General features: G+C 68.4%; 93 protein-coding genes and 1 pseudogene (1 of these 94 running past the window's edge). 58 read left to right on the top strand and 36 right to left on the bottom strand.

All coding sequences use genetic code 11. The annotated features are described in order from the left end of the window. Window positions 1–278: 278 nt before the first annotated feature. The 6 genes from ACOTSS_RS18755 to ACOTSS_RS18730 form a co-directional block, all read right to left on the bottom strand. Window positions 279–1,193 (bottom strand): sterol desaturase family protein, encoded by a 915-nt coding sequence (locus tag ACOTSS_RS18755; RefSeq protein WP_448689467.1) that lies wholly within the window; start codon window positions 1,191–1,193, stop codon window positions 279–281. Continuing rightward, window positions 1,186–1,746, bottom strand: a complete 561-nt coding sequence (locus tag ACOTSS_RS18750; RefSeq protein ID WP_448689466.1) for a hypothetical protein — start codon at window positions 1,744–1,746, stop codon at window positions 1,186–1,188. Before ACOTSS_RS18750 ends, ACOTSS_RS18755 begins: the two co-directional genes overlap by 8 nt. Next, window positions 1,743–2,177 (bottom strand): TIGR01244 family sulfur transferase, encoded by a 435-nt coding sequence (locus ACOTSS_RS18745; RefSeq protein ID WP_448689465.1) that lies wholly within the window; start codon window positions 2,175–2,177, stop codon window positions 1,743–1,745. Before ACOTSS_RS18745 ends, ACOTSS_RS18750 begins: the two co-directional genes overlap by 4 nt. Before the next feature lie 263 nt (window positions 2,178–2,440). Then, the gene (recQ, locus tag ACOTSS_RS18740; protein ID WP_448689464.1) at window positions 2,441–4,216 is read right to left on the bottom strand and encodes a DNA helicase RecQ; all 1,776 of its coding nucleotides are present in this window, start codon (window positions 4,214–4,216) and stop codon (window positions 2,441–2,443) included. A gap of 197 nt (window positions 4,217–4,413) precedes the next feature. Next, complete coding sequence (gene ybaL, locus ACOTSS_RS18735) at window positions 4,414–6,051, bottom strand: YbaL family putative K(+) efflux transporter (protein WP_448689463.1); 1,638 nt, start codon at window positions 6,049–6,051, stop codon at window positions 4,414–4,416. Between the two features lie 167 nt (window positions 6,052–6,218). Then, on the bottom strand, window positions 6,219–8,033 hold the full coding sequence (locus tag ACOTSS_RS18730; RefSeq protein ID WP_448689462.1) for an ABCB family ABC transporter ATP-binding protein/permease: 1,815 nt from the start codon (window positions 8,031–8,033) through the stop codon (window positions 6,219–6,221). A gap of 337 nt (window positions 8,034–8,370) precedes the next feature. On the opposite strand from ACOTSS_RS18730, the gene ACOTSS_RS18725 reads away from it, so the two are divergent. Continuing rightward, a complete protein-coding gene (locus ACOTSS_RS18725; RefSeq protein WP_448689461.1) occupies window positions 8,371–9,375 on the top strand; it encodes a hypothetical protein in 1,005 nt (334 codons plus the stop codon). A 303-nt stretch (window positions 9,376–9,678) separates the two neighbouring features. On the opposite strand, the gene ACOTSS_RS18720 is transcribed toward ACOTSS_RS18725, so the two are convergent. The 4 genes from ACOTSS_RS18720 to ACOTSS_RS18705 all read right to left on the bottom strand — a co-directional run bounded on the left by ACOTSS_RS18720 (window position 9,679) and on the right by ACOTSS_RS18705 (window position 11,806). After that, complete coding sequence (locus ACOTSS_RS18720; protein ID WP_448689460.1) at window positions 9,679–9,834, bottom strand: hypothetical protein; 156 nt, start codon at window positions 9,832–9,834, stop codon at window positions 9,679–9,681. A gap of 106 nt (window positions 9,835–9,940) precedes the next feature. Then, window positions 9,941–10,534 carry an LptA/OstA family protein gene (locus tag ACOTSS_RS18715; protein ID WP_448689459.1) on the bottom strand — a complete coding sequence of 198 codons (594 nt, stop codon included), beginning with the start codon at window positions 10,532–10,534 and terminating at the stop codon, window positions 9,941–9,943. Further along, window positions 10,531–11,169 carry an LPS export ABC transporter periplasmic protein LptC gene (gene lptC, locus ACOTSS_RS18710; protein WP_448689458.1) on the bottom strand — a complete coding sequence of 213 codons (639 nt, stop codon included), beginning with the start codon at window positions 11,167–11,169 and terminating at the stop codon, window positions 10,531–10,533. The genes ACOTSS_RS18715 and lptC overlap by 4 nt, the downstream gene beginning before the upstream one ends. A gap of 19 nt (window positions 11,170–11,188) precedes the next feature. Next, on the bottom strand, window positions 11,189–11,806 hold the full coding sequence (locus ACOTSS_RS18705) for a ribonuclease D (RefSeq protein ID WP_448689457.1): 618 nt from the start codon (window positions 11,804–11,806) through the stop codon (window positions 11,189–11,191). A 261-nt stretch (window positions 11,807–12,067) separates the two neighbouring features. Between ACOTSS_RS18705 and ACOTSS_RS18700 the strand changes: the two genes are divergently transcribed. Next, entirely contained in the window at window positions 12,068–12,802 is a 735-nt protein-coding gene (locus tag ACOTSS_RS18700) for a cold-shock protein (RefSeq protein WP_448689456.1), read from the top strand. A 448-nt stretch (window positions 12,803–13,250) separates the two neighbouring features. Here ACOTSS_RS18700 and ACOTSS_RS18695 read toward each other — a convergent pair. Then, a pseudogene (locus tag ACOTSS_RS18695) lies at window positions 13,251–14,054 on the bottom strand (N-acetylmuramoyl-L-alanine amidase family protein); the annotation flags it as partial. 737 nt (window positions 14,055–14,791) lie between these two features. Here ACOTSS_RS18695 and ACOTSS_RS18690 point away from each other — a divergent pair. The 7 genes from ACOTSS_RS18690 to ACOTSS_RS18660 all read left to right on the top strand — a co-directional run bounded on the left by ACOTSS_RS18690 (window position 14,792) and on the right by ACOTSS_RS18660 (window position 28,517). Further along, a complete protein-coding gene (locus ACOTSS_RS18690) occupies window positions 14,792–17,395 on the top strand; it encodes an Rne/Rng family ribonuclease (protein WP_448689455.1) in 2,604 nt (867 codons plus the stop codon). 183 nt (window positions 17,396–17,578) lie between these two features. Next, window positions 17,579–18,982, top strand: coding sequence for a M48 family metalloprotease (locus ACOTSS_RS18685; protein ID WP_448691377.1), 1,404 nt, complete (start codon window positions 17,579–17,581; stop codon window positions 18,980–18,982). A gap of 55 nt (window positions 18,983–19,037) precedes the next feature. Next, on the top strand, window positions 19,038–20,627 hold the full coding sequence (locus ACOTSS_RS18680) for a DsbA family protein (protein ID WP_448689454.1): 1,590 nt from the start codon (window positions 19,038–19,040) through the stop codon (window positions 20,625–20,627). Between the two features lie 11 nt (window positions 20,628–20,638). Further along, the gene (locus tag ACOTSS_RS18675; protein WP_448689453.1) at window positions 20,639–22,453 is read left to right on the top strand and encodes a sulfotransferase; all 1,815 of its coding nucleotides are present in this window, start codon (window positions 20,639–20,641) and stop codon (window positions 22,451–22,453) included. A gap of 145 nt (window positions 22,454–22,598) precedes the next feature. Continuing rightward, window positions 22,599–24,983, top strand: a complete 2,385-nt coding sequence (locus ACOTSS_RS18670) for a TonB-dependent receptor (protein ID WP_448689452.1) — start codon at window positions 22,599–22,601, stop codon at window positions 24,981–24,983. Window positions 24,984–25,059: 76 nt separating this feature from the next. Beyond that, window positions 25,060–26,286 (top strand): amino acid permease, encoded by a 1,227-nt coding sequence (locus ACOTSS_RS18665; RefSeq protein ID WP_448689451.1) that lies wholly within the window; start codon window positions 25,060–25,062, stop codon window positions 26,284–26,286. 257 nt (window positions 26,287–26,543) lie between these two features. Further along, window positions 26,544–28,517, top strand: coding sequence for an AAA family ATPase (locus ACOTSS_RS18660; protein ID WP_448689450.1), 1,974 nt, complete (start codon window positions 26,544–26,546; stop codon window positions 28,515–28,517). On the opposite strand, the gene ACOTSS_RS18655 is transcribed toward ACOTSS_RS18660, so the two are convergent. The 3 genes from ACOTSS_RS18655 to ACOTSS_RS18645 are packed head-to-tail and all read right to left on the bottom strand — an operon-like array spanning window position 28,494 to window position 32,576. Next, the gene (locus ACOTSS_RS18655) at window positions 28,494–30,098 is read right to left on the bottom strand and encodes a phytoene desaturase family protein (protein ID WP_448689449.1); all 1,605 of its coding nucleotides are present in this window, start codon (window positions 30,096–30,098) and stop codon (window positions 28,494–28,496) included. The genes ACOTSS_RS18660 and ACOTSS_RS18655 overlap by 24 nt on opposite strands. Further along, window positions 30,095–31,306 (bottom strand): FAD-dependent oxidoreductase, encoded by a 1,212-nt coding sequence (locus ACOTSS_RS18650; RefSeq protein WP_448689448.1) that lies wholly within the window; start codon window positions 31,304–31,306, stop codon window positions 30,095–30,097. The genes ACOTSS_RS18655 and ACOTSS_RS18650 overlap by 4 nt, the downstream gene beginning before the upstream one ends. 1 nt (window position 31,307) lies before the next feature. Beyond that, entirely contained in the window at window positions 31,308–32,576 is a 1,269-nt protein-coding gene (locus ACOTSS_RS18645; protein ID WP_448689447.1) for an aromatic ring-hydroxylating oxygenase subunit alpha, read from the bottom strand. 33 nt (window positions 32,577–32,609) lie between these two features. Here ACOTSS_RS18645 and ACOTSS_RS18640 point away from each other — a divergent pair, with 33 nt between their 5' ends. Together ACOTSS_RS18640 and ACOTSS_RS18635 are read left to right on the top strand one after the other, a co-directional pair. Further along, window positions 32,610–33,200, top strand: coding sequence for a TetR family transcriptional regulator C-terminal domain-containing protein (locus ACOTSS_RS18640; RefSeq protein WP_448689446.1), 591 nt, complete (start codon window positions 32,610–32,612; stop codon window positions 33,198–33,200). Window positions 33,201–33,302: 102 nt separating this feature from the next. Beyond that, window positions 33,303–33,995 (top strand): response regulator transcription factor, encoded by a 693-nt coding sequence (locus ACOTSS_RS18635; RefSeq protein ID WP_448689445.1) that lies wholly within the window; start codon window positions 33,303–33,305, stop codon window positions 33,993–33,995. Window positions 33,996–34,128: 133 nt separating this feature from the next. Here ACOTSS_RS18635 and ACOTSS_RS18630 read toward each other — a convergent pair whose 3' ends face one another. Continuing rightward, window positions 34,129–35,181, bottom strand: a complete 1,053-nt coding sequence (locus ACOTSS_RS18630; RefSeq protein ID WP_448689444.1) for an ACP S-malonyltransferase — start codon at window positions 35,179–35,181, stop codon at window positions 34,129–34,131. 111 nt (window positions 35,182–35,292) lie between these two features. Further along, window positions 35,293–37,506 (bottom strand): dehydrogenase E1 component subunit alpha/beta, encoded by a 2,214-nt coding sequence (locus tag ACOTSS_RS18625; protein ID WP_448689443.1) that lies wholly within the window; start codon window positions 37,504–37,506, stop codon window positions 35,293–35,295. A gap of 156 nt (window positions 37,507–37,662) precedes the next feature. Between ACOTSS_RS18625 and ACOTSS_RS18620 the strand changes: the two genes are divergently transcribed. The 8 genes from ACOTSS_RS18620 to ACOTSS_RS18585 are packed head-to-tail and all read left to right on the top strand — an operon-like array spanning window position 37,663 to window position 44,967. After that, on the top strand, window positions 37,663–38,358 hold the full coding sequence (locus tag ACOTSS_RS18620; RefSeq protein WP_448689442.1) for a DUF4129 domain-containing protein: 696 nt from the start codon (window positions 37,663–37,665) through the stop codon (window positions 38,356–38,358). Further along, window positions 38,355–39,587 carry a DUF4350 domain-containing protein gene (locus tag ACOTSS_RS18615; RefSeq protein ID WP_448689441.1) on the top strand — a complete coding sequence of 411 codons (1,233 nt, stop codon included), beginning with the start codon at window positions 38,355–38,357 and terminating at the stop codon, window positions 39,585–39,587. Before ACOTSS_RS18620 ends, ACOTSS_RS18615 begins: the two co-directional genes overlap by 4 nt. Beyond that, window positions 39,577–40,542 carry an AAA family ATPase gene (locus ACOTSS_RS18610; RefSeq protein ID WP_448689440.1) on the top strand — a complete coding sequence of 322 codons (966 nt, stop codon included), beginning with the start codon at window positions 39,577–39,579 and terminating at the stop codon, window positions 40,540–40,542. The genes ACOTSS_RS18615 and ACOTSS_RS18610 overlap by 11 nt, the downstream gene beginning before the upstream one ends. Next, window positions 40,539–41,861, top strand: a complete 1,323-nt coding sequence (locus tag ACOTSS_RS18605; protein WP_448689439.1) for a DUF58 domain-containing protein — start codon at window positions 40,539–40,541, stop codon at window positions 41,859–41,861. Before ACOTSS_RS18610 ends, ACOTSS_RS18605 begins: the two co-directional genes overlap by 4 nt. After that, window positions 41,861–42,895 (top strand): stage II sporulation protein M, encoded by a 1,035-nt coding sequence (locus ACOTSS_RS18600; RefSeq protein ID WP_448689438.1) that lies wholly within the window; start codon window positions 41,861–41,863, stop codon window positions 42,893–42,895. The genes ACOTSS_RS18605 and ACOTSS_RS18600 overlap by 1 nt, the downstream gene beginning before the upstream one ends. Further along, entirely contained in the window at window positions 42,892–43,767 is an 876-nt protein-coding gene (locus tag ACOTSS_RS18595; protein ID WP_448689437.1) for an RDD family protein, read from the top strand. Before ACOTSS_RS18600 ends, ACOTSS_RS18595 begins: the two co-directional genes overlap by 4 nt. Beyond that, window positions 43,754–44,455 (top strand): nitroreductase, encoded by a 702-nt coding sequence (locus tag ACOTSS_RS18590; RefSeq protein WP_448689436.1) that lies wholly within the window; start codon window positions 43,754–43,756, stop codon window positions 44,453–44,455. Before ACOTSS_RS18595 ends, ACOTSS_RS18590 begins: the two co-directional genes overlap by 14 nt. Continuing rightward, the gene (locus ACOTSS_RS18585; protein WP_448689435.1) at window positions 44,452–44,967 is read left to right on the top strand and encodes a hypothetical protein; all 516 of its coding nucleotides are present in this window, start codon (window positions 44,452–44,454) and stop codon (window positions 44,965–44,967) included. Before ACOTSS_RS18590 ends, ACOTSS_RS18585 begins: the two co-directional genes overlap by 4 nt. Before the next feature lie 372 nt (window positions 44,968–45,339). Here ACOTSS_RS18585 and ACOTSS_RS18580 read toward each other — a convergent pair whose 3' ends face one another. After that, window positions 45,340–45,786 (bottom strand): hypothetical protein, encoded by a 447-nt coding sequence (locus tag ACOTSS_RS18580; RefSeq protein ID WP_448689434.1) that lies wholly within the window; start codon window positions 45,784–45,786, stop codon window positions 45,340–45,342. Window positions 45,787–45,893: 107 nt separating this feature from the next. On the opposite strand from ACOTSS_RS18580, the gene gyrB reads away from it, so the two are divergent. Both gyrB and ACOTSS_RS18570 read left to right on the top strand, forming a co-directional pair. Then, entirely contained in the window at window positions 45,894–48,440 is a 2,547-nt protein-coding gene (gyrB, locus tag ACOTSS_RS18575; RefSeq protein ID WP_448689433.1) for a DNA topoisomerase (ATP-hydrolyzing) subunit B, read from the top strand. A gap of 105 nt (window positions 48,441–48,545) precedes the next feature. Further along, on the top strand, window positions 48,546–48,977 hold the full coding sequence (locus ACOTSS_RS18570) for a septal ring lytic transglycosylase RlpA family protein (protein WP_448689432.1): 432 nt from the start codon (window positions 48,546–48,548) through the stop codon (window positions 48,975–48,977). Between the two features lie 3 nt (window positions 48,978–48,980). On the opposite strand, the gene ACOTSS_RS18565 is transcribed toward ACOTSS_RS18570, so the two are convergent. Then, a complete protein-coding gene (locus ACOTSS_RS18565) occupies window positions 48,981–49,910 on the bottom strand; it encodes a glutaminase (protein ID WP_448689431.1) in 930 nt (309 codons plus the stop codon). A 245-nt stretch (window positions 49,911–50,155) separates the two neighbouring features. On the opposite strand from ACOTSS_RS18565, the gene ACOTSS_RS18560 reads away from it, so the two are divergent. The 3 genes from ACOTSS_RS18560 to ACOTSS_RS18550 are packed head-to-tail and all read left to right on the top strand — an operon-like array spanning window position 50,156 to window position 51,431. Then, window positions 50,156–50,629 (top strand): VOC family protein, encoded by a 474-nt coding sequence (locus tag ACOTSS_RS18560; protein ID WP_448689430.1) that lies wholly within the window; start codon window positions 50,156–50,158, stop codon window positions 50,627–50,629. Next, window positions 50,626–50,964: an ArsR/SmtB family transcription factor gene (locus tag ACOTSS_RS18555; protein ID WP_448689429.1), complete on the top strand. Its 339-nt coding sequence runs from the start codon at window positions 50,626–50,628 to the stop codon at window positions 50,962–50,964. The genes ACOTSS_RS18560 and ACOTSS_RS18555 overlap by 4 nt, the downstream gene beginning before the upstream one ends. Beyond that, the gene (locus ACOTSS_RS18550) at window positions 50,961–51,431 is read left to right on the top strand and encodes an SRPBCC domain-containing protein (RefSeq protein ID WP_448689428.1); all 471 of its coding nucleotides are present in this window, start codon (window positions 50,961–50,963) and stop codon (window positions 51,429–51,431) included. The genes ACOTSS_RS18555 and ACOTSS_RS18550 overlap by 4 nt, the downstream gene beginning before the upstream one ends. Here ACOTSS_RS18550 and ACOTSS_RS18545 read toward each other — a convergent pair. Beyond that, window positions 51,428–51,718, bottom strand: a complete 291-nt coding sequence (locus tag ACOTSS_RS18545) for a hypothetical protein (protein WP_448689427.1) — start codon at window positions 51,716–51,718, stop codon at window positions 51,428–51,430. The genes ACOTSS_RS18550 and ACOTSS_RS18545 overlap by 4 nt on opposite strands. Between ACOTSS_RS18545 and ACOTSS_RS18540 the strand changes: the two genes are divergently transcribed. From ACOTSS_RS18540 to ACOTSS_RS18515, 6 genes are all read left to right on the top strand, one after another. Next, window positions 51,717–52,391: a hypothetical protein gene (locus ACOTSS_RS18540; protein WP_448691376.1), complete on the top strand. Its 675-nt coding sequence runs from the start codon at window positions 51,717–51,719 to the stop codon at window positions 52,389–52,391. The genes ACOTSS_RS18545 and ACOTSS_RS18540 overlap by 2 nt on opposite strands. 297 nt (window positions 52,392–52,688) lie before the next feature. Then, complete coding sequence (locus ACOTSS_RS18535) at window positions 52,689–55,097, top strand: ligase-associated DNA damage response DEXH box helicase (protein WP_448689426.1); 2,409 nt, start codon at window positions 52,689–52,691, stop codon at window positions 55,095–55,097. Between the two features lie 64 nt (window positions 55,098–55,161). Next, on the top strand, window positions 55,162–56,226 hold the full coding sequence (locus ACOTSS_RS18530) for a retroviral-like aspartic protease family protein (RefSeq protein ID WP_448689425.1): 1,065 nt from the start codon (window positions 55,162–55,164) through the stop codon (window positions 56,224–56,226). Window positions 56,227–56,266: 40 nt separating this feature from the next. Continuing rightward, the gene (pdeM, locus tag ACOTSS_RS18525) at window positions 56,267–56,983 is read left to right on the top strand and encodes a ligase-associated DNA damage response endonuclease PdeM (protein WP_448689424.1); all 717 of its coding nucleotides are present in this window, start codon (window positions 56,267–56,269) and stop codon (window positions 56,981–56,983) included. Between the two features lie 161 nt (window positions 56,984–57,144). Further along, window positions 57,145–59,928, top strand: coding sequence for a TonB-dependent receptor (locus tag ACOTSS_RS18520; RefSeq protein ID WP_448689423.1), 2,784 nt, complete (start codon window positions 57,145–57,147; stop codon window positions 59,926–59,928). Between the two features lie 105 nt (window positions 59,929–60,033). Beyond that, window positions 60,034–61,851, top strand: a complete 1,818-nt coding sequence (locus ACOTSS_RS18515) for a cation:proton antiporter (protein ID WP_448689422.1) — start codon at window positions 60,034–60,036, stop codon at window positions 61,849–61,851. 32 nt (window positions 61,852–61,883) lie between these two features. On the opposite strand, the gene holA is transcribed toward ACOTSS_RS18515, so the two are convergent. From holA to ACOTSS_RS18495, 4 genes are read right to left on the bottom strand one after another with little or no spacing between them, the layout of a single operon-like run. Beyond that, complete coding sequence (gene holA / locus ACOTSS_RS18510) at window positions 61,884–62,915, bottom strand: DNA polymerase III subunit delta (RefSeq protein ID WP_448689421.1); 1,032 nt, start codon at window positions 62,913–62,915, stop codon at window positions 61,884–61,886. After that, window positions 62,912–63,448: an LPS assembly lipoprotein LptE gene (gene lptE / locus ACOTSS_RS18505; protein WP_448689420.1), complete on the bottom strand. Its 537-nt coding sequence runs from the start codon at window positions 63,446–63,448 to the stop codon at window positions 62,912–62,914. The genes holA and lptE overlap by 4 nt, the downstream gene beginning before the upstream one ends. Before the next feature lies 1 nt (window position 63,449). Further along, complete coding sequence (leuS, locus tag ACOTSS_RS18500; RefSeq protein WP_448689419.1) at window positions 63,450–66,014, bottom strand: leucine--tRNA ligase; 2,565 nt, start codon at window positions 66,012–66,014, stop codon at window positions 63,450–63,452. A gap of 50 nt (window positions 66,015–66,064) precedes the next feature. Beyond that, on the bottom strand, window positions 66,065–66,526 hold the full coding sequence (locus ACOTSS_RS18495) for a DUF3576 domain-containing protein (protein ID WP_448689418.1): 462 nt from the start codon (window positions 66,524–66,526) through the stop codon (window positions 66,065–66,067). Window positions 66,527–66,814: 288 nt separating this feature from the next. On the opposite strand from ACOTSS_RS18495, the gene ACOTSS_RS18490 reads away from it, so the two are divergent. Then, window positions 66,815–67,525 carry a hypothetical protein gene (locus tag ACOTSS_RS18490; protein ID WP_448689417.1) on the top strand — a complete coding sequence of 237 codons (711 nt, stop codon included), beginning with the start codon at window positions 66,815–66,817 and terminating at the stop codon, window positions 67,523–67,525. Here the strand turns inward: ACOTSS_RS18490 and ACOTSS_RS18485 are convergent. Then, entirely contained in the window at window positions 67,498–68,124 is a 627-nt protein-coding gene (locus ACOTSS_RS18485) for a thiamine phosphate synthase (protein WP_448689416.1), read from the bottom strand. The two genes, ACOTSS_RS18490 and ACOTSS_RS18485, sit on opposite strands and share 28 nt — an antisense overlap. A 59-nt stretch (window positions 68,125–68,183) precedes the next feature. On the opposite strand from ACOTSS_RS18485, the gene ACOTSS_RS18480 reads away from it, so the two are divergent. Continuing rightward, window positions 68,184–68,846, top strand: coding sequence for a YggS family pyridoxal phosphate-dependent enzyme (locus tag ACOTSS_RS18480; protein ID WP_448689415.1), 663 nt, complete (start codon window positions 68,184–68,186; stop codon window positions 68,844–68,846). A 234-nt stretch (window positions 68,847–69,080) separates the two neighbouring features. Here the strand turns inward: ACOTSS_RS18480 and rpmG are convergent, their stop codons facing one another. The 4 genes from rpmG to ACOTSS_RS18460 form a co-directional block, all read right to left on the bottom strand. Then, complete coding sequence (gene rpmG, locus ACOTSS_RS18475) at window positions 69,081–69,248, bottom strand: 50S ribosomal protein L33 (protein WP_003042331.1); 168 nt, start codon at window positions 69,246–69,248, stop codon at window positions 69,081–69,083. 206 nt (window positions 69,249–69,454) lie between these two features. Continuing rightward, on the bottom strand, window positions 69,455–70,183 hold the full coding sequence (locus ACOTSS_RS18470) for an energy transducer TonB (protein WP_448689414.1): 729 nt from the start codon (window positions 70,181–70,183) through the stop codon (window positions 69,455–69,457). A 152-nt stretch (window positions 70,184–70,335) separates the two neighbouring features. Beyond that, window positions 70,336–71,646, bottom strand: coding sequence for a glutamate--tRNA ligase (locus ACOTSS_RS18465; RefSeq protein ID WP_448689413.1), 1,311 nt, complete (start codon window positions 71,644–71,646; stop codon window positions 70,336–70,338). 35 nt (window positions 71,647–71,681) lie between these two features. After that, window positions 71,682–73,343: an NAD+ synthase gene (locus tag ACOTSS_RS18460; protein WP_448689412.1), complete on the bottom strand. Its 1,662-nt coding sequence runs from the start codon at window positions 73,341–73,343 to the stop codon at window positions 71,682–71,684. Window positions 73,344–73,575: 232 nt separating this feature from the next. On the opposite strand from ACOTSS_RS18460, the gene ACOTSS_RS18455 reads away from it, so the two are divergent. After that, on the top strand, window positions 73,576–74,511 hold the full coding sequence (locus ACOTSS_RS18455) for a ribose-phosphate pyrophosphokinase (RefSeq protein ID WP_095387889.1): 936 nt from the start codon (window positions 73,576–73,578) through the stop codon (window positions 74,509–74,511). A gap of 25 nt (window positions 74,512–74,536) precedes the next feature. Here the strand turns inward: ACOTSS_RS18455 and ACOTSS_RS18450 are convergent, their stop codons facing one another. Continuing rightward, window positions 74,537–75,079 (bottom strand): TetR/AcrR family transcriptional regulator, encoded by a 543-nt coding sequence (locus ACOTSS_RS18450; RefSeq protein WP_448689411.1) that lies wholly within the window; start codon window positions 75,077–75,079, stop codon window positions 74,537–74,539. A 117-nt stretch (window positions 75,080–75,196) separates the two neighbouring features. Between ACOTSS_RS18450 and hisN the strand changes: the two genes are divergently transcribed. From hisN to pheT, 7 genes are all read left to right on the top strand, one after another. Then, window positions 75,197–75,979, top strand: a complete 783-nt coding sequence (hisN, locus tag ACOTSS_RS18445) for a histidinol-phosphatase (RefSeq protein WP_448689410.1) — start codon at window positions 75,197–75,199, stop codon at window positions 75,977–75,979. Window positions 75,980–75,997: 18 nt separating this feature from the next. Next, on the top strand, window positions 75,998–76,348 hold the full coding sequence (locus ACOTSS_RS18440; RefSeq protein WP_448689409.1) for a GFA family protein: 351 nt from the start codon (window positions 75,998–76,000) through the stop codon (window positions 76,346–76,348). 348 nt (window positions 76,349–76,696) lie between these two features. Next, window positions 76,697–76,900, top strand: coding sequence for a 50S ribosomal protein L35 (rpmI, locus tag ACOTSS_RS18435; RefSeq protein WP_037555449.1), 204 nt, complete (start codon window positions 76,697–76,699; stop codon window positions 76,898–76,900). Window positions 76,901–76,913: 13 nt separating this feature from the next. After that, on the top strand, window positions 76,914–77,279 hold the full coding sequence (gene rplT / locus ACOTSS_RS18430; protein ID WP_448689408.1) for a 50S ribosomal protein L20: 366 nt from the start codon (window positions 76,914–76,916) through the stop codon (window positions 77,277–77,279). A gap of 333 nt (window positions 77,280–77,612) precedes the next feature. Further along, window positions 77,613–78,524, top strand: coding sequence for a helix-turn-helix domain-containing protein (locus ACOTSS_RS18425; protein WP_448689407.1), 912 nt, complete (start codon window positions 77,613–77,615; stop codon window positions 78,522–78,524). 145 nt (window positions 78,525–78,669) lie between these two features. Beyond that, on the top strand, window positions 78,670–79,770 hold the full coding sequence (pheS, locus tag ACOTSS_RS18420; RefSeq protein WP_448689406.1) for a phenylalanine--tRNA ligase subunit alpha: 1,101 nt from the start codon (window positions 78,670–78,672) through the stop codon (window positions 79,768–79,770). Further along, window positions 79,767–82,148 carry a phenylalanine--tRNA ligase subunit beta gene (gene pheT, locus ACOTSS_RS18415; RefSeq protein WP_448689405.1) on the top strand — a complete coding sequence of 794 codons (2,382 nt, stop codon included), beginning with the start codon at window positions 79,767–79,769 and terminating at the stop codon, window positions 82,146–82,148. The genes pheS and pheT overlap by 4 nt, the downstream gene beginning before the upstream one ends. A gap of 27 nt (window positions 82,149–82,175) precedes the next feature. On the opposite strand, the gene ACOTSS_RS18410 is transcribed toward pheT, so the two are convergent. After that, a complete protein-coding gene (locus ACOTSS_RS18410) occupies window positions 82,176–82,691 on the bottom strand; it encodes a DUF4402 domain-containing protein (protein ID WP_448691375.1) in 516 nt (171 codons plus the stop codon). 161 nt (window positions 82,692–82,852) lie between these two features. On the opposite strand from ACOTSS_RS18410, the gene msrB reads away from it, so the two are divergent. The 4 genes from msrB (at window position 82,853) to ACOTSS_RS18390 (ending at window position 87,933) form a co-directional block, all read left to right on the top strand. Then, a complete protein-coding gene (gene msrB, locus ACOTSS_RS18405) occupies window positions 82,853–83,260 on the top strand; it encodes a peptide-methionine (R)-S-oxide reductase MsrB (RefSeq protein WP_448689404.1) in 408 nt (135 codons plus the stop codon). A 170-nt stretch (window positions 83,261–83,430) separates the two neighbouring features. Next, window positions 83,431–85,524, top strand: a complete 2,094-nt coding sequence (locus ACOTSS_RS18400) for a PBP1A family penicillin-binding protein (RefSeq protein WP_448689403.1) — start codon at window positions 83,431–83,433, stop codon at window positions 85,522–85,524. Between the two features lie 176 nt (window positions 85,525–85,700). Beyond that, the gene (locus ACOTSS_RS18395) at window positions 85,701–87,143 is read left to right on the top strand and encodes an aldehyde dehydrogenase family protein (protein WP_448689402.1); all 1,443 of its coding nucleotides are present in this window, start codon (window positions 85,701–85,703) and stop codon (window positions 87,141–87,143) included. Between the two features lie 25 nt (window positions 87,144–87,168). Then, a complete protein-coding gene (locus ACOTSS_RS18390; RefSeq protein ID WP_448689401.1) occupies window positions 87,169–87,933 on the top strand; it encodes an SDR family NAD(P)-dependent oxidoreductase in 765 nt (254 codons plus the stop codon). A 2-nt stretch (window positions 87,934–87,935) separates the two neighbouring features. On the opposite strand, the gene ACOTSS_RS18385 is transcribed toward ACOTSS_RS18390, so the two are convergent. Beyond that, entirely contained in the window at window positions 87,936–90,563 is a 2,628-nt protein-coding gene (locus tag ACOTSS_RS18385; protein ID WP_448689400.1) for a glycoside hydrolase family 2 TIM barrel-domain containing protein, read from the bottom strand. Window positions 90,564–90,663: 100 nt separating this feature from the next. On the opposite strand from ACOTSS_RS18385, the gene ACOTSS_RS18380 reads away from it, so the two are divergent. The 11 genes from ACOTSS_RS18380 to ACOTSS_RS18330 all read left to right on the top strand — a co-directional run bounded on the left by ACOTSS_RS18380 (window position 90,664) and on the right by ACOTSS_RS18330 (window position 105,339). Then, the gene (locus ACOTSS_RS18380) at window positions 90,664–92,748 is read left to right on the top strand and encodes a right-handed parallel beta-helix repeat-containing protein (protein WP_448689399.1); all 2,085 of its coding nucleotides are present in this window, start codon (window positions 90,664–90,666) and stop codon (window positions 92,746–92,748) included. Beyond that, window positions 92,745–94,382 (top strand): rhamnogalacturonidase, encoded by a 1,638-nt coding sequence (locus ACOTSS_RS18375; RefSeq protein WP_448689398.1) that lies wholly within the window; start codon window positions 92,745–92,747, stop codon window positions 94,380–94,382. Before ACOTSS_RS18380 ends, ACOTSS_RS18375 begins: the two co-directional genes overlap by 4 nt. Window positions 94,383–94,392: 10 nt before the next feature. Further along, window positions 94,393–96,030, top strand: coding sequence for a rhamnogalacturonidase (locus tag ACOTSS_RS18370; protein ID WP_448689397.1), 1,638 nt, complete (start codon window positions 94,393–94,395; stop codon window positions 96,028–96,030). Beyond that, on the top strand, window positions 96,027–96,989 hold the full coding sequence (locus tag ACOTSS_RS18365; RefSeq protein ID WP_448691374.1) for a 2-hydroxyacid dehydrogenase: 963 nt from the start codon (window positions 96,027–96,029) through the stop codon (window positions 96,987–96,989). The genes ACOTSS_RS18370 and ACOTSS_RS18365 overlap by 4 nt, the downstream gene beginning before the upstream one ends. Further along, window positions 96,979–97,800 (top strand): kinase, encoded by an 822-nt coding sequence (locus ACOTSS_RS18360; RefSeq protein WP_448689396.1) that lies wholly within the window; start codon window positions 96,979–96,981, stop codon window positions 97,798–97,800. Before ACOTSS_RS18365 ends, ACOTSS_RS18360 begins: the two co-directional genes overlap by 11 nt. Continuing rightward, the gene (locus ACOTSS_RS18355) at window positions 97,797–98,915 is read left to right on the top strand and encodes a fumarylacetoacetate hydrolase family protein (protein WP_448689395.1); all 1,119 of its coding nucleotides are present in this window, start codon (window positions 97,797–97,799) and stop codon (window positions 98,913–98,915) included. The genes ACOTSS_RS18360 and ACOTSS_RS18355 overlap by 4 nt, the downstream gene beginning before the upstream one ends. 213 nt (window positions 98,916–99,128) lie before the next feature. Next, entirely contained in the window at window positions 99,129–100,319 is a 1,191-nt protein-coding gene (locus ACOTSS_RS18350) for an aldose 1-epimerase family protein (protein ID WP_448689394.1), read from the top strand. Then, a complete protein-coding gene (locus ACOTSS_RS18345) occupies window positions 100,316–101,062 on the top strand; it encodes an SDR family NAD(P)-dependent oxidoreductase (protein ID WP_448689393.1) in 747 nt (248 codons plus the stop codon). The genes ACOTSS_RS18350 and ACOTSS_RS18345 overlap by 4 nt, the downstream gene beginning before the upstream one ends. A 164-nt stretch (window positions 101,063–101,226) precedes the next feature. Further along, window positions 101,227–102,414: a CaiB/BaiF CoA transferase family protein gene (locus ACOTSS_RS18340; RefSeq protein ID WP_448689392.1), complete on the top strand. Its 1,188-nt coding sequence runs from the start codon at window positions 101,227–101,229 to the stop codon at window positions 102,412–102,414. Between the two features lie 10 nt (window positions 102,415–102,424). Then, entirely contained in the window at window positions 102,425–103,195 is a 771-nt protein-coding gene (locus ACOTSS_RS18335; RefSeq protein WP_448689391.1) for an enoyl-CoA hydratase/isomerase family protein, read from the top strand. 17 nt (window positions 103,196–103,212) lie between these two features. Next, window positions 103,213–105,339 (top strand): right-handed parallel beta-helix repeat-containing protein, encoded by a 2,127-nt coding sequence (locus ACOTSS_RS18330; RefSeq protein ID WP_448689390.1) that lies wholly within the window; start codon window positions 103,213–103,215, stop codon window positions 105,337–105,339. Window positions 105,340–105,355: 16 nt separating this feature from the next. On the opposite strand, the gene ACOTSS_RS18325 is transcribed toward ACOTSS_RS18330, so the two are convergent. Continuing rightward, the gene (locus tag ACOTSS_RS18325; protein ID WP_448689389.1) at window positions 105,356–106,657 is read right to left on the bottom strand and encodes an MFS transporter; all 1,302 of its coding nucleotides are present in this window, start codon (window positions 106,655–106,657) and stop codon (window positions 105,356–105,358) included. 46 nt (window positions 106,658–106,703) lie between these two features. Then, a complete protein-coding gene (locus ACOTSS_RS18320) occupies window positions 106,704–107,852 on the bottom strand; it encodes a mandelate racemase/muconate lactonizing enzyme family protein (protein ID WP_448689388.1) in 1,149 nt (382 codons plus the stop codon). 58 nt (window positions 107,853–107,910) lie between these two features. On the opposite strand from ACOTSS_RS18320, the gene ACOTSS_RS18315 reads away from it, so the two are divergent. The 3 genes from ACOTSS_RS18315 (at window position 107,911) to ACOTSS_RS18305 (ending at window position 110,237) form a co-directional block, all read left to right on the top strand. Further along, a complete protein-coding gene (locus ACOTSS_RS18315; protein ID WP_448689387.1) occupies window positions 107,911–108,630 on the top strand; it encodes a GntR family transcriptional regulator in 720 nt (239 codons plus the stop codon). 184 nt (window positions 108,631–108,814) lie between these two features. Beyond that, window positions 108,815–109,846: an aldo/keto reductase gene (locus ACOTSS_RS18310; RefSeq protein WP_448689386.1), complete on the top strand. Its 1,032-nt coding sequence runs from the start codon at window positions 108,815–108,817 to the stop codon at window positions 109,844–109,846. A 19-nt stretch (window positions 109,847–109,865) separates the two neighbouring features. Beyond that, window positions 109,866–110,237 (top strand): L-rhamnose mutarotase, encoded by a 372-nt coding sequence (locus ACOTSS_RS18305; RefSeq protein ID WP_095383593.1) that lies wholly within the window; start codon window positions 109,866–109,868, stop codon window positions 110,235–110,237. 243 nt (window positions 110,238–110,480) lie between these two features. On the opposite strand, the gene ACOTSS_RS18300 is transcribed toward ACOTSS_RS18305, so the two are convergent. From ACOTSS_RS18300 to ACOTSS_RS18290, 3 genes are all read right to left on the bottom strand, one after another. Next, a complete protein-coding gene (locus ACOTSS_RS18300; protein ID WP_448689385.1) occupies window positions 110,481–113,261 on the bottom strand; it encodes a TonB-dependent receptor in 2,781 nt (926 codons plus the stop codon). Window positions 113,262–113,519: 258 nt separating this feature from the next. Then, entirely contained in the window at window positions 113,520–114,809 is a 1,290-nt protein-coding gene (locus tag ACOTSS_RS18295) for an MFS transporter (protein WP_448689384.1), read from the bottom strand. Between the two features lie 51 nt (window positions 114,810–114,860). Then, window positions 114,861–115,343: the 3' portion of a mannitol dehydrogenase family protein gene (locus tag ACOTSS_RS18290; protein ID WP_448689383.1), read on the bottom strand. The gene runs 957 nt beyond the window's last position; the window shows 483 of its 1,440 coding nt (coding positions 958–1,440); its start codon lies beyond the right edge, outside the window; the stop codon is at window positions 114,861–114,863.

Raw genomic sequence — 115,343 nt, 5'->3', positions numbered from 1 at the left:
GTCGTTGCGGCTTACATGAATGTCATTAGACGGCGAGGCAAGTCCATACACGTGGCCCCCGCCTTCGCGGGGGCGACGAGAAGGGGTTCACGCGGAGACGCGGAGGCGCGGAGGAAATCGAGCCTCCTAAATCCGTTCGCCCTGAGCTTGTCGAAGGGCTGTTCTTCCTTCTTAAAACGTCAAGAAGAAGAAGAACTGTGCTTCGACAAGCTCAGCACCAACGGAGTTGGTAATCCCTCCGCGTCTTCGCGTCTCCGCGTGGCCCCTTCTTAAGCGAACTATTCCGCCGCATCCTCCGCCGCACGCCCCGCACGCCAGCGGTCCTTGATCATGTCGCTGGTCATTCGGCTGCCGTCATGGCTCCAGCCGGGCTCGCGCCACATATAGCTGAGCTTGTGCCGCCACGGCGCGCTCCACACATCCTTTGCGATTCCGACCCATTCGTGGACCGCGGCCCAGAGTATGTTGAAGCTGCCCAATTGCTTGACGATGCCATAGCGCACCGGCTCGTCGTCGCGTTCGGGGACGAAGCTGCCGAACATCCGGTCCCAGATGATGAAGACCCCGGCATAATTGGCGTCGAGATAGCGCGGGTTCACTCCGTGATGGACGCGGTGGTGCGACGGGGTGTTCATCACCGCCTCGAACCATTTCGGCATCCGCCCGATCGCCTCGGTATGGATCCAGAACTGGTAGATCAGGTTCAGCCCCGCGCAGAAGAAGACCATCGCCGGCGGAAAACCGATCAGGAACAGCGGCATCCGGAACAGGAAGGTCAGGCTGAAAAAGCCCGTCCATGTCTGCCGCAGCGCGGTCGACAGATTATAATGCTGGCTCGAATGGTGGATGACATGGCTCGCCCAGAACCAGCGGACGCGGTGCGCGCTCCGATGAAAGGCATAATAGGCGAGATCGTCGAGGAAGAAGCAGAGGATCCACGCCCACCACCAGCTCCGGAACGCGATGCCGATGTCGAACAGGTGGAACTGATAGACCCACACCGACATGCCGACCACGGCCGCGCCGACGAGCGCGCCCGCGACCTGACTCACCGTGCCGAGCATCAGCGAGGTCAGCGTGTCGCGCGCCTCGTAGCGGCTCCTGTCGCGGCGGAGCGCGATCAGCATCTCGGCGATCAGCAGCAGGATGAAGGCGGGGACCGCGTAGACGACCGGATCGGGCAGCTCAGGCATGGCGCTCGGCTCCATCTGGCGACGGCCTCAGGGCGCCGCTTTCCTTTCCAACGTCGCCCCCGCGAAGGCAGGGGCCGCTGTCGTCATGAAGCCCCTCCAGCGGCCCCTGCCTTCGCAGGGGCGACGATATGGAAAGGATCGATCCCGAACGACCAGCGACCTCCCGCATCCGCGACGCCCACATCCCCGCGTCCTTCCCCAATTGCAGCGTCACCGCGCCGAAGGTCCGCTCGGGGCTGGTCAGCGTCAGGAAATCCTTGTCGAGCCGCCCGATCGTGCCGGCGTCGACGGGGCGTGCCGCGAAATGATTGCCGTGCGCGCGGATCAGCAGCATCCGCCCCTCGGCATTGCGCACGATCGCGGCAAAGCCCGCGCGGTCGCGCGCCACCTCGACGCCCCCGAACCCCGCTTCGGCCTCGTCGGCGAGGCGGATCGCATGCGCGGCATCCTCGATGCGCGGATCGGCGCCCAGCCCCATCGCCCTGACCAGCCAGGCGATGAACAGCACCGCGACGAGCGATGCGCCGAGCTGAATCCAGACCGCCGCCGTCACCGCCCGCCCGCCAGCGCGTCCATCATCGGCCGCAGCCCCGAAAGGTCGTAGCCCGCCTTCGCGGCGGCATCGCACAGTGCTTCGACATCGTCCCCGGCGCGCGCGCGGGCGAGCGCCCAGAGATGCGTCGAGCGCGTCCCCGAGCGGCAATAGGCGAGCACCGGTCCCGTCGCGTCGGCGAGCAGCGTGTCGAGCGCGTCGAGCTGCGCATGGCTGAACCCCGCATGGCCGATTGGAATCGCCGCATAGGCGAGTCCCTCGGCGGCGCTGGCCGACGCGATGTCGCCCCCCTGCGGCGCCGACGGCTCCTCGCCGTCGGGGCGGTTGTTGATGATCATCGCGAACCCCGCCGCCTTCGCCTCGGCGACATCCTCGATGGCAATCTGCGGGGCGACGCTATAGCCGGGGCTCAGGGGACGAAAATCGCTCATGCCCGCGATGTATAGGACGGCGGTATTTGCTGACAAGCGGGAAGGTATCAACGTCCCGAAAGTATGTCAGCTTTGGGCGTGGGGAGCTGCCGTTCAAATCCTCCCCACTTGTGGGGAGGTGGCAGCCGCGCAGCGGCTGACGGAGGGGGTTCGCGTTCTCACGCCACGCCGCTTCAGGCCGCCCGCCCCCTCCACCGCCTTCGGCGGTCCCCCTCCCCGTGCCGGGGAGGATCTTATGGCCGCAATCGGTCGAAACAGGACCATCAAAACTGCCGGATCACCGCCAGAAACGCGTCGCCCCACGCTTCGAGCTTGCGCGCGCCGACCCCCGGGATCTGCGCCAGTTCGGCGCGCGTCGCCGGGCGCTCGCTCGCCATCGCGCGCAGCGCCGCGTCGTGGAAGACCACATAGGGCGGCACCCCCGCCTCCGCCGCCAGCTCGCGCCGGGTCGCGCGCAGCGCCTCGAACAGCGGATCGCCGACCGGATTCGCCGCCGCGCCTTCGCCGCGCGATGTACGCTTCGTCCGCCGCGCCGGCGGTTCGGCCATCAGCACGGGCACCTCGCCCTTCATCACCGCGCGGCCCGCGGGACCGAACATCAGCCCGCCATGTTCGGTGGTCGAAAGCGCCTCGCGCGCCATCAGCGTGCGCACCAGCGGCTTGATCAGCCGCGCCTCCTCGCCCTCGACGAGGCCGAAGACCGACAGCTTGTCGTGCCCGCGGCTGACGATCCGCTCGTCGCTGCGCCCCGTCAGCACCGCCTCGACATGCCCGGCGCCATAGCTCTGCCCGGTGCGATAGACCGCCGAGAGCAGTTTCTGCGCGAGCACCGTCGCGTCGATCTGGCTTGGTGGCTCGAGGCAATTGTCGCAATTGCCGCAGCGCTCGGGCGGGGTCTCGCCGAAATGGCGGAGCAGCAGCGCGCGGCGGCACTCGACCGTCTCGACCAGCGCGCCCAGCGCGTTGAGTCGCGCCCGTTCGCCCGTGACGCGCGCCTCGGGCAGCTCGCCCAGCCGCATCCGCGCCCGCGCAAAATCCTCGGCGCCCCACAGCATCAGCGCCTCGGCGGGGTCGCCGTCGCGCCCGGCGCGCCCCGTTTCCTGATAATAGCTCTCGATCGACTTCGGCAGCCCCGCGTGCGCGACGAAGCGTACGTCGGGCTTGTCGATCCCCATGCCGAACGCGACCGTCGCGGTGACGATGCCGTCCTCCGACGCGACGAAGTCGTGCTGCACCCGCGCCCGCCGTTCGGGGTCGAGCCCGGCGTGATAGGCGGCGACCGGCCGCCCCGTCGCGGCGGCGAGCTTCTCGGCCATCCGCTCGGTGCCGTCGCGCGTCGGGCAATAGACGATCCCCGGCCCCGGATTGGCGGCGATGAATTCGGCAAGCTGCTTCGCCGCGCCGATGCGCGGACTCACCCGATAGCGGATGTTCGGCCGGTCGAACCCCGCGAGCACCAGCCCCTCGGGCGGAATGCCGAGCTGGACGAGGATGTCCTCGCGCGTGTGCTTGTCGGCGGTCGCGGTCAGCGCGAGCCGCGGCACGTCCGGAAAGGCGTCGAGCAGGGGTCGCAAAAGCCGGTAATCGGGGCGGAAATCATGCCCCCATTCGGACACGCAATGCGCCTCGTCGATCGCGAACAGCGCGGGCGCGCGCGCCTCCATCAGCGCGCGAAACCTCTCGCCCGTCGCCCGCTCGGGCGCGATGTAGAGAAGGTCGAGCTGGCCGTCGCGATAGGCCTGGCGCGTGTCGGCGAAATCGGCATCGACGCTCGTCAGGCTGGCCGCCCTGATCCCCGCCGCGCGCGCGCCGCGAAGCTGGTCGTGCATCAGCGCGATCAGCGGCGACACCACGACGACGCAGCCGGCGAGCGCGACCGCGGGAAGCTGATAGGTCAGCGACTTGCCCGCCCCGGTCGGCATCACCGCGAGCGTATGCTCGCCCGCCATCACCCGCGCGACGACCTCAGCCTGCTTTCCGCGAAAGGCGTCGAAGCCGAAGGTCGATTTGAGCAGCGGGAGGAGAGCGTCGGCGGTCATTGTGGGTGGGCGATAGGGCGTATGGCGATGCGGGGGAACCCCCGACCTCGCCAATATCGGACGAAAACACGCAACCTTGTCATCCCCGCGAACCACTCTGTCATCCCCGCGAAAGCGGGGACCCAGGGTGGGGTCAGCCGATGCGGGCCCTGGGTCCCCGCTTTCGCGGGGATGACGAAGTTGGAATGAGGACGAAGCTAAGCCCTAGCCAGCAATGCCCGCTCGGCCATCCGCGCCGCGGTCTCGCGCTCCGCCATCACGACATGGTCGGCGCCGTGGCGGACGATGTCGGTCACCTCCTCGTCCGAATGCGCGCGCGCGACGATCACCAGCTTCGGGTTGATCGCCCGCGCGCGCCGCACGATCGCCCCCGCCTCGACCCCCTCGGGGATCGCGATCAGCAGGGTCGAGGCACTGTCGAGCCCCGCCTGGCGCAGCACGGTTTCGCTCGCGGCGTTGCCGACGATCACCACCGCCCCCGCCTCGCCGGCGGCGGCGGCGCGGTCCTTCTGGTCCTCGATCACGGTCAGCACCTCGCCCTTGCCGCACAGAAGCTCGCCGATATGGCTGCCGACGCGGCCATAGCCGATCAGCACCGTGCGCGACGGCGCCGCCTCGGGCAGCGCCTCGACCGCCGCCTCGACCTCGGCCGGCGCGTCGGTGCGCATCCGTCGCACCGCGAGCGTGAAGAACAGTGGGTTGAAGAGGATCGACAGGATCGACCCCGCGAGGATCAGGTCGCGCGCCTCCTCGGGCATCACCTTCAATCCGACGCCGAGCCCGGCGAGGATGAAGGAGAATTCGCCGATCTGCGCGAGGCTCGCCGCGATCGTCATCGCGGTCTGCGACCCGTGCCCGAAGGCGCGCACGATCGCATAGGCGGCGACCGCCTTGCCGACGACGATGATCGCCACCGTCGCGACCAGTGGCCCGGGATGCTCGGCAAGCACCCTGGGGTCGAAGAGCATGCCCACCGACACGAAGAAGAGCACCGCGAAGGCGTCGCGCAGCGGCAGCGTCTCCTCGGCCGCGCGGCGGCTGAGTTGCGTCTCGCCGAGGATCATCCCGGCGAAGAAGGCGCCCAGTGCGAAGCTCACGTCGAACACCACCGCCGCCCCGAAAGCGACCCCGAGCGCGATCGCGAGCACCGCGAGCCGGAACAGCTCGCGCGACCCGGTATGCGCGACCCAGTGCAGCACCGCGGGCAATATCCGCCGCGCGACGATCAGCATGAAGGCGACGAAGCCGACCACCTTCAGCGCGACGATCCCCGCCGATTGCAACAGCCCGGCGCCGCCGCTTTCGTCGCCGCGCCCGCCGAACATCGCGGGCAGCAGGACGAGCGCGAGCACCATCGCCAGATCCTCGACGATCAGCCAGCCGACCGCGATCCGCCCCTTTTCGGTCTCGACCATGTCGCGCGCCTGCAGCGCGCGGAGCAGCACCACCGTGCTCGCGACCGACAGCGCGAGGCCGAAGATCGCGCTCCCCGCGAGCGGCCAGCCGAGCGACAGGCCGAGCGCGATGCCGAGCCCGCTCGCCACCGCGATCTGCGCGATCGCCCCCGGCACCGCGATGGCACGCACCGCGAGCAGATCCTTCAGCGAGAAATGCAGCCCGACCCCGAACATCAGCAGGATCACCCCGATCTCGGCGAGCTGGAGCGCGAGCCCCGTGTCGGCGACGATCCCCGGCGTGAACGGCCCGACGAGCACCCCCGCGAGCAGATAGCCCGCGATCGGCGAAATCCGCAGCCGGTGCGCGAGCGCCCCCATCAGAAAGGCGACGCCGAGGCCCGCGACTACGGTTCCGATCAGGCTGGTGTCATGCGGCATAGGGCAGCGTAAAAGGCGCGGGGGCGCGCGGTCAAGCAACTCAAGTGATTTTGTTGCGATTGGGGGGTGTCGCGTGGAGGCGAGGGCGATTTGGAGGTAGCGATCGGACTCCCTATCCTTGTCATGAGACGCAGAATGTGGCTTTTCGGTCGCTTCCGGCCCGGCCCCTAAACCGTCCCCTCTTCCTTCTCCGCCTGCTGCCGCGCCCACATGTCGGCGTAGAGCCCGCGCATCGCGAGCAGCTGCTCGTGCGTCCCCGTCTCGGCGACGCGGCCCTTGTCCAGCACGACGATGCGGTCGGCGTTCACCACTGTCGACAGGCGGTGCGCGATGACCAGCGTCGTGCGGCGCCGCGCGATGCGCTCGAGCGTCGCCTGGATCGCCGCCTCGGTGCGGCTGTCGAGCGCGCTCGTCGCTTCGTCGAGGATCAGGATCGGCGGATTCTTGAGCAAGGTGCGCGCGATCGCGACGCGCTGCTTCTCGCCGCCCGACAGCTTCAGCCCGCGCTCACCGACCTCGGTCTCATACCCCTGCGGCAGCAGCGCGACGAAGCCGTCGATCGCCGCGCCCTTCGCCGCCGCCGCGATCTCCTCGGCGCCCGCATCGGCGCGGCCATAGGCGATGTTGTAGCCGATCGTATCGTTGAACAGCACCGTGTCCTGCGGAACGATGCCGATCTCGGCGCGCAGGCTTTGCTGCGTCACCGCCTTGATGTCCTGACCGTCGACCAGCACGCGCCCGCGCTGCGGATCATAGAAGCGGAAGAGCAGCCGCGCGATCGTCGACTTGCCCGCCCCCGACGGCCCGACGATCGCCAGCGTCTCGCCCGCGCCCACCGCGAAGCTCACGCCGTTCAGGATCGTCCGGTCGCTTTCATAGCCGAAGACGACGTCCTCGAACGCCACCGCGCCGCCGTTCACCACCAGCGGCCAGGCGCCCTCGGCATCCTTTATCTCGGGCGGTGTGTCGATCAGGCGGAACATCGCCTCCATGTCGATCAGCCCCTGGCGGATGATCCGGTACACCATGCCGAGCATGTCGAGCGGGCGGAAAAGCTGCGCGAGCAGCGTGTTGACCAGCACGACGTCGCCGACCGCGAACTGCCCCTTCGACCAGCCCCACACCGTATAGGCCATCGCCCCCGCCATCGCGGCGTTGGTGATCAGGCTCTGCCCAATGTTGAGCCAGGCGAGGCTGTTCTCGCTCTTCACCGCGGCGCGCGCATATTGGTCGGCGACGTCGCGATAGCGCGCCGCCTCGCGCTCTTCGGCGCCGAAATATTTGACCGTTTCGTAGTTGAGCAGGCTGTCGACGCTGCGCCCGACGGTCAGCGTGTCGAGGTCGTTCATCCGCGTGCGCAGCGCGTTGCGCCAGTCGGTCACCTTGCGCGTGAAGACGATATAGACGACGACCATCAGCGCCGTCGCGCCCGCCAATCCCAGGCTGAACTTGCTCCAGAAGATCACCAGCACCGCGGCGAGCTCGATGATCGTCGGCGCGATGTTGAACAGCAGGAAATAGAGCATCGTGTCGATGCTCTTGGTTCCGCGCTCGATCACCTTGGTCACCTCGCCCGTCCGCCGCGCGAGGTGGAAGCGCAGGCTCAGCGCGTGGAGATGGGTGAAGGTCGCGATCGCCAGTTCGCGCGTCGCATCCTGCCCGACGCGCTCGAACACGACGTTGCGCAGATTGTCGAACAATACCCCGGCGAAGCGCGCGCCGGCATAGGCGAGCACCAGCCCGATCGCGAGCGCCACGCCTTCTTCCATCCCCGGCGCCATGCGGTCGATCGCGGCGCCATAAAGGAAACCCATCGAAAGCTGCACCCCCTTCGACGCGAGGACGATCAGCGCGGCGAGGACGATGCGGACCTTGTGCTCGGTGTGCCCCGCCGGCCACAGATAGGGCAGGAAGCGCTTCAGCGTCGACAGGACGGGCGGTTCGCGGGCCGCATCGGCGGAGGTGGCGGTGTCGGGCGGCATGCGGGCAGCATGTAGGGATGCGGCGCGCAAACGCCAAGCCGCGATGGCCGGATAGGAAGCTTTGAAAAGGCTCACGCGAAGCCGCGAAGCGGGCGCGGCAGGAAATGAAGGAGGTTGCCTAGTCTCGCGCCGGCGGCCTTCCGTCTTTAGAAATCCTTGAAAACGTCATCAAGACTTGGGCCGCGTCTCTCCGATAGCATGCCCTCGGTTTCAGTCGCAGGACCGTCCGATCCGTACCAACTGCGGGGGGCACCTGTGACCGCCGAAGAAACAGGCTCATCAGCCAGCATGACCGTCACAAGAGGAGAGTTCGACCATGCCCGCCATATCCCGCACGATGTGCGCCACCGGCGTCCTTGGGTTCGCGGCCTTTGTCACGGCCTGCGGTTCGCAGTCCGCCGCCAGCGACAACGCCGAGGCCGGTCCTCTGACGAAAGGGGCAGCGGCGACCGCCGTCATGGCGGCGCAGGGCGCGCAAGCTGCGCCTGCCGCCGCGTCGCAGACGGCCCTGCCGATCGGGCAAGGGCTGTACATCGCCGATTATATCGAGAGCTGCGCCAGTGCCGATGTTCTGTTCTTCTATGACGGGAGCCATTACGGCGACATCCTCCGGGCCTTGCCGGGCGATCCGATGAACAGCGCCCGCCCTGCCAGCGCCGATATCTATCGAATCCAGCGCGTGAGCACGCCCGCGCGCGGCGGCAAGGACCAGGATGCCGCCTTTGCCGGCTTCACCCGCATCTGGAAGGCCGAAGCCGTCGGAGGGGAGGTTCAGGGAGTAAAGGCGACGGGTACCGGACATTTTACATGGCGCGAGGGCAGCCCCAGCGCGCGGCAGATGGAATATGACGATACGACCTATCGAAAATGCGCCTTCGCGCAGCTTTCGCCGCAGATGCAGGCGGCGGTACGCCAATTCCGCCCGCAGCTTGCAGGCGGCGGCGCCCAGCAAGCCGGCGCGAGCCTGCAGACACCGGCCGGCACCGCCTTCCCGCCCATCGAAAAGGGGTATTGGACGTGGAGCGCGAGTTGCGCACAGGCGATTCGTGAAAATGAGCTGATCTATATCGACGACAAGACATGGTCGGGCGCGGAAATTCTCCGCATCAATGCCCTCGGAGGCAATCGCTACCGGTTATATACATCGTTCATGGACGACGCCGGCCCTGTCATTTCTCCTGATCTGGAGGAAAATGACAAATCGGTTCTGACCATAATCAGCCCGGTCAGCTTCACCAGCCTATCCGAAGACAGCGGAATGGCGAACACCGCCATCAAATACACGCATTGCCCGACCGCGACGATTCCGGCCGCCATCCGCAAGGACTATGAAGGGCGATAGGCCGTATGCATCGGCCACCGCCCAGCAGGGAAGGCGCGCCATCACCCGTTATGAAAGGCATCCGCCCGGTCGATCATGGGCGCTTAGGGTCAAGACCCCTTGATTCCGCGTTCGAGGTTTGAAGCGATTTTGCTCAGGGCGAGGAGGCAAGGCGCAGGAATATGTCGATATTCCAAGACTTGCCGACGAAGCCATGGGCAAAATCGGTCAAATCCCCCCTTTCGCTTAACTTGGGGGACGCCGAAATGGCGTCTCGAACGTGGAATTAAGGGGTCCTGACCCTAAGGCTTCTCCGGGAACCGCCTATTCCCGCCCGCGCGTCGCGGCATGGCGGACGAGCCGGTCGATCAGCCGCCGGTCCTCGGGGTCGGGCCGCGGCACGGCAGGGTCTTCGGCGGGACGGTCCTGCCGCCGTCCGAACAACGGGCGGCGCGGCGGCACGAAAGGCGAAAAGCGCATGGGCAGCGAACCTTGCTTGCGCGGCGTCGCCCCCGGCGCCGCGGATGGCCTGCCCCCTCGCGCCGACCTTCGCCGGCCATGCCTGCCGGTTCGTGAAGGAACAGGGTTACTGCGTCGTTCGCTGCGGCACGGTGAAGGTGCCCGTCACGCGGCCGCCGGTGCCGCCCTGCACGGGATTGCCGTCGGGTCCGCGCGCCGCGCCGCGCCCGTCGACGGTCGCGCGCCCCGAATTGAGGTCGATCACCATCCGCCCGCCCGACAGGCGGTTCGCGCCTTGGCGCAGCTCGACATTGCCGACCATCGTGATCAGCCGCCGCTGGAGGTCATAGATGGCGACATTGCCCTTCGCGGTCTCGTCGCCCTTGGTCACCGTGACCCCGCCCGAGGCGTCGAGCCGGTTGATGTCGGTGCCGCCGGCGCGGGTGTAGGCGATGGTCATGCGCTGCGCGGTCAGCGTCATCCCCGCCTGCGTCACGCGGACGTCGCCCGTCACGACGACGCGGTCGGCGCGGTCCTGCACCTCGATGACATCCGCCGCCATATTGACCGGCGCGTTGCTGTTGTGGTTGGCGAGCGCCTGCGCGTGCGCCGCCGCGCCGCCGCCGGTGGCGAGGATCGCGAAGCTGGTCGCCGCGAAGCTGGCGCCGGCGAGCGCCAGGCTCTTCCAGCCGAAGGCGCGCGGCGTTGACGGGCGGTTCATTTGATCACTCCCTGATTGATCCGCAGCCGCGCATTGCCCGACAGGCGCACGATCCGCGTATCGAGGTCGGCGTACAGCTGGTTGGCCGAAAACTGGCCGATGTTCAACGTGCCTTCGACGCCGCTGTCGCCGGCGAGGCTGCGGTTCTTGAGGTCGAACGCGACCCCGTCGGCGGCGATGCGATAGCCGTCGGCGCTCTTCACCAGCACCTCGCCCGGCACCACGACCTTTTCGGTGTCCATGTTATAGAAGCTCTGCTGGGCGGCGATCGTCGCCGGGCCGTCCTTCAGCCGGATCGCGCCCGACAGGTCGGTCATCCGCACGATCGGCTCGGCGCTCGATTTCTGCACCGCGCTTCCCGCGATCAGCGCAAAGGGCTGGCCCTTGCCGTCCTGGCCGCGATATTCGGCGCGCGTCACGCGCATCCGCTCCTTCGCGACCTCGACCTTGTCCTTGGCGAGCAGGAAGCTCACTTCGCTGCGCTGGGTGAAGGGCGAAAAGACGAGCACCGCGGCGATGACGCCGATGACGAGCGGCAACCCGGTGCGCAGGATACGCACGACCCGGTCGTGGCTCGACCCCTTGGCCGCCCACAATTGCCGCATCGTCCGGTCGAGTTCGGCGCGTTCGGACATCGTCGCTTCCGCTCCGCTCCTAGCTGTGCGCGAAGATATCGACCTCGGGCCAGCCCGCGAGGTCGAGCGCGGCGCGCGTCGGCAGGAAATCGAAGCAGGCCTGCGCCAGATGGGTGCGTCCCTCGCGCGCGAGGCGGGCATCGAGCACCTCCTTCATCGCGTGGAGGAAGCGCACGTCGCTCGCGGCATAGTCGCGCTGCGCCTCGCTCAGCACCGCGGCGCCCCAGTCGCTCGACTGCTGCTGCTTCGACACGTCCTGGCCGAGCAGTTCGCGCACCAGTTCCTTGAGGCCGTGGCGGTCGGTGTAGGTGCGCACCAGCTTCGAGGCGATCTTGGTGCAATAGACGGGCGCGGTGACGACGCCGAGCGCATGCTGCAGCGCCGCGATGTCGAAGCGCGCGAAATGAAACAGCTTCAAACGGCCGGGGTCGGCCAATATCGCCTTCAGCACCGGTGCGTCATAAGCGCTGCCAGGCGCGAAACGGACGAGATGCTCGTCGCCCGACCCGTCGCTGATCTGGACGAGGCAGAGCCGGTCGCGCAGCGGGTTGAGTCCCATCGTCTCGGTGTCGATCGCGACCGGGCCCGGGCCCAGCACGCCTTCGGGCAGGTCTTCTTCGTGAAAATATACGCTCATCGCCTCGCCTTAGAGCCTGTTGCCCCGCCGCTCAATGACTGGTTTTCGCGGACCGGGCGCACGGGCCCCGCACCGCGCCAAAGCGTGGCAAAGGCGCCACAGTATCCTTGAATTTTCTGTTCGCAGAAGCCGTTCATATAGGTTATATATTGCGCCCTTGGTGGCACGGGGCGAGTCTGTGCCCGTGGTGAACTGCGTCCCCGTCCGGCGCAAGGAGCCGGTTCAATAGGGCGTGGACGAACCGAAAGCGACTACTAAGCAATGAGTTTCAACAAGGATCGCCGTGGCCATCGCGGGCGCGGCAAGCGCGATGATTTCGGCAATTTCGACAGCTTCGAACCGGCGCCCTACGGCGGCGACAGCTTCGGCGGCCCGCCGCGCGGCGGCTTCGGCGATCGCGATCGCGGCGGCTTCGGCGGCGGCGATCGTGGCGGCGGCTTTGGCGGCGGACGCGGCGGCGGCATGCCGGCGCAGGTCGTCGGCGAGGGTCAGGGCACGGTGAAATTCTTCAACCCGTCGAAGGGCTTCGGCTTCGTCGCGCGCGACGACGGCGGCGAGGATGTGTTCGTCCACATCAGCGCGGTCGAGCAGGCCGGGCTCCAGGGCCTCGCCTCGGGTCAGCCGCTCGGCTTCACCCTCGTCGAGCGCAACGGCAAGGTGTCGGCGATCGACCTCAAGATCGAGGGCGAGCCGATGCCGATCGAGGAATTCGCACCGCGCCGCGACGACCGCGGCGGCGACCGCCCCGGCGGCGCGCGCGGCCGGCGCCAGCTGACCGGCGAACGCACTTCGGGCACGGTCAAATTCTTCAATACGACGAAGGGCTTCGGCTTCATCGCGCGCGACGACGGACAGGCCGACGCCTTCGTCCACATCAGCGCGGTGCAGCGCGCCGGCATGGCAGGCCTCGAAGAGGGCGACCGCGTCGCCTTCGACATCGAGGTCGACGACCGCGGCAAGTTCGCGGCGGTGAACCTTCAGCCCGCGAGCGAATAAGCGACGGCACAGTGATAGAGGAAAAGGGCGGCCCTTGCGGGCCGCCCTTTTTCGTTGGCGCGATGGGAGCGTGGCGCGGCGGCTGCGGACGCGTAGCTGCCGTCTCTTGCATCGTCATCCCGGACTTGATCCGGGATCCAAAGCTGCACCGTTGTCATGGATCCCGGATCAAGTCCGGGATGACGATGCAGGAGAGGTCCGTTTCCGACCGGGAACGGACATCCAAGCCCCTCCTCTTCAGAGGAGGGGCCGGCGAGACTTACGAACTTGTTCGTTAGTCGCAGCGGGGTGGTGAATGCGGTGGTGCGCTGGCCTTCGGCCACCACCCCGCTCGACTAAGGCCCGGCTGCGCCGGACCAAGTCTCTCTGCCCCTCCTCTGAAGAGGAGGGGATGGTTGTGGCAGCCTCCCATTTCCGACATTCCCGCCGAATCCGGGTTCGCCGAAAATCAGCGCCCCTCCGCAATCCGGCGGGCGAAGTGTATCTGCACCGCCTCGCGCACCCCGCGCGCGACCTTTTGCTGGCCCGCCTTCGAGGCGAGGAAATCGGCGTCCTCCTTGTTCGAGAGAAAGCCGGTTTCGAAGAGCACCGACGGCGTGTCGGGGGCCTTCAGCACCACGAAGGAAGCGAAGCGATGCGCGTCGCTGCGGAACGGCACCTCGTCGGCCGCCTCGCGCTGGAGCAGGCGCGCGAAGTCAGAGGCGACATTCATCGTCTCGCGCTGGGTGAGGTCGAGCAGGATCGACGACACCGCGCCGCTGTGCGCGCCGAGATCGATGCCGTTGATGATGTTCGCCTTGTTCTCGCGCGCCGCGAGCTTCGCCGCCTCGCGGTCGGACGCGACTTCGGAGAGAGTGAAGACCGACGCGCCGTGCGCCTCCTCGCTCTCGGCCGAATCGGCGTGGATCGAAAGGAAGAGATCGGCCTTCAGCCGCCGGGCGATGCCATAGCGTTCCTCGAGCACCAGATAGCGGTCGTCGGCGCGGGTAAGCGCGACGCGGACGCGGCCGGTCGCGACGAGCTGATCGCGGATCGCCCGCGCGAGCGCGAGGGTGACGTCCTTTTCGCGGCGGCCGCCGTAAGGCGAGATCGCGCCCGGATCGTGACCGCCGTGGCCCGCGTCGATAACGACGAGCGGCAGGCGCTCGTCACTCGGCCCCTCGATCCGCGGCAGCGGCAGCGCGGACCTGGGCTTGCCGATCGGCACGGTAACCGAATAGCGCTTTCCGGGCGGCCTCGCGCGAAAGCCGGCGGCCCGCCGCAGGTCGAGCCCCGGCGCATGCGCCGCGCGCGCGATCTCCCCGGCCGGCACCGGCGGCGTCAGCAGCGTCGCGCTCAACAGGAACAAGAAGCCCATGCAGGCGACTATGCCGCCGCGTACGCGATGGTCCAGTGCTTATTCGAAAACGGCCGGTTCCTGGCCGCATTCGAAGGTGAATCGGCGCGGTTAACCGCCGATTCGCCGTGCGCGGCGCAAGCAGGCGCCGGCGGGCATTCTTGCAACACTCCGCGCGCGATCCCATCTTTGTGCGGTGGCGGAGGTTGCCGTCGGTCCGTGCCGATGCTAGCAACGCCCCCACTGACGGTGCCCATTCCGGCCCGTCCGGCCTTTTGAGGGGAAAGGCGCCGATCCCGCGAACCCGCGGGACCGCCGCAGCCCCGGTGCCGGACATGTGGGAAAGGGCGACCTGCCGTCAGTCCACCCGGTTGACCGGACAGCGGAGCGATCCTTCGATGCCCCCCTGCCCGCTCATCCCGTAACAGGTTGATGCCGCATGAGGCTTGCCATGCCCTCTTCTGATCCCGACGCGGGCGCTTTCGCCCCGATCGTCGCCGGATTCGAAGACCGCATGCGCGTCCAGGACCGGACGCAGGCCCCCCGCGGCAATAACGTCTTTTTCCGTTTCACCCTTATCCGCCGCAACCGCCCCAAGGGACGGTTCGCGGGATTTTTTGTTGGCGCGCCACGGCGCGCTTGGAGTGTATATAATGACCACGCGCATGTTGATCGACGCGCGGCACCGGGAAGAAACCCGGGTCGCCGTCACCAAGGGAAACCGCATCGAGGAGTTTGATTTCGAGTCCGCCGAGCACAAGCAGCTCAAGGGCAATATCTATCTGGCCAAGGTCACCCGCGTCGAACCGTCGCTGCAGGCGGCGTTCGTCGAATATGGCGGCAACCGCCACGGCTTCCTGGCCTTCAGCGAAATCCACCCCGACTATTATCAGATTCCGAAGGAAGACCGCGAAGCGCTGCTGCGCGAAGAGGCCGAGCATGCCGCCGAGGCCGCGATGCGCGCCGAGGAGGATCTCGACGAGCTCGAAGGCGATGTCGCCGACGTCGAGGAGCATGACGACGAGAATGGCGACGCCCCCGCGCCCGAAACCATCGGCGAAGAGGCCGAAGGCGACGACGAGGGCGGCGAAGGCGAGACCGGCGACGGCGAGCCGGGCGCCGAAGAAGGCAAGGATAGCCGCGGCGACCGCCGGCGCCGCGGGCGCGATGGCCGCAAGGGCGGCCGGGGCCGCGGGCGCGGCCGCCGGGGCGACGACGAGGACGGCGAAAGCCGCATGTCGCTGCGCCGCCGCTACAAGATCCAGGACGTCATCCGCCGCCGGCAGGTGATGCTGGTGCAGGTCGTCAAGGAAGAGCGCGGCAACAAGGGCGCCGCGCTGACCACCTATCTGAGCCTCGCCGGCCGCTATTGTGTGCTGATGCCGAACACGATGCACGGCGGCGGGATCAGCCGGAAGATCTCGAACGGCGCCGACCGCCGCAAGCTGAAGGCGATGATCGACGAACTCGCGCTGCCGCCGACGATGGGCTGCATCGTCCGCACCGCCGGGATGAGCCGCACCAAGGTCGAGATCAAGCGCGACTTCGACTATCTCGCCCGCCTGTGGGACGAGATTCGCGAGAACACGCTGGGGTCGAGCGCGCCGGCGCTGATCCATTCGGACAGCGACCTCGTGAAGCGCGCGATCCGCGACATCTATCACAAGGATATCGAGGAAGTGCTCGTCGAGGGCGACGAGGGCTATAAGGCCGCGAAGCAGTTCATGAAGCTGCTGATGCCGAGCCACGCAAGGCGCGTGAAGCAATATGCCGACCCGGTCTCGCTCTATCAGCGCTATGGCGTCGAGGACCAGCTCGCGGGGATGCTGAACCCCGTCGTCCAGCTCAAGTCCGGCGGCTATCTGGTGATCAACCCGACCGAGGCCCTGGTGTCGATCGACATCAACTCGGGCCGCTCGACGCGCGAGCATAATATCGAGCAGACCGCGCTCAGCACCAACCTCGAAGCCGCGCACGAGATCGCGCGCCAGCTTCGCCTCCGCGACATGGCGGGACTGATCGTGATCGACTTCATCGACATGGATCACGGCTCGAACGTCCGCAAGGTCGAGCGCGCGATGAAGGACGCGCTGAAGAACGACCGCGCGCGCATCCAGATCGGACGCATCTCGGGCTTCGGGCTGATGGAGATGAGCCGCCAGCGCCTGCGCACCGGCGTGCTCGAGGCCTCGACGCGCCCCTGCCCGCATTGCGAGGGCACCGGCCTCGTCCGCACCGCATCCTCGGCGGGCCTCAGCGCGCTGCGCCTGATCGAAGAGGAAGCGGCGCGCGGCAAGGGCAGCAAGATCACGCTGCGCGCGAGCCAGGAAGCGACCTTCTACCTGCTCAACGAAAAGCGCCGCGAGCTGCGCGAGATCGAGGAGCTTTACGGCGTCAGCGTCGAGATCCTGCCCGACGGCGAGACCGAAGGCGCGCGCATGGCGATCGAGGTCGGCGGCCCGCCGCCTCTCCAGCGCCGCAGCTTTGCCCCGATCGAACCGATCGAAGATGATGAAGACGAGGATATCGTCGACGAGGAAGAAGACGAGGACGCTGCGGAAGATGAGCGCCCGGCCCGCCGCGAACGCGACGAGGGCGAAGGAGACGGCGACGGCCGCAAGCGCCGCCGCCGCCGCCGCCGGGGCCGCCGCGGCCGCCGTGATGAGGAGGGCAGCGAAGCCGGTGAGGGCGAGGCCATCGAGAGCGGCGGCGAAGCAACCGAAATCGAGGACGCCGACGACGGGGAATCCCCCGCCGAGGCTCCGGCCGAAGCCGAAGAGGCCGAGACGAAGCCGAAGCGCCGCCGCGGCGGACGCGCGCGCAAGGCGAAGACCGAGGAGGCCGAGGCCGAGGTCGTGACCGAGGTCGCAGCCGAAACGCCGGCCGAGACGGAAACCGCCGACGCCGCGACCGAGGAAGCCCCCGCCACTGAAGAGAAGCCCAAGCGCAAGCGCGCGCCGCGCAAGGCCAAGACCGCCGAAGCGGAGCCGGTCGGCGAAGCTGCAGCAGCAGCCCCCGAAGCCGAAGCACCGGTCGCGGAAGCGCCGGCTGCCGACGCCGTCGAGGTCGAGCCTGCGGCCAAGCCGGTCCGCAAGCGCGCGAGCCGTGCCAAGAAGGCCGCGGCCGCCGAAGCGGCGCCCGAGGCGGATGCGCTCGAAGCCGTCGCCGCGGTCGCGGCCGACGAGGCGCCCGCCGGCGAAGAAGGCCCCGATGGCGAGCCGCGCCGCGGCTGGTGGCAGCGCACCTTCGGGAATTGATCGCAATCGCCTCTTTCTGATGGAAAGCCGTGTGTCCCTGCAAAGGCGGGAACGCACGGCTTTTCATTTCGGGCAGCCGGCCGCAAAAACGCCATCTCGCGCCTTGCGTTGGTGCGCCTGGCCCCCGATAACCCCATCATGGCTTCATTCGAGGTTCAGGCGCGCGGCGCAAGACAGGCGGCGATGACCGCTTCGCTCCAGCAGGCCGCGTTCAGCGGGTGGGGGCCCCGCGCCTTTTCCCGTATCCTGCTGACTCTGCTCGTCCTGTTCGCGGTCGCGGTGCGGCCCGCGATGGCGCAGTCGATCCTGCGCGACGCCGAGACCGAGGCGCTGCTTCAGGACATGATGGACCCGATCACCGTCGCGGCGGGGTTGCGCCCCGGCCAGGTGCGCGTCCACCTGCTCAGCGACCGCAGCATCAACGCCTTCGTCGCCGGCAGCCAGGACATCTATGTCCACAGCGGGCTGATCGAGGCGGCCGACAGCGCCAACGAAGTGCAGGGTGTGCTCGCGCACGAACTCGGCCATATCATGGGCGGCCACGCGATCCGCGTCGGCGAAGGCGCCAAGGTCGCGACCGGCATCTCGCTGCTCAGCCTGCTGCTCGGCGCCGCGGCGATGGCGGCGGGCGGCGGCGATGCGGGCATGGGCATCATGATGGCGGGCCAGCAGGCCGCGCTCGGCAAGTTCCTCGCCTTTACCCGCGTCCAGGAAGCGACCGCCGACGCCGCGGGCGCGCAATATCTGTCGAAGGCCGGGATCAGTGGCAAGGGCAGCCTCGATTTCTTCAAGAAGCTGCAGAACATCGAATTCCGCTATGCGGTGAAGCAGGACGACGACCAGGCCTATGGCCGCACCCACCCGCTGTCGGGCGACCGCATCCAGGCGCTGCGCGAGGTCTATGTCGTCGACCCCGCGTGGAACAAGCCGAGCGACCCCGGCATCGAGAAGCGCTTCAAGCGCGTGAAGGCGAAGCTCGTCGGCTATATCGCCGAACCCGAAAAGACGCTGCGCCTCTATCCCGAAAGCGACAACAGCGTCCCCGCGCATTACGCCCGCGCCTATGCGTGGCACAAGGGCGCCTATCCCGACAAGGCCCTCGCCGAGACCGAGGCGCTGCTCAAGACCGATCCCGAGGATCCCTATTTCCTCGAACTCGAAGGCCAGGTGCTGCTCGAATCGGGGCACCCCAAGGAAGCGATTCCGCCGCTGCGCAAGGCGGTCGCCAATTCGCATTCGGCGCCGCTGATCGCCGGGACGCTGGGGCATGCGCTGATCGCGACCGAGGACCCCGCCAACTATCCCGAGGCCGAGGAAGTGCTGAAGACCGCGGTCGCGCTCGACAATGAAAACCCCTTCGCCTGGTATCAGCTCGGCATCGTCTATGCCGCCCGGGGCGATCAGGCGCGGGCGGCGCTCGCCTCGGCGGAGCGCTACAGCCTTGAGGGTGGACAGCCGGGGCTCGCGCTGCGTAATGCCGAGATGGCGATGCAAGGCCTTCCGCAAGGCTCCCCCGACTGGATTCGCGCACAGGATATTTCGCTCGTCGCGCGCGCCGAGGTGGAACGGACGCGCAAACGGCGCTAGATTCGCGCGAACCAGACGGAACGCATCGCAATCCGACGATGCGCGAGGGCAATAAGTGACAGATAAAAAAGAAGAATATTACCAGCCTTGGCTGCGCGACCCGGCGCCGACGCAAGGGGCCGCGCCTGCACCCAGGGCCGACGAAGGCCTCGCCAAGCCGAAGGTCGGCCCGCCGGTGGGCATCGACCTGACGCGCTATGAGGCGCGCGCGGAGACGCCGCGCGACCCGCTGATCAAGCCCGGGCAGCTCCGTGCGGGCGCCGCGGGATTCTGGCGCGCGGTGCGGAGCGGCGCCGGCGCCTTCGCCGACTGGACGATCCGCGCCGGCGAACGCGCCGACATTCCCGCGCGCGTCGAGGCGATGGAGATTCCGCGCCGTTCGCGCGAGGCCGCCGCCGCCGCGGCAAGCGCGGTCGCGAACGGCGCCCGCGCAGTCGGGCGCGGCTCGGCCAGGGCCGGACGCGCCGCCGCCGCGACGAGCGGCAAGGCGTGGGACAAGATGGCGCTCGGCGACAAGGCCCGAAAGCTGTCGAGCGGGGCCGGGCGCGGGCTCGGCGAGGTCGCCGACAAGACGAAGGCGGGACTGGGCCAGGTCGCCAAGGCAAGCAAGGACGGCCTCGGCGAGGCGGCGATCAAGCTGCGTCCCGCGCCGCGCGAGGAACCCGCACCGCCGCCCTCGGGGCTCGAACAATTGCTCGCGCGCGAGGAAGCCGAAGCGCGCAAGGCGAAGCCCGCGGCGGCCGACCTGCCGCTGTTCGCCGACGCGCCGCCGGCCGCCGCCGAAACGCCGCCGCCTGCCCTCGCAGAGGACGACGACCGGACGCCGCATGTCGCGCCCGCGAGCCCTGCGAAGGCCCCGCAGCGCGCCAAGGCGATGACCGCGGCGCCGTCGGCGCGCGTGCAGGGGACTTCCATGGACGATATTCGCACCCGCGGCTGGCTCGTCGCGCTCGGCGCGATCCTGCTCATCGGCGCCGCCTTCTGGCTCGGCGGCCGCTTCGGCGGCGGGATGAGCAAGAGCGAGGTCGAGACCATCGTCGCCGATTATATCCGCGCGAACCCGCAGATCATTCCCGAGGCGCTCGAGGCGCAGCGTGGCCGCGAGATCGCCAAGGCGATCGACGCGATCCGCCCGGCGCTGGAGAAACCCTACGCCGGCGCCTGGGCGGGCAACGCCGACGGCGACGTGACGCTGGTCGTCTTCACCGACTATGCCTGCGGCTTCTGCCGCGCGAGCGTTCCCGACGTCGACCGGCTGATCCGCGAGGACAAGAGGCTGAAAATCGTGTTCCGCGAGCTGCCGATCATTTCCGCCCAAAGCCGCGGCGCCGCGCTGATGGCGCTCGCCGCGGCGCGGCAGGGCAAGTATGACGCCTTTCACCACGCGATGTTCGCGAGCAGCTCGCTCAGCCCGCAGGCGATCGCGGCGGCCGCCCAAAAGGCCGGAGTGATCACCGACGGCAGCGCCGACGCGACCGCGAACGAGGCGCTGTTCCAGCGCGAACTCGACAGCAATCTCGCGATCGCGAGCCAGCTCCAGCTCAACGCCACCCCGACCTGGGTGGTCGGCGACCAGCTCTTCCAGGGGCAGATCGGCTATGACGCGCTGCGCCAGGCGATCGCCAAGGCGCGGTCGAAGGCGTGACGGGCGCGGGCATGGCGACCGTTTCCGTCGACGAAGCACTCGCCAACGCCCGCCGCCTGCTGAGGGGCGAGCCCGCGGCGGCGCTGGCGCAGGCGCGGGCGATCGTCGCGGCGCTGCCGACCGCGGCGGAAGCACACCGGATCGCTGCGCATGCCCTGCGCGCGCTCGGGCGCGAGAGCGAAGCCCAGCAAGCCTCGCTGGCCGCGGTGAGCGCCGCGATCCACGATCCGGCGATGATGGAGGCGGCGCTGGCGCTGACCGAGAACCGCCTGCCCGACGCCGAGGGCGCGCTGCGCACGCGGTTGAAAGCCGACGCAACCGACGTCGCAGCGATCCGCATGCTCGCCGAAGTCGCGGGACGGATCGGGCGCTACGCCGACGCCGAAAAGCTGCTGAGCCGCGCGCTCGAACTCGCACCGGGGTTCGGCGCGGCGCGCGCCAATCTCGCGACCGTCTATTACAAGCAGAACCGCTATGCCGAGGCGGTGGAAACGCTCGACGCGGTGCTGGACGAGGATCCCGACAATCCGGCGCACGCGAACCTCAAGGCGGCGGCGCTCGGCCGCATCGGCGGCTATGACGAAGCCCTCGCGCTCTACGAGGAACTGACGCGCCGCTTCCCCGGCCACGCCAAGCTGTGGATGAGCTATGGCCATATGCTGAAGACCGTCGGGCGGCAGGAAGAGGGCATCGCCGCCTATCGCCACGCGCTCGCCGCCGACCCGGGGCTCGGCGAGCTGTGGTGGAGCCTCGCGAACCTCAAGACGATCCGCTTCGGCCCTGACGACCGCGCGGCGATGGAGGCGGCGCTGCGGGCGGCGGACCCGGCCGGCGCATCGCGCGACGACGACCGGCTGCACCTCCATTTCGCGCTCGGCAAGGCCTATGACGACGCCGGCGAGGCGGAAGCCGCCTTTCGCCATTATGCGGCGGGCAATGCGATCCGCGCCGGTCAGCTCGGTTACGAGACCGCGGAAACGACCGCGATCGTCGACGACGCCATCGAGACCTTCACCGCCGCTTTCTTCGCCGACCGCGCTGGCGGCGGCGATCCCGCCCCCGACCCGGTCTTCATCCTCGGCATGCCGCGCGCCGGATCGACCCTGATCGAGCAGATCCTGGCCAGCCATTCGGCGATCGAGGGGACGATGGAACTGCCCGACATCCCCGCGCTTGCGCTCGGCCTCGGGCGCGAGGCACTGGGCGACGGCCGGCGCTGGGTCGAGGCGGTCGCGGCCGCCGCGCCCGAAAAGCTGGCCGAGATGGGCGCCGCCTTCCTTCGCCGCACCGCCGTGCAGCGCAAGACCGACAAGCCCTTCTATATCGACAAGCTGCCGAACAACTGGCTCTATGTCCCGCTGATCCGGCTGATTCTGCCGAACGCGAGGATCATCGACGCGCGGCGGCATCCGCTCGATTGCTGCTGGTCCAATTTCCGCCAGCATTATGCGAAGGGCCAGGCGTTCAGCTATGGCCTTGCCGACATGGGCACCTATTACCGCGACTATGTGCGGCTGATGGCGCATGTCGATGCGGTGCAGCCGGGGACGATCCACCGCGTGATCCACGAAGCACTGCTCGACGATCCCGAGGCCGAGGTGCGCGCGATGCTCGCCTTCCTAGGCCAGCCGTTCGAGGCGGCGTGCCTGGCGTTCCACGCCAACGATCGCGCGGTGCGCACCGCGTCGAGCGAGCAGGTGCGCCGCCCGATCAACCGCGACGGCGTCGGCCAATGGCAAGCCTATGATGCGTGGCTTGCGCCGCTGCGCGAGGCGCTGGGCCCGGTTCTGGGCGCTTATCCGCGGATTCCTGCCGCATTCGGCTGAAGCGCGTTCGCGCAAATTCGTTGCGTTTGGGCAACAGGGTCCGACATTTTCGACAAAGCGCCCCGCCGCTCCGACAACAATGCTTGCGCTTGCGCCACGCCGCGTCATTCTCGCGTCACATAGCTGTCATTCGAGGGGGGTTCTCATGCGGTATTTGAGGGCGGTGGTAGCAAAGAGCGGCGCGGTTCTGCTGGGCAGTACGATGCTCTGCACGTCGGGCGCGGCATTCGCACAGCAATCGAACACGAAAAACGATGACGACATCGTCGTCACCGCATCGAAACGCGAACAGAATCTGCAGGACGTTCCGCTCGCGATCACCGCGATCGGCACCGAGAAACTGAACGAACTGCAGGTCAAGGAATTTCAGGATGTCGTCAAATTCCTGCCCTCGGTGACGATCCAGTCGCTCGGGCCGGGGTTCAGCCAGGTCTATTTCCGCGGCGTCGCGAGCGGCGAAAACGCCAACCATTCGGCATCGCTGCCGACGGTCGGCACCTATCTGGACGAAATGCCGATCACGACGATCCAGGGCGCGCTCGACATCCACGCCTATGACCTCGCGCGCGTCGAGGCGCTCGCGGGACCGCAGGGCACGCTCTATGGCGCGAGTTCGATGGCGGGCACGATCAAGCTGGTCACCAATCCGCCCGACACCAGCGGCACCTATGGCTCGGTGGGGCTCGAACTCAACAGCGTCGCGCACGGCGACATCGGCGGGGTCGCCGAAGGCTTCATCAACGCGAAGCTGAGCGACCGCGCGGCGCTCCGTCTCGTCGGCTGGTATCGCCACGACGGCGGTTATATCGACAATATCCACGGCAGCCGGACCTTTCCGACCAGCGGAATCACGCAGGACAATGCCGCGCTGGTCAAAAAGGACTATAACGACGTCGACACCTATGGGGCGCGCCTCGCGCTCGGCATCGAGCTCGACGACGACTGGACGCTGCGCCCGACGATCATGGGCCAGGTGCAGAATGCGAACGGCAATTTCGCGCAGGAACGCTCGAGTGCGGTCACCGACGATCTGCAGACGGTGCAATATAATCGCGAGCTGTCGAAGGACAAATGGCTGCAGGCGGCACTGACCGTCGAAGGCAAGCTAGGCAGCTGGGACCTGACGGTCACCGGCGGCCATCTGCGGCGCAAGACCGTGGTCGACAGCGACTATTCGGACTATGCCTATTTCTACGACGCGCTCTACGGCTATGGCGCCTATTTCTATGACAATAACGACGATCTCGTCAGTCCGAACCAGTATATCCACGGCATCGACCGCTATAAGAAGAGCTTCTTCGAGGCGCGCATCGCCTCGCCCGACGACGCGCGGCTGCGGTTCATCGGCGGCGTCTTCTGGCAGCGCCAGTCGCACAATATCGAACAGAATTACATCGTCGACGACATCGCCGATGCGATCACCGTTCCCGGCACCGACAGCGACATCTGGCTGACCAAGCAGTTTCGCGTCGACCGCGACTATGCCGCGTTCGGCGAGATCAGCTTCGACATCACCGACCAGCTGACGCTGACCGGCGGCGGCCGCCTCTACAAGTTCGACAACAGCCTCGTCGGCTTTTTCGGCTATTCGGACGGCTATAGCGGCAGCACCGGGGTTGCGGGCTGCTTCGCCGGGCCGGTCGTCGCGGGATCGCCCTGCACCAACCTCGACAAGCGGACGAAGGACACGGGCTTCATCCACAAGCTCAACCTGACCTACAAGATCACCGACGACATCCTCGTCTATGGGACCTGGTCGCGCGGCTTCCGGCCCGGCGGCATCAACCGCCGCGGCACGCTGCCGCCCTATGGCCCCGACACGCTCGACAATTACGAGTTCGGCTGGAAATCGAGCTTCGGCCCGCTTCGCTTCAACGGCGCCGTCTATCAGGAGGATTGGGACGACATCCAGCTCTCCTTCCTCGGCGCCAACGGCCTGACCGAGATTCGCAGCGCCGGCATCGCGCGCATCCGCGGCTTCGAGTTCGACCTCGGCTATCGCTCGGGCGGACTGTCGCTCAATGTCGGCGGCAGCTACAACGACGCGACGATCCGCCGCGATTTCTGCGCGATCGCCAACGACCAGTTCGACTGCACGATCGACCCGCCAGGCCAGACCAACGCGCTGCTCGCGCCCGCGGGCACGCGGTTGCCCGTCACCGCAAAGTTCAAGGGCAATGCGGTGGCGCGCTACGACTTCCCGGTCGCGGGGCTCGATGGCCATGTCCAGTTCGCGGTCAATCATATCGGCAAGCGCCGGTCCGATCTGCGCACCTTCGAGAATGCGATCGTCGGCAATTTCAAGGCCTATACGACCGCCGACGTCAGCGTCGGCGTCAAGACCGACGACTGGAGCGCCGAGCTGTTCGCGACCAATTTGTTCGACAGCCGAGGCATCGTGAACAGCGCGGTCCAGTGCGGCGAATCGATCTGCGGCGATCCCGACGGCATCAGTTCGACCGGCGGCGTCTTCTACGACAATGTCATCCGGCCGCGCTTGATCGGGTTGAAGGTCAGCAAGGATTTCTGATCGGCCCCAGGCTCCGCTGACGGAGGGCGCAGAGCCGGTCCGCAAGCTCGGCCTCGCGATGTGCGTCGCGCTGGTCATGGGTAATATGATCGGGTCGGGGGTGTTCCTGCTCCCGGCGAGCCTTGCTCCCTTTGGCTGGAACGCGGTCGCGGGCTGGGCGCTCACCATCGCCGGCGCGCTCGCGCTAGCCGCCGTACTCGCGCGGCTGACCGTCGCCTTTCCCGAAGCGGGCGGGCCGACCGGCTTCGTCGAACGCGCCTTCGGCCGCATCCCCAGCTTCATGATCGGCTGGGCCTATTGGATATCGGTGTGGACCGCCAATGTGACGCTGGCGGTGGCGGCGGTCAGCTTCCTCGGCATCTTCGTCCCCGCGCTGGCCGAGCATATGGCCGCGGCGACGATCGCGCTGATCTGGATCGTCACCGCGATCAACTGGCGCGGCGCGCGCGCGGCGGGACGCTTCCAGATCGTCACGCTGCTGATCAAGCTGGTGCCGCTGGCGGTGGTGATCGTGCTGATCCCGGTCGCCTTCGGCGGCGCGGCGCCGGTGGCGCTGACGCCCTTCCCCGCCGAGGGGCTATCGCTGACCACGGTCAGCGCCTCGGCGATCTTCACCCTGTGGGCGCTGCTCGGCTTCGAATCGGCGAGCGTCGCCGCCGACAAGGTCGACCGGCCCGCTGTGACCATCCCGCGCGCGACGATGATCGGCACGCTCGCGACCGGCCTCCTCTACCTGATCGTCTGTTCGGCGATCGTGCTGATGCTGCCGGCGGAAGCGGTCGCGGCCTCTGGCTCCCCCTTCTCGCTGTTCGTCGAGACCTACTGGTCGCACGAACCGGCGCTGCTGATCGCCGCCTTCGCCGCGGTGAGCGCGCTCGGCACGCTCAACGGCTGGACGCTGATCCAGGCCGAGCTGCCCGCGACGCTGGCGCGGCAGGGGCTGCTCCCCGGCTGGTTCGCGCGGACGAACAGTCACGGCACCCCGGCGAACGCGCTGATCCTGTCGAGTGCGATCGCGACCGTCTGCGTCATCCTCAACGACAACAAGTCGACCGCCGAGATGTTCAATTTCATGGCGGTGCTGTCGACCTCGGTGACGCTGTGGCTCTACCTCGCCTGCGCGGGCGCGGCATTGCGCCTCGGCGTCGCGATGCCGGTCGCCGCGCTCGGGCTCATCTACGCCGTCTGGACCCTGTGGGGCGCCGGGATCGGCGTCAGCGCGATGAGCCTGATCCTGATGGCGGCGGGCCTGCCCCTCTATTGGTGGACGCAAAGATCGGCGGCTTCGCCCGCGATCCGCTGACCCCGCCCTTGCGCGATCGGCCAAAATCGCCTATCGGCGCCGACCTTCCCGCCTGGATCCGGGCTTTTTGGAGACGCGTCGTGTTGGACCGCCATCGCATACAGGGTTCGAAACCCTGCGGCGTCCGCCCGCTGTCGTAGCGCGTTCTTTCTGACGCGGTGCGCCATCGGACGGCGCCGCGACCCCATCGTTCCGAACATCACGCTGATCCGGCGACCCGCAGCGCGTCTGCGCGCGCCGGTTAGAAGCAGGGATTCATGTTGTACGACAGTCATTGGGCCCGCGGTCTCGCGCGGGCGATTGCGCTCGATCATCCGGGCAGAAGCAAGACCGCTCGCACGCTGCTCGGCTGGGCGCGCCCGCGCGCGGCCGCGCTCGGGCTCGCGGGAAAGGATATGAACCGCGCCGCGCTGCTCGCCGAAGACATGGCAGCGGCTGGGCGCGAAGACGAAAATCTGGTGCAGGCGAACCGGCTGGCCGACGCGCTCGAACTCGCCGACGACGAACGCGCGCTGCTGCTGCTCGCGACGGCGTTGGACCGCGCCCCGCTGACCCGCAGCCTCGTGCAGCTGATCGAGGCCGAAGGTCTCGACGTCGAGGCGCTTGCGAGTGCGCTGACCGGGATCGCCCCGCATGCGATCCGCCGCGCCGAGGTGGTGCGGCTCGACCTCGTCGGACGCTGGTCGGGCAAGGACGGCCATGTTCTGCTTGGCCTCTGCTGGTCGTTCGAGCGGCTGCTCGACGCGCCGCCGGGGCGGCATGCGAGCCTGCTCGACGGGCTACTCGGCGAACGGCAGGCGGCGCGCCATACACTCGCCGATTTCCCCGCGCAGCAACGCGAAGCCGACCTGGCGGTCGCGCTGCTGCGCGGGGCGATCGAGCAGGGCGCGCGCGGGATCAACATCCTGATCCACGGGCCGCCGGGCACCGGCAAGACCGAACTCGCGCGCACGCTGGCCGCCGCCGCCGGCGAGCCGCTGCATGCGGTGGGCGAGGCCGATCGCGACGGCGACGAACCGGCGCGCCACGAGCGCGTCGCGGCGCTGCGCCTCGCGTTGCGCACGCTGGAAAAGCGCGGCCGCGCGCTGTTGCTGTTCGACGAGATGGAGGATCTGCTGGGCGACACGCGGATCGAACAGGGCGGCCGCGTGCGCGGCCGAGCGGGATCGAAGCTGTTCGTCAACCGGCTGCTCGAGGACAATGTCGTGCCGGTGATCTGGACCTCGAACTGCATCGCCGACGCCGACCCCGCGATCCTGCGCCGTTTCAGCCTGTCGATCCGAATGGATTTCCCCGGCGCGGCGCACAGCCCGGCGATGCTCGAGCGGGTGAGCGCCGAAGAGAAGGTCGCGGTCGATCCGGCGCTGGCGGCGCTCGCAGCGCGGGCGCCCGAGGCTGCATCGCTGTTCCGCGTCGCGGCGCGCGCTGCCGCGCTCGCGGGCGATGCCGAAAGCGCGGGACGGTTTGCCGGATCGGTGCTCGGCGCGATGCGCGGCACGACGGTCGAGCCGCGCGCGCCACGCACCTTCGACGAGGCCTTGCTGTGCGCCGACACCGACCTTGCCGCGCTGTTCGCGCAACTCGCGCGGGACGGCGCGCCGGCGGATTTTTCGCTGCTGCTCACCGGACCGCCGGGAACGGGCAAGACCGAAGCGGTGCAGGCGCTGGCGCGCCGGCTCGGGCGGCCGCTCGTCGTCAAGCGCGCGTCGGACCTGATGTCGAAATGGGTCGGTCAGACCGAGCGGCTGATCGCGGCGGCCTTTGCCGACGCGCGGCGCGAAGGCGCGCTGCTCTTTTTCGACGAGGTCGATTCGCTGCTCGCCGACCGGCAGCATGCGGCGCAAAGCTGGGAGGTCAGTCAGGTCAACGAACTGCTGACCTGGATGGAGGAGCATCCCCTGCCCTTCGCCGCGGCTACCAACCATGCCGCGAAGCTCGACCCCGCATCGGCGCGCCGTTTCGTCTTCAAGGTCGAGATGCGACCGCTCGATGCGGCGCGGGCGCGGCGCGCCTTCGCGCATTTTTTCGGGCGCGAAGCGCCGGCCGATCTCGACCGCGTCGGCGATCTGACGCTCGGCGACTTCGCGGTCGTCGCGCGGCAGGCGCGCTTCGCGGGTCCGCTCGGCGACGCGGCGCTGCTCGAACGGCTGCGGTGCGAACGCGCGGCGCGCCCTGCAACCCCGCAGCCGATCGGCTTCGGCCGCGCCTCAGCGCCAGCGCGGAGCGAATAGGCCGCGGTCGCGCAGGACGACCTGCGCGGCATTGTGCCCCGGCGCGCCGGTGACGCCGCCGCCGGGGTGGGTGCCCGCGCCGCACATGTAGAGCCCCTTGACCGGCCCGCGATAGCCGCCGTTGCCGAGCACCGGGCGCGCGGCCCAGAGCTGGTCGAGGCTCATGTTGCCGTGCATGATGTCGCCGCCAACGAGGCCGAACTTGCGTTCGAGGCCCTTGGGACTGAGCCGCGTCTGGCCGACGATGCTGGCGCGGAAGCCGGGGGCGTGCTTTTCGACGGTGTCGATGATGCAGTCGGCGGCCGCTTCCTCCTCATCGTCCCAGTCGCGCCCGTCGGGAAGCTCGGGCGCGAACTGTTGGCAGAAGAGGCTCGCGACGTGGCAGCCCGGCGGCGCGAGGCTGTCGTCGACGGTCGAGGGGATCAGCATCTCGACGATCGGCGCCTTCGACCAGCCATGCGCCTTCGCGTCGAGGAAGGCGCGGTCCATATAGTCGAGCGTCGGCGCGAGGATGATCCCCGACTGGTGATGCTCGCCGGGTTCGGGAAGACAGGTGAATCGGGGGAGCTCCGACAGGGCGACGTTCATGCGGAAGGTGCCGCTGCCCGCCTTGAAGCCTTTGATGCGGCGCCGGAAGTCATCCGGCAAGTCGGATGCGTCCATCATCCGTTCGTAGAGCAGCTTCGGCCCCACGTTGGCGATCACGCGCGCTGCCGCAATCTCTTCGCCCCCGGCGAGCTTGACCCCGACCGCCTTGCCCCCGTCGACGAGCACCTTGGCGACCGGGCTTTCGAGGCTGATCTCGACCCCCATGTCGCCGCACACCTTCGCCATGATCTCGGTGATCTTGCCCATACCGCCGACGCTATGACCCCACGCGCCCTTCTTGCCGTTCACCTCGCCGAAGACATGGTGGAGGAGGACATAGGCGCTGCCCGGCGTGTCGGGGCTCGCATAGTTGCCGACGACTGCGTCGAAGCCGAAGGCGGCCTTGACCGCCTCGCTCTCGAACCAGCTGTCGAGCATCGTGCGCGCCGACTTGGTGAACAGATCGAGCACATCGCGCTGCTGTTCGAGGCTGAGCGTCGCAAAGCGCCGCCCCTGCCGCGCGCCATCGAGCAGGGTGCGCATCCCTTCGCCGACATTGGGCGGCACCCGCAGCGCAAGGTCGCGGAGCAGCTCGGCGACATTTTCGAGCGCGTCATAATATTGCGGCAGCACCTCGGCATCGCGATTGCTGAACTTGCGGAACTCGGCCTGCGTGCGTTCGAGCCCGCCGCCGAGCTTCAGATAACCGCCATCCTCCTGCGGCAGGAAATTGCTGATCGGCCGCTCGATCACGCGATAGCCATGATCGGCGAGCTTCATGTCGGCGATGACCTTCGGCTGGAGCAGGCTGACGGTGTAGCTCGCGACCGAATTGCGGAACCCCGGCGCGAATTCCTCGGTCACCGCGGCGCCGCCGACGACGTCGCGCGCCTCGACGATGCGCACCTTCAGCCCCGCGCGCGCGAGGTAGAAGGCGCAGACGAGGCCGTTGTGGCCGGCGCCGATGATGAGGGCGTCATAGGCTTTGGTCATGAGAAGTCTTTCGCAAGCGGGGATTGGACATGCTGGCGGCCGAAGCCGAGGCCGAGGACGCGGCCGGGAATGCGGCGCAGCAGCGGGACGGCGTCGAGCAGGCGGACGGCGAGCGGAACGCGGGTGATCTCGCCGCGCAGCATCGGTTCGATGACGCGCTGGTGCGCGAAGCGCTGGAGCGCCTGCATCCGCACCGTCGGCTTCCAGCGTCGCGCCTGGACGCGCGCGAGCAGCGGGTCGGGATCGGCCCCGGCGGCGAGCGGCGCGGCGAGGATGTTCGCGGCGGCGACCGCGTCCTGCACCGCGAGATTGATGCCGACCCCGCCGATCGGCGACATCGCATGCGCAGCGTCGCCGATCGCGAGCAGGCCGGGGCGCGACCATCGCGTCAGCCGATCGAGCGCGACCGAGAGCAGCTTGACGTCGTCGAAGCTGCGGATGGCGTCGATGCCCACGGCGAGCCCCGGAACGAGCGTCGCGATATTGGCGCGGAAGGCCGCGATACCGCGCGCTTCGATCGCCGGAAAACCGCCCTTCTCGATGACCTGCGCGCATTGCCAATAATCGCCGCGCGGGATGGCGACGACCATGCCGCTCCGGTCGATCGTGCCGAGCGCGACCTCCGACATGTCCGTGCCCGCGGGGACGGGGACGCGAAACCACAGCACGTCCATCGGCGCGCCGAGATCGTCGAGCGGGAGCTCGGCGGCGGCGCGGAGCACCGAGCGGCGCCCGTCGGCGGCGATGACGAGCCGCGCGGGCAGCACCTCGCCGCTCGCGAGCGTCACGCCGCTGACGCGGCCCGCATCGTCATGGGTGAGCCCGGTCGCCTCGGTCGACATGCGCAGGTCGAAGGTCGGATAGCGCCTGCCCTGCCCCGCGATGAAATCGAGCAGGTCCCACTGCGGCATCATCGCGACGAAGGGCGCGGCAACCGGCAGATGCTTCATCGTCGCGATCGTATAGCGGCCGCCGAGCAGATTGAGCGTCATCGTGTCGAGCTTCGCGTGCGGTTCCCTGAGCAGTTCGTCGAGCAGGCCGATCTCGTGGAACAGTTCGAGCGTCGAGGGATGCACCGTGTCGCCGCGGAAATCGCGGAGAAAATCCTTGTGCTTTTCGAGCACCGTGACGCGCACCCCGGCGCGCGCGAGGAGCAGTCCCGCGACCATGCCGGCGGGACCGCCGCCGACGATGATGACGGGGAGCATTTTAGCCCCTCCCCTTCAGGGGAGGGGTTGGGGTGGGGGTTGGCGGACGTGGCGCAAGGCCGATGGCCCCCACCCCCGACCCCTCCCCTGAAGGGGACGGGCTTACATTCCGGCTCCACCCCGCCTTGGGCGCCTGCTCCAGCCGCGCTTCGGGGATGATCTCGCGCATCCGCGAACAGAAATGCTTGAGGCAAACCTCCTTGTCGCTGAGCGGCCCAATGGTGAAGCTCCGCGATTGCATGCCCTGCTGGACGCGGGTGATGAGCGCGGTGTCCTCGGCATTGACCTGGCGGTTGATGCGCCAGTTCAGGTAGCGCGCGGCCTTCATCTCGCGGCGCGCATCGGGGAGGACATAGCTGATCTCGCGGATCAGGCAGCTCGTCGGGCCGGTCGGCAGCCATTGCATGAAATCGACCTGGTCGGGGTAGATGTCGAAGGCGACATTGGGCCAGAGCTTGAAATAGAGCCAGTGGCGCTGCTTGTCCTCGGGAAGATGCGGGACCGGCGGCAGCAGGCGCTGGTACAGGCGTTCGGACCAGTTCGCCGACGGCCGGTCGGCGAGGTCGCCCCACATGCGGTCGACGCGGTCCTCGGCCTCGACACCGTAGCTTTTGCCGAACAGCCGGGTGAGGCCGGGGTGCGCGACGGGGATGTGGAGGCCGTCCGAATAATTGTCGCCGACATTCTTCCAGTTGACGTCGCGCGGGCGGAGCGTGACGCGGCCGAGCGCGCCGAGTTCCTCGAAGCGATAGGGCGCGATCATCGCCTCATAGGGCGCCATCATGCGCGCGAGCGAGGGGCCGCCGTCGTCGGCGAGCCGGACGAACCAGAAGCCGCGCCACCGCTCGGCCTCGACCGGGACCAACCCCGCCCGGTCCTTGTCGAGCGTCGGGTAGCTCGCCGAATCGGGGACGCCGGTCAGCCGACCGTCGAGCTCATAGGTCCAGGCGTGATAGGGGCAAACGAGCTTCTTCGCGCAGCCCGCCGCGCCGTCGACGAGGCGCGAGCCGCGGTGGCGGCAGACGTTGGTGAAGGCGCGCACGACGCGGTCGGCGCCGCGGATCAGGATCACGCTCTCTCCCGCATAGTCGATGCTGTGCCAGTCGCCGGGGTTCGGAATGTCGCTGTCGTGGCAGACGACCTGCCAGCTCGGGCGGAAGATGCGCTCCACCTCGACTTCGTGGAAATCGGGGTCGCTGTAGGTCCACGCGGGAAGCGACCAGCCGTCGAGAGGGTCGATGGTGTCGAAAGTGTCGCGCAGCGTTGCCATGTATCGATCCTTGTTATACATACGTATAACAATATGCGAGCCGCCCGCCAAGCCTTTACGCGCGAGAGCGCCGATGCCCGCCGCGCCGCGCTGATCGAGGCGACCGCGGCGTGCCTGGCCGAACATGGCCTCGCGGGGACGAATGTTCGCGCCATCTGCGCCAAAGCGGGGGTGTCGCCGGGACTGCTGCGCCATTATTTCGCGGGGATCGACGAACTGATCGCCGCGACCTATCGGGCGACGAGCGACCGGATGGAGGCGATTTTCGCCGAAGCGGTCGAAGCGGCCGGCGACGATCCGCACGCGCGGCTCTCGGCCTATCTCACCGCCAGTTTCCGCCCGCCGGTGACCGATCCCGAACTGCTCGGCGCGTGGACCGCCTTCTGGGCGCTGGCGCGCAGCGATGCACGGATGGCGCAGATTCACGCCGAAAGCTATGCGGGCTACCGCGAACGGCTTTGCGAGCTGCTGGAGGCGTGCGGCGCGTCCGACGCCGGGCGGCTGGCGATCATGCTGACCGCGATGGTCGACGGGCTGTGGCTCGAACTGTCGCTCGACCCCGCCAGCTTCGGCGCCGAGGCGGCGGCGCAGATGGTCGAGCGGGCGGTCGCGGCACTCCTCTGACCCCCGTTCCGGCCGTGAGCCCGACGCGATCGCCTCCATATCGGTGCCGGGATCGAGCAAGTCCGGCTGGGCGGACCCGCCCCCGCCGCGCAGGATGAACGCGTGAACAGCGGGGGCGAAATCCATCTGGTCCTGCCGGACCCCATCGAACGCAGCGCCTGTTTTCGGGCGCTGGCGGTCGGAACGGCGCGCGTGGTGCGCAGTTTCGCAAGCGCCGCCGACTATATCGAGGCGGATGCCGACGCCGAAGCGGCGATCCTGCTCTTCCACTGGCGCCAGCCGGGCGATGTCGGCGGGGCCGACCTGCTGACACGCGTTGCCGCCCGCGACGGCGTGATGGCCTTCGTCGCCGCCGAGCGGCTCGACGTCGCCGAAGCGGGCGCGGTGCTGCGCGGCGGCGCGCACGACCTGCTCCCCGCGCCGCTCGACCCCGGGCGGGTCAAGCGGACGGTCGAGGCGGCGCTGGGCGACTGGCACGAACGGCGGCGCGAACGCGCGGTGGCGGCCGAGGCCGAAAGCCGCCTTTCGGCGCTGACCCCGCGCGAGCGCGACATATTGGCGGCGATCGCGGCGGGATGCGGCAACAAGGCGATCGCGCGCCGGCTCGACCTCAGTCCGCGCACGGTCGAGGTGCACCGCGCCAACATCATGCGGCGTGCCGGTGCGGCCAATGTCGCCGAGCTGCTGCGCCTCACCTTCCTCGCCGAGCAGGCAAGGGGAGTGGGGGTCGATTCGGTCCGATATGGAGGCGGATCGGCCGCCGCGGCGGCCGATCAGGCGCTGGGCGGCCTATAAGGACAGGAACGGCGCACCGCCTTTGAGTTGGTCCCCAGGGGCGCAGCCGTTCACCCGCGCGGGCAACCCCACCTGGCCGCGCATCCCGGGCCGGCAGGGCATGTTCCAGCCCTGCCGGCCCTATATCCTCCTGCTATTCCGATACGACGAGCGCGCGCTGTTCGAGGCGCGCCATCGACAACAGGATCGGGTCCGACGCTTGCCGCGCGGCGAAATCTGCCTTGCTCGCCAGCCCCTGCCAGCCGATGCCGATCAGCGCCTGCGCGATCGCCCCGCCGAGCGTGTCGCCGGGGCCGGGCAGGATCAGGACGTCGGGGGCGAACTCCCTGACTGCGACCTGCACCGACAGCGCGAGGTCATAGGGCGCAAGGATCTGGTGGCCGAACGTATAGTTCCAGATTTCGGCGGGATCGCTGGAGAAGCGGCGCCAGATATGGCCGCGGCCGTCGATCATCGGGATCGCGGGCCGGTCGAACAGCGAGGGCGGCAGCTCGGCCTTCGCCTTATCCGAACTGCCGAACATCAGCGGGGTGTGGAAGGGACCGTGGCCGGCGAGGCGCAGGGGCTCGCGGCCCGGCGTCGGCGGCGCTTCGGCGAGGAGCGCGGCGAGCCCCTCTTCATTGCCCGCGAGGACGAGCATGCCGGCGAGGTCAATCGACAGCCCGAGCGCATGGCCGGGGCGCGCGGCGATGTCGGCCGCCAAGGCGAGCAACGCCTCGCGCAGCCCCGGCACCGGGCGCCATTCCTCGTCGACGACCTGCAGCAATATCTGCCCGCCGGGTCCGTGCGTCTGGCTGTTGAGCCCCATCGCGTTCGAAATGCGGAAACCGTCCTCGACCGACACCGCGCCGCCGATCGCGAGCGCGCTGTACCAGCCCATCGAATTGCCGAGGGTCGCGGCGATATCGAAGGCGTGACGATCGATGCTGAGATAATCGAGGATCGTCGCGGTGTAGATCAGCGGCGCCGCGACGTCGCCGCGCATATGCGTCGCGACGCTGAAACGCTCCGCGCCGTCGAGTTCGCTCACCGTCGGCTGGCCCCGATCGCGGCGCTGCGCGTCGAAATTCGCGATCAGCTCGGCAAAGCGGCGCCCGTGCAGCCGCGCGATGCTGCCGAGTTCGCCCTTGCCATAGGTGCCGCGTCCGGGCGCGACGACGAGGGCGGTTCTTTTTGTCGCGGTCATCCCTGCCCTCTCTTCCGTTCGTGCTGAGCTTGTCGAAGCACTGTTCTTCCTTCTGCGTCGTCAAAGAATAGGACGGCCCTTCGACAAGCTCAGGGCGAACGGTTTTGAATATCAGCTCTTGGCCAGAAGCGCGCGCGCAGCGGCGACGATCGAATCGCGGCTCGGCAACGTCAGCGTCGCCGCCTTGCCCAGCGGGATGAAGCTGTCGTCGGCGGCGAGGCGCGCGAGCGCCTTGCCCGGTGTGCGTTCGGTGAACAGCGCCATCAGCGCCTCGCTCTGCGAGCCGGTGATGCGGCATTCGTCGACGATCAGGATGCGCTTCGCGTCGCCGACCGCGGCGATGAGCTTGTCCGCATCGACCGGACCGAGCCAGCGCAAATCGATCACGCGCGCCTTGACGCCCTCATCCGCGAGCAGCTTTTCGGCCTGCCGCGAGAGATAATAGCCATTGCCATAAGTGACGATCGCAAGGTCGGTGCCGTCGCCATGCACGCCAACCTCGCCCAGCCGGATCGGCGCGCCTTCGCCCGGCGCTTCGTAGACGCTGGTCCACAGGCCGTCGCCTTCCGCATGCAGGTCGCGCGTCATGTAGAGCGCGATCGGTTCGACGAACACGACGACACGCTGCTCCTCGCGCGCCAGCCGGACGCATTCGCGCAGCATATGCACCGCATCGCGGCCGTTCGACGGCACCGCGAGGATGACGCCGGGAATGTCGCGGAACACCGCGAGGCTGTTGTCATTGTGGAAATGACCGCCGAAACCCTTCTGATAGCCGAGCCCCGCGATGCGGATGACCATCGGATTGGTATATTGCCCGTTCGAGAAGAAGCTGAGCGTCGCCGCCTCGCCGCGGATCTGGTCCTCGGCATTGTGGACATAGGCGAGGAACTGGATCTCGGGCATCGGCACGAAACCATTGTGCGCCATGCCGATTGCGAGGCCGAGGATCGCCTGTTCGTCGAGCAGCGTATTGACGACGCGCGCCGAGCCGAAACGCTGGTGGAGCTTGGCGGTGACGTTGTAGACGCCGCCCTTCGGCCCGACATCCTCGCCCATGACGGCGATTTCCTTGTGCGCGAGCATCAGGTCGGCGAGCGCCCAGGAGAGGAGCCGCGCCATATGCATCGGCTTGTCCATCTGGCCCGCATCGCTGCCGAACATCGCGACGCGATCCTCGGCCGACGGGCTGTTCGCGCGCACGAGCTCGCGCTTCGGCGGGATCAGGCTGGCCATCACGCCCGCGGGAGTGGTGATCTTCGGCCGCTTTATCGCCGCTTCGGCCTGCCGCGCGAGCGTCGCGCCGATCTCTTCATAGGCCTCGGCGATTTCGGCCGGGGTCATCCAGCCCTGTTCGGCCATCAGCGCCGCGCCCGCGAGCAGCGGGTCGCGCGCCTCGTCCGATTCGATCAGCGCTTTCGGGAGATAAGCCCCCTGCACGTCGGAACCGGCGTGGCCGTAGAGGCGCACCGTCGCCATATGGAGAAACACCGGCCTCCGCGTGCGGCGCGCAATGTCGGCAGCCTCGCGCGCGCCGGCATAGGCCGAAACGAGATCGGTCCCGTCGCACTGGATATAGTGGAGCCCGGCGCGGTGACGGAACTGCGCCTCGATCCATCCCGTCGGCGTGCGCGTCGAAATGCCGATGCCATTATCCTCGCAGAGGAAGATGAGCGGCATCGGCGAGCCCTGGAAGGCCGCCCAGCCCGCGGTGTTGAACGCGCCCTGCGCGGTCGAATGATTCGCCGAGGCGTCGCCGAAGCTCGCCAGCACCACCGCGTCGTCGGGAAGCGGCAGGCCGGTCATCCCCAGCCGCCGCGCGATACCGATCGAGAAGGCGGCGCCGACCGCCTTGGGCAGGTGCGAGGCGATCGTCGAGGTCTGCGGCGGGATGGCGAGCGGCTTCGACCCGATCACCTTGTGCCGTCCGCCCGAGATCGGGTCCTCAGCTGACGCCGCAAAGCTCAGCAGCATGTCCCACGTCGGCGTCCCGCCGGGAAGCTGTCGCGCGCGGTGGAGCTGGAAGGCGTTCGAGCGATAGTGGAGGAACGCCATGTCGGTGACGCGCAGCGCCGCCGCGACCGCGGCATTGCCCTCGTGCCCCGACGATCCGATCGTGTAGAAACCCTCGCCGCGCGCCTGCAGATGGCGCGACAGCCGGTCCATCTGGCGGCTGGTGAGCTGCGACAGGAAGATGTCGGTCGTCGCGGCGCGCGGCAGGCCGACGGCGGCGGGATCGGGCACATCGGTGCGGCGCGGCAGCGCGCCGTCCGCCAGCGCCGCGAGGAATTTTTCATGTACCGCCTGTGCCGCGTCCACCGCCATCCTCCATCCGCCGGGCCATAAGGTTACATTCGCAACCATCTGGAATCCTGCGCGCTAGAACGGGGCAACCGCGCGCGCAAGCATCTCTTGCCTTGCCGCGCCGCCTCGCGCTACCATTTGTCGCGTGAACATGCTGGGCGGGGCCATAATTTCAACATGATGTCGCTGTGGATCGCCCAGGCATCGGCCGCAGCCGCCCCGCCGAGCCAGGGGTGGCTGATCGATCCCGAACTCGTCGACCCCGCCTATAGCCAGACCATCGCGGCCGGCGATATCCAGACGCGCTTTCCCGCGCCGCCGCCGCCGACCGAGACCCCGGCGTGGATCAAGGCGCTGTTCGAAGCGATCGGCGATTTCTTCCGGTGGAGCGCGCCGGCGCTGAAACCGATGCTGTGGATCGCGGCGATCCTGCTCGCGCTGTTCCTGCTCTATCATTTCGTCCCCGCCTTTGCGCGCTGGGTCGACAATCTGCCGCTGATGCGCAAGCGGCGACCCGAGGCGGAGGAAGACGCGGTGGGTCACGCCGAGGCAGGGGCGGCGCGTGCGTTGCTCGCCGAGGCCGACGCGCTCGCCGCGGCGGGGCGCTTCGGCGAGGCGGTGCACCTGCTGCTCTATCGCAGCGTCGAGGATATCGACGGGCGGCGGCCGGGGCTCGTCCGGCCGGCGATGACCTCGCGTGAACTCGCCGAGGCGCACGACCTGCCCGCGGTCGCGCGCGGCGCCTTCAGCCGCATCGCGCGCGCGGTCGAGATCAGCCTGTTCGGCGGCCGCTCGATCGATTCGGACGCCTGGACGGCGTGCCGGTCGGCCTATGCCGAGCTGACCGTGCCCAAGAACTGGGCCCGCGCATGACCGGGGCGGCGAGCGATCATGGCTTCAATCCGCGGCTGATCGGCGGGGTCATCGCGGTCGGCGTCGTCGCCTTCATCGCGCTGTGGGCGCTGATCGCACTCGGCCCGCAACTGTCGAGCGGCAACGACGGCGGCGGGCACGCGCTGTCGAAAGGCGCGCCGGGCTATGCGGGGATCGTCGACCTGCTCGAACGCGCGGGCGCCCATGTCGAGCTGCGGCGGCGGGTCGAGCCCTATCGCTACGACGATTATACCCAGCTTGCCATCCTGACCCCGACCCACGAGACGCGGCCCGGTGCGATGCAGGAGATACTGGGGGCGCAGGGCGGCGCCCCGACGCTGATCGTGCTGCCGAAATGGCAGGTGCCGCCGATTCCGGGCCAGCGCGAAAAGCCGGGCTGGTCGGGCCCGGGATTCAGCATCCCCGCCCCGACGCGGCTGCTGCCCGCCGACTGGTTCGGCGAGGTCGAGGTGGGCAGCGAAGAGCCGAAGGGCGCGCGCGGACGCGGCACGGTCGCCGGGCGTGCGATCGACCTGCCGCTGCCCGCCGAGCTCCAGACCCTGTCGGGGCCGGACCTCGACACGCTGGTTGCGGCGCCCGGCGGCGGCGCGGTGCTGGCGCGGACGCGCGACCGCGACCTCTATATCCTCGCCGACCCCGACCTCGTCGACAATCTCGCCTTCGCATCGCGCGATACGGCGCGCGCCGGGGCGATGCTGCTCGATGCGATCGGCGAGGATGCCGACGCCGACGGCTTCGCCTTCGACCTGACCCTGAACGGCTTCGGCAGCCAGCGCTCGCTGCTCCGCTTCGCCTTCGTCCCGCCCTTCATCGGCATCACCCTGTGCCTGATCGCGGCGGGGCTGCTCGCGCTGTGGCAGGCGTGGATGCGTTTCGGCCCCGCGCTGAACCCCGGCCGCGCGATCCCGGTGTCGAAGGCGGCACTGATCGCCAACAGCGCCGACCTGATCAAGCAGGCCGGGCGCGAGCTCGACGGCGCGGGCGCCTATGTGCTGAACCAGCGCAGCGCGATCGCGCGGCGGCTGCACGCCCCCGCCGGCCTCGACGCGGGTGCGACCGACGCGTGGATCGATCGCCACCTGCCCGCGGGTGACGAGCTGTTTTCGGCGCTCGCGCGGCGGCTGCCGCTCGCGCGCAATACCCACGAGTTTCTCGCAGACGCGCAGGCGCTGCACGATATCAGGAAGGATTTGTTGCGTGACGGCTAACAGCATCGAAGGCGTCGCGGCGCTCGGCGCGGCGATCGAGGGCGAGGTCGCCAAGGCGGTGTTCGGGCAGGCGCCGCTGACCCGCATGGTGACGATCGCGCTGCTCGCGGGCGGCCATGTGCTGCTCGAAGGCCCGCCGGGAACCGCGAAGACGCTGCTCGCGCAGGCGTTCGCGCGCGCGGTCGGGCTCGAATTCGGGCGCATCCAGTTCACCCCCGACCTGATGCCCGGCGACATATTGGGGTCGAACCTGTTCAACTTCCAGACGTCGAGCTTCACCCTGACCAAGGGGCCGATCTTCACCGAGCTGCTGCTCGCCGACGAGATCAACCGCACCCCGCCCAAGACGCAGGCGGCGCTGCTCGAGGCGATGCAGGAACGCCGCGTGACGATCAACGGCGAGCCGCATGTCATGAGCCCGCGCTTCACCGTGCTCGCGACGCAGAACCCGATCGAGCAGCAGGGCGTCTATCCGCTCCCCGAGGCGCAGCTCGACCGCTTCCTGTTCAAGCTGGTGGTCGATTATCCCGAAGCCGACGAGGAGCGGCGCATCGTCGCCGACCATGGCGGGCGCTTCAAGAGCCCCGCGGTCGCCGATTTCGGCGTCGCCGAGGTCGCCGACGCGAAGAAGATCGGCGCCGCGATCGATACGATCGCGACCGTCCGTCTCGCCGACGAGGTCGTCGACTATATCGTCCGCCTCGTCCGCGCGACGCGCGAGAGCGCCGACCTCGAATGCGGCGCGAGCCCGCGCGCCGCGACGCTGCTCGCGCGTGCGGCCTGCGCAGCGGCGGCGCTCGACGGGCGCGACTATGTGATCCCCGACGACGTCCAGCGCCTCGCCGCGGGCGTGCTGCGCCACCGCGTCATCCTGTCGGCGGCGGCCGAGATCGAGGGGCGCAGCGTCGAACAGGTCGTTGCCGCACTGCTCGAGCATGAAGAGGTGCCTCGGTGATCTACCCGACCCGCCGGGCCATCTATCTGCTGCTCGCGGGCGCGCCGGTCGCGCTCGCGCTCGGGCTGATCCGGCCCGAGCTGTGGCTGGTCGCGCCCGGCTGGATCGGTTTCCTGCTCGTCTGCCTGTTTCTCGACGCGGTCGCGGGCGCCAGTCCGCGCCAGATCGCGCTCGACGCGCGCTTTCCGCACCAGGTCGGGGTCGGCGACCCCTTCGACCTGTCGCTCGTCGCCAGCGGTCCCGCCGCGGTGCCGCGCCGCGCCGAAGTCGCGCTCGCAGTCGACGAACGCATCGCACCGGGCGGCCGCATCGCGGGTGAGATGCGCGCGGCGGCAGGCGACGCCGGCACGCTGACCCGCACCCTGTCGCTTTCCGCCACCCGTCGCGGTCCGGCGCTGATCGCGGCGCTGTGGATCCGCTGGGCGGGGCCGCTCGGCCTCGTCTGGAAACAGCGCCGTTTCGCGATCGACCGTTCGATCGCCGTCGTCCCCAGCCTGCGCGCGGTGACCGAAGAGGGGCGTCGCCTGTTCCAGCGCAACAGCTGGTTCGGCCTCCGGCAACAGCGCCTGCGCGGCGAGGGCAGCGAGTATGAGGCGCTCGCCGAATATCAGCCCGGCATGGACCGCCGCGCGATCGACTGGAGCGCCTCGGCGCGCCACGTCAAGCTGCTCGCCAAGGAATATCGCGTCGAGCGCGACAATCGCGTCGTGCTGGCGATCGACGCCGGGCGGACGATGGCCGAGCCCGTCGGCGGCATGCCGCGCGTCGACCGCGCGGTGTCGGCGGCGCTGCTGCTCGCCTATGCCGGGCTGAAGCTCGGCGACCGGATCAGCCTCTTCTCCTTCGCCGCCAAACCGCAGGCGCTGACCCCCGCCTATATGCACACGCAGGATTTTCCGGCCTTGCAGCGCGCCGCGAGCCGGATCGACTATGCGCATGTCGAAAGCAATTTCACCCTCGCGCTGACGACGCTGTCGGCGGCGCTCAACCGCCGCTCGCTGATCATATTGTTCACCGAATTCACCGACGCGACCAGCGCCGACCTGATGATCCGTGCCGCCGGAAGGCTGGCGAAGACGCATCGGCTGCTGTTCGTGGTGATCCGCGACGAGGAGCTGGAGAGCGAGGAACGCCGCCGCCCCGAAAGCGCCGCCGACGTCACCCGCGCCAATGTCGCCGCGGCGATGCTGCGCGATCGCCAGCTCGTCATCGCGCGGTTGCAACGGCTGGGGGCCGACGTGGTCGAGGTGCCGGCCGACGCGATGGGGGCGAGCGTCGTCGAGGCTTATCTGGGGATCAAGCGCGAGGGCAGCCTGTGATGATCGGTTCCGCCCCGCCAATCGGCATCGAGACGCCGGCCTTTTCGACCGGCCGCTTTCGCGCCGAGCGCGAGGCCGACTGGATCGCTTTCGACGCTTTGCTCACCCGGCTCGAGAAGAAGGGCGCGAAGGCACTGTCGAGCGACGAGCTGCTGCAGCTCCCCCTCCTCTATCGCGCCACCCTGTCGTCGCTGTCGATCGCGCGCGCGACGAGCCTCGACAAGGCGTTGCTGGGCCATCTCGAGGCGTTGTCGATCCGCGGCTATTTCCTGATCTATGGCGTGCGCCAGTCGCGGCTCGACCGGCTGAAGCGCTTTTTCCTTCACGACTGGCCCGCGGCGGTGCGGTCGGTGTGGAAGGAGACGATCATCATCGCGCTGATCCTGCTGCTCGGCGCGCTGACGAGCTGGATGCTCGTCACCCACAATCCCGAATGGTATTATAATTTCATCCCCGAAGGACTGGCGGGCGGGCGCGATCCGCGCGCGAGCGTCGAATTCCTGCAGGGCACGATCGGCCACGGCAAGGCGGCGGGCGAGCAGGAGGGCGCGCTGCACATGTTCGCGACCTATTTGTTCACCCACAACAGCCAGGTGTCGATCATGTCCTTCGCATTGGGGTTCGCCTTCGGCGTGCCGACGATGATGCTCGAATATTATCAGGGCATTACTCTCGGCGCGATGGTGGCGGTGTTCACGTCGAAGGGGCTCGGCTTCGATTTCGGCGGCTGGCTGTTCATCCACGGCACGACCGAACTGTTCGCCGCCGCGCTGTCGGGCGCGGCGGGGCTGCGGATCGGCGCCGCGGTGGTCTTTCCCGGCGCGCGCGGCCGGCTCCAGGCGGCGGCCGATGCCGGGCGGACCGCGGGCAAGGTGATGGTCGGGGTGATCATCATGCTCCTCGTCGCCGGATTGCTCGAAGGCTTCGGACGCCAGCTGATCACCGACACGCTGCTGCGCTACGGGGTCGGGACGATGATGCTGCTTTTCTGGCTCGGCTATTATTACCTCCCGCGCCGGGACGCCGCGGCATGACCGCGGCCGCCGCGAACGCGCGCGCGCAGGCCGTGCGCAAGAGCAAGATCCGCCAGTTCGTGACCCCCGAGGGCGTCGACCTCGAAATCCGGATCGCGAGCGCCGGGCTGCGGCTCGGCGCGCTGGTCATCGACGTCTGCCTGATCCAGCTCATCCTCATCGGCTTCACCTTGCTGATGATCTGGGTGTTCGGCGCATCCGAATCGTCGATCGCGATCAGCATCTGGATGCTCGGCGCCTTCCTGCTGCGTACCTTCTGGTTCATCGGCTTCGAGCTGGGGCAGCGCGCGGCGACGCCGGGCAAAAGGCTCGTCGGCATCCGCGTCGTCGCGCGCGACGGCGGGCGGCTGACCGCCGACGCGGTGGTGGCGCGCAACCTGATCCGCGAGCTTGAAATCTTCCTGCCGCTGACTTTCATCGGGTTCAGCGCCGCCGAGGATATGGCGAGCTGGTGGACGATGCTCGCGGGTTTCGTCTGGTCGCTGACCCTCAGCCTGTTCCTGCTGTTCAACCGCGACCGGATGCGGATGGGCGACCTGATCGCCGGCACCTGGGTCGTGATGGCCGAGCGGGTGAAGCTCGACCGCGACATCGCCGCGAGCGCCGAAGCCGCCGTCGGGGCGCTGACCTTCAGCGACGCCGAACTCTCCGTGTACGGCATTTTCGAGCTGCAGGAGCTCGAACGCGTGATCCGTGCCGGCGACGCGCGCGCGATGCGCGAGGTCGCCGATACGATCCGCGCGAAGATCGGGCGGCCTGTCGCCGAAGAGGATGACGTCTTCCTGCTTTCCTATTATCGCCAGCTAAAGGCCCGGCTCGAACGCAAATTGCTGTTCGGCAAGCGCCGCGAGGACAAATATGCCAGCGACTGACACGCCCTCCCTTTCCGTCACCGAATCTCTCCACCGCCGCCGTTCGGTGCGCGCCTTCACCGACGAACCGGTCGATCCGGCGGTGCTCGAGGCGGTCTTCGCCGCGGCGCAGCGCGCACCTTCGGGCGGCAACCTCCAGCCGTGGCAGGCGACGCTCGTCACCGGCGCGCCGTGGCAGGCGGTGAAGGACGCGGTCGCGGCGCGCATCGCGATGGGGCGCGAGGGCTATCAGGCAGAATATGACATCTACCCGCGCGGCCTGACCGATCCCTGGGAAAGCCGCCGCTTCGGCGTCGGCGAGGCGCTCTACGCCTCGCTCGGCATCCCGCGCGATGACAAGAAGGCACGGCTCGGCCAGTTCATGCAGAATTACCGCGGCTTCGGCGCCCCGGTGATGCTCTTCCTCCACTGCTCGCGCCTCATGGGGCCGCCGCAATGGTCTGACATGGGCATGTGGCTGCAATCGGTGATGCTGCTGCTCGTCGAACACGGCCTCGCGAGCTGCCCGCAGGAATGCTGGGCGATGTACGGCGCCACGGTGCGCGAGACGCTGGGGCTCGGCGAAGAGCAGATATTGTTCACCGGGCTCGCGATCGGCCACGCCGACACCGGCGCGGCGGTGAACCAATGGCCGGTGCCGCGCGTTGGATTGGACGAAGTGATCGATTGGCGGGGATTCGACCGATGAACAGAGTTGGCGCAACCCGTTACGGCATCGCGATCCCGCTGATCCTGCTCGCCGCGAGCTGTACCGCGATCCCAACGCCCGAGGCGCCGCCCCCCGCGCCCCAGCCCGCCGCCGCCCCGCCGCCGCCCGCCGCGCCATCGCCCGCTATACCGTGGGATCAGCGCGCGCTCGACAGCGGCGCCTGGCGCTACGACGCGGGCAGCCGGACCGCATCCTTCGTCCAGACCGCAGGTGCCAACCCGCTCGTCACCCTCGTGTGCAGCGGGAGCGGCATCCGCCTTTCCGCCGGGCTCGGATCGGCGGGCCAGCCGCTCGACGTCGCACTGAGAACCAGTGCGGGCACCGATCGACTGCGCTTCGACGGCGCCGGCACGACCTTCCCCGCACGCGACCCCCGGCTCGACCGCATCGCCTTCAGCCGCGGCCGCTTCGCGCTCGAAGCGAGCAACGGCAGCACGCTGACCCTGCCGGTGCAGTCGGAGATCGGCCGCGTGATCGAGGATTGCCGGTAGCCAACGTCGCCCCTGCGAAAGCAGGGGCCGCTGGAGATTCCATTCCAGCATCGCAGGACAAGGACGATGACGACCCCTGCTTTCGCAGGGGCGACGGCTTAGAGCCTGATGACATGGCTTTGATCCACCGTGACGGAGCCGATTTTGGCTCAGTGCGAGGCGCGAGGAGGGAGCGATGCCGAAGCATCGTGACCGACGAGCAACGCGGCAATGGGCCAAAAGCGGCCCGCCCCGCAGGGGTCGCCCTGTGAAGGACGCCGGACATCGTCGCGGGTCTTGCACGGGCCACCAGCCCGCGCTGCGCCCCGCTCCTCGCCGGCGTCCTTCACAGGGCGATCACGATGGGGCAAAGCCATGTCATCAGGCTCTAAGTCAGGCCCCCAGCCGCACGGTGCCGCCGCGGATCCAGCCCCAGCGGCACGGCCCCTGATATTCGCGCGCGCTGGCGACCGAGCGGCCGATGCCGCACATGTCCTTGTCGGTGCCCGGCGCGGGGAAGACGATGCCGAACCAGGCGTCGTTGTCGGCCGCCTCGCACAGCGACACCGGCGTGCCGCCCGCGAGCTTCGCCTTGACGGCGCGCGTCTCGCCCGGCGCCCAATAGACGTCGGTGCCGCCGTCCTTGACGCGGCTGATGCTCGAGCAGGCGGGGAGCGTCGGTCCTTCGGTGCCGATCATCACCGCGCGCGTCGCGACCGGCTCGCCGCCCGCGACCCTGGCATTGTCGGCGGGCGGCGCGGGCTGCGAGCAGCCGGCGAGCGCGAGCGCCGAAAGGGTGAGGGCGGCGAGGATGGGGCGAAGCGGAAGGGGCGATGTCATGCCGGTGAAACTAGCCGCCGCGAGGCGTGGGTGCAACGCCCCGCGCAAGCGCGCGCAGAGGCGCATTTTCGCTTGGGTTTTGCCGCCCCCGACCCTATATGATGGGCATGACGGACACCCCTGAAAACCTGGCGCCCGAAGGCGGCGCCAAGCAGCCCAATGCCAACGCCTATGGCGCCGATTCGATCAAGGTGCTGAAGGGCCTCGACGCGGTGCGCAAGCGGCCGGGCATGTATATCGGCGACACCGACGACGGGTCGGGGCTGCATCACATGGTGTTCGAAGTGTCGGACAATGCGATCGACGAGGCGCTCGCGGGGCATTGCGACCTCGTCCTGATCACGCTCAACAGCGACGGATCGGTCAGCGTCGAGGACAATGGCCGCGGCATCCCGACCGGCATCCACGCCGAGGAGGGCATTTCGGCGGCCGAGGTCATCATGACCCAGCTCCACGCCGGCGGGAAGTTCGAGAATACGAGCGACGACAATGCCTACAAGGTGTCGGGCGGCCTCCACGGCGTCGGCGTTTCGGTGGTGAACGCGCTGTCGGAATGGCTCGAACTGACGATCTGGCGCGATGGCGAAGAGCATTGGATGCGCTTCGAGCATGGCGATTCGGTCGCTCCGCTCGTCGTCCGCGGCCCCGCCCCCGCGGGCAAGAAGGGCACGCGCGTCACCTTTCAGGCGTCGACCGAGACGTTCAAGAATGTCACCGAATTCGATTTCGAGAAGCTCGAGCACCGCTATCGCGAGCTCGCCTTCCTGAACTCGGGCGTCCGCATCAAGCTGGTCGACGCGCGCCATGCCGAGCATGAAACGCACGACCTGTTCTACGAGGGCGGGATCGCGGCGTTCGTCAAATATCTCGACCGCAACAAGAATGCGCTGCTGCCCGATCCGATCGCGATCAGCAGCGAGCGCGACGGCATCGGCATCGACGTCGCGCTCGAGTGGAACGACAGCTATTATGAAAATGTCCTCTGCTTCACCAACAACATCCCGCAGCGCGACGGCGGCACGCACCTCGCCGCCTTCCGCGCCGCGCTGACGCGCACCCTCAACGGCTATGGCGAGAAGTCGGGGCTGCTCAAGAAGGAGAAGGTCAGCCTGACCGGCGAGGACATGCGCGAAGGGCTGACCGCGATCGTCTCGGTCAAGCTGCCCGATCCCAAGTTCAGCTCGCAGACCAAGGACAAGCTCGTGTCGTCCGAGGTCCGCCAGCCGCTCGAAAGCCTGATGGCCGACCGGATGACCGAATGGCTCGAGGAAAACCCCTCGCACGCCAAGACGGTGATCCAGAAGGTCGTCGACGCCGCCGCCGCACGCGAAGCCGCGAAAAAGGCGCGCGAGCTGACGCGGCGCAAGGGCGCGATGGACATCGCCAGCCTGCCCGGCAAGCTCGCCGACTGCCAGGAGCGTGATCCCAGCAAGTGCGAGCTGTTCCTGGTCGAGGGCGACTCGGCGGGCGGCTCGGCGAAGCAGGGCCGCGACCGCCATGTCCAGGCGATCCTGCCGCTGAAGGGCAAGATCTTGAACGTCGAGCGCGCGCGCTTCGACCGCATCATCTCGTCGAAGGAAGTCGGAACGCTGATCCAGGCGCTCGGCACCGGAATCCGCGACGAATTCACGATCGACAAGCTGCGCTATCACAAGATCGTGATCATGACCGACGCCGACGTCGACGGCGCGCATATCCGCACGCTGCTGTTGACCTTCTTCTATCGCCAGATGCCCGAGATCATCGAGAACGGCCATCTCTACATCGCCCAGCCGCCGCTCTACAAGGTCGCGAAGGGGCGGAGCGAGGTCTATCTCAAGGACGATACCGCGCTCGAAAATTATCTCGTCGACGCGGGCATCGACGCGCTGCTGCTCGAAAGCGCGGGCGGAGCGCGGTCGGGGCAGGATCTGCGCGGGCTGATCGACCATGCGCGCCGGCTCCGCGCGCTGATGCGCTATGTGCCGCGCACGCTCGACCATGCGCTCGTCGAGGCGCTGGCGCTGACCGGCGCGCTCGATCCGGCGCTCGACACGGCGGGGCGGCTCAGCGCCGCGGCGACCGCCGCGCAGTGGCTGGGCGCTGCCGAGCGCGCGCTGACCGGTGGCAATGAGGCGGTGTGGACCGTCGAGGCGGTCGAAGGCGGCGGCTACACGCTCGAACGCCGCTGGCGCGGGGTCAGCGACCACCATGTCGTCGACGCCGCTTTCCTCGCGAGCCAGGAGGCGCGCCGCCTCCACAAGCTCGCGGGCGAACAGGCCGAAACCTATGCCGGCCCCGCGCGGCTGGTGAAGGCGAGCGGCGCGGCCACGGTCGAAGCCGAGCCCGCCGACGAGGACGGCGAGGGCGAGACCGCCGCGGCACCGAGCGCCAAGGCCAGCCCGGTGACGCGCCCGTCCGAATTGCTCGACGCGATCTTCGCGCACAGCCGCAAGGGGCTCAGCATCAGCCGCTACAAGGGGCTGGGCGAGATGAACGCCGAGCAATTGTGGGAAACCACGCTCGACCCCGCCAACCGCTCGCTGCTGCGCGTCGAGGCCGAACAGGCCGACGTCGCGCACGAAATCTTCGAGCGATTGATGGGCGACGAGGTCGAGCCGCGACGCGATTTCATCCAGACCAACGCGCTGTCGGTGGCCAATCTCGACGTCTGATCGCCGAAACGGCTAGGCGCAGTTTCCGCCCAGCGCGGCGCTGACGCCTTGCGGCCCGGCGCGCGCGCTGCTTGATGCCGCCCACCTGACAAGGGGGAGGCTGATATGCGCCGCTTTATGGTCATGGCCCTGCCGCTGCTGCTCGCGATTCCGGTCGCCGCGCAGGAGCAGAATGCCGACGACAGCACAGAGATCGGCAGCGGGATGGCGAGCTATTATGGCGACGAGCTCGCCGGCAACCGCACCGCGAGCGGCGAGCGTTTCGACCCCGACGAGCTGACCGCTGCGCACCGCACCCTCGCCTTCGGCAGCCGGGTGCGCGTCACCAACATGGCCAACGGCAAGAGCGTCGTCGTCCGCATCAACGACCGTGGCCCGTTCAGCCGCGGCCGGGTGATCGACGTCAGCCACGCCGCCGCGCGCGAGATCGGCATGCACCGCAGCGGCACCGCGAAGGTCAGCATGACGCTGCTCGACGCGGATGCCGATGTTGCTGACGGCGCCGAGGGGACCGAGGTCGCCGGCGTCGCCGACTGATCCTCAGTCGAACACCGACCAGCCCGCCGCATAGGCGAAATGTTCGAGGGCGAGCGCGCCGACGCGCGAGGTGCCCGCCTCGGTGAGCCCCGGCGACCAGACCGCGATCGACCCCTGCCCCGGCGCGATGCACAAGATGCCGCCGCCGACCCCGCTCTTGCCCGGCAGGCCGACGCGAAAGGCGAACTCGCCCGAATTGTCGTAATGGCCGCAGAGCATCATGATGGCGTTGATGCGGCGCGCGCGGTGCGGTTCGATCAATTGCTCGCCGGTCAGCGGGTCGCGGCCGTCCATCGCGAGGAACAGCCCCGCGCGCGCGAGCTGGCGGCAGCTCATCGCGATCGCGCATTGGCGGAAATAGACCGACAGCACGGTTTCGACCGGGTGGCGGAGATTGCCGAACGACGCCATGAAATGAGCGAGGGCGCGGTTGCGCGCGCCGGTTTCGGATTCGGACGCCGCGACCTCGGGGTCGATCGCGACCCCCGCATCGCCGGCGCGGGCGCGGATGAAATCGAGAATCTCGTCGACCGCCGCGTCGGCGCTGCGCGTGTCGATCAGCCGGTCGCTCGTCGCGATCGCGCCCGCGTTGATCAACGGATTGCGCGGGATGCCGCCCTCGCTTTCGAGCTGGACGATCGAGTTGAAGGCGCTGCCCGACGGCTCGCGTCCGACCCCGTCCCACAGCGCGCTGCCGACGCGCCGCAGCGCGAGCGCGAGGGTGAAGACCTTCGACACCGACTGGATCGAGAAGGGCTCGTCGGCGTCGCCGCGCGCATGGACGGTGCCGTCGGGGAGCGCGAGCGCGAAGCCGAAGCGGTTCGGATCGACCTTCGCCAGCGCCGGAATATAATCGGCGACGCGCCCCGTCCCGCGGTGGGGAAGCGCCTGCTCATAGGCTTCGGCAACGCAGCGCGCGAGATGGTTGGTCATGACATAGGGGTAACGCAAGATTGCGATGGAATGAAACGCCTTTCCTGTCCGGGGCGACATCCATTCCCCACGTCATGCTGAACTTGTTTCAGCATCCATGACCGGCCCTCTCCTCAAACGCCATACGGGTCGAAAGGATCGGGCCATGGACCCTGAAACAAGTTCAGGGTGACAAAAATATATTTTCATTAATTGGAAAATATTATATGTAATGGAAATTACCTTACCGATTCGGGAGAAGCAACATGACCGAAGCATCGCGCCCCAAGGGGCTTTCGAGCGCCGTCAGCTATCAGGACAGCAAGGCGGCCTTTCGCTGGCTCGAGGAGGCGTTCGGCTTCGAGCCCCTGTTCGTGCTGCTCGACGAGGGCGGCAATCTCGCGCACAGCGAGATGGGCTATGGCACGTCGGTGGTGATGGTCGGCAACGAATGGTCGGACGATCACAAGAGCCCGAAATCGATCGGCGGCAAGAATACGCAGTCGGTGCACGTCCAGCTCGGCGCGGGCGAGGATATCGATGCGCATTGCGACCGCGCGCGCGCTGCGGGCGCCGAGATCATCGCCGCGCCCGAGACGCAATTCTATGGCGACCGCACCTATCGCGCCAAGGACCCCGAGGGGCATATCTGGACCTTCGGCGTGACGGTCGAGGCGAAGACCGCCGAGGAATGGGACGCCGAGGGCGGCTTCACCACCCAGACGCGGCTCGACGATTGAGCGCCGCGCTCGACCGCACCCTCGTCGCGCTCGCCGACCCGGTGCGGCGGCGCGCGATCGAGCTGCTCGGCGAGCGGCCGCGGAGCGCGGGCGAACTCGCGGGCGCGCTCGGCCTCGCACCCCCGGCGATGAGCCGCCATCTGCGCGCCTTGAAGGCCGGCGGACTGGTCGAGGACGGGCATCCGGCGTTCGACGCGCGGGTCCGCATCTATACGCTCAAGGACGGCGCGACCGACGAGCTCAAGGCCTGGCTCGCCGCGACCGAGGCGCGCTGGGCGCACCAGCTCGCCGCCTTCAAGCGCCACGTCGAAGGCGGCGCCGGGGATAGCGCGTGAGCGGCGCGGCCGTGATCGTCGCGCTGCGTGTTGCCGCGACGCCGCTGGCGGCCTTCACCGCCTTCACCCGCGACATCGGCCGCTGGTGGGCGAGCCATCCGCTCTTTCCGCTTTCGCCGACGGGCGACGGCACGCTGCGCTTCGACCCCGAAGGTCCCGGCGGCCGGCTCGTCACGCGCTTCGCCGACGGCGAGGAGTGGGAGATCGGCCGGGTCGCGCATTGGCTCCCCGGCGAACGGCTCGCCTTCGGCTGGCGGCTTCCGAGCTTCGCCGCCGATCAGGCGACCGAGGTCGAGGTGCGATTCGAGCCGGTCGGCGGCGAGACGCGGGTGACGGTCGAGCATCGCGGCTGGGACGCGATCCCGCAGCGCCATGCGGCACGGCACGGGTTCGAGCTGATGCTGTTCCAGCGGCGGCTGGGCGAGCATTGGCGAGCGCTGTTGGCGAGGGTGGCGGAGCGGTTTTAGGGCGTCGTGCGCTTAATCAGCATCACTTCAACGGGAAGATGGATCAGGTTAAACGCACGACACTTCAGGCGGACCAGCGCGGCGCCCTTGTCATCGACCCGGACGCCCCCTATCCCCGCGCGGATGTCGCCGCCGGGCCTCTCGATCAGCGCTCGCCGCCTCCAGGGACTGCTCCGGCCGGGCCCGACGCCGGCCCATCGCTCCCTCGAACCGGTCGGCATCGGCGCGGGGCGGCGCACGCTTGCGATAGGCCTGGCCTTGCTCATCACGGGCGGCTTGCTGCTCATGCTCCTCACCTTTGGCCTGGGAGAGCGAAGCGTCAGCAGGGAGGAGCGCGTCACGCTCGTGACGCTGGAGCCCGCCGGACATTCGGAGGCGTCGCCCGAACAGGGCCGCGAGCGACAGCCGGCGGAGGAGAAGCCCGCGCCGCCGCGGCCCGAAGCCATCGAACAACCGCCCCCGCCGGTCGCCGCGCCGCAGGCCGCGCCGCCGCCGCCGCCGCCGCCGCCGCTGCCGCTGCCGAGCGAGCAACCGCCCGCACAGCCGGTTCCCCAGGCCGTCCTTCGCCCATCCGACGGGCGGGTCTATGGGCCGCCCAATATCGGAAGATCCGCATCCCGCGACACCGAGCAGGTGGGCACGGCCCCCAATGGCGAGCCGCTCTATGCGGCCAGCTGGTACCGCGAGCCGAGCGATGACGAGCTGCGCGGATATCTGTCGACCGCCAGCGGGCCCGGCTGGGGCCTGATCGCCTGCCGCACGGCGCCCGACTATCGCGTCGAGGATTGCGTCGGGCTCGACGAATATCCCTATGGCTCGCAGATCAATCGCGCGGTGCTCGCCGCCGCATGGCAATTCAGGGTGCGGCCTCCACGGCGCAGCGGACGGCTGCTGGTGGGCAGTTGGGTGCGGATCCGGATCGATTACGGCGTCGGGCGGCGTTCCGGCTCGGGCCGCTAGCCGAGGGTCGGGCAGCGCGGCCGGGACACGGTCCCGCAGCTTCATGTGGCGCGGTCTTTGGCGATGTCAGTTTTGGGTGGATTTGAGCCATTCCCCTCCCTTTTAGGGAGGGGTTAGGGGTGGGTGCGCGAGCGGAGCGAGCTTACAAAGAACGCCGCCTTCGGCGGCTACCCACCCCCAACCCCTCCCTAGAAGGGAGGGGAGAAGATATGGCCACTATCGGCCGCTACCGGTCGCCGCTCCGCCGAAATCAACCCGGGCCTTGCCCGCCGCCGCGTGCGGCGCCACATCTTCGCCATGCCGCTCCCCGCCGCCTTCACCGACTGGTTCGCCGCGCGCGGGTGGCGGGTGCGGCGGCATCAGGCCGAAATGCTGGCGGCGGCGGAGCGCGGCGAGCATGCGTTGCTCGTCGCCGCGACGGGCGCGGGCAAGACGCTCGCGGGCTTTCTGCCGAGCCTTGCCGACCTCGCCGAACGTCCGTCGGACCGGCTGCACACGCTCTATGTCTCGCCGCTGAAGGCGCTTGCCGCCGACGTCGAGCGCAACCTTCTGGGGCCGATCGCCGAGATGGGGCTCGATATCAGCGTCGAGAGCCGCAGCGGCGACACCTCGTCGGACAGGAAGGCGCGGCAGCGCGCCAAGCCGCCGAACATCCTGCTGACCACCCCCGAGTCGCTGTCGCTGCTGCTCTCCTATCCCGACAGTTTCGCGATGTTCGCCGATCTGAAGACGGTGGTGATCGACGAAATCCACGCCTTCGCGCCCGGCAAGCGCGGCGACCTGCTGTCCCTCGCGCTGTCGCGGCTTCAGCGACTCGCGCCCGGTCTTCGCCGCGTCGGCCTGTCGGCGACGATCGCCGACCCCGCGCAATATGCCGCGTGGCTGGCGCCCGGCGCCGATGCGGGCGCGGTGACGCTGGTCGAGGGCGAGCCCGGCGCCGAGCCCGACATCGCGATCCTGCTCCCCGAGGGCGCGGTGCCGTGGGCGGGGCATTCGGGGCGCTATGCGGTGCATCAGGTGATGGCCGAGGTCGCGAAGAACCGCACGACGATCATCTTCTGCAACACGCGCGGGCTCGCCGAGCTGATCTTTCAGGAATTGTGGAAGGTCAACGACTTGTCGCTGCCGATCGCGATCCACCACGGCAGTCTCGACCGCGAGGCGCGCCAGCGTGCCGAGGCCGCGATGGCGGAGGGGCGGTTGCGCGCTCTCGTCGCGACCGCGAGCCTCGACCTCGGGCTCGACTGGGGCGACGTCGACTGCGTGATCCAGATGGGCGCGCCCAAGGGATCGTCGCGGCTGCTCCAGCGCATCGGGCGCGCCAACCACCGGCTCGACGAGCCGAGCCGCGCGCTGATCGTGCCCGGCAACCGCTTCGAATATCTGGAGGCGCGCGCGGCCCTGGACGCGGTGGAGGCGGGCGAGCGCGACGCCGACCGCTTCCGCCCCGGCGCGCTCGACGTGCTCGCGCAGCATGTGATGGCGCTCGCCTGCGCGGCGCCGTTCCGGGAAGACGAACTGCTTGCCGAAGTCCGCACCGCGGCGCCCTACCAGTGGATCGACGCCGATATTTTCGCGCGCTTGCTCGGCTTCGTGCGCGACGGCGGCTATGCGCTCAAAAGCTACGACCGTTTCCGCCGCCTCGCGCCAGACGGGCAAGGTCGCTGGCGCATTTCGCATCCGCGGCTCGCGGCGCAGCATCGGTTCAACGCCGGGATCATCGTCGAGGCGCCGATGGCCGCGGTGCGCTTCAGGAACGGCCGGCGGCTGGGGCAGGTCGAGGAATATTTCGCGAGCACGCTGACCCCCGGCGACACCTTCGCTTTCGCCGGGCTCAGCCTCGAGGTCGAATCGATTCGCGACACCGACCTGATCGTGCGCGCGACGACGCGCCCGGCGCGCATCCCGAGCTATATGGGCGCGCGCCTCGCCATCTCGACGCGGCTCGCCGACCGGGTGCGGGGTTTCCTCGCCGATCCGGCAAGCTGGGCGCGCTTCCCCGAGGACGTCCGCTTCTGGCTCGAGATGCAGGCGCTGCGCTCGGTATTGCCGCGCCCCGGCGAACTGCTCGTCGAAACCTTTCCGCACGAGGGTCATCATTATCTGGTCTGCTATCCCTTCGAGGGGTGGAACGCGCACCAGTCGCTCGGCATGCTGATCACCAAAAGGATGGAGCGCGTGGGGCTGCAGCCGCTCGGCTTCGTCGCGTCCGATTATGCGATCGCCATCTGGTCGCTGCGCCCGGTGACGAACCCCGAAGCGCTGTTCGACGCCGAAATCCTGTCCGACGAGTTCGTCGAATGGGTCGAGCAGTCGCACCTGCTGAAGCGCGCCTTTCGCGAGGTCGCGGTGATCGGCGGGCTGATCGAGCGCCAGCATCCGGGCAAGCGCAAGACGGGCAAGCAGGTGACCTTTTCGACCGACCTGATCTTTGACGTCTTGAGGAAATATGAGCCCGACCATCTGCTCCTCGAAGCCGCGTGGGCCGACGCGCGCGAGCGGCTGACCGACGTTGCGCGGCTCGGTGACCTGCTCGACCGTGCGGCGGGGACGATGGTGCACCGGCGGCTCGACCGGATCAGCCCCCTCGCGATTCCGGTTCTGGTGCTGATCGGGCGCGAAAGCGTCGCAGGGCCTGATCTCGACGATGCGCTGCTCGGCGAGCTGGCCGACGCGCTCGCCGATACGGCGATGGGCGGGGGTTGAAGCGCTGCTTGCCGAGCGGTCCGATCAGGCGTAAATTATCAAAAAATATGGAGGGGATGCCGATATGACGCCGATTGCCGTCCGGTCACCACTTTGGCCCCTGCTGCTCGCCGCGCCGCTGCTCGCCGGCGCGACGCCGGGGCCGGTCGCGCCCGCGCCGCCGCCCGCGCGCGAGGCGCCAACGCCCGCTGCGGCGCCGGTTCCCGACCCCGCGTCGCTCGGCGAGAATCTCGACAATATTGTCCCCTTCGTCCAGCCGTTCGACCTCGACGCGACGCGGCGCATGTCGGTGCAGGTCATGGTCGGGGGCCAGGGACCCTTCTCCTTCCTCGTCGACACCGGCGCCGAGCGCACCGTCATCGCGCGCGAACTCGCCGCCCGGCTGGGGCTCGGCCGGAGCGAGCGGTTGCGGCTCGCGACGATCGGCACCTCGGTCGCGGTCGCGCCGAGCTTTCGCGTCGCCTCGCTCGAAATGACCGACCTCCGGCTCAATCCCTTCGATGCGCCCGCCTTTGCCGGGCGCCACATCGGCGCGGCGGGGCTGATCGGGGTCGACATGCTCGAAAAGCGCCGGCTGCTGATCGATTTCCGGGGCGAGAAGATGGAGATACTGGCGAGCCGCCGCCACGCGCGGCCGCTGATCCGCGACAAGGATGCGATCGTCGTCACCGCGCGCAACAGCGCCGGCCGCCTGATCCTGTCCGACGCGCGCATCGACGGGCGCCGCATCGACGTCGTCGTCGACACCGGCGCCCAGTCGAGCGTCGGCAATCTCGCGCTGCAGAAACTGATCACCGCGCGGCGCCAGAACACCATGCCCTTCTACCCCGCGGTGCTCGGGGCGGTGACCGGCGAGGATGTTCCGGCGATGCGCACCGCGATCAAACGGATCGAGATCGAGGGGATCAACATCAACGACCTGCCCGTTTCCTTCGCCGATTCGAAGGCGTTCGATGCGCTCGGCCTGGGCGACCGGCCGGCGCTGCTGCTGGGGATGGACAGCCTGTCGCTGTTCGACCGCGTCGAGATCGACTTTCCCAACAAGCGCGTCGTGCTCGACATGCCGAGCGGCGCGCGACGCGAAACCGGGCAACGCTATGCCGCGGCGGGCTGGAAGCGCGGGGGATAGCAGCCTTGCCGCCGGATGCCGGCCGCGTCATAGCGGCGACATGCCGCCCGCTCCCACCCTCTCCTTTGCCGGCCAATCCTTCGCCATGCTTGCCGACCGGGCGCTGTTCTGGCCGCGCCACGGCGCGCTGATCGTCGCCGACCTCCATCTCGAAAAGGCGAGCTGGTACGCGGGCCACGGTCAGCCGCTGCCCCCCTATGACAGCCACGACACGCTCGACCGGCTCGCGCGGCTGGCGACGGAGACCGGCGCGCGCGCGATCTGGTGCCTCGGCGACAGTTTTCACGATCGCGATGCCGCGGCGCGCATCGTCCCCGCCGTCGCGGCGCGGCTCGCAGCGCAGACCGCCGCGACGCGCCTCGTCTGGATCGCGGGCAATCACGATGGCCTGTCGGGCGGCGCATGGGGGGGCGAGGTCGCCGAGGAAATGGTCGTCGACGGCATCGTGCTGCGCCACCAGTGCCGCGCGGCAGAGACGCTCCCGGAGATATCGGGCCATTTTCACCCCAAGCTTCGCCTGACCGTGCGCGGCCGCGGCGTATCGCGCCCCTGCTTCGCGGGCGACGCGCAGCGGCTGATCCTTCCCGCTTTCGGCAGCTTCACCGGCGGGCTCGACGTCGCGGACGCGGCCATCGCGGCGAATTTCTCCGGCCCCTATCAAGCGATGCTCGCGGCGCGCGGGCGGCTGCTCCGCGTCCCGTGTGTCGGCCCGGAACGGGATGACGCTACGGCACGCCGGATTCGCGCCAAAATCTAGTCCTGCATCGTGGAAATGCGGGGTTTCGCCCCTGTGGCCGAATTGCATCACTCCGCGCAAACAATCATCGGATCGCGCCGCGTTCGCTGGAACGGCGGCGCAGTTTGGGTATGTTTCGAGGCGCAACGAAAAAATGAAATGTTGAGAGAGGAGTGCCCGTCATGAAATCTTCTTCCCTTCTTGCTGCCCGCCTTTTGCGCACCAGCGCGCTCGGCGTGTCGCTGGCGGTCGCCGCGGCCGCGGCGCCCGCCTTCGCGCAGGACAGCGCGGCCGCGGACAGCGCGCCCCAGAACGCGGCCGCCGACGATTCCGCCAGTGACGCGATCGTCGTCACCGCGCAGGGCCGCGCCCAGCTGCTGTCCGATGTTCCGGTCGCCATCTCGGCGGTCGGCGCCGAGGCGATGCAGAACAGCGGCGCCAACGACATCCGCCAATTGAACCAGGTCGCGCCGTCGCTGCTCGTCTCGTCGACCGGCTCCGAGGCCAACGGCTCAGCGCGCATCCGCGGCATCGGCACCGTCGGCGACAACCCCGGCCTCGAAAGCTCGGTCCCGGTGTTCATCGACGGCGTCTATCGCTCGCGCTCGGGCATCGGGCTCAACGAACTCGGCGAACTCGACCGCGTCGAAGTGCAGCGCGGCCCGCAAGGCACGCTCGGCGGACGCAACTCGTCGGCGGGCCTGATCAGCATCTATTCGAAGAAGCCCGAATTCACCTTCGGCGGGTCGGGCGAGATCACCTATGGCAATTATGATTACTGGCGCGCCGCCGCCAGCCTGACCGGGCCGATCAGCGACACGCTCGCCGCGCGCATCGACGGCGTCTGGGTCAAGCGCGACGGTTTCTACAAGGACCCGGCGAACAACACCGACGTCAACAACCGCGACCGCTATTTCCTGCGCGGCCAGCTGCTGTTCGAGCCGACCGATGCGCTGTCGGTGCGGCTGATCGCCGACTATACGTTCCGCGACGAGAAATGCTGCGGCGCCATCTATGTCGACAACAGCGTCAACCCCTATATCGGCGACCTCAACAACCCGGGCATTCCCGCGACGCCGACGACGAACAACATCACGCAGGTCCTCATCAACCTCGGTCAGGCGCCGGGCGCCTTCAATCAGGGTTACGACCGGACGCTGTCGGTCACGCCGGGGCGCAGCCTTGCCGGCGAGACCAAGGATTACGGCTTCTCGGGCCAGATCGACTATGATTTCGGCGGCGCGACGCTGACCTCGATCACCGCCTATCGCGAATATCGGTCGAGCCAGGCCGGCGACCTCGACTATGGCACCGTCGACATCCTCTACCGCGCGCCGAGCGACGACGCCTATCGCCAGTTCCACACCTTCACCCAGGAAGTGCGGCTGAACGGCGAGGCCTTCGGAGGCAAGCTCGACTGGCTCGTCGGCGGCTTCTACGCCAACGAGAAGCTGACGGTGCGCGACAATCTGCGCTTCGGCAATGATTACGGCCGTTTCGCCAACTGCCGCATCATTTCGGGCGGCGGCCTTGCGGGCCTCTATTCGCCCACGAGCCCGCTGTGCGTCTTCCCCGGCGTCGGCCCCGCGACGATCGCGGGCGCGAGCGGCGCATCGGGCCCCGACATCCTCGCGGCCTTCAACCTGCTCGACGGGCTCAACGATCTCGGCAGCGTCGACGACCGCTATTATCAGAACGGCACCAACTGGGCGCTGTTCACGCACAATATCTTCCACGTGACCGACACGATCGATTTCACCTTCGGCGTGCGTTACACCCACGACAAGAAGAAGTTTTCGGCGACGTTCAACAACGACAATGTCATCTGCCCGCAGATTCAGGGGCTGGTGCTCGACGATCTGACGAGCGCGACGTCGAATGCGACCGCAAAGGCGCTCGCCGGGGCGCTGATCGGCCTCGGCTGCCAGGGCAATGCCACCGCCGAGCTCGACGGCGTGTCGATCAACGACCAGCGCACCGAGGACGAATGGACCGGCACCGCAATCCTGTCGTGGAAGCCGACCCCCGACCTTCTGACCTACGCAAGCTATTCGCGCGGCTACAAGGCGGGCGGGTTCAACCTCGACCGGTCGGCGCTCAAATCGCCGATCCTGCCCTTCGCCGCGGTCGGCGGGGCGCAGGCGGTCGTGGACGCTTTGCAGTTCGACCCTGAACTGGTCAAAGCCTATGAAATCGGCGCCAAATATGCGACGGGGCCGTTCAGCCTCGGCGTGTCGGCCTTCCGGTCGGATTTCAGCAACTTCCAGCTCAACACCTTCAACGGCAGCGTGTTCATCGTCCAGACGATCAACGGTTGCGGCGGTGACCTGGTCGGCGGCCCCGGTGCCGACACCGACACGAGCGGGGCGACGGGCGCGTGCGCTGCGGACGATGTGAGCTGGGGCGTGCGCACCGAAGGCGTCGAGATCGAAGCCTCGCTGGTTCCGGCGCGCGACTTCCGCCTCGCCGCGGGGCTCACCTATGCGAAGACCAAATATCGCGGCGATCTGGTCGGCAACAAGTCGGGCGCGCCGCTCGACCCGGCGCTGCGCAAGCTGCCCGGCGACAATCTGTCGAACGCGCCCGAATGGGTCGCGACCGGCAGCATCACCTGGACGCCCGAGATCGGCAGCAGCGGGCTGACCGGCCTCCTCTATATCGACGGCCGCATGACCAGCGACTATAATACCGGATCGGACCTGTTCCCGCAGAAGGAACAGGACGGCTATGCGCTGTTCAACGCCCGCCTCGGCATCCGCGGCCCCGACGAGAAATGGGGCGTCGAACTGTGGGCGCAGAATATCTTCAACAAGAATTACGCCCAGGTCGCCTTCAACTCGCCTTTCCAGGCGGGTGCGTCGTCGGCACCCTTCGTCGACCCGCAATATCCGGGCGGACGCCAGATCTTCTCGCAGTTCCTGGCCGAACCCAGGACCTATGGCGTGACGCTGCGCGGCAAATTCTGATCGCGCTTCGCCGCTGAAAGACCGGACCGCCCGCTCGCCGCAAGGGGAGTGGGCGGTCTCTTTTTTTCTGGCGTCTTTTCTGCGCCATGGCCTAGGCTCCAAGCCATGTTCGCGATCGACTCCCTGCTCGTCAAAATCGCCCTGATCGGGGTCATCGGCATCGGCGCGCAATGGGTCGCGTGGCGCACCGGGCGACCGGCGATCGCGCTGATGCTGATCGCGGGCATCATCGCCGGCCCGGTGCTCGGCCTCATTCATCCCGAGCAGGATTTCGGCGCGCTGCGCGAGCCGATGATCAAGCTCGCCGTCGCGGTGATCCTGTTCGAGGGCGGGCTGACGCTGAAGTTCCGCGAACTCCGCCACGCCGGCGTCGCGGTGTTCATGCTCGTCTTCGTCGGCGTGCCCGTGGGCTGGGCGCTCGGCACCGCCGCCGCCTATTATGGCGCCGGCCTGCCGCTGGAGATCGCGGCGCTGTTCGGCGGCATCATGGTCGTCACCGGCCCGACGGTGGTCGTGCCGCTGCTCCGCACGCTCAACATCACGCCGCGCGTCAAGCATATGCTGAAATGGGAAGCGATCGTGAACGACCCGATCGGCGCGCTGCTTGGCGTAGGCATCTACGCCTATATCACCCATGGCGGCGCGCAGGCGAACAGCGTCGCCATCGTCACCGACGTCGTCGCGGCGAGCCTGCTCGCGATGCTGATCGGCGGCGGGGCGGCCTTCGCGCTGACCTCCGCCTTCGTGCGCGGCTGGGTTCCCGAATATCTGAAGGCGCCGGTGCTGCTGACCACGGTGATCGCCGCCTTCGTCTTCGCCGACCTGATCATGCACGAAACCGGCCTGATCACCGTCACGGTGATGGGCGTGGTGATGGCGAACCGCGAGACCGATTCGAGCCATATGCTGCTCCGCTTCAAGGAGGATCTGACCGTCCTCCTCGTCTCGGGCGTGTTCATCATCCTGTCGGCGACGCTCGACTGGAATGTGGTGACCAATTTCCAGGCGCGCTTCATCCTGTTCCTGATCCTGCTGCTGTTCGTCGTGCGGCCGCTGACCATCATGCTCGCGCTGCTGTTCACGCGCATTCCGTTCAAGGAGCGATTGTTCGTTGCGTGGATCGCGCCGCGCGGCATCGTCGCCGCGGCGGTGACCGGCCTGTTCGCGCTGCGCCTCTCCGACTATGGCATAGCGGGCGCCGAGGCGCTGGTGCCGCTGTCCTTCGCGGTAGTGATCGCGACGATCTTCGCCCACGGCTTCACCGCCGCCCCCTTCGCGCGCTGGCTGGGGCTCGACCGCGGCAAGGGCGACGGGGTGCTGCTCGTCGGCGCCAACAGCTGGACGATCGCCTTCGCCCAGTTCGTCAAGGCGCAGGGGCGCGACATACTGATCGCCGACCCGAGCCAGCTGGCGCTGCGCCGCGCGCGGCGTGCCGGCCTGCCCGTCTATCACGGCGACATATTGGACGAGACGCACGACGACCATCTCGACATGGGCCGCTACCAGCAACTGATCGCGGCGACCGACAACGACGCCTATAACGCGCTGGTGTGCAGCGAGCTGGCGCCCGAGGTCGGCCACGCGCGCGTCAGCCGGATGATCGGCGAATCGCGGCCGGGCAGCCAGCGGCGCGGGCGCGTCTTCACCCTCGCGGGAACGCCGATCGAGGAGCAGCTCGACCGGCTGCTGGCCGGCTGGACCTTCGGCCGGACGAAGATCACCGAGAAATTCACCTATGCCGATTTCGTCGCGCGGATGAAGGCGTCGGGGGGCGACAGCCTGGCGGTGGTGCGCGCTTCGGGCGACCTCGCCGTCTTCTCGGTCCAGCACCGGCCGGGGGTCGATGCGGGCGATACCGTCTGGACCTTCGTGCCGCCCGACGACCCCAAGGCGCGGCTGGAGGCGCGCGAGGCAGCGGCGTAAGGCCCCCTCCCGCAAGCGGGAGGGAGAGAAGATCACCGCGCCCGCGCGGCCTGATAGGCGATGTCGGTCATCAGCTTGCGGAACAGCACCGCGCCCGCGGTGCCCGAGGCCTTGAGCGCGCGCTCGCAGTCGAGCAGCCGGCTCATCAGCCGCGCGACGCGGAGCGAATCCCAGATGTGGAGCTGCGCGGTCACCGCGCTCTGCTCCTTCCAGAACACGCCGCTGCTGCGCGCCGCGACCACCGTCGCGGGGTGCGCGCCCGCGTCGACCTCGGCACGCAGCCGCGCGAGCTGCATCGTACGGATCGCCAGCGCGCGGATGATGCGGATTTCGGCGACCCCGACCGCCGCCGCCTTCGCGAGCATGTCGGGAAGCTCGCGCACCTTGCCGCCGAGCGCGACGTTGATGCACTCGCTGACATCCTCCTCGTGCGTCGCGGCACCGAGCGCGGCGATGTCGGCGGCGGTCACCTGCCGCTGCCGGTCGCGCGCCGCGTCGAGATAGAGCGCGATCTTTTCGAGCTCGCGCCGCATCAGCGCCTGGTCGCCCGAGACGAGATCGACGAGCAGCTGCGCCTCGGCATTGGCGAGCCGCAGGCCCTGTTCCTCGGCCGCCGCGATCGCGATGCCGACGAGCGCGCGGCGATCGGGTTGGTAGCAGATGGCGGCGATGCCCGTGGTCGAGCCCTCGATCAGCTTCACCAGCTTCGACTTGGCGGTCACCGTCGCGCCGGTCGCGACCACCGGGTTGACCGCGGTGTCGGCCGCGAGCAGCGCCGCCACGGCCTCGACGCAATCGTCGCCGCTCCCCATGATTTCGAGCCTTATCACGCGCTCGGTCGCGAAGAGCGACATCGACGCCGCTTCGGCGGCGAGCAGCGAGGGATCCTGTCCGAGTTGCGACGAGGAAAGATCGAGGCGCTCGGCCTCCTTCCCCGCGAGCGCGACGAGCCGCGCCGCAACCGCGTTCATCGTCGCCTCGTCGGGGCCGGTCAGCAGAGTCAGGCGAACCGCGGGGTCGAGCCGGGTCTGGCGTTCGATCTCGGCGGGCTTGACCGTCTTCACGGAGCGGGATTGGCGGGCGCCGCCGCGGGGCCGCCACGGTCGGCATAGACCGCGAGCCGCGCGACGATCTGGTCGGCGATCCCCGACGCCAGCCGTTCGAGCGACGAATTCTCGGCGGCGATCGTCGCATATTCGCTGCCGACGACGTCGATGCCGGCGTCCTGCGCGGCGGTCGCGTCGAGCAACACCTGGTTGGTCTGCCCGTCGACGAGCTGGTAGCGCGCGCGCAGCGTCCGCCGTTCGCGCGTCACCGCATCGTCGGAGCGGACGCCGAAGCCGGTGATGCTGTCCTCGAGCCGCACGTCGAGCCGGTAGCGATTGCCCTCGCCGCGCCCGCCCTGCGCCGCGACGAAGCGGTCGCGCAGCGCGTTGCGGACGAGCCAGCCGGCGTGACCCTCGATCGGCCCGACGTCGATGTCGGCGAGCATCGTCGCCACCCCGCCCTTCGCGCCGCTCGCATAGAGCGGCCGGAGCCCGCAGCCGCCGAGCGGCAGCGACAAAGCGACGAGGCAGGAGACGACAAGCGCGCGCATCTTAGGGGACAATATTGACCAGACGGTCGGGGACCACAATCACCTTCTTCGGCGCCGCGCCGCCGAGCAGTTCGGCGATGCGCGGGCGCGCGAGCGCCGCGGCCTCGACGGCATCCTTGTCCAGCCCCTTGGCGAGCGCGATTTCGTCGCGGCGCTTGCCCGCGACCTGGATCACGATCGTCACCTCGTCGTCGGCGAGCAGTGCCGGATTCGCGGCGGGCCACGCCGCGTCGGCGACCATCGCGACGGGCCTCTGCGCATCGGGGAGCGCCGCCCACGCCTCTTCGGCAAGGTGCGGCATCATCGGCGCGACGAGCAGGATCAGGATGCGGCACGCCTCGGCGCGGGTCGCCGAGGGCTTCGCCTTCTCGATATCGTTGGCGAGCGCGTGGATCTTCGCCACCGCCTTGTTGAAGCCCAGTGCCTCGATATCGGCGGCAACCCCGGCGATCGCGCGGTGGAGCCGCCTTGCGAGCGCGATGTCTTCGCCGCCGTCGCCGACATTCTCGGTCTCGCCGAACAGGCGCCACAAGCGCTGGACGAAGCGCCACGCGCCCTCGATCCCCGCCTCGCTCCACGGCAGGTCGCGCTCGGGCGGGCTGTCGGACAGCATGAACCAGCGCGCCGCGTCGGCGCCGTACTGGTCGAGGATGGCGTCGGGATCGACGACATTCTTCTTCGACTTCGACATCTTGATGATACGGCCGACCTCGACCGGCGCGCCGTCGGCGACCAGCGTCGCGCCCTCGGCGGTGCGCGTCACTTCCTCGGGGGTGAAATAGAGCGGCGGCAGCCCCTCGCCCTGCGTGCGGCCATAGGTTTCGTGCGTCACCATGCCCTGCGTGAACAGGCTGGCGAAGGGTTCCTTGATGTCGACCATGCCGATCCGCTGCAGCGCGCGCGTCCAGAAGCGCGCGTAGAGCAGGTGGAGGATCGCATGTTCGATGCCGCCGATATACTGGTCGACCGGCAGCCAGCGCGCGATCACCGCCGGATCGAACGGCTTGTCAGCGGGCGCGCTGGCGAAGCGCAGGAAATACCACGACGAATCGACGAAGGTGTCGAGCGTGTCGGTCTCGCGCACCGCCTCGCCGCCGCACGAGGGGCAGCTGGTGTGCTTCCACGTCGGATGACGGTCGAGCGGATTGCCGGGGACCGAGAAATCGGCATCCTCGGGCAGGGTGACCGGAAGCTCGCTCTTCGGCACCGGCACCAGCCCGCACGCGGCGCAGTGGATGAAGGGGATCGGCGTGCCCCAATAGCGCTGGCGCGAGACGCCCCAGTCGCGCAGGCGCCACACCGTCGTGCCCTTGCCCCAGCCCTCATGCTCGGCGCGCGTAATGACGGCCGCCTTGGCCTCGTCGATGCTCATGCCGTTCAGGAAATGGCTGTTCACGAGGCGGCCGGAGCCGACATAGGCCTCGTCACCGTGGAAGACCTGTTCGTCATCCTCTCCATCGGCGATGACACGGTGGACCGGCAGCTCATATTTGCGCGCGAAGTCGAGGTCGCGCTGGTCGTGCGCCGGGCAACCGAAGATCGCGCCGGTGCCATAGTCCATCAGCACATAATTGACGACCCAGACCGGCAGATGCCAGTCGGGATCGAGCGGATGTTCGACCGCGAGGCCGGTGTCGAAGCCCAGCTTCTCGCCGGTCTCCAATTGCTCCGCCGACGTCCCCTGGCGGCGGCATTCGGCGATGAAGGCCGCGAGCTCGGGCGAATCCTTCGCGAGGCGTTCGGCGAGCGGATGATCGGGCGAGATCGCCGCGAAGCTCGCGCCGTAAAGCGTGTCGGGGCGCGTCGTGAAGACGTCGAAACCCGGCGCGCCACCGGCGAGGCGGAACGAGAATTCGAGACCCTGCGACTTGCCGATCCAGTTTTCCTGCATCAGCCGCACCTTGTCGGGCCATTGGTCGAGGCTCTTCAGCCCTTCGAGCAGCTCGTCGGCGAAGTCGGTGATCTTGAGGAACCACTGCGACAATTTCTTCTTCTCGACCAGCGCGCCCGAGCGCCAGCCGCGGCCGTCGATCACCTGCTCGTTGGCGAGCACCGTCATGTCGACCGGGTCCCAGTTGACGTAGCTTTCCTTGCGCGTGACGAGGCCCGCAGCGAACAGGTCGAGGAACAGCGCCTGTTCCTGACCGTAATAATCGGCGTCGCAGGTCGCGAGCTCGCGAGTCCAGTCGATCGCGAGCCCGAGCCGCTTGAGCTGTCCGCGCATCGCGTCGATATTGGCACGGGTCCAGCCATTCGGGTGGACGCCCTTTTCCATCGCCGCATTCTCGGCCGGCATGCCGAAGGCGTCCCAACCCATCGGGTGGAGGACGTCGTGCCCGGTCATCCTTTTGAACCGGGCCAGCACGTCACCCATCGTGTAGTTGCGGACGTGCCCCATATGGATGCGCCCCGACGGATAGGGAAACATCTCGAGGATATAGGCCTTGGGCCGCCCATTTTCCTTGGCGTCGCCGGTGTCGGTCGTGGCAAAGCTGTTCGCACGCTCCCACGCCGCCTGCCATCGGGCGTCGGCGGCCAGGGCGCCAAAGCGCATTTCGCGGGTCATTCCTGTCTTACCCCGTTGTCTTCATGGGGCGGCGCGGGCGCGCCGCGCGATTAGCCCTCGATGGCCGAGCGACGCAGGTCGCGGGCGCGCGTGAGGATCACTTCCTCGAGCTTCTGCACCGTCGCCGCTTCGACCGGCGCATCGACCCAGGTGCCGCCCTGCGCGACCTGCCGCGAGGCGGCGACGCGCAGCGCGTCGGCGCGCAGATCGCGGTCGAGGATCGACACCGTCACCTTCATCCGCTCGTTCGGATTCTGCGGGTTCGCATACCAGTCGGTGATGATGACACCGCCCGACGAATCGGCCTGAAGCAGCGGCATGAAGGAGAGCGCATCGAGCGAGGCGCGCCACAAATAGCTGTTCACGCCGATCGTCGTGACCTGCGACGCGGCGAGGTCGGCGCGCGGCCGTTCCTTGCCGCCGCAGGCCGCGAGGCCGAGCGCCGTGAGCCCGAGCAGCGCGAGCGTGGCAGGGCGGCGACCGAGCGAGGCCAGGGCGGAAAGCTGAGACATGCCGAAACACCTTATCTTGGACGCGGGGGACGGGCGGACCCGGCCGCGTTGCTGCGGATTTGGGAGCGTCTCTATCGCCCTTGCCGCCGTCCGGCAAGCACGGCAATTTCCGGTTCGTCGCGGTTCAGGCTGCAGTCAGGGTCGGGTTCGAAAAATGCGCCGACTGTGATCATCGCGCAACAACCGGAGCAAAAATCGGAACGCCGGCGACAAAGACTCGCGAATCACTGGAATTGTCGGGCGAAGCCGCCTATCTATCGAACCATCTGGGGTTGGAGTCGCAGAATCATGGCGCGAGCGCCGCGACATTTTTGGCAGGGGGGTCTCGTCGTTGCGGCGGCGATTTCGCTCGCCCTGCCGCCGGCGCTGGCGGCGATGACGCGCTCCGACAGCATCCGTCCCATGTCGATTTCGGAAACCTTGCTGGGCGAATTCACGCCCGCGGCCGGCGACCCGCGCCTGATCGCGCGCTACGCCAAAGTGTCCGAGGCGGCGCGCCGCAACTTCAGCTTCACTCCCGCGGTCACCGACGACAGTCGCAAGAACCGCGCGATCACCGTCGTGATTCGCTCTCGTGACGACGCCTCGAGCGCCGCGCGTACCGCCGCGCTCGCCAAGGGACGCGCGCCGATCGCGATAGCGCCGGTCGCCTATAATCTGGGGGCTTCGGTCGGGTTCGAGAAGTTCGTCACGCCGCAGCTCCCGCGCGGTACCGACCTTCGCAACCTGCCGGTCGCGCATGCGCCCGAACAGGCCGAACGCAAGTCGCGCTTCGCGACGCGGATGATCAACCGGACCAGCGACCCCGCCGGGGCGACCGACCGCGTCACCGCACCCGGCGACACCCAGGCCGTCGACGTCGTCAGCAGCTATCGTATCACGCGCAACCTCGATGTCACCGCGGGGGTCCGCTACAAGAGCGACGACCGCGTCGAGCCGCTGACCGATACGCGGCGCGACAGCCAGGCGGTCTATGTCGGGACGCAGTTCCGCTTCTGACGCGCCCGGCGCTTCGCCGCCTTTTCCGCCCACGCATCGATCGCCGCCCAGCCCGGCTGGACTCCGCTTCCCGCGCTCTGACGAAGCAGCGCGCGCGCGCGCGCCGGCGTCATTCCGCCGAGCGCGATCGCGCGGCCGCCCGTCAACCGCGCGAGCCGCAGCCATGCGGCGGGCCCCAGCGTCGGTGCGCCGGGGTGCGACCGCGTCGGATGGAGTGGCGAGACGAAGGTCGCCTGCGCCCTTGCCCGGCGCGCAGCGCGCGCTTCGCGGGCGTCGTGGACCGGCATGGTCAGCAGCAGCCCGAACCGGTGCGCCGCGCTGGCCTGCCCCGCGCGACGCTGGCGCAAATGGACGCCGTCGGCACCCCAGCGCCTGGCGTCCGCGGGCGATCCGGCGAGTATGATGACCAGCCGGCGCACGGCGGCGATACGCTTCAGCCGCCGCAGCAAGCGCCAGCGCCCGGCGGCGGGCAGGCTGTCATGACGCAGCACGATGCCGCTCCCCGGCGGCAGATCAGCCGCGAGCCGCACGACCGGCACCGCCATGCGCTCGTCGCTCAGCAACCAGAGCATCGGCGGCGGGGGCTGGTATCGGGTCATCGCGCTTTCTATAGGCGCGGGGCTGAGGCGCGCAACGGGCGCGCGGAACAGGAGGCGGAATGAGCGACGCGGCGGACAGGCTGGCCGGGGTGCAGACGGCGATCGCAGAGGCGGCGAAGCGCGCGCAGCGACGCGCCGGCGATATCTGCCTGATTGCGGTATCGAAAACGCACGAGGCCGAAGCGATCCGTCCGCTGATCGCCGCAGGCCAGCGGCACTTCGGCGAGAATCGCGTCCAGGAGGCGGCCGCCAAATGGCCCGCACTGCGCGCCGAAACGCCCGGGATCACGCTCCACCTGATCGGCCAGCTCCAGTCGAACAAGGCCGAGGATGCGGTGGCGCTGTTCGACGCGATCCACTCGGTCGACCGCCCGTCGCTCGTCGCGGCGCTCGGCAAGGCCTGCGCCAAGGTGGGCCGGCAGCCGCGATTGTTCGTGCAGGTCAATGTCGGCGACGAGGCGCAGAAGGGCGGCTGCGCGATCGCCGACCTGCCCGCGCTGCTCGACGCGGCGAAGAACGCCGGGCTGGCGATCGACGGGCTGATGGCGATCCCCCCCGCGGACGTCGAGCCCGCACCCTATTTCGCGCTGCTCGACGAACTCGCCGAGCGCCACGGCCTGCCGCTGCGCTCGATGGGGATGAGCGGCGATTACGAAACCGCGGTGATGCTGGGCGCAACGCATGTGCGGGTGGGAACGGCGCTGTTCGGGACGCGGGGGTAGGGCGCCGCCGCGGATGGCGACAAGCGGCCGGCGACTGACGCTTCGCATCTCATAGCTTCGTCATTCCCGCGAAAGGGGGCAATGACGAGGGAGTAGTGAACGTCCGCTCCCCACCCCAAGCCGGCACCCCCGCTCCGCGCACGAAAAAGGGCGGCCCGCGGCCGCCCTTTGCACCCGGATCGAGCCGGGATGACGCGTTTCAACCCGCGCGGCCGCGCCGCGCGGGACGCGGCGTCACTTGATCTTGGCTTCCTTGAACTCGACGTGCTTGCGCGCACGCGGGTCGTATTTGCGCACAGACATCTTCTCGGTCATCGTGCGCGGGTTCTTCTTGGTGACGTAGAAGAAGCCCGTGTCGGCGGTGCTCACCAGCTTGATCTTGACGGTCGTCGGCTTGGCCATGGCCCTGTTCCTCGAATATTGGCACATCCGCCGGGTGTCCGGCCGATGCGGCGGGACTTGGGGCCCCGGCGGTCGGTGTGAAAAACAAGAGGGCCGCGCACCGGGCGCCGCCCCCATTTATCCGCGCGCCATTGGCGGGATTCGCGGCCTCTGTCAAGCAAAAGCAGCGGGCGGACGGCGCGGCCGCCCTCCGCCCGGTTGCCGACTCAGGCACTCCTGATCTGGAAGCGGACGGTCATCTCCTTCCAGCTTTCTTCGGGCGTGCCGCCGCGCGTCGCGGGCTTGAAGCGCCATTTCGAGAGCGCGCGCTTCTTCGCCGCCTCGAAGAAGGCGGGACTGTCGGTGCGCACCAGTTCGACCGCCTTCACCCGCCCGTCGGTGCCGATCCGCACGCGCAGCGTGACGCTGCCCTCGATCCCCGCGCGCTCCTCGCGCACCGGATATTCGGGTTGGAACAATCCCGCGAAGCGCGGATCGACCTCGGCCAGCACCAGCTTGGGCGGGGCCGGCGGGTCGATCGACACCGGCGGGCCCGGAGGCACCGGCGGCGGATCGAGCATGATCGGTCCCTCGGCGACTCGGTTGGCGGTATCGGCAGGGAGCTTGAAGACCGTCTCGACCGTTTCGGTCGCCTGGCTGCTCGTCGGCTGCGTCTGCGTCTCGGGTTGCGGCTTGGGCGGCTCAGGCTCGGGCTTCGGCAGGAAAATCGACGTCCACGGCGGGGATTCGGTCCGCGGCGCCGTCTCGATGATCATCGGCGACAGCGCGACCGCGACGACCAGCGCGACCGGCAGGCCGATCGCCAGCGCCGCGGCGACCGGCCGATGCCCCGCGCCGGGGTTATAGCCGTAGCGCGGCGCCATCGTCGAACCGGCGGCAGCCGCGCTCCGTTCGGGCATCGCCACCAGAGCGGAAATCATGGGTATCAGCGTCATGGCCTCTCTCCTTGCCTGTGACGACCCGGCCCCGCCGCGCTTCGACCGCCGCTATCGGTCGGGTCATGGAATATGAGATAGTATAACGTGACCTGAATTGTCAATCGGCGAAGTCGGCAAGAGAAATCGAAGAAAGGAGGATTTGGAGGCCGTTATGTCAGCGAAAGCCGCGCGACGGCTTCGTCCTTCGCGATCAGCGGCAGCAATTCGCGCATGTCGGGGCCATGGTCGCGCCCCGTCAGCGCGCGGCGCAGCGGCAGAAAGAGTGCGCGGCCCTTCGCCCCGGTCGCCGCCTTCACCGCCTCGGTGAGCGCGTGCCAGGGATCGGCGCCCCAATCGAGCGCGGGCGCGGCGGCGGCGGCGGCGGCGAGCACGGGCTGGTCAGCCGCGTCGGGCGTCGGCGGCGTAAAGGGTCCGTCGAACACCGCCCCCCAGTCCGCCGCCTCGGCGACGGTCATCAGGTTCGGGCGAATCGCGTTCCAGCGCGCTTCGTCGATCGCGGCGGGCAGGCGCGGCGCGACCGCGTGATAATCGGTATGGTGCAATATCTTCTGATTGAGCAGCGCAAGCTCACCCTCGTCGAAACGCGCCGGGGCGCGGCCGAAGCGCGCGAAATCGACCCCTGCGATCAAGGGCGCGAGGCTGGTCACCGGCTCGACCGGATCGCTCGTCCCGAGCCGCGCGAGCAGCGCTGCGAGCGCAACCGGCTCGATCCCCGCGTCGCGCAAGTTCGCCATGCCGAGCGAGCCCAGACGCTTCGACAATTTGCCCTCGGTGCCGACGAGCAGGGCTTCGTGCGCGAATTGGGGCGGCTCGGCGCCGAGCGCGGCGAACATCTGGATCTGTGCCGCGGTGTTCGAGACATGATCCTCGCCGCGCACGACATGGCTGATCCCCATCGCGATGTCGTCGATCACGCTCGGGAGCAGATAGAGCCAACTACCGTCGGCGCGCCGCACGACGGGGTCGGACAACGTTTTCGGTTCGAAATGCTGGGGTCCGCGGACGAGATCGGCCCATTCGATCGGCGCGTCATGGTCGAGCCTGAAGCGCCAGTGCGGCGCCACGCCCTCGGGCACAGGCGCATCGGCGGGCTTGCGCTCATAGACCGGCGGCAGGCCGCGCGAGAGCAGAATCTTGCGGCGAATCTCCAGCTCTTCCGGCGTCTCGTAACAGGCATAGACGCGCCCGGCCGCCTTCAGCTTCGCAAACTCGGCCTCGTAGAGCACGAACCGCTCCGACTGCCGCTCCTCGCCGTCGATATCGAGCCCGAGCCACGCCAGATCGGCGCGAATCCCCTCGACATATTCTTCCTTTGACCGCTCGAGATCGGTGTCGTCGATCCGCAGCAGAAAGCGCCCGCCGGCCTTGCGCGCCCACAGCCAGTTGTGAAGCGCGGTGCGGACATTGCCGACGTGGAGCATGCCGGTCGGCGAGGGGGCAAAACGGGTCGTGACGGTCATGACGCGCCTATAGCCCGATTCGCGCTGAAGGCGAGTCAGGCCGTCCGGAACCCGTGGGTGATCGGATAGCGCCGGTCGCGGCCGAAGTTGCGCGTCGACAGCTTGACCCCCGGGGGCGCCTGACGGCGTTTATACTCGGCGAGCATCAGCAATCGCTCGATCCGCGCCACCGCGTCGCGGTCAAAGCCATATCTTGCGACCACATCGTCGACGCTCGCTTCCTCTTCGACCAGCATGTGGAGCATGCGGTCGAGATCGGCGTAGGGCGGCAGGCTGTCCTCGTCCTTCTGGTCGGGGCGGAGCTCGGCGCTCGGCGGCTTGGTGATGATCGTATCGGGCATCACGGGAGCCACGGGATTGCGCGAGAGGCGCGGCACATTTTCGTTGCGCCACTTCGCCACCGCGAACACCGTCGTCTTGTACGCGTCCTTCAGCGGATTATAGCCGCCCGCCATGTCGCCATAGATGGTCGCATAGCCAACGCTCATCTCGCTCTTGTTGCCCGTGGTCAGCAGCATCGGGCCGAACTTGTTGCTGAGCGCCATCAGCGTGACGCCGCGAATGCGCGACTGGACATTCTCCTCGGTGATGTCGACGTCCTTGTCGGCGAAGGTGCCGCTGAGCATCGCGTCGAACGCCTCGACCGCGGGGACGATCGGGATGGTGTCGAGCCGGCAGCCGATCATCGCCGCGCAGCCCGCCGCATCGTCGAGGCTCGCCTGGCTGGTGAAGCGGCTCGGCAGCATCACGCACCAGACCTTGTCGGGGCCGAGCGCGTCGGCGGCGATCGCGGCGCAGATCGCCGAATCGATCCCGCCCGACAGGCCAAGCACGACGCCGGGAAAGCGGTTGCGCTCCACATAGTCGCGCAAGCTGAGGATCATCGCGCTGTAGATGTCGGCGGGGTGCGCCTCCCACTCGGCGATCATGCCCGCTTCGCATGTCCAGCCGTTGTCGCGCTTGGTCCAGCGCGTGACGCGCTCCTCCTCCTCCCAGTCGGTCAGCCGGTGCGCGGGTTTCCCGTCGGCATTGAGAACGAAGGAGCAGCCGTCGAACACCAGCTCGTCCTGCCCGCCGACGCGGTTGAGGAAGATCAACGGCAGCGACGTCTCGGCGACGCGCGCGCCGAAGACCTGGCTGAGCCGCCGGTCGTCCTTGTCGATCTCATAGGGGCTGCCGTTGACCGAGATCAGCAGCTCGGCACCCCCGGCGGCGAGATGGCCGCAGACGGTCGGAAACCAGCCATCCTCGCAGATCGGCAGGCCCAGCTTCACCCCGCGCCATGCGATAATCTCGGGAAGCGGGCCCGGAGCGAAGACGCGCTTTTCGTCGAAGGTGCCGTAATTGGGCAGTTCGTGCTTGCGCCGCGTCGCGACCACGCGGCCCTCGTCGAGCAGCGCGACCATATTATAGAGGCGCCCCTCAGCGTCGCGCTCGACCGATCCGACGAGCATCGCCGGGCCGCCATCGCCGGTCCCGGCCGCCAGCTCGGCGAGCATCGCCGCAGCCCGCTCGGCGAGCGCGGGCTTGAGCACCAGATCCTCTGGCGGATAGCCGATCAGCTGCAGCTCGGGAAAGACGATCAGGTCGGCATCCCGGTGCCGCGCGCGAACGCTGCGCATCGCATCGGCATTGGCGGCAAGGTCGCCGACGGCCTGGGTCATTTGCGACAGGACGATGGTGAGCGTTTCGGTCATGCCTTGCGGTTTAGGCGCAACCCGTCCGAATTCAACCGAAGACCGATGCCCGCGCGGCTTGGGCGCGGGGAGCGGACACGATCTCTGTCCCGCTTCGCGCCTTTGCGGCTTTGCGCGAAACCGAGGGGCGCGCTGCGATATGCCGCGATGGCTTTAACCCCTTCCCCAAATCGCCCGCGCTGGTTAAGGGGACCCGCAATCCCACCCCGCGCGCGAAAGGGCTTCGCACCCCATGAAACTCATCTCCGGCAACAGCAACCTGCCGCTGGCCCGTGCGATCGCCGACTATCTCGAGCTGCCGCTGACCGATACCAGCGTGCGCCGCTTCGCCGACGAAGAGGTGTTCGTCGAGATTCACGAGAATGTCCGCGGCCAGGATGTGTTCGTCGTCCAGCCGACCAATTTCCCGGCAAACGACAATCTGATGGAATTACTGATCCTCACCGACGCGCTGCGCCGCGCCTCGGCGAAGCGGATCACCGCGGTCGTCCCCTATTTCGGTTACGCCCGCCAGGACCGCAAACCCGGCCCGCGTACCCCGATCTCGGCGAAGCTCGTCGCCAACCTGATCACCACCTCGGGCGCCGACCGCGTGCTCGCGATCGACCTGCACGCCGGGCAGATCCAGGGCTTCTTCGATATTCCGACCGACAATCTCTATGCCGCGCCGGTGATGAGCGCCGACATCCAGGCGCGCTTCGGCGGCAAGAATCTGATGGTCGTGTCGCCCGACGTCGGCGGCGTGGTGCGCGCGCGCGCGCTCGCCAAGCGGCTCGACAATGCGCCGTTGGCGATCGTCGACAAGCGCCGCGAGCGCGCCGGCGAATCGGAGGTGATGAACATCATCGGCGACGTCGCGGGCCGCTTCTGCATCCTGATCGACGATATCGTCGATTCGGCGGGCACGCTCTGCAACGCCGCCGCCGCGCTCAAGGCCGCGGGCGCCGAGGGCGTCGTCGCCTATTGCACCCACGGCGTGCTGTCGGGCGGCGCGGTCGCGCGCGTCGATGCGAGCGAGCTCACCGAGCTCGTCATCACCGATTCGATCCAGCCGACCGATGCGGTCAACGACAGCGCCAAGGTCCGCGCGCTGACCGTCGCGCCGCTGCTCGGCGAGGCGATCAAGCGCATCGCCGACGAAACGAGCGTCTCTTCGCTGTTCGACTGAACGCGGCACCGCGTTCCAAACACGCTCACCGCGCGACGAGCGCGCCGGTGATATGATCGAGCTGACGGCGAAAGGTCGCATGGTCGGGCACGGCATGGACGAGCCCGCGCGCGGCCCAGCACAGCGCCTGCGCCATGCTCCCCGCGCGCGGCACCGCCGATCCCGGGCCGCTGAGCCGGATCGCGTCGGCCATCGCCGCGACGAGCCGCCGTTCGGCGGTCCGCACCGCCTCGGGCGGATGATGTTGCATGGCCGCGACGATCTCCACCCCGTGCGGCGAAGCGTGCAAGGCGTCCCGATGCCGCCCGACCCAGGCGTCGAGTGCATCGGCGAGCCGGTCGGGCAGCGTCCGCGTCGGCTGCTCGATCGCGCGCAGCGCCTCGGCGAGCGAGCGGTCGATGAGCGACTGCACCGCCCAGCGCGTAAGCGCGTCCTTCGACCCGAAGCGATTGTAGAGCGACTGGCGCGACACGCCGAGCGCCTGCGCGACGTCGGTCATCGACGTCCGGCGCAGCCCGTAGCGCGCGAAGGTCGCGACGACCGGATCGAGAGGAAAAGCGTCGTTCATTCGACCCCGATTTTACAATTTATATCAAAATTGTAAAATCGGTATAATCGCGCTCCCACACCGTTCGAACCGCGGTTGAGGCTGGCAGGGCGGCGGCCGCTCGGCTAGCGCTGGCGCATGTCGCTCGAATCCGATCTCGCGCTCGCCAATCGCCTTGCCGATGCGGCCGGCGCGGCCATCCGTCCCTTCTTCCGCACTGCCTTTGCACATGAGGCGAAGGCCGACGCCTCGCCGGTGACCGACGCCGACCGCGGCGCGGAGGCCGCGATGCGCCGCCTGCTCGAAGCCGAGGCGCCGCGCGACGGGATCATCGGCGAGGAATATGGTGCCGAGCGCGCCGGGGCTGCACGGCAGTGGGTGCTCGACCCGATCGACGGCACGGTCAGCTTCATGGCCGGCCGGCCGATCTTCGGGACATTGATCGCGCTCCTGCAGGACGGCTGGCCGCTGCTCGGCATCATCGATCAGCCGATTGCGGGCGAACGCTGGGTCGGCGCGACGGGGCGGCCGACATTGTTCAACGGCAAGCCCGCGGCGACCCGCGCCTGCCGCAGCCTTGCCGACGCGACGCTCGCGACGACGGGGCCGCAATATTTCGCCGATCATGACGGCGAGCATTTCATGGCGCTCGCCGCGCAGACCGCGCACAAGCGCATGGTGTTCGGCGGCGATTGCTATAATTACGGACTGCTGGCGAGCGGTCATGTCGACCTGGTGGTCGAGGCGGGGCTGAAGCTCCACGATTTCGCCGCGCTGGTGCCGGTGGTCGAGGGCGCGGGCGGGACGATGTGCGACTGGAACGGCGAACCGCTCCACGCCGACAGCGACGGCCATGTCATCGCGCTGGGGGATCCGGCGCGGCTCGAGGACGTTATCGAGGGGCTGGCGTGCCACCATTGAAGAAGGGAGGAGGCGATCATGGCCTATGACGGAAGCTGCCACTGCGGCGCGGTGACCTACACGGTCGAGGGGGACATCCCCGAAACGGCGATGAGCTGCAACTGCTCGCACTGCCGCCGCAAGGGATTTCTGCTCGCTTTCGTGCCGATCGACCAGTTCCGGCTGACGGGCGGCGCCGACAAGCTCGCCTCCTACAAGTTCAACAAGCATAATATCGACCATCAATTCTGCACCGACTGCGGCTGCCAGGGCTTTTCGGTCGGCACCGGACCTGATGGGTCAAAGATGGCGGCGGTGAATCTGCGCTGCGTCCCCGAGGCCGACCTCGACGCGCTAAATGTCCAGAAGGTCGACGGCGCGAGTTTCTAGAGGAATGCCCGTGCGGCTTGGTCGGGCTGAAATGTGTCTCGCACAAAGCCACGAAGAGGTCTGCGGACAACACCCCGGCTGCCTGTCAAACTGCGCGGAGCGCCTTTCTGATCGCCTGCGGCGACAAACGCCTGCAAAGACTGATGCGACCTTCTTCGTGGCTTCGTGGCTTTGTGCGAAACCAATATCCATTGCCCGAGCGAAACTCGAGCGGCGGAGTCGCAGCGCCCAACGATGCAACGCTTGCATTTCAGCGCGAATCCCCCTAAGCGCGCGCCTTCCGATTGTGCCGGCTGGCTGAAAGGGCTGCCAGGCCGGTACGCAAACGGACTTCCGAAGGAGACCAAAATGCCCAAGATGAAGACCAAGAGCGGTGTGAAGAAGCGCTTCAAATTCACCGCCTCGGGCAAGGTGAAGCACGGCGTCGCCGGCAAGCGCCACCGCCTGATCAGCCACAATTCGAAATATATCCGCACCAACCGCGGCACCAGCGTGCTCAGCGATTCGGACGCGGCCCATGTGCGCCTCTGGGCGCCCTATGGCCTGAAGTAAGGAGCGCTAGACCATGTCACGCATCAAACGCGGCACGACGACGCGCGCCAAGCATAACCGGATTCTGAAGCAGGCGAAGGGCTATTACGGCCGTCGCAAGAACACGATCCGCATCGCCAAGCAGGCGGTCGAGAAGGCCGGCCAATACGCCTATCGCGACCGCAAGGTGAAGAAGCGGAGCTTCCGCGCCCTGTGGATCCAGCGCATCAACGCCGCGGTTCGCGCCGAAGGCCTGACCTATTCGCAGTTCATGCACGGCGTGAAGCTGGCCGGGATCGAACTCGACCGCAAGGTCATGGCCGATCTCGCGATGAACGAAGGCGGCGTGTTCACCGCGATCATCGCGCAGGCGAAGGCGGCGCTACCCAAGGCAGCCTGACCTCCGGCATCATTGCCAAAGCAAGAGGGCGGTCCCGGCGGGGCCGCCCTTTTTCGTGCGCATCACCGCAAAGAAAGACGGCGCGGGAGGTCAGACCTCCCGCGCCGTCTCGACGATGATCCGCAAGGATTCACCGCCCCCCTCCCTCCGAACCGGTTAGCCGTGGGTCGCAGAAAAGCTGACGGCCGGCGGAAGTATCCCCACAATGTGGCACAAAGACGTGCACACAGGCGTTTACATATAGCGTCATATCGATGACAAAAATTGTAAGAAACCGACAATAGGCGGTCCCGGCTTGTTGTTTTTTCCGCCGATCCTTAGAGACTCAAAGGCATGACCGTGGGGAAGGAAAGCAGCGCGGCGGCAGCCGGCGGCGCGGAGACGTGCGTGAGGACGCGCTTCTTTCCGGTGTCGGCGGCGCTACGTCCCTATGCCAGCATCATCTATCTGACCGAGGTCGACGCATCGCCGGGCGTGTGGGTCGAGGATTATCTACACCCCGAATGGGCGAATCTGCGCTTCATCACGGGTGAGCCGCCGCTGGCGGCGATCGGCTGCGAGACGCCGGCACCCGCGCCCGCCTTCATCGCGGCGGGCCCGACGAGCATGGCGACCTATTTCGCCGCGGGCGCGATGCGCGCGTGGGGGGTCGGCGTCCTGCCGATGGGCTGGGCCAAATTCGTTCCGCTGCCCGCCGAGGCGCTCGCCGACCGTTTCTGCGACGGCGCCGGGCATCCCGCTTTTGCCGCCTTCGCGCCGCTCGGCGTGCGGCTCGCCCGCGCCAATGACGTCGAGGCGGCTGCCCGGATGATCGACGATCATCTCGTCGGCCTGCTCGCGGGCGCGCCCGCCGACGACCCGGCGATCCTCGCCGCGCACCGCGCGCTGATCGACGACGATCTGGGCAGCGTTGCCGATCTCGCGGCGACGCTGGACTTGTCCGAACGTTCGGTCGAACGGCTCAGCCGCCGTGCTTTCGGTTTTCCGCCCAAGCTGCTGCTGCGCCGCCAGCGTTTCCTGCGCAGCCTCGCGCGCTTCATGCTCGACCCGTCGATGGCGTGGATCGCGACGCTCGACCATCATTATCACGATCAGGCGCAGTTCACGCGCGACTTTCAGCGCTTCATGGGGATGAGCCCGCGGGCTTATGCGGCGCGGCCCAAGCCGATCCTCGGCGCCGCCGCCCGCGCGCGCGCCGCCGCGGCGGGCGAGGCGGTCCAGGGGCTGCATCGCCCGCAAGCCTAGGCCCAAGCTTGGGGTTGACCCGCCCGGCCGCTTCGGTGCAAGCGGCGGCGGGCCGAAAGCGGGTTTTCCGCCGCCAGCAGCTCGACAAGCCAAGGATGAAAAGTGGCGGCGCGGCTTGCGCTCCGCCGCCGCAGGACGAACGACGATGAGTGATTATCCGGCCATGCAGGCCCGGCTCGTGGCCGACATCGGCGCCGCCGCCGACCTCGACGCGCTCGAAGCGCTGCGCGTCGCCGCGCTCGGCAAGACGGGCAGCGTTTCGGTGCTGCTCAAGACGCTGGGGACGATGAGCCCCGAGGAACGGCAGGTGCAGGGACCGCAGATCCACGCGCTGCGCGAAGCCGTCACCGCCGCGATCGCCGACCGCAAGGCCGCGCTCGAAGGCGCGGCGCTCGAGGCGAAGCTCGCGGGCGAGCGGCTCGACATGACGCTGCCCGCCGATGCGGCACCCCGCGGCAGCGTCCATCCGGTTAGCCAGGTGATGGACGAGCTCGCCGAAATCTTCGCCGACATGGGCTTCGCGGTCGCGACCGGCCCCGAGATCGAGGACGACTGGCACAATTTCACCGCGCTCAACATCCCCGAGACGCATCCGGCGCGCGCGATGCACGACACCTTCTATTTCCCGACGCAGATGAACGATGCCGCGGGCCGCGCGATGCTGCTGCGCACCCACACCTCGCCGGTGCAGATCCGCACGATGATGAGCGATGAGCCGCCGATCCGCATCATCGCGCCGGGCCGCGTCTATCGGAGCGACAGCGACGCGACGCACACGCCGATGTTCCATCAGGTCGAAGGTCTGGTCATCGACCGCGGCATCCACATGGGGCACCTCAAGTGGACGCTCGAAACCTTCCTCAAGGCCTATTTCGAGCGCGACGACATCGTGCTGCGCCTGCGTCCTTCCTATTTCCCCTTCACCGAACCTTCGGCGGAGGTCGATGTCGGCTACCGCCAGGAAAAGGGCCGCCGCATCGTCGGCGGGTCGGGCGACGACGAAGGCCATGCGTGGATGGAACTGCTCGGCAGCGGTATGGTCAACCGCCGGGTCATCGCCAATTGCGGACTCGACCCCGACGAATGGCAGGGCTTTGCCTTCGGCGCCGGCATCGACCGGCTCGCGATGCTGAAATATGGCATGGACGACCTGCGCGCCTTCTTCGACGGCGACCTTCGCTGGCTGTCGCACTACGGGTTCGGCGCGCTGTCGGTCCCGACGCTGAGCGGGGGGATTTCGGCATGAAGATCACCCTTGATTGGCTACGCGAGCATCTCGACGGCGATTTCAGCGTCGCGGACGTCGTCGCCACCCTGAACCGCATCGGCCACGAGGTCGAAGGCGTCGAAAATCCGGCCGAGAAGCTCGCGGGCTTCCGCGTCGCCAAGGTGCTGACCGCCGAGAAGCATCCGCAGGCCGACAAGCTGCAGGTGCTGACCGTCGATACGGGCGAGGGCGTGTTGCAGGTCGTCTGCGGCGCGCCGAACGCGCGCGCGGGTCTGGTCGGCGTGCTCGGCCTGCCCGGCGCGGTCGTGCCCGCGAACGGCATGGAGCTGAAGGTCGCCGCGGTGCGCGGGATCGAATCGAACGGCATGATGTGCTCGACGCGCGAGCTCGAACTCGGCGACGACCATGACGGCATCATCGAGCTTCCCGCCGACGCGCCGGTCGGCACCCCCTTCGCCGATTATGCGGGTGCGGGCGACCCGGTGATCGACGTCTCGATCACCCCCAACCGGCAGGACTGCATGGGCGTGCGCGGGATCGCGCGCGACCTCGCCGCCGCCGGGCTCGGTACGCTGAAGCCGCTCGACGTCCCAACGATCGAGGGCGAAGGCGCGCCCGCCACCGAAATCCGCACCGACGATCCCGAGGGCTGCCCGGCCTTCTATGGCCGCACGATCAGCGGCGTCGTCAACGGCACCGCCCCCGAATGGATGCGGCGGCGGCTCGAGGCGATCGGCCAGCGTTCGATCTCGGCGCTCGTCGACATCAGCAACTATGTGATGTTCGACCTCGGCCGCCCGAGCCATATCTACGACCGCGCGCAGCTGTCGGGCGCGCTCGTCGCGCGCCGCGCCAGGACGGGCGAGACGGTCGCCGCGCTGAACGGCAAGGACTATAGCCTGACCGACACGATGACGGTGATCGCCGACGACGCCGGCGTCCACGACATCGCCGGGATCATGGGCGGCGAGCATTCGGGGTGCAGCGAGACGACGACCGACGTGTTGATCGAAATCGCCTGGTTCACCCCCGAGCGCATCGCGCTGACCGGACAGGCGCTCGGCCTGACCAGCGACGCGCGCAGCCGCTTCGAGCGCGGGGTCGACCCCGCCTTCCTCGACGATGCGACCGCGATCGTCACCGGCCATATCCTCAGCCTGTGCGGCGGCACCCCCTCGGCGGTGACGCGCGCGGGCACGCCGCCGGTCGCGGCGCGGCACATCGATTACGACCCCGCGCTCGCCGAAACGCTGGGCGGCGTCGCGATTCCGCAGGACCAGCAGCGCGCGATTCTCGAAGCGCTCGGCTTCACCGTGATGGAGCTCGGGGCGCTGTGGCAGGTCACCGTGCCGAGCTGGCGCCGCGACATGGACGGCCCCGCCGACATCGTCGAGGAGGTCGCACGCATCCACGGCTTCGACGCGATCCCGTCGACCCCGCTGCCGCGCACCGACGGCGTCGCGAAACCGACCGCGACCGCCGATCAGCTGCTCGAACGCCGTCTGCGCCGCGCCGCCGCGGCCGCGGGCTTCCACGAAGCGGTGACGTGGAGCTTCGTTTCGGAGCGCGAGGCGGCGCCCTTCGGCGGCGGCGCCTGGATCCTCGCCAACCCGATCAGCGAGGATCTGAAGGTGATGCGCCCCTCGCTGCTGCCCGGCCTCCTTTCGGCGGCGGCGCGCAACCAGAATCGCGGGGCCGAAAGCATCCGCCTGTTCGAGATCGGCCGCCGCTATCTCGCCGATGCCGAGCATCCGACGCTCGCCGTGCTGATGGCGGGCGACAGGAGCGCGCGCGGCTGGCAGGCGGGCAAGGCCGCCACCTTCGACGCGTTCGACGCGAAGGCGGCGGCGCTCGCGCTGCTCGAAGCCGCGGGCGCGCCCGCCGACCGGCTGCAGGTGATGGAAGCGGTGACCGACGGCGCGATCTGGCACCCCGGCCAGGCGGCGACGCTGCGCCTCGGCCCCAAGACGGTGCTCGCCGAATTCGGCGCGCTCCACCCCGCGCTGACGCGCCATTTCGACGTCGACGGCCCGGTGATGGCGGTGCAGATTTTCCTCGATGCGATCCCCGCGAAGCGCGCGAGCGGTCCGGCACGCGCGGCCTTCACCCCGCCCGCGCTGCAATCGGTGCGCCGCGACTTCGCCTTCCTCGCGCCCGAAGCGCTCGCCGCCGCCGACCTCGTCCGCGCGATCCGCGGCGCCGACAAGGCGAGCATCGTCGACGCGCGGCTGTTCGACCGCTTCGCGGGACAGGGCGTCCCCGAGGGGCAGGTCAGCCTTGCGGTCGAGGTCGAGCTGCAGCCGCAGGAAAAGAGCTTCACCGACGCCGAGCTGAAAGCGATCGCCGACAAGGTAGTCGCCGCCGCGGCGAAGCTGGGAGCGGTGCTGCGGGGCTAGGGTCAGCACCCTGGCGCGCCCCGCGCGTCACTGATACTCGACCGTCACCGGAATCCGCCCGCGATAGTCGCCGTCGTCGAGCGCCGCGAGCTGCAGGCGACCGCCGAAGCGGAAACGAAGCCGTCCGTCGGGGCCAAGGCGCGGCGCGGGCGGCAGGTCGGTGACGAAACCGGTGACCGTCGCGGTGCGGCCGCCGGTTCCCGCAAGCTCGACCGCCGCGGGCAGGACGATGCGCAGCTCGGCGCCCGGCGCGCCGCGCACCGTCACCACGCCGCTGACCGCGAAGCCACCGAGATCGGCGAGATCGCCGCTGAGGCGCCGCGCGCCCGATATGGGATCGAGCTCGACCGCGCCGCCCATCGTGCCGACCGCGACGCGGCCCATGTCGAGCTGGGTTTCGATATCGACATGGAGCGGGGTCTCGGTTGGGTCCGACCGTCCGGACGCGGACGGCGAAGCGGCATCCTTCGCGCAGAGCAGGCACTGCGCGGACGCCGCGGACGGCGCGGCGAGGGCAAGCAGCAGGGCAGGGATCGGGCGCATCTTCACGCCTGCCCTTCTGGCACATCATGGTTAATCCGCCGTAAAGCGGCCCCGCCGCATCGACGGCCGGGCCATGCCGCCCTTGCGGCGCGGCGGTGGCGGGCCGATATGACGGGCAGACCGGCGCGCCGACATCGGGCGCGCGCAGAGGAGTTCACGCCATGACCGATCCCAAAGCCGACCGCGACCTCGACCCGATGGCGCGCCATGTGCTGCGCGAAGGCGGCACCGAGCGCGCCTTCACCGGCAAATATGTCGACCATAAGGGCGACGGCGTCTATCGCTGCGCCGGCTGCGGCGCGCCGCTGTTCGACAGCCGCACCAAATATGACAGCGGGTCGGGCTGGCCGAGCTACACCGCCCCCGCGGACGAAGCCGCGGTGACCGAATTGACCGACACCAGCCACGGCATGCTACGCACCGAAGTGCGCTGCGCCGCATGCGAAGGCCATCTGGGCCATGTCTTTCCCGATGGGCCCGGGCCGGCGGGGCTGCGCTATTGCATCAACAGCGCGGCGCTTGACTTCGCGGAGCGCGGGCGGGAAGAGGCGGAAGCTGGCGAGGACTGACCACCGCCGGGGGGCCGACGTCAACGGGCCGCGCCGGCAGGGGCGCGGCGAGGGAAGGAACAGAGGCTTTGCGCCGCGAAAGACAGCAGGCATCGTCGGGTAAATCGTCATCGGGAGGCCAGAAGAGCCGCGGTTCCGGAAGCGCCGGGCCCTCGCGCCTTCGCGTCTGGGTGCGCCGGATCCTCCGCTGGGGCGTGGGCCTCGCGATCGTCGCGCTGGTCGCGATCGCGGTCGCGGTGGGCATCGCGGCGCAGCGCATTCCGAGCTTCGAGGAACTCAAGAAATCGCCCGCCGGGCAGACGGTGCGCATCCACGCCGCCGACGGCACCATCTTCTTTTCGCTCGGCCCCAATTACGGCCGCTGGCTGACGCTGCGCGAGACGCCGCAGGTGATGCAGGACGCGATGGTCGCGGTCGAGGACCGGCGTTTCCGCTATCATCCGGGCGTCGACCCGGTCGGCCTTGCGCGCGCCGGGGTGTTCGCGGTCGAGCATTACGGCAGCGGGCGGCGGATGCAGGGCGCCTCGACGATCACCCAGCAGCTCGCGCGCAACGTCTTCCTGTCGAACAGCTACACCTGGTCGCGCAAGCTGCGCGAGATGGTGCTCGCGATGGCGCTCGAATGGAAATTCTCGAAGGACGAGATTCTCGAGCTCTATCTGAACAAGGTCTATTTCGGCGGCGGCAGCTATGGCATCGACGCCGCGTCGCGGCGCTTCTTCGGCCATAGCGCGACCGACATGTCGCTGTCGGAAGCGGCGGTGATCGCGGGGCTGGTCAAGGCGCCGTCGCGCTATTCGCCGACCGCCGACGCGCAGGCCGCGCTCGGCCGCGCCGGGGTCGTGCTGAAGGTGATGGTCGACGCCGGGGTCATCACCCAGGCGCAGGCCGACGCCGCCAAGCCCGCCGACGTCGAGCTGGCGCAGGAAACGGGCCAGAACAGCGCGCGCTATTTCACCGACTGGGCGCTGCCGCAGCTCGACATGCTGATCGACGAGGGCAATGAGCCGATCGACGTCTATACGACGATCGACCTCGGCATGCAGCGCGCGGCGACCGCGGCGGTGCAGGCCAATGCGCCGCGCGGGGTGCAGGGCGCGCTCGTCTCGCTCGACCGCGACGGCGCGGTGCGCGCGATGGTCGGCGGCACCGACTATGTCGCGTCGAACTACAACCGCGCGACGCAGGCGGTGCGCCAGCCGGGGTCGGCGTGGAAGCTGTTCGTCTATATGGCGGCGCTCGAGGCGGGCTATAAGGTCGACGACGAGGTGGTCGACGAGCCGGTGACGATCGGCGGCTGGAGCCCACGCAACTCGTCGGGCCGCTTCGCCGGGCCGATGAGCCTGCGCACCGCCTTCGCCTATTCGGTCAATACGATCGCGGCCAAGCTGGGAAGCGAGATCGGCTTTTCCTCGGTCGCCAACATGGCGCGGCGCTTCGGGATCACGACGCCGATCAACACCCACCCCTCGATGGTGCTCGGCAGCGCCGAGGTGCGCGTGATCGACATGACCGCCGCCTTCGCCGCGGTCGCGCGCAAGGGCGTGTCGGTCGAGCCCTATGGCATCACCAAGGTGACGACCGCCGACGGCCGCCTGCTCTATCAGCGCAAGCCCGAGGGCGGCCAGCAGCTCGTCGACAGCTGGGTCGCGGCGGGCATCACCGACCTGCTCCAGACCGCGGTCAACACCGGCACCGGCCGCGCGGCGCAGATCGGCCGCCCGGTCGCGGGCAAGACCGGGACGACGTCGAGCAACAAGGATGGCTGGTTCCTCGGCTTTTCGAGCGGGCTGACGACGGGCGTTTGGATGGGCCGCGACGATGCGAAGCCGGTCGGCGGGCTGCAGGGCGGCCGCGCGCCCGCCAAGGCCTTTGCCGATTACATGCGCGTCGCGGTGGCGCGCCGCCCGGTCGAGGCGTTCGATACCGAGGTGAAGCTGCCCGAATGGCAGCTCGAGGAAGACGATGGCGCGATGTTCGGCGCGCCCGAGGATGGCGGGCTGGTCGACGAGAACGGCATGCCGATCGAGCTGCCCGGCGCGGCACCGCCCCCCGAAGGCGGCGACGTCGCGCCGCCGCCCGCCGACGAAGGCCCGGTGCTCAACCAGCAATGGATCGAGGAGCAGACCGGGCGGCGCCCGCCGTCCGACGGTGGTGCGGCGCCCAAGGGGAGCCAGGCCACCCCCGCCAGACCCGCGCCGCCGGTGATCCGCATTCCGCCCGCCCGCACCCCGCAGCGCGATTCGGCGGGCGAGGCAAACTAGGCCGGTCGGAACGCGGCGATCCGGGAGCCCAGCTTCCCGATTTGCCTGAAGTTATATAGTCATATAATAACGTGATTTACACAGCGCCGTCCGACTCTGTATAGGCCGGGGCGGACGGCGAGCGTGCGCGCCCCGCCCGTTCGCCACCTGCCCTGTCACCGGCCAGCGAGGATCGCATGCAGCTCACCCATTTCATCGGCGGCAAGCCCGTCGCCGCCGTCACGCCGTTCGAAAGCCTGAACCCCTCGAACACCGACGAGATCGTCGCCACCTATCCCGCCGGCGGCGCGGCCGAGGTCGACGCGGCGGTCGAGGCCGCCGCCGCCGCCTTCCCGGCCTGGTCGCAGGCGTCGCCCGAACTGCGCTCCGACCTGCTCGACCGCGTCGGGACCGAGCTGTTCGCACAGGCGGCCGCGCTCGGCGAGCTGCTCGCGCGCGAGGAAGGCAAGACCCGCGCCGAGGCGACGGGCGAAGTGCTGCGCGCCGCGCGCATCTTCAAATATTTCGCGGGCGAGGCGCTGCGCCGCCACGGCCAGACACTCGAATCGACCCGCCCCGGCGTCGACGCCGCGACGTATCGCGAGGCGGTGGGCGTGTTCGGCCTGATCACCCCGTGGAATTTCCCGATCGCGATCCCGGCGTGGAAGGCGGCGCCTGCGCTCGCCTTCGGCAATAGCGTCGTCATCAAGCCCGCCAATGCGACCCCGGCGATCGCCCACGCGCTCGCGGCGATCATCCACAAGGCGGCCGACGGCCTGAAGGCACCGGGCGGCATCTTCAACCTCGTGCTCGGCCAGGGCGGGGTCGGCGCCGCGATCGCCGACCATCCCGGCATCGCGGGGGTCAGCTTCACCGGTTCGCAGGCGGTCGGCGCGAAGGTCGGCATGGCCGCGATGGCGCGGCAGGCGCGGGTGCAGATGGAGATGGGCGGCAAGAATCCGCTCGTCGTCCTCGCCGACGCCGATCTGGACAAGGCGGTCGCCATCGCGCTCGACGGCGGCTTCTTCCAGACCGGCCAGCGCTGCACCGCGTCGAGCCGCGTGATCGTCGAAGATGCGATCCACGACCGCTTCGTCGCCGCGCTCGCCGAGCGCGCGCGGGCGCTGAAGGTCGGCGCCGCGCTCGACCCCGATACCCAGGTCGGTCCGGCGGCGAGCGAGCAGCAGTTCGAGCAGAACCGCCATTATGTCGAACTCGCGCAGCAGGAGGGCGGCCGGCTCGTCACCGGCGGCGAGGCGCTGCGGCTCGCGTCGCCCGGCTATTATATGAGCCCGGCGCTGATCGCCGACACCGACCCCGCGATGCGGATCAACCAGGAGGAAGTGTTCGGCCCCGTGGTCTCCACCGTCCGCGTCGGCAATTACGAGGAGGCGCTCGCGCTCGCCAATCAGGGCCAGTTCGGGCTGTCGGCGGGCATCGTCACCACCTCGCTCAAGCACGCGCGCCATTTCCGCCGCAACGTCCGCGCGGGGATGGTGATGGTCAACCTGCCGACCGCCGGGGTCGACTATCATGTCCCCTTCGGCGGCACGCGCGGGTCGAGCTATGGCCCGCGCGAACAGGGTTTCGCCGCGGTCGAATTCTACACGCAGATGAAGACCGTCTATACCGCCGACTGACGGCCACGCCGACGAGGAGGAAGTCATGGCCGATCTTGCGTCACCCTTCGGCCTCTCCGGCCACCATGCGCTGATCACCGGCGGCGGCAGCGGGATCGGCCTCGCGGCGGCGCGCTGCATGCGCGAGGCCGGGGCGGCGGTCACGATCGTCGGCACCGATGCCGCGAAGCTCGTCCGCGCGCAGGCCGAGCTCGGCGACGTATCGGCGATGGCGTTCGACGTCACCGCGGTCGATGCGGCGGGGGATTTCGCGGCGCGCGTCGCCGACGCGCACGGTCCGGTGTCGATCCTCGTCAACAATGCCGGCAACACGGTCAAGAAGCCGCTCGACGCGATGACGCCCGCCGATTTCCAGTCGGTGCTCGACGTCCATGTTTCGGGTGCCTTCGCGCTCACCCGCGCCTTCCTGCCGCAGATCGCCGCGCAGGACGCGGGGTCGGTGCTGTTCACCGCGTCGATGGCATCGTTCCTCGGCATCCCGGAGATCGCGGGCTATTCGGCGGCGAAGGCGGCGCTCGTTGGCCTGACGCGCTCGCTGGCGACCGAACTGGCACCGCGCGGCGTGCGCGTCAACGCGGTCGCGCCGGGCTGGATCGACACGCCGCTGTTCCGGAGCGCGAGCGCGAAGGACCCCGCGCGCGTCGACCGGATCAACCGGCGCATCCCGATGGGCCGCTTCGGCACGCCCGAGGAGATCGGGATGGCGATGGTCTATCTCGCCTCGCCCGCCGCCGCCTATGTCACCGGACAGGTGCTGGCGGTCGACGGCGGGGCGCTCCACGCCTTCTGACCCTAGTCGGCGACGATATCGACCGCCGAGACGATCGGTTCGCCGACCCGCTTCGCAAAATCGATCGTCAGCATCCCGTCCGACACGCTCGCCGGCAGGATGATCGTCGCCGCCTTCAGCTTTCCCTTGCCGAGCGCGAAGGGGTCGACCCCGCGCCGTGCCGCGCCGCCGCTGACCGCGACGTCGAACACGCGCTTGCCCGCGGCGTCCTCGGCCGGCTCGAAGAGATGGAGCGTCACGCGGTAGCGGCCGTTGGCGACGGGAACGCGGTAGGCGGCGATGCCGCTGCGGTAATTCTCGTAGAGCGCGGGCATATCGGTCCCGGTCACCTGCAGCACCGGGTCCTGCTTCTCGCTGCCCGGCGCGGCATAGATCTCGCGGCGGAAGCGGTTGAGCGGCGCGCCCTTGCCGCCCTCGAAATAATTGTCCGAGCCATAGCGGACGCCGCCCACCACCGCGCCGGTCAGCGTGCCGCTGCGGATATGGACGTCGTTCGCGCCGCCGTCGTAGCGCCATTGGGCGCTGTCACGCACCGGGCCGGCCTCGGCGACGAGGGCGTTCGCACCCGCATCAAGCCGGACGGATTTCCACACGCAAACCGCGTCGATGCAATTCGTCCAGCCGATGTCGCGGCCGTTGACCGACAGGCGCACGCGCGGCTGGTTCGAATAGGCGCGCACGTCGACGCTGCGATAGGCGCGGTCGGTGTAGCGCTTGCCGGTCAGGTGCAGCACGGGCACGTCGGTCCGCCACGCGGCCTGGTAGAAATACCAGGCGTCCTTCTTCACCTTGCGGTCGAAGCTGACCAGCCCCTTGGTGTTGACGTCGGTGGTGTCGCCTTCCTCGCGCACCTCGCTCGCGGCGTCGAACATCTGCCAGACCCACGCGCCATAGAGCCACTCGAGCCCCTTGATCTGCGCCCATGAGCGCTCGTGGATATAGCTTTCGATCTCTTCGGGCTGCGGGCGCGACACGTTCATGACCTTGCCGCCATGGACGTTGTCGGTGTGCTGACTGAGCGCGCCGCCGCCGCCATATTCGCCGAGCGAAACGGGCAGGCCGGGGAATTTGCGATGCAATTCGGTCAGATGCGCGTCGAGATCCTCGACCTCGTCGACATAGCCCTTGCCGTACCAGCCGATATAGCGGTTGAAGCCGACGGTATCGGCGATGCCGGTCAGGATCGGCCGGTCGTCATCCTCGCCCGGCAGCGGCTCGCAGCACGTTGCCATCGTCGTCGGGCGCGTCGGGTCCTCGCGCTTGGCGAGCGCGTTCAGCGCCTCCATCAGCGGCCGCGGGTTGGACGGGGTCAGTCCCTTCCAGCTCCAGTTGGTGACCTCGTTGCCGATCGACCACATCGCGACCGAGGGATGGTTGTAATTCTGCCGGATCAGTTCGGTGAGCTGCATCTGGGCATTGGCGAGCATTTCGGGCGGCGTGTCCTTCACCCCCTTGGGCGCGGTCTGGTTGACGAGGCCGAGCTCGGCCCACAGGATCATGCCGGTGCGGTCGGCGAGGTCGTAGAAGGGGGTCGCCTGATTATAGTGCGACAGCCGCACCGTGTTGGCGCCGAGGTCGCGGATCAGCGCCATATCCTCTTCATGGTCGGCCTGGTCGAGCGCCCAGCCCTTGGCGTAGCGGTCCTGGTGGCGGGATACGCCATGGAGCTTGAGCGGCTTGCCGTTGAGAAAAAAGCCTTTTTCGGCGTCGATGGCGATGGTGCGGATGCCGAGCGGCTGTTCGACCCGGTCGATCAGTCGGCCCTTCGCGTCGCGAACCTCGGCCAGGATGCGATAGAGATAGGGATCGGCGAGCCCGTCCCAGCGATGCGGATCGGCGACGCGCAGCCGCGTCTCGTCGCTGGCGACCGCGTCGGCGGCGAGCGGCATCTTGCGATCGCTGCGCGCGACCGCCTTTCCATCGGCGTCGAGGATGGTCACCCGCAGCCGCGCCTCGGCCGCCTTCGCGCCGTCGTTCGCGAGGCGCGTGCGCACGACGACCTCGGCCCCCGCCGCGTCGAGCGCGGCGACATGGCCGTAAACGCCGGGGCCGCCATGATCCATCAGGTCGATGTGGACGGGATCGACGGCGATCTGCGTCACCGGGCGATAGAGGCCGCCGAACATCATGAAGTCGCCCGACAGCGGCACGACATGCCAGGTCGCGCTGCCCGGATCGGGCTTGCTGTTGTCGGTCCGCACCGCCAGCACATTGTCGCAACCGGCCCGCATCGCCGCGGTCGCATCGAGGCGGAAGCGCGAAAAGGCGCCCTCGTGGTGGCCGAGCTTGACGCCGTTCAGCCAGACGTCGGCGACGATGCTCGCCGCGTCGAATTCCAGGAAGCTGCGCTTGCCCGCTGCGGGCGCGCAGAGGGTGCGGCGATACCAGCCCATGCCGCGGTCGGCGTCGATCGTCGCGTCGCGGGCCGTGCCGGGATTGCCGAGCCGGTTCCACGTGTGCGGCACCGCGACCTTCGCCCAGCCTTTATCGTCGAAGCCCGGCTGCACGGGCGATTCGTCGGGGATGCCGAAGTCGAAGGACCAGCCGTCGGCGAGCGACTGCGTCTCGCGCGCCTCGGCGGGCATCGCCGCCGCCAGGGCCAGAACCGAAATCGTCGCGATCCACCGCACATCCATCTCCCGCGTTTCTGAAATATAAGAATCATATATTGATATCTCAGAAACGCCAAGGCATAACGTCGCCCGAAACGCAAAATCGGGGAGACGCGACATGCCGGGCCGAATCGGAACGACAAGCCTTGCGGTGCTGGGCGCCGCGATGCTGGCGCCGTCCGCCGCGGCGCAGACCGAGGGCTTGACGCGCCCGACCGTCACCATCGCGGTATCGCCGGCCGGCAACGACGCCGCCGACGGCAGCGCGGACCATCCCTTTCGCACCCTGACCCGCGCGCAGGTCGCGGTGCGCGACGCCAATGCCAAAGGCGACGTCGTCGTGCGCATCGCCGATGGCGTCTATCGCCTCGACGCGCCGCTCACCCTGACCGCCGCCGACGGCGGGCAGAAGGGCTGGGTCGTTACCTGGGCCGCAGCGCCCGGCGCGAAACCCGTGCTGTCGGGCGGGGTCGCGGTGACGGGGTGGAAGCTCCACGACAAGGCGCGCCATATCTATGTCGCCGACGTGCCGCGCGGTATCGCCAGCCGGCATCTGTTCGTCGACGGCCGGATGGCCGAGCGCGCCGCGGTCGAACTCGACCGCAGCAAGGTCCGCTTCACCAATCAGGGGCTCGAAGTGAACGATCCCGCCGCCGGCGATCTGTCGCGCCTCGGCCGCAACGGGGCGCTCGAACTGGCGGGGCTCGGCCATTTCACCACCCGCTTTTCGCCGGTCGAGCGGATCGAGGGCCGGACGCTGGTGATGAAGCAGCCGGCGTGGGCGAACAATATCTGGGGCTATGACACGCTCGCGCATCCCTATAACCCCGAAGAGGGCAAGCTCTATCTGCGCGGCGACCTCGCCTTCCTGACCCGGCCGAACCAGTGGGTGCTCGATGCCGCGGCGGGCAAACTCTATTACCGTCCCGCCGATGGCGCCGATATCGCGAAGCTCGACGTCGAGCTGCCCCGCCTCGAAAGCCTGCTCCATATCGCGGGCACCTATGACGCGCCGGTGCGCAACGTGACGGTCAGCGGCCTGCGCTTCTCGCACACGAGCTGGCGCGGCCCCAACGGGCCCGAAGGCTATGCGAGCCAGCAGAGCGGGTCCTATCTGACCGGCCGCGCCGCCGCCTATCCCGCCGACCCGCTCGTCACCTGCAAATGGGGCTGCCCCGAGTTCGAAAGCGTGCGCAACGAGTGGTCGCAGATGCCCGCCGCGGTGCAGGTGTCGGCGGCCGAGGGTATCCGCTTCGACGGTAATGTCTTCGCGCATCTCGGCCAATATGCGCTCGGCATCGGCAACGATCCGAGCGCCAATGCCTCGGGCGTCGGGCTGGGCGCGGTCGACGTCGTCGTCTCGCGCAACGTCTTCACCGACCTTGCCGGCGGCGCGATCGTCGCGGGCGGGGTGCGGCGCGACGCGCATCATCCCTCCGACCCGCGGATGACCAACCGCCAGCTCACCATCGTCAACAATCTCATCCGGTCGGTGTCGAAGGATTACAGCGACAACAGCGCGATCCTCTCGACCTATGTCGACGGGGCGCAGATCGTCCACAACGACATCAGCGGCACGCCCTATGACGCGATCGACATCGGCTATGGCTGGGGGATGCACGATGCGGGCGGCAACCCCAATTACCGCACCCGCATGCACGGCTACGACTGGCCGCAGAACAAGGTCTATGAAACCCCGACCACGCACCGCAACGTCGTCGTCGCCTACAACCGCATCTACGACACCAAGACGCATTTCGAGGACGGCGGCGCGATCTACAATCTGTCGGCGAGCCAGGGCACGGTGATCGCCGAAAACCACATCTTCGACCTCAACCGCCGCATCGCCCTCTACCTCGACGAAGGCTCGAAATATATCACGGTGCGGGACAATGTCGTCGCCGACGCCGGCAAGTGGCTCAACATCAACGCGGTGACCCCGGCGGCGAAGATGTGGCTGCGCGTCTCGACCGACAATCTCGCGACCGGCAACTGGCACAACGGCGGCGAGGTCGGCGGCCTGTGGACCGCCTATCTCGACAACCGGATCGAACAGGATCATCCCGTTGCGGGCGATGCCTGGCCGGCCGAGGCGGTCGCGGTGATGGCCAATGCCGGGATCGAACCCGCCGCCGGCGACATATCCTATGGCGACGTCCGCGCCCGCCCCAATCCCTATGTGGGGGCGAAGCAGGGCGAATGACCGGCGTTTCGCGTTCCATGCTCGATCGCGCCGATGTCAGCCGGCGCGCCGCGCTGCTCGGCGTCGCCGCCGCTGCCGCGATGAGCCCGTCGATCGTCCGCGCCACGGGATCGCTGGCGGGTTTCCACGACGTGCGCGACCATGGCGCGAAGGGCGACGGCCGCACGGTCGATTCGGACGCGATCAACAAGGCGATCCTAGCCGCTTCGCGCGCCGGGGGCGGCACCGTCGTGGTCCCGCCGGGCCGCTATCTCTGCTTCTCGATCCGCTTGCAGAGCGACGTCACGCTCGCGCTCGCGGCCGGCGCGGTGATCGAGGCCGCCGACCCCGACAAGCATAGCGGTACCTATGATGCACCCGAAAATTATCTGGAGGAGCAATTCCAGGATTTCGGAATCACCCACGTCCATAACAGCCTGATCTATGGCGACGGCGTCCGCAACGCCGCCGTCGTCGGCCGGGGGATGCTGCACGGGCTGGGGCTCGACCGCGAGGGGCCGGGCGCACACTGGCACGGGGTCGAGGGGTGGCAGTCGGCGAAGGCGCTCGGCCTTTCGCCCAGGGAGTTGCTGCTGCGCGACCCCAGGGAGCAGGCCACGCTGGGCCGCGCCAACAAGACGATCGGGCTGATGAACTGCCGCAACATCCTGCTGCGCGATTTCACCATCCTGCAGGCGGGCCATTTCGGCGTGATCGCCCACGGCGTGACCAACATGACGATCGACGCGCTGACGATCGACACCGACCGCGACGGCATCGACATCGACTGCTGCCGCGACGTGCGCGTGACGAACTGCATCGTCAACGCGCCCAAGGACGACGCGATCGTGCTCAAGAGCAGCTATGCGCTGGGACGCAAGGTCCGGTGCGAGGATATCGCGATCCTCGGATGCAAGACCAGCGGCTATGCGATGGGCAGCCTGCTCGACGGCAGCTATCGCAAGTCGGACTATATGGCCCCCGACAAGATCGGCCCGCTCGGCCGGATCAAGATGGGGACCGAGACCAACGGCGGGTTCCGCAACATATTGATCTCCGACTGCACCTGCGAAGCGAGCCGCGGCATCCTGATCGGCGTCGTCGACGGCGGCATCATGGAGGATGTGGTGGTGTCGGACATCGTGATGCGCGATCCGGTCAACCATCCGCTGTTCGTCCACCAGTCGGGTCGCCTGCGCGCGCCCGAAGGAACGACGATCGGCCGATGCCGCCGCATCCGTTTCGACAATATCAACGTGTCGGGCGCCGACCCGCGCTTTCCGTGCGGGCTGACGGGGCAGAAGGGCTATCCGGTCGAGGATGTGACCTTCTCCAACATCTTCGTCCAGAGCGCCGGCGGCGGCACCGCGGCCGACGCCGCGCGCGTGCCCGAGGAGCGGCCGACGTCGAGCCTCGAGGTTAGCTATCTGCGCACCCTGCCCGCGCAGGGCCTCTATGCCCGCCATGCCGAGCGGCTGACCGTGCGCGGCGTCGAATTCGTGGTCGACAAGCCCGACGCGCGGCCGCTGTTCCTGCTCGACGACGTGCAGGGTGCGACGATCGGCGGCGTGACCTCCGCGCAGCCGCGCGACAAGGCGCTGGTCCAGCGCGGCAGCAGCAACGTGGCGCTCGGCGACGTGCGGACGCTCGGATAGGGAGAATTCCATGACCGGAGTTTCAGATCATATGCTGGCCCGCGCCGACGTCAGCCGGCGCGCCGCGCTGCTCGGCGTCGCCACCGCTGCGGCGATGAGTCCCTCGATCGTCCGCGCTACGGGCGCGCTGTCGGGCTTTCACGACGTACGCGACTATGGCGCCAAGGGCGACGGCCGCGCGGTCGATTCGGACGCGATCAACAAGGCCATCATGGCCGCCTCGCGCGCAGGCGGCGGCACGGTCATCATCCCGCCGGGCCGCTATCTGTCCTTCTCGATCCGGCTGCAAAGCCACATCACGCTGCTGCTCGCGCAGGGCGCGGTGCTCGAAGCCGCCGACCCCACGAAGCATCCGGGACAATATGATCTGCCCGAGGGGGTCTATGAGGAGCAATATGTCGATTACGGGCTCGCCCATTATCACAACAGCCTGATCTATGGCGACGGGGTCAGCGACGTCGCGGTGCTCGGCCCCGGCATGATCCACGGGCTCGGTCTGCGCCGCGAGGGGCCGGGACCGAAATGGCACGGCGTCAAGGGCTGGGTGTCGCCCAAGGCGCGCGGCATGGACCCGCACGAGGCGCGGCTGAGCGATCCCGCCGAGCGCGCCGAGGAGGGCAAGGGCAACAAGGCGCTCGCCTTCAAGAATTGCCGCAATATCCTGCTGCGTGACATCACCATCCTGCAGGGCGGCCATTTCTGCCTATATGCGCTCGGCTGTTCGGGGATGACGATCGACAATCTGCGCGTCGACACCGACCGCGACGGCATCGACATCGACTGCTGCCGCGACGTCAAGATCAGCAACTGCACCGTCAACGCGCACAAGGACGACGCGATCGTGCTCAAGAGCAGCTATGCGCTCGAACGCAAGGTCATGTGCGAGGATGTCACGATCATCGGCTGCAAGACCAGCGGCTATGCGCTCGGCACGATGCTCGACGGCAGCTACCGGCTATCCGACTATCGCGCGCCAGACGATGTCGGCGTGCTCGGGCGGATCAAGCTCGGCACCGATTCGGTCGGCGGCTTTCGCAACATCCTCGTCACCGGCTGTACCTGCGAAAATTCGCGCGGGCTGCAGATGGGGGCGATCGACGGCGGTACGCTGGAGGATGTGACCTTCAGCGACATCACGATGCGCAACATCGTCAATCACCCGATCTTCGTCCGCCTGTCGGTGCGCAACCGCGCGCCGGCGGGCGCCGGCGTCGCGACGGTGCAGCGTGTGCGGTTCGACGATATCAACGTGTCGGGCGCCAACGGCCGCTACGCCTGCGGGGTCGTCGGCATCGAGGACGGGATCATCCGGGACGTCACCTTCTCCGGCGTCCATGTGTCGAGCGAGGGCGGCGGGACGGCGGCCGATGCCGCGCTGGAGCCGCCCGAGCGCCGCAACAGCAGCCTCGAGCCGAGCTTCATGAAGACCTTTCCCGCGCATGGCCTCTATGTCCGCCACGCGCAGCGGATTGCGGCGGTCGATTGCAGCTTCGTCACCGAAAAACCCGACGCGCGGCCCGCGATCCTGTTCGACAATCAGAGCAGCGGTTTCGTCTCGGGCCTGCGGTCGCAGCACGCGCCGGACGAGGCGGTCGTGGCCCGCAATGGCGGCCGGGTGAAGGCGGTCGACACGGTGCAACTAGGCTGATGACCCGACCCCGCCTGCTGGTCACCCGCCGGCTGCCCGACGCCGTCGAGGATCATTTCCGCGCCCATTACGACGTCGAGCTCAACGCGGCCGACACACCGCTCGACGCCGCGGTGCTGCGCGCGGCGATGACGCGGTTCGACGCCATCTGCCCGACGATCACCGACCGCTTCGACGCGGCGGTGTTGGGCACGGAGAAGGCAACGGTGAAGATCCTCGCCAATTACGGCGCCGGCTTCGAGCATATCGACCTCGACGCGGCGAAGCGCGCCGGCATCGCGGTCACCAACACCCCCGACGTGCTGACCGAGGCGACCGCCGATCTCGCCATCCTGCTGATGCTGATGGCGACGCGGCGCGCCGGCGAAGGCGAGCGCGAACTGCGCGCGGGGTGCTGGACCGGCTGGCGTCCGACCCACCTGATCGGCCAGGGGCTGGCGGGCGGGACGCTCGGCCTCGTCGGCTTCGGCCGCATCGCGCGCGCCACCGCGGAGCGCGCGCGCGCCGGCTTCGGCATGAGGATCGCCTATTTCAGCCGCCGCGAAGCCGAGGATGCGGGGGACGCGGTCTTTTACCCGACGCTGGAGGCGCTCGCCCGCGCCGTCGATATCCTGTCGCTGCACGTTCCCGGCGGCACCGAGACGCGACACATGATCGACGCACCGCTGCTCGCCGCGCTGAGGCCCGGCGCGGTTATCGTCAACACCGCGCGCGGCAGCGCGATCGACGAGGCGGCGCTCGCCGCGGCGCTCGCGAGCGGGCATGTCGCCGCCGCCGGGCTCGACGTCTTCGAGCGCGAGCCGGCGGTGCATCCGGCGCTGCTCGCCTGCGACAATGCGGTGCTGCTGCCGCACCTCGGCAGCGCGACGATCGAGGCGCGCACTGCGATGGGGATGCGCGCCGCCGCCAATCTGGAAGCCTGGTTCGCCGGCCGCGAGCCGCCCGATCGTGTCGCCTGACGACGCCCCCGCCATCGCCGCCGCCGCGATCGCGGGCTGGGCGGCGGAGCCGGACGCGCCGCGCCCGCTGGTCGTCGGCCTGTGCGGCGCGCAGGGCAGCGGCAAGTCGACCCTCGCCGCCGCGCTCGCGGATCGGCTGACCGCCGCCGGACACCGCACCGCCATCCTCGCCCTCGATGACCTCTATCTCCCCGCCGCCGACCGCGTCGCGCTGGCGGGCGCGGTCCATCCGCTGCTGCGCGTGCGCGGCGTCCCCGGCACGCACGATCCCGAACTCGGTCTGGCGCTTCTGAGCCGGCTCGGCGAAGCGGGACAGGTCGCCATGCCGCGCTTCGACAAGGCGACCGACGACCGCGCCGCGCCCGCGACCGTCGAGGGGCCGTTCAACGTCATCCTGTTCGAGGGCTGGTGCGTCGGCGCCGCGCCGCAGGCGGCGGACGATCTCGCCCGGCCCGTCAACGCACTCGAAGCCGACGCTGATGTGGGCGGCGTCTGGCGGCGCCATGTCAACGCCGCGCTCGCGGGCCCCTATCGCGCGCTGTTCGGCCGCATCGACCGGCTGATCCTGCTCGCGGCGCCCGGCTTCGATGTCGTGCATCGCTGGCGGCTTCAACAGGAAGAGGGACTGCGCGCGCGCAGGCCCGAGGGCGCGGGCCTGATGGACGCCGCCGCGGTCGCCGCCTTCGTCCAGCATTACGAGCGGCTGACGCGGCACATCCTGGCCGAGATGCCCGGCCGCGCCGACCTCACGCTTTACCTCGACCCCGACCGGCGCGTGATCCGCGCCGACAGCAAGGATATATCCCGATGACGCTTCCCTTCACGCTCGACTGGCTTTCCGACGACTGGCGGGAAGCGCGGCTGCTCGGGCGGATCGAGACCGCCGACGGGCCGACCCCGGTGCTCGTCGAGGGCGGCATCGTCCACGACATGAGCGCGGTCGCTCCGACGGTTTCGGCATTGATCGAAGCGCACGCCTTCGACGCGGGATCCGGACGCGTGCTCGGTCCGCTCGACGATCTCGCGCCAGTGCTGCTGTCGCCTATCGACCTGCAATGCGTGAAGGCCGCGGGGGTCACCTTCGCCCTGTCGGCGGTCGAACGGGTGATCGAGGAACGCGCACGCGGCGACGCCTCGGCGGCGGGCGCGATCCGCGCCGCGCTCGAAGCGCGCGTCGGCGCCAGCATCCGCTCGGTCGTGCCCGGCACCGACGCCGCCGCCGCGCTGAAGGAGGCGCTGATCGGCGAGGGGCTGTGGTCGCAATATCTGGAGGTCGCGATCGGCCCCGATGCGGAAATCTTCACCAAGTCGCCGGTGCTGTCGACCGTCGGCGCGGGCGGCGACATCGGGGTGCGGTCCGATTCGACCTGGAACAATCCCGAGCCTGAGGTCGTGCTCGTCGCGGGCCCCGACGGCCGCGCGGTCGGCGCGACGCTGGGCAACGACGTCAACCTGCGCGATTTCGAGGGGCGCTCGGCGCTGCTGCTCGGCAAGGCGAAGGACAATAACGCCTCCTGCGCGATCGGTCCCTTCATCCGCTTGTTCGGCGACGATTTCGGTATGGACGAGGTGCGCGGCGCGGTCGTCGAGCTCACCATCGACGGGCCCGAGGGCTATCGCCTCGAAGGCCGCAGCGCGATGGACCAGATCAGCCGCGATCCCGAGGAGTTGCTGCGCCAGGCGATGAGCGAGCACCATTATCCCGACGGCTTCGTCCTCTTCCTCGGCACGCTGTTCGCGCCGACGCAGGATCGCGACGAGCCCGGCCGCGGCTTCACCCACAAGGTCGGCGACGTGGTGCGCATCGCCGAGCCGCGGCTCGGCGCGCTGGTCAATAGCGTGCGGACAAGTGCCGCAGCCCCCGCCTGGACCCGCGGCATCGGCGCGCTGATGCGCAATCTCGCACGGCGCGGCCTGTTGGGCTGATGGTGGTGACGTGATGTTTCCTCGATCGTCACCCCGGACTTGATCCGGGGTCCCGCTTTCCGGTCGCTGAGCGGGACCCCGGATCAAGTCCGGGATGACGAGGAGGGGTATCGAACCTCCCAAAGCCAAACTAGCTCTTCTAACTGATATATCTATTGATTGAATTGATCTTTCTGTATATGCTCTCCGCATAACAGCAGAGAGGGTTTTCTGATGGTCGACCTTTTCGGCCGCCGCATGAGCCGCCGCGACGTCGCCGCGCATGGCGGCGCGCTGTCGCAATTTGCGGGCGTGCGCCTGATGACGCTCGGCGACGGGGTCGAGCGCGGCATCCGCATGCTCGAATTCCGCACCGGGACCGGGCTGCGCTTCACCGTCCTCGTCGACCGCGCGCTCGACATCGCCGACTGCGAGCACAAGGGCCGGGCGGTCGGCTGGAACTCGCCCGCGGGCTTCCGCCATCCCGGCCTGCACGACTATGAAGGGGAGGGCGGGCTGTCCTGGCTGCGCTCCTTCTCGGGGCTGATCGTCACCTGCGGGCTCGACCATATCCTGTTCATGGATGACGACGATGCGAGCCATTATGTCTATGGCCCGCGCGAGAAAGTCTCCTCCTCGCTCCACGGCCGGATCGGAACGATCCCGGCGCGGCTGACCGGCTATGGCGAGCGCTGGGACGGCGACGAATGCACGCTGTGGTGCGAGGGCGTCGTCCAGCAGTCGACCGTGTTCGGCGAGGATCTCCACCTGATCCGCCGCATCGAGGCAAGGGTGGGTAGCGACGAGATCCGGCTCCACGACCGGGTCGTCAATCACGGTTTCTACCGCACCCCGCACATGTATTGCTATCATATCAATGTCGGCCATCCGGTACTCGCCGAGGGCTCGCGCTATCTCGCGCCGATCGCCGACACGGTCTGGGCCGCGCACGCCGGCAACGATTATCGGGGGCAGGGCGTGGGCTATCGCACTCTTCCCGGGCCGCAGTTGAATTTCCACGAGCAGGTCTGGCAGCACGAGATGGTTGCCGACGGTGCGGGCGAGGTGCCGGTCGCACTCGTCAACGACGCGGCCGGCCTCGGCTTCGAGGTGGTGACGCGCAAGGAGCAGTTCCCATGCCAGTATCAATGGCAGAATCTGCAGTCGGGCCAATATGCGATGGGCATCGAGCCCTCTACCAACCATGTCCTTGGCAAACCCTTCGCGCGCGAGCGCGGCGAGCTGATCTGGCTCGAACATGGCGACGAGCGCCGCTACGACACGGTGCTGCGCGCCCTCGACGGCGGCGACGCGATCGCCGCCTGCGAGGCACGCATTCGCGCCATCTCACCGCAACCCGACACTGACTATCCCGAACCGACGGGCGATTACCGGCCGATCGCCGGGCGGGAGGCGCGGGCATGAGCGTCGCGGGCAAGACCATCCTTTATACCGGCGCCGCGGGCGGATTAGGACTGCGCTCGACGCAGGCGCTGCTGGCGAAGGGCGCGCGCGTCGTCGCGGTCGACCACGACCCCGCGAAGATCGCGGCGCTGATCGAAGCGGCGGGGGACGACGAACGGCTGCACCTGGTCGCGGCCGACATGTCCGATCTCGACGCCTTCCGCGCCGCGCTGACCGAAGCGAGCGCCGCGACCGGCGGCTTCGACGTCGTGATCAACAATGCCGCCATCTATCCGTCCAAGCCCTTCGACGAATTCACCGTCGAGGAGCATCAGGCGGTGCAGCGCGTCAATGTCGACGCGGGGATCGTCGCGGTGCAGGTCGCGCTGCCGACGATGCGCGCGCGCGGCTGGGGCCGCATCGTCAATATTGCCAGCGTGACCTTCTACGGCGGCTGGGCGCTGCTGTCGCCCTATGTCGCGTCGAAGGGCGCGCTGGTCGGGCTGACGCGGGCGTGGGCGCGCGAGTTCGGCCCCGACGGCATCACCGTCAACGCGATCGCGCCCGGCGCCTTCCCGACCGATGCCGAGAAGATTCATCCCGACCCCGAAGGCTATACGCGCTTCGTGCTCGACCATCAGGCGGTCAAGCGCCGCGGCACCCCCGACGACATCGCCGAAGCGCTCGCCTTCCTCGCCTCCGACGCGGCGGGATTCATCACCGGCCAGACGCTGAATGTCGATGGCGGCTGGGTCATGCATTAGGACCGGCCGCCCTTTGGCCCCCGGCGGCCTGCAAATGGCGACTTTTAGCGCTTCCGGTGCTCACGTGCAGAAGCACGCTGCGCTCCGGGTCGCAAAAAGCCACCATTTTCGACTCGCCGGGAACCAAATTGCGACCGGCCCTGAAACGAGGAAAGCAACGGATCATGGGTATTTTGAGCGGCTATCGGGTTCTCGATTGCTCGATCGCGATGGCGGGGCCGTTCGCGGCGCAGCGGCTGGGCGACCTCGGCGCCGATGTGGTCAAGGTCGAGCCGGTCACCGGCGAATGGCAACGCTATGCCTCGGCGGGCGGCGCGCGCGGCAACCGGATCAACGTCTCCTTCCTCTCGCTCAACCGCAACAAGCGCTCGCTCGCGGTCGACCTCAAGGCGCCCGAGGGCAAGGCGATCCTGCTCGACCTCGTCAAGAGCGCCGACGTCTTCATCCAGAACTACCGCCCCGGCGTCGCGAAGCGGCTCGGGGTCGATTATGAGACGCTGTCGGCGATCAACCCGCGCCTGATCTACGTCTCCATGTCGGGCTATGGCGAGAGTGGGCCCTATGTCGACCGGCCGGGGCAGGATTTGCTGCTCCAGGCGCTGTCGGGCGCGATGCTCTCCGCCGGCCGCGAAAGCGATCCGCCGCAGCCCGCGGGGCAGTTTCTCGCCGACGCGATCACCGCCTATACCGCGTTCGAGGGCGCGCTTGCCGCGCTCCTCCACCGCGAGCGCACCGGCGAGGGGCAGCTCGTCGAGGTCAATATGCTCGATGCGATGACCGCGGTGCAGATGCAGGAAATCTCGGTTCATACGGTCGGCGGCAAGGCGCAGACGCGCTCGGCCGAGCCGCACGCGCACAGCTATATCCGCGCGCCTTATGGCGTGTTCGAGACCGCCGATCATTATATCGTCGTCGCCTTCGCCAGCCTCGACGCCTTCGGCAGGCTGATCGGCGAACCGAGCTTCGCCGGGATGGACGACGAGACCGACAGCTGGGCCCATCGCGACGAAATCTTCGCGAGGACGCGCGAACGGCTGAAGGCGAAAACCACCGCTGAATGGCTCGACATCTTGCTGCCCGCAGGCGTCTGGGCCGGGCCGGTCCACGGCTATGCCGAGCTGGTCGACGACCCGCAGGTCCGGCACAACGGCAGCTTCATCGAATATGACCATCCGAGCGAGGGCAAGGTGAAGACGCCGGGGTTCCCGATCCGTTTTTCGAAATCCCCCTCGACGCTCGACCGTGGCGCGCCGCAGGTCGGCGAGCACAGCCGCGAGATACTGGCCGAGGCCGGGGTCGCCGCCGGCGAGATCGACCGGCTGCTCGCGGGCGGCGTCGTGAAGCAGGATTGAGGCGCGAGCCATGACCGACAATGTTCTTTTCACCGTCGATGGCGCCGTCGCGACGATCACGCTCAACCGCCCCGACAAGCTCAACGCCGCGACCCCCGAAATGGCGAAGGCGATCGTCGCGGCGGTGACGGCGTGCAACGACAGCGATACCATCCGCTGCGTCATCGTCACCGGCGCGGGGCCGAAGGCTTTTTGCGCCGGGTCCGACATTGCGGAACTCGACAGCTATGCGACGCCCTGGGATTTTCGTAACCGCTCCGACTATTGCGACGCGATCCACCGGCTGTTGAAGCCGACGATCGCGGCGGTGAACGGCTATGCGCTCGGCGGCGGGCTGGAAACCGCGCTGTCGTGCGATATCCGCCTCGCGTCGAGCAATGCGCGTTTCGCGGCGCCCGAGATCAAGCTGGGCTGGATCGGCGGCGGCGGCATGGCGGCGATGCTCGCCCATTCGATCGGCCTGTCCAACGCCGCGCTGATGATCATGTCGGGCGACCCGATCGACGCGCAGCGCGCCCTGCAATGGGGGCTGGTCAGCGAGGTGGTCGAGCCCGAGGCGCTGATGGACCGCGCGCGCGAGCTGGCTGCGACCATCGCCTCGCGCGCGCCGATCGCCGCCGAGACCGCGAAGCTCAACCTGCGCGCGGCGGTGTCGATGCCGCTCGACAAGGCCATGGAATATGAGCGCGACCTGCAGGCGATCTGCTTCGCGACTGACGATGCGAAGGAAGGCCGCGCCGCCTTCGCCGAAAAGCGCCCGCCGCGATTCCGCCGGCGCTGAACCCGAGGGAGGGGCGAATGACGATGTGGCGAGCGATGACCGCGATCGCGGTGGCGGCCTTGCCGGCCGCCGCGCCGGCGCAGACGGTGTGGGACAAGCCGAACATCATTTTCCACGTCTCCCCCGACGGCGACGATAAGGCGGCGGGCAGCGCCGCGGCGCCGTTCCGGTCGCTGGAGCGCGCGCAAGCCGCCGTCCGCGCGGCAAACGCCCATCAGGACGTGACCGTCATCGTTCATGGCGGCGTGTGGACGCGAACCGAGCCGCTGGTCTTCACCGCGAAGGATGGCGGGCAGAACGGCTTTGCGGTTCGCTGGCGCGGCGCGGACGACGCGCGGCCCTTGATCACCAGCGGCATCGGCGTCACGGGCTGGACGCTTCAGGACAAGGCGCGCGGCATCTATACGGCCGACGTGCCGAGGGGGACGCCCGCGCGCCAGCTCTGGGTCGACGGCAAGCTGGCCCGGCGCGCCCGCACCGAGATCGACCGCGCCGATGCCCGGTTCGACGCACGCGGCATCAGCTTCACGGGCGCGGGCGCCGATGTCGTGGCGAAGGCGGCGGGCGAGCGGCACGTCGACGTCGAGGCGACCGGTTTCTTCACCCACCGCTTCTCCCCCGTCGAGCGCATCGCGGGCGCGCGACTCGACATGCGCCAGCCGGCGTGGAACAACAATATCTGGGGCTATGACACCATCCCCGACCCCTTTCACCCGGAAGAAGCACGCCTCTACGTCTCCAACGCGCTGGCCTTCCTCGACGAAGCGGGGGAATGGTATCTCGATCCCGAGGCGGGCAAACTCTATTACAAGCCCGCCGCGGGCATGGACATGGCGAAGGCCGACGTCCGGCTTCCCCGCCTGCCGGTGCTGGTCAGCGTTTCGGGAACGGCGCAGCATCCGATCCGCGACCTGACCCTATCGGGGTTCCGCTTTTCCCACACGAGCTGGACCGGCCCATCGCGCGACGGCTACGCCAACCAGCAGAGCGGCACCTTCATCACCGGCCAGTCGAAGGCCTTTCCCGCCGACCCGCTGGGGACCTGCCAGCAGGGCTGCCCCGGGTTCGAGAACGAACGCAACGTCTGGCGCCAGATGCCGGCGGCGGTGCAGGTCTCCGCGGCGCAGCATGTCACGATCAGCGGGAATGTCTTCGCGCATCTCGGCCAATATGCGCTGGGCGTCGGCATGGACGCCAACGCCAATGTCTCGGGCGTCGGACTCGCCACGGTCGACGTCACCGTGCGCGATAATCTGTTCGCCGACCTGTCGGGCGGCGCGATCGTCGCCGGCGGGGTGCGGCCCGATGCCCATCACCCTTCCGACCCTGCGCTGACCAACCGCCAGCTCATGATCCGCGGCAATCTGATCCAGGGGGTCGGGCGCGATTACACCGACAATGCCGCGGTGCTCGCGACCTATTGGGACGGGTCGGTCATCATCCACAACGATATCTCCGACGCCCCCTATGACGGCATCGATATCGGCTTCGGCTGGGGCTATGTCGACCAAGGCGGCAACCCCAATTATCGCGCCCGCCAGCGTGGCTATGATTCGGGCGTCAATCGGGTCTGGGACACACCGACGATCCGCCGCGACGCGATCGTCGCTTTCAACCGCCTCTACAAGGTCAAGCAGGTCGCCGACGACGGCGGGGCGATCTATAATCTGTCGGCGTGCCAGGACTGCGTCATCGCCGAGAACCATATCTTCGACATCGGCCCGCGCGTCGCGCTCTATCTCGACGAAGGGTCGCGCGGCTTCACCGTCCGCGACAATGTCGTCGAGGGCGCGGTCCGCCAGTGGCTGAACGTCAACACGGCGAGCGCCTTTCAGCCGGGCCGCACCAACTCGATGAACAATGTCGCGCGCGGCAACTGGCACGAGGCGGTCAATGTCGGCGGCATCTGGAACGATTATATGAACAACCGGATCGAGGACGATCATGTCGTCCTGTTCGGCAGCTGGCCGGGCGGCGCGCTCCACGTCATGGGCCACGCAGGGCTCGAGGCCGAGAGCAAGGTGCCGTCCTATCTGGACTACGAACCGCGCCCCAAGGTCGGCCTGCCGGCGCCGCTGCCGAACGGCCGCGGCACCTATGGCCGCAACAATCCGAAGACGGCGCCGAAACCCGCCGGCGAGTGAAAGCCGGCGGCGGCGCCTATTTCACGCTCTTGATCGGCAGGACGAAGAAGGATCCGGCATAGACGAAGACGATCGCGGCGATGAACAGGACCGTATAGTCGCCGCCCGAGAGGCTGAGCAGCCAGGCCGCGAACACCGGGCTCAATATCTGCGGGATGTTCACCGCGGTGGTCAGGATGCCGAGGTCCTTGCCGGTCGCCTCGCCATCGGCCTTGGGCAGCACCTGCGTCATCAGCGCCATGTCGACCGACATGAAGGCGCCGTAGCCGATCCCGATCAGCGCCGCATAGATCAGCATCCCCTGCAGCGAAGGCAGGAACAGCGGCACGGTGAGCGCGGCGCCCATGACGATGCTGGAGGCGAAGACGATCGGCTTGCGTCGCCCGATGCGGTCGGAGAGCAGGCCCGAGGTGAAGGCGGCGAACACCAGCGCGAAGAAGGTGATGGTCGACAGCGTCGCGATCGTCTTGTTCGCGTCGGCGAGCGACAGGCCGATATAATCCTGCAGGATATAGAGCATGTAGGTGATCACGCCCTGATAGCCCATGTAGATGGTGAAGCGCCCGAAAAAGGCCCAGGCGAAATCGGGGTGCTCGCGCGGACTGACCCAGAAGCTCTTGAGGAACTCGGACGCGCGGAAGGGCGGCGGCAGCGCCGCGGTGACCCTGGGCTCGCGGTTGATGGCCACGAAGGCGAGGCAGACGACGATGATCGCCCCCGCGAACAACCAATAGGCGAAAGTGATCGTCCCGGCGAGCAATCCGGCGACGATCGTGCCCACCGTCAGGCCCGAGGTCATGCCCGCGCCGACGAAGCCCGACGCGGTGCCGCGCTCGTTCGGCGCGAAGCGGTCGGCGACCACCGTGGTCAGCGCCGCCTGCATCGCATTGAGCGCGATCACGGCGCCGACCCAGAACAGAGTGATCGCCCACAGGCTCGTCATCTGCGGCACCGCGAACAGGCAGAGGCCGCCGACCACCGATCCGGTCACGATCCACGGCGTCCGCCGCCCCCAGCGGGTGCGGGTGCGGTCCGAAAGGGCGCCGGCGATCGGCGTCGTCAGCGTGCTGAAGATCGAGGTGATCGCGAACACCACCGCCAGCCCGCTCGCCTTGTTCGCGGGATCGAGCGCCTGGATCTGATTGGGAAGCAGCACCGCCAGCACCGCCGCATAGAGCGCAAGCAGGACAAAGAAGACCGCGGTCATCGAAACGAGCAGCACCCATTTCCCGCGCCCGCCGACATGGCCGGTCGAGCCTTGCAGAAAGGCGGCCTCTTCGGGCGCGCCGCCGGCATAGGCGGCATTCAGGTCCGACATCGCTCTCTCCCGTCCCCGCGACGCCGTTCCGCCGCGGGTCACACCGTCATGCGGCTTTCCTGATATCCACCCGCTGCTGCACCGGCGCCGCGCCCAGTGCATCGCGGTCCAATATTTCGGGCCGCCGCTCGTCGCGGCGCGCGGCTTCGCTGAGGACGAGGCCGTGCCCCGGCGCGTCGCTGCCGTAGATGAAGCCGTCCCTTATCTCATAGGGCCGTTCGACCATATGCTCGAAATTCTGGAAGCTGTATTCGACCCAGGCAACCTCGGGCAACGCCAGCGCCATGTTGACGCCAACCTCCAGGAAGCTGTTGCCCATCGTCACCTCGACCCCCATGTCGGCCGCGAGCCAGCCGATCCGCATCACGTCGGTGACATGGCCATGGACGTTGAGCATGTCGGCGCCGCCCGCCTGGATCAGCGCGCGCTTGCCCGATACGTCGAGATATTCGCCCGAATTGAGCTGCGTCTCGCCGAGCGCGCCGCGCAGCATCCGAAGGCCCTCGAAATCCGAGCGCAGGATCGGATCCTCCATCCAGTAGATCGCATGGCCCGCACGGCGCATCGCGGCGATGTTCTGAAGCGTCTGCCTGGGCGACCAGGCTTCGTTCGCGTCGATCATCACGGCCGCGTCCTTGCCGACCGCGCGTTTGAGCAGGTCGAGGCGGTGGATGTCGCGGTCGAGTTCGGGGTGGCCGACCTTGATCTTGAACGCGGTATAGCCCTGCTCGGCGGCGGCGGCGAACAGCGCGCCGAAATCCTCGTCGGACAAATGGAAATCGAGCCCGCTCGCATAGGCGCGGACGCGGTCACGGCGCGCGCCGAGCATCTTCCAAAGCGGAAGGTCGGCCGCCTTCGCCGCCAGATCCCAGATCGCCTGCTGCAGCGCTTCCTCGAAGGGCACGCTCATCCGGCGGATATTGCCGCCGCGCGGCCGACCGACCCGGTGCGCGAGCGCGAGCGCGCTTTCGCCTTCGAGCGCCGGCCAGGCCTCGCCGCGGAACACGCGTTCGAGTTCGGCCTCCGCGGGGAGGGGATGGAAGAGCGACTGCACGAAGCCGAGGCCGGTCCGCCCCGCCGAATCGACCAGTTCCAGCGCCGCGACATGGACGTCGTCGGCGCGCACCTGGCTGTCGCCGATCACCCGATCGCGGGCAAACTGAAAGCGGGTAATGCGAAAGTCGACTATGGGCATATTCGGTGCTACCATCTTCCAGATGCCAAACGTGAAATATCAATGATAGGGATTAGATATGACAGATGGGGGCAAACGGCAAGCTGGATTCGTCACCGAAGCGGCTGAAGCCGGTGGGGAGCGCCCCGCGAACGGCGAACGGCTCAGCGACGTCGCCTATCGGGCGATCCTGCAAGGTTTGTTCGACCAAAAGGTGCCCGCGGGCGCCTTCGTCTCGCAGAACGATCTCGTCCGCCTGCTGGGCATTCCGGTGCAGCCGTTGCGCGACGCGCTGCGCGTGCTCGAGGCCGAAGGGGTGCTCACCATCCACCCGCGCTCGGGCATCCAGTTCCTGAAACCCGACCTCGAACTCGCGCGGAGCACCTATCAGTTCCGTTCGATCATCGAGCGCGCGGCGGCGCGGCGCTATGCCGAAACCGGCGACGCCGAAAAGGCCCGCGAACTGATCGCGGGTCACAAGGCGCTGATGACGCGGATCGAGAAGGAGGGGCTGACCGACGGCGCGCTCGAGGCGCTCGAGGTGCTCGAGGTCGGGCTGCACGGCAGCATGATCGCCAATATGAACAATCCGCTGATCGAGACGACCGCGCAGCGGCTGAAGAATTACGTCACGCTGATCCGTCTCGACCGGCTCGTCACCGCGCCGCTCGCGCTGCGGACGCTGGGCGAGCATCTCGAAATTCTCGAAGCCTTCGTCGCCCGCGATCCCGACCGCGCCGAAGCGGCGATCGCGTCGCATTTCCAGGCGGCGTTGCAGCGCATCCTGGGGATGTTCTGATCGGCCTGCCGCCTTGCCTTGTCGTCACCCCGGACTTGATCCGGGGTCCGCTCAGCGACGCCGAAAAAGCAGGGCCTCGGATCAAGTCCGGGGTGACGAAGCGGATAATGTCACGCGCTGCTTTCCGCTTCATCCATCTGAAATATGAATTGAGATTTTTGACATATCAGACTAGGTGCAGGCCATGGATAACGCACCTGCCGCCCACCGCTTCGACCAGGCGACGCTCGGCCGTCTCGGCTTCGGCGCCTCCACGCTCGGCAATCTCTATCGGCCGATAAGCGACGCGGCGGCGGTGGCGACCGTCCGCGCTGCACTCGACGCCGGAATTACCTATTTCGACGTTGCGCCGCACTATGGCTTCGGACTCGCCGAAAAGCGGCTCGGCACCGCGCTCGCCGAGGCGGACCCCCAGGAAAGCACCATCGTCTCGACCAAGGTCGGGCGCCAGCTCGACCCCGTCGCGCCGGGCACCGACCTGTCGGCGGTGCGTCAGGCCTTCGTCTCGCCCGAGCCCTATGAAAGCGTGTTCGACTACAGCTACGACGCGGTCATGCGCTCGTGGGAGGACAGCCGGCGGCGGTTGCGGCGCGAGCGCATCGACATCCTCTATGTTCACGACATCGGCCGCTACGCGCATGGCGACGCGCATCCGCGCCTGTTCCGCGAGCTGATGGACGGCGGCTATCGCGCGCTGCGCGAGCTGCGCGACGGCGGCGCGGTCGGCGCGATCGGGCTCGGCGTCAACGAATGGCAGGTGTGCGAGGAAGCGCTCGCCGCCGCCGATTTCGACATGATGCTGCTCGCCGGACGCTATACGCTGCTCGAACAGGGGGCGCTCGACAGCTTCCTGCCGCTGTGCGCGGCGCGCGGCGTCCGGCTGGTCATCGGCGGTCCCTACAACAGCGGCATCCTCGCGCACGGCGTGAAGGGGCCGGAGCCGTTCCACTACGAGTATCAACCCGCCTCGCCCGAAATCGTCGCGCGCGTCGCGGCGATCGAGGCGCTGTGCGACGCCCATGGCGTGCCGCTCGCCGCCGCCGCGTTGCAATTCCCGCTCGCCCATCCGCAGGTCGCCTCGGTGATCCCCGGCATGAACAGCGCCGCGCGCGTTGCCGAGGCGGTCGCGCTGACCGAGCGGAAAATTCCCGCGGCCTTCTGGGCGGACCTGCGCGCCGCGGGCCTGATCCGCGCCGACGCTCCCACCCCTGCCTGAAACCCGAAGGGGAACGCGAATGACCCGCCGCATCTGCCTCGCGCTCGATCTCGTCGACGATGCCGAACTGATCGCCGACTATGAACGCTGGCACCGCCCCGGCGAAGCCCCGGTCGAGATCGTGCGCTCGATCCGCGAGGCGGGGATCGCCAATATGGAAATCTATCGGGCAGGCAACCGCCTGTTCATGATCATCGACGCCGAGGATCGTTATTCGGACGAAGCGAAGGCCCGCGCCGACGCCGCCAACCCGCATGTGCAGAAATGGATCGCGCTGATGCAGCGTTTCCAGCAGCCGATCCCGGCCGCGGGGCCCGACGGGACGTGGATGGCGATGGACTGCATCTATCGCCTGACCGACCACCTCGACTTCCACGCCATCGACCGCTGACGGCTGGTTGCGCGGCATCGCTCGCCCCTCGAAAGAGGCGGTCATGCCGATTGCAAACGCAAGCGAGGACGCCTGCTTTGGGGGAGAGAGCGGGTGTTTCCATCCCATTGTGCACCCCCGCGAAAGCGGGCGCAGGGGGTTCTCGCAAAGCACATAGTCGCAAAAAAAGAGGGGCCTTCCGACATGCGGAAGACCCCTCGGTGCTAGGGGGCGGCCGTGAGGGTGGCCGCCGGGAGGATCGGGTCAGAATTTCGCGCGCACGCCGAACGACAGCCGCCGGCCGGTCATGCGATATTCCTTGGTGCGGTCGGGCGTCATCGAATAGAGGAATTCCTTCGAATTCGTCAGGTTGAGCCCGTCGGCGAAGATCGTGAAATTGTCGGTCAGATCATAGGACAGGCTCGCGTCGAGCTGGCCGTAACCGTTGAAATATTCCTGTTCGCTGTTGCGGCCCACCGCGGTCTGCAGGAAGTCGTCGCGATAGGTGTAGGCGACGCGGGCCTGGATCCCGTATTTCTCATAATAACCGACGAGGCTGTAGGAATATTTGGACAGACCCTCGAGGCTGTAGGTCGCCCCCGCCACCACGCTCGGATAATTGGCGTTCGACTTGGTGTAGTTGAAGCTGGTCTGGACGCCGAAGCCGTCGAACGGCGCCGGCAGCCAGTTGGCGAAGGACTGGCGATAGCCGAGCTCGAAGCCCTTCACCGTCGCCCCGTCGCCATTGCCCGGCACGGTGACCTGGAATTTGATCTGGTCGACCTGCTGCTCGGTCGTGATCTGCGTCACGAAGCTGTCGATCTTCTTGTAGAAGACCGCCGCGTTGAGCAGCGATGCGGGCGCGAAATACCATTCCACGCCAGCCTCGGCCTGCCACGCGCGGAAGGGCTGCAGGTCGGGGTTGCCGCGACGGATCGTCTCGTTGCCCGGATTGGTCTGGATCGACTGGCGCGGCGACAGGTCGGTCAGCGTCGGACGGGTCATCACCTTCGATCCCGCGAGGCGCAGCACCAGATTGTCGGTGACGTCGAGCCGCACGTTCAGCGACGGCAGCCAATCCTGATATTTGCCGCGGAAGCTGACCGGGATGATGTCCGACACGACGATGTCGTTCTGCCCCGTCGGATTGCCGTTCTGGTCGACGCGCGGCTTGGCGCTCAGCACGGTGCGCGACGCCCCCGACGAGGTGTAGTCGGTGTCCTCGAAGCGCACGCCGGCGTTGACCGCGAGCCGCATGCCGCCAAGCTCGGTGTCGAGCGACGCCATCAGATAGGCGGCGCGAACGCTTTCGTTGATGACCGACGAGGCCGAAGCCGAGCGCACCGCGGGATCGAACGTGATCCCGTCTTCCGCGGCATATCCGTCGACGACATTCACCAGCTCGCGCGGATCGTAGATGATCCAGTCGTGCAGGATATTGCCGTCATAGCCGCTGAAGAAATCGCGGTTGGTCGACTGGAACAGCGATTCGGGCAGCGCGCGGTCGGAGCCGCAATAGGCGCATTGCTGGCCGAAGGGCATTTCGAAGCCGTTGATCGTCTTGATCCGCGACGAGGCCATGAAGCCGCCGGCCAGCGTCAGGTCGCCGCCGCCCGGATTCCATTCGAGGTCGCCGCGATACTCCTGGATCTCGTCGTCGGCCTCCGCGCCGCCGCCCCAGATATAATAGTGCGCGGTCAGTCCCTGCGGATTGGTCGCCGCATTGGCGTAATTGGGGCTGTCGAAGCCATAGTCGTAGATCGGGCTGCCCGAGCGGCGGTCGAACCAATGGTCGATGTTCTTGCGGCGGATCGTCGTGAACAGATTATTCTCGCCCCCGCGCTTGCGCGCGTTCGACAGCGACATGTCGAGCCGGACCTTCAGATCGTCGGTCGCCTGCCAGTCGACGTTGACGCCGAGCTGGTCCGTCGTGACGTCGCGGTCGTCATATTGGATAATCTCGTCGACGAAGCCGCCGGCATAGCGCTGATACACCGCTTCGCCGCCGGTCTGGACGCCATTGACGACGCTGCCGCCTTCGACCACCTGCTCGACCAGCGTGCCGCCCGAAAAGTCGTAGGCGAGGCCGGTCTGCTGCTCGATGAAGCGCGACTTGGTGTAGAGGCCGTCGATCGTGACCGTGAAGCGATCCGACGGACGAAGCTGGATCGCGCCGCTCAGCCCCCAGCGCTTCAGGTCGCGCTCAAAGAAGAAGGGCGAGAGATTCGAGGGCATCGAGACATTGGCGAACGGTTCGACGTCCGGCCCGATCCGGGCACCATTGACGCCGCCGGCCCGATAATAGGAATCGGTGCTCGACCGGCGGACATGGCCCGCGCCGATCGTGAATTCGTCGTCGCGGTTCTTCTGCTTTGCCCACACCGCCGACAGCGAGACGCCGAAGCTGCCGGCGTCGTTGCGCCAGCTGCCGACCGCGGCGACCTCGGGATTATATTTGTCTGACAGCTCGGACCATTGCAGCGTGCCCGATCCGGCGAACTTGAACCCCGCGGGCTGATCGAGCGGCCGCATCGTGCGGATGTCGACCGTCGCGCCGATCGAGGCGCCGTTGATGTTGGCCTGCGGCGATTTATAGACGTCGGCACCCGAAATCACTTCGGACGGCAGGACGTCGAACGAGAATTCGCGGCCGTTGTTGTCGGTGGCGAGGGTGCGGCCGTTGACGGTCACCGCGTTGAACTTCGGCCCGAAGCCGCGGACGGTGACGAAGCGGCCTTCGCCGCGGTTGCGCTCGATCGTCACGCCGGCGATGCGCTGGAGCGATTCGGCGACATTCTGGTCGGGCAGCTTGCCGAGATCCTCGGCGACGATCGAATCGACGACCGCGATATTCTCGCGCTTGAGGTCGATGGAGGCGCGCTGGCTGGCACGGATGCCGGTGACGACGATCGCATCACCCTGTTCTTCGGCCGCCGGCTGCGCCGCATCGGGCGACTCGGTCTGGGCCAGCGCGGCCGTCGACAGACCAACGCTCAGGGCCGACACGGCAATGCCGCCGGTCAGGATGCGCTTGAAAACAGACATGAAAACCTCCTCCACGGGAAAACGGCAGCGTCGTCAGAAATCGCACCGCCCTTATCTGATATTTCAGATACAGCAATTGACATGACAATGGCAACAGATTTTCGACATTCGGGATCGAAAAAATGGCGGGCGACCGGGCGCGAAAAAGGCAAACGCGCGCGGCACTGCCAATGGGTGACCGCAGTCGTCCGCCTTAGTTGTTAGTATTATTATATTTTCGGCGCATGACCCGTCCGTTTCCCGGCGGCGAAGCGGGCCTCAGCGCTCCACGGCGACGGGATCGAGTCGCGGCGACAGGAGGTGAACCGCGATCAGCGCGACGAAATAGGCGCTGCCCGCCACCGCGAAGAGCGGCGTGTAGGTGCCGAGATGGTCGAGGACGAAGCCCGCATATTTCGCCATCAGCATCCCGCCGATCGCCCCTGCGGTGCCGCCGATGCCGATCACCGATCCGACCGCCGCGCGCGGGAAGACGTCGGAGGGCAGCGTGTAGAGATTGGCCGAAAAGGCCTGGTGCGCCGCCGCCGCGACCCCGATCACCAACACCGCCAGCCACAGATTGTCGATGCTCTGCGCGAAGAAGACCGGGAGCACCGCGATCGCGCTGACCAGCATTGCCGCCTTGCGGGCATAGTTGACGCTGCGACCCGCCTTCATCAGCCGCGACGACATCCACCCGCCCGCGACGCTGCCCACGTCGGAAAGCAGATAGACGGCGACGAGCGGCGGCCCGAAGCTCAGGAGGTCGAGGCCGTAGCGGTCGCCGAGATAGCCCGGCAGCCAGAAGAGGAAGAACCACCAGATCGGGTCGATGCAGAATTTGCCGATCGCATAGGCCCAGGTCTCGCGCACGCGGATCAGCCGCCGCCACGGCAATTGAACCACGGGGTCGACGGGGTCCTGCTCGATCCAGGCGAGCTCGCCGGGGGTCAGCTTCGGATGCTCGCGCGGGCGGCGATAGAGCCCCCACCAGGCGAACAGCCAGACGAAGGCGGCGATGCCGGTGACGACGAACGCCATCCGCCAGCCATAGGCGACCACCAGCCACGGCACGAGCAGCGGGGTGACGATCGCGCCGACATTGGCGCCGGCGTTGAAGATGCCGATTGCCAGCGCGCGCTCCCTGGCAGGGAACCATTCGGTGACCGCCTTGATACCGGCGGGGAAATTGCCCGATTCGCCGATGCCGAGGCCAAAGCGCGCGAGCGCGAACTGGGTCACCGACATCGCGCCGCCGTGCGCGATATGGGCCAACTGCCAGATCACGAAAGCGACCGCATAGCCCGCGCGCGCGCCGATGACATCGACGATGCGCCCGAAGCCAAGATAGCCGATCGCATAGGCGGCCTGGAACCAGAAGATCACATTGGCGAAGTCGGTCTCGCTCCAGCCGAGATCGGCCGACAGCACCGGCTTGAGCACGCCGATCATCTGGCGGTCGATATAGTTGATCACCGTCGCGGCGAAGAGCAGGGCGACGACGACCCAGCGATATTGCCCGGCCCGCGCCGCGGCCCTTTCGATCGTCTCATTCTCCTGCGTGGCCATCGGCGATCCTTCCCTTATATGTTTATCGGTGACGCGATCGTGCGGATCGCGTCAGGCAAGCGTCCCATAGGGGTCCGGCCCTTCGATCCGCTGGAGCGCGGCAAGCACGGCGCCGCGCCACGCCTCATCGTCGACGAGCGTGCGCGGAAACAGGTCGAGCGCGAGCAGGGCGTCCGCCAGCGACGCCGCATCGCCCGCCGCCCGCCCGATGTCGGCGAGGCGCGGCGCGAGCGGATCGACGATCGGCTCGCCGCGCCGCGCCATGCGGCGGACGAAAGCCATCCACGCAGCGACCGGCACCGCGAGCCGCGCGACAGGTCGCCCGGCGGCGCGCGCCTCCTCGGTCGTGTCGAGCAAGCGGTAGGGCAGCTTCTGGCTGCCGTCCCACGCGATCTGGCTGAGCAGGTGGCGGATCGCCGGGTTGCGGAAGCGGTCGAGCACCGCGCCGGCATAAGCGGACAGGTCGAGCCCCGCGGCGGGGGCGAGCGAGGGGATGATGTCGTCGCGCACCAGCCGCTCGGCAAAGGCGGCGAG

The organism is Sphingopyxis sp. NJF-3, assembly GCF_053514865.1.
Note: the sequence above shows the minus strand (reverse complement) of the source record. Positions and strands in the feature narration are given on the sequence as shown.

Bases quoted from the DNA above. Each gene is read 5' to 3' on its own strand.
- ACOTSS_RS18495 (WP_448689418.1), bottom strand. From the start codon at position 66,526: ATGTCTCAGCTTTCCGCCCTGGCCTCGCTCGGTCGCCGCCCTGCCACG.
- ACOTSS_RS18755 (WP_448689467.1), bottom strand. From the start codon at position 1,193: ATGCCTGAGCTGCCCGATCCGGTCGTCTACGCGGTCCCCGCCTTCATC.
- pheS (WP_448689406.1), top strand. From the start codon at position 78,670: ATGAGTGATTATCCGGCCATGCAGGCCCGGCTCGTGGCCGACATCGGC.
- ACOTSS_RS18295 (WP_448689384.1), bottom strand. From the start codon at position 114,809: ATGGCCACGCAGGAGAATGAGACGATCGAAAGGGCCGCGGCGCGGGCC.
- ACOTSS_RS18650 (WP_448689448.1), bottom strand. From the start codon at position 31,306: ATGCTCCCCGTCATCATCGTCGGCGGCGGTCCCGCCGGCATGGTCGCG.
- ACOTSS_RS18345 (WP_448689393.1), top strand. From the start codon at position 100,316: ATGAGCGTCGCGGGCAAGACCATCCTTTATACCGGCGCCGCGGGCGGA.
- ACOTSS_RS18675 (WP_448689453.1), top strand. From the start codon at position 20,639: ATGGCGACCGTTTCCGTCGACGAAGCACTCGCCAACGCCCGCCGCCTG.
- ACOTSS_RS18325 (WP_448689389.1), bottom strand. From the start codon at position 106,657: ATGTCGGACCTGAATGCCGCCTATGCCGGCGGCGCGCCCGAAGAGGCC.
- ACOTSS_RS18725 (WP_448689461.1), top strand. From the start codon at position 8,371: ATGTGCGCCACCGGCGTCCTTGGGTTCGCGGCCTTTGTCACGGCCTGC.
- ACOTSS_RS18340 (WP_448689392.1), top strand. From the start codon at position 101,227: ATGGGTATTTTGAGCGGCTATCGGGTTCTCGATTGCTCGATCGCGATG.
- ACOTSS_RS18570 (WP_448689432.1), top strand. From the start codon at position 48,546: ATGCGCCGCTTTATGGTCATGGCCCTGCCGCTGCTGCTCGCGATTCCG.
- ACOTSS_RS18390 (WP_448689401.1), top strand. From the start codon at position 87,169: ATGGCCGATCTTGCGTCACCCTTCGGCCTCTCCGGCCACCATGCGCTG.
- ACOTSS_RS18705 (WP_448689457.1), bottom strand. From the start codon at position 11,806: ATGAGCGTATATTTTCACGAAGAAGACCTGCCCGAAGGCGTGCTGGGC.
- ACOTSS_RS18425 (WP_448689407.1), top strand. From the start codon at position 77,613: ATGACCGTGGGGAAGGAAAGCAGCGCGGCGGCAGCCGGCGGCGCGGAG.
- pheT (WP_448689405.1), top strand. From the start codon at position 79,767: ATGAAGATCACCCTTGATTGGCTACGCGAGCATCTCGACGGCGATTTC.
- ACOTSS_RS18380 (WP_448689399.1), top strand. From the start codon at position 90,664: ATGCCGGGCCGAATCGGAACGACAAGCCTTGCGGTGCTGGGCGCCGCG.
- ACOTSS_RS18640 (WP_448689446.1), top strand. From the start codon at position 32,610: ATGCGAGCCGCCCGCCAAGCCTTTACGCGCGAGAGCGCCGATGCCCGC.
- ACOTSS_RS18320 (WP_448689388.1), bottom strand. From the start codon at position 107,852: ATGCCCATAGTCGACTTTCGCATTACCCGCTTTCAGTTTGCCCGCGAT.
- hisN (WP_448689410.1), top strand. From the start codon at position 75,197: ATGTCGCTCGAATCCGATCTCGCGCTCGCCAATCGCCTTGCCGATGCG.
- lptC (WP_448689458.1), bottom strand. From the start codon at position 11,169: ATGTCCGAACGCGCCGAACTCGACCGGACGATGCGGCAATTGTGGGCG.
- ACOTSS_RS18410 (WP_448691375.1), bottom strand. From the start codon at position 82,691: ATGCGCCCGATCCCTGCCCTGCTGCTTGCCCTCGCCGCGCCGTCCGCG.
- ACOTSS_RS18355 (WP_448689395.1), top strand. From the start codon at position 97,797: ATGACGCTTCCCTTCACGCTCGACTGGCTTTCCGACGACTGGCGGGAA.
- ACOTSS_RS18620 (WP_448689442.1), top strand. From the start codon at position 37,663: ATGATGTCGCTGTGGATCGCCCAGGCATCGGCCGCAGCCGCCCCGCCG.
- ACOTSS_RS18375 (WP_448689398.1), top strand. From the start codon at position 92,745: ATGACCGGCGTTTCGCGTTCCATGCTCGATCGCGCCGATGTCAGCCGG.
- ACOTSS_RS18535 (WP_448689426.1), top strand. From the start codon at position 52,689: ATGCCGCTCCCCGCCGCCTTCACCGACTGGTTCGCCGCGCGCGGGTGG.
- ACOTSS_RS18720 (WP_448689460.1), bottom strand. From the start codon at position 9,834: ATGCGCTTTTCGCCTTTCGTGCCGCCGCGCCGCCCGTTGTTCGGACGG.
- ACOTSS_RS18480 (WP_448689415.1), top strand. From the start codon at position 68,184: ATGAGCGACGCGGCGGACAGGCTGGCCGGGGTGCAGACGGCGATCGCA.
- pdeM (WP_448689424.1), top strand. From the start codon at position 56,267: ATGCCGCCCGCTCCCACCCTCTCCTTTGCCGGCCAATCCTTCGCCATG.
- ACOTSS_RS18615 (WP_448689441.1), top strand. From the start codon at position 38,355: ATGACCGGGGCGGCGAGCGATCATGGCTTCAATCCGCGGCTGATCGGC.
- ACOTSS_RS18625 (WP_448689443.1), bottom strand. From the start codon at position 37,506: ATGGCGGTGGACGCGGCACAGGCGGTACATGAAAAATTCCTCGCGGCG.
- ACOTSS_RS18450 (WP_448689411.1), bottom strand. From the start codon at position 75,079: ATGAACGACGCTTTTCCTCTCGATCCGGTCGTCGCGACCTTCGCGCGC.
- lptE (WP_448689420.1), bottom strand. From the start codon at position 63,448: ATGCGCGCGCTTGTCGTCTCCTGCCTCGTCGCTTTGTCGCTGCCGCTC.
- ACOTSS_RS18455 (WP_095387889.1), top strand. From the start codon at position 73,576: ATGAAACTCATCTCCGGCAACAGCAACCTGCCGCTGGCCCGTGCGATC.
- ACOTSS_RS18545 (WP_448689427.1), bottom strand. From the start codon at position 51,718: ATGAGCAGCAAGCCGCCCGTGATGAGCAAGGCCAGGCCTATCGCAAGC.
- ACOTSS_RS18585 (WP_448689435.1), top strand. From the start codon at position 44,452: ATGAACAGAGTTGGCGCAACCCGTTACGGCATCGCGATCCCGCTGATC.
- ACOTSS_RS18300 (WP_448689385.1), bottom strand. From the start codon at position 113,261: ATGTCTGTTTTCAAGCGCATCCTGACCGGCGGCATTGCCGTGTCGGCC.
- ACOTSS_RS18590 (WP_448689436.1), top strand. From the start codon at position 43,754: ATGCCAGCGACTGACACGCCCTCCCTTTCCGTCACCGAATCTCTCCAC.
- ACOTSS_RS18580 (WP_448689434.1), bottom strand. From the start codon at position 45,786: ATGACATCGCCCCTTCCGCTTCGCCCCATCCTCGCCGCCCTCACCCTT.
- ACOTSS_RS18315 (WP_448689387.1), top strand. From the start codon at position 107,911: ATGACAGATGGGGGCAAACGGCAAGCTGGATTCGTCACCGAAGCGGCT.
- ACOTSS_RS18540 (WP_448691376.1), top strand. From the start codon at position 51,717: ATGCTCCTCACCTTTGGCCTGGGAGAGCGAAGCGTCAGCAGGGAGGAG.
- ACOTSS_RS18655 (WP_448689449.1), bottom strand. From the start codon at position 30,098: ATGACCAAAGCCTATGACGCCCTCATCATCGGCGCCGGCCACAACGGC.
- ACOTSS_RS18330 (WP_448689390.1), top strand. From the start codon at position 103,213: ATGACGATGTGGCGAGCGATGACCGCGATCGCGGTGGCGGCCTTGCCG.
- gyrB (WP_448689433.1), top strand. From the start codon at position 45,894: ATGACGGACACCCCTGAAAACCTGGCGCCCGAAGGCGGCGCCAAGCAG.
- rpmI (WP_037555449.1), top strand. From the start codon at position 76,697: ATGCCCAAGATGAAGACCAAGAGCGGTGTGAAGAAGCGCTTCAAATTC.
- ACOTSS_RS18600 (WP_448689438.1), top strand. From the start codon at position 41,861: ATGATCGGTTCCGCCCCGCCAATCGGCATCGAGACGCCGGCCTTTTCG.
- ACOTSS_RS18530 (WP_448689425.1), top strand. From the start codon at position 55,162: ATGACGCCGATTGCCGTCCGGTCACCACTTTGGCCCCTGCTGCTCGCC.
- ACOTSS_RS18310 (WP_448689386.1), top strand. From the start codon at position 108,815: ATGGATAACGCACCTGCCGCCCACCGCTTCGACCAGGCGACGCTCGGC.
- ACOTSS_RS18685 (WP_448691377.1), top strand. From the start codon at position 17,579: ATGACCGCTTCGCTCCAGCAGGCCGCGTTCAGCGGGTGGGGGCCCCGC.
- ACOTSS_RS18520 (WP_448689423.1), top strand. From the start codon at position 57,145: ATGAAATCTTCTTCCCTTCTTGCTGCCCGCCTTTTGCGCACCAGCGCG.
- ACOTSS_RS18470 (WP_448689414.1), bottom strand. From the start codon at position 70,183: ATGACGCTGATACCCATGATTTCCGCTCTGGTGGCGATGCCCGAACGG.
- ACOTSS_RS18715 (WP_448689459.1), bottom strand. From the start codon at position 10,534: ATGAACCGCCCGTCAACGCCGCGCGCCTTCGGCTGGAAGAGCCTGGCG.
- ybaL (WP_448689463.1), bottom strand. From the start codon at position 6,051: ATGCCGCATGACACCAGCCTGATCGGAACCGTAGTCGCGGGCCTCGGC.
- ACOTSS_RS18565 (WP_448689431.1), bottom strand. From the start codon at position 49,910: ATGACCAACCATCTCGCGCGCTGCGTTGCCGAAGCCTATGAGCAGGCG.
- ACOTSS_RS18350 (WP_448689394.1), top strand. From the start codon at position 99,129: ATGGTCGACCTTTTCGGCCGCCGCATGAGCCGCCGCGACGTCGCCGCG.
- rpmG (WP_003042331.1), bottom strand. From the start codon at position 69,248: ATGGCCAAGCCGACGACCGTCAAGATCAAGCTGGTGAGCACCGCCGAC.
- ACOTSS_RS18670 (WP_448689452.1), top strand. From the start codon at position 22,599: ATGCGGTATTTGAGGGCGGTGGTAGCAAAGAGCGGCGCGGTTCTGCTG.
- ACOTSS_RS18335 (WP_448689391.1), top strand. From the start codon at position 102,425: ATGACCGACAATGTTCTTTTCACCGTCGATGGCGCCGTCGCGACGATC.
- ACOTSS_RS18595 (WP_448689437.1), top strand. From the start codon at position 42,892: ATGACCGCGGCCGCCGCGAACGCGCGCGCGCAGGCCGTGCGCAAGAGC.
- ACOTSS_RS18700 (WP_448689456.1), top strand. From the start codon at position 12,068: ATGAGTTTCAACAAGGATCGCCGTGGCCATCGCGGGCGCGGCAAGCGC.
- ACOTSS_RS18440 (WP_448689409.1), top strand. From the start codon at position 75,998: ATGGCCTATGACGGAAGCTGCCACTGCGGCGCGGTGACCTACACGGTC.
- ACOTSS_RS18515 (WP_448689422.1), top strand. From the start codon at position 60,034: ATGTTCGCGATCGACTCCCTGCTCGTCAAAATCGCCCTGATCGGGGTC.
- ACOTSS_RS18745 (WP_448689465.1), bottom strand. From the start codon at position 2,177: ATGAGCGATTTTCGTCCCCTGAGCCCCGGCTATAGCGTCGCCCCGCAG.
- ACOTSS_RS18305 (WP_095383593.1), top strand. From the start codon at position 109,866: ATGACCCGCCGCATCTGCCTCGCGCTCGATCTCGTCGACGATGCCGAA.
- ACOTSS_RS18730 (WP_448689462.1), bottom strand. From the start codon at position 8,033: ATGCCGCCCGACACCGCCACCTCCGCCGATGCGGCCCGCGAACCGCCC.
- ACOTSS_RS18660 (WP_448689450.1), top strand. From the start codon at position 26,544: ATGTTGTACGACAGTCATTGGGCCCGCGGTCTCGCGCGGGCGATTGCG.
- msrB (WP_448689404.1), top strand. From the start codon at position 82,853: ATGACCGATCCCAAAGCCGACCGCGACCTCGACCCGATGGCGCGCCAT.
- rplT (WP_448689408.1), top strand. From the start codon at position 76,914: ATGTCACGCATCAAACGCGGCACGACGACGCGCGCCAAGCATAACCGG.
- ACOTSS_RS18665 (WP_448689451.1), top strand. From the start codon at position 25,060: ATGGGTAATATGATCGGGTCGGGGGTGTTCCTGCTCCCGGCGAGCCTT.
- ACOTSS_RS18630 (WP_448689444.1), bottom strand. From the start codon at position 35,181: ATGACCGCGACAAAAAGAACCGCCCTCGTCGTCGCGCCCGGACGCGGC.
- ACOTSS_RS18465 (WP_448689413.1), bottom strand. From the start codon at position 71,646: ATGACCGTCACGACCCGTTTTGCCCCCTCGCCGACCGGCATGCTCCAC.
- ACOTSS_RS18395 (WP_448689402.1), top strand. From the start codon at position 85,701: ATGCAGCTCACCCATTTCATCGGCGGCAAGCCCGTCGCCGCCGTCACG.
- recQ (WP_448689464.1), bottom strand. From the start codon at position 4,216: ATGACCGCCGACGCTCTCCTCCCGCTGCTCAAATCGACCTTCGGCTTC.
- ACOTSS_RS18460 (WP_448689412.1), bottom strand. From the start codon at position 73,343: ATGACCGAAACGCTCACCATCGTCCTGTCGCAAATGACCCAGGCCGTC.
- ACOTSS_RS18485 (WP_448689416.1), bottom strand. From the start codon at position 68,124: ATGACCCGATACCAGCCCCCGCCGCCGATGCTCTGGTTGCTGAGCGAC.
- ACOTSS_RS18690 (WP_448689455.1), top strand. From the start codon at position 14,792: ATGACCACGCGCATGTTGATCGACGCGCGGCACCGGGAAGAAACCCGG.
- ACOTSS_RS18560 (WP_448689430.1), top strand. From the start codon at position 50,156: ATGACCGAAGCATCGCGCCCCAAGGGGCTTTCGAGCGCCGTCAGCTAT.
- ACOTSS_RS18645 (WP_448689447.1), bottom strand. From the start codon at position 32,576: ATGGCAACGCTGCGCGACACTTTCGACACCATCGACCCTCTCGACGGC.
- ACOTSS_RS18490 (WP_448689417.1), top strand. From the start codon at position 66,815: ATGGCGCGAGCGCCGCGACATTTTTGGCAGGGGGGTCTCGTCGTTGCG.
- leuS (WP_448689419.1), bottom strand. From the start codon at position 66,014: ATGACCCGCGAAATGCGCTTTGGCGCCCTGGCCGCCGACGCCCGATGG.
- ACOTSS_RS18370 (WP_448689397.1), top strand. From the start codon at position 94,393: ATGACCGGAGTTTCAGATCATATGCTGGCCCGCGCCGACGTCAGCCGG.